Origin of the sequence: Paenibacillus sp. FSL F4-0087 (genome assembly GCF_038020215.1) — a bacterium.
GTDB classification, from domain to species: domain Bacteria; phylum Bacillota; class Bacilli; order Paenibacillales; family Paenibacillaceae; genus Paenibacillus; species Paenibacillus taichungensis.
The window spans coordinates 4,902,079-5,017,421 of record NZ_JBBODJ010000001.1 but is presented as its reverse complement, the minus strand read 5'-3'; the positions used below and the strand labels follow the sequence as shown (position 1 = coordinate 5,017,421).

The following is a 115,343-nucleotide window of genomic DNA, read 5'->3' as shown; positions in this document are numbered from 1 at the left end:
CAGGCTGTCCGCCACATAACGGAATGAACTGTCCACAGATAACGTCGCAGAGGAGAACACGATTGGAATACCTGTGTTGAACACACGCTCGTTCAGAATTTCCTTCACGGTACGCGGCATGATCGATAAGGTTATCTCGTCTTCGCTCTCTTCAGCCCAACAGATGTATCCATCTTCCTTACGGAACAACGCAAGTGCAGACTGAATCATGTCCAAATGTTCTTCCACGACACGCATCTGATAGCCATCCAGCGAGAACAATCCGCTCTCAAATACCAATTCTTCGCCGATCGCATCCAATACGCTGGTCAGTCGTTCAATCTCACGCAGCAGCGGCGGTTCTACCCGCACTTCTTTCCGTTCCGATCCGGGAATGGCTACCGTATACGTATCCAGCAGCGCGAACAATCGTTCACTGCTCTCAATCGCTTCATCCACACGCTCGGCGAGGGATTCACGAATCTCACCTTCGAGCAGGCGAGTGACGAGTTCCTCGAAGATGCGGTGTTTCAATTTGTAGCTCAGTGCGTTCAGGGCTGCTTCTTCCAGCAAATGTCCTTCATCAAATACAACTGAGCTGTGATCAGGCAGCAGGGGCAGTTGGCCCTCGCGTTTGCGCGCATCATACGTCCACACATGCTCCATGTAATAATCATGGGAACAGATGATGATGTCTTTGGAACGACGGTAATGGTCACGCGACAGCGTCAGGCCGCAACGTTGACGTTTTGGACAAACAAAACAATCCTGGAACGGGTCCCAGTTGATTTTGTTCCACTGACGATCATTCAGATGTGGATACTGTTTGCGGTCACCATACGGATGGAAGGCCTGAAGTGTACCCGGCGTATTCACAAAATCTGGCAGACTCTCATGTACTTCTTCAATAACAGGCGCATCTTCATCCGCAAATCGCATCGCACTTAGTTTGTTCAGACAGACGTATTGGTCCGGTGATTTGCCCAGACGTGCGTCCACTTCCAAGTCCAGATGTGCAGCCAGCTTGGCAATATCTCCGCCGGGCTTCACAAGCTGTTCAATCAAGGACTCATCGGCACAGGCGATCACTGCCGGTTTGCCCGTATAACGTGCATAACAGACCGCGTAGAGCAGATAGACTAACGTCTTGCCTGTTCCGACACCGGCCTCAGCCATAATGGTCTTTTTATCTCCATAGGCCCGTTCGAGCTGGTACGCCATAAAAATCTGTTCATCCCGTACCTCGAAGCCGAACTCTGGCAAAATATCGTAAAAAACATCGGCGACCCATTCTCCCAGACGGGATACAAAAGGTTCAGCCGGATCATATGCAAAAGGATAACGTTGTGTAGACAATCCTAGGTCAGCCTCCATTCTTAGACGCGGTCCTCTTTCATTTTTCCGTTCAAAAAAGGCCGCAGGGCAAAAGTTAATTATCTCACGCGATGAAGCGGGTGACAAGCTTTTTTTACGAGATTATTTGCGAGGTTTAATGTATAGAACCAATTTTCAGGGAAAATATATACAGGAATCCACTTTAAGGAAAGGCGGTGCTCCACTCCATGAATCATCAGTCTTCACAACCAGAGCATTCCTCAGACAAATCAGCTGAGACATTAACGGATCGACAAGGGCATCCCATTACGGACAATCAGAATGTACGAACCGTTGGCAACCGGGGACCGACTACGCTGGAGAACTATCATTTTCTCGAAAAAATTACTCACTTCGACCGCGAACGTATTCCGGAACGTGTGGTCCATGCCCGCGGTGCTGGCGCTCATGGCATATTTGAAGCGTATGGAACAGCCGGGAGTGAACCAGTATCGAAGTACACACGTGCACGTCTATTTCAGGAAAAAGGCAAACAAACGCCCGTTTTCGTTCGCTTCTCTACCGTTATACATGGCGGACATTCACCGGAGACACTGCGGGACCCGCGCGGATTTGCTGTAAAATTCTATACCGAAGATGGCAACTGGGATCTGGTGGGTAACAATCTGAAAATCTTTTTCATTCGCGACCCGCTCAAATTCCCGGATATGGTACATGCCTTCAAGCCCGATCCGTTAACCAATGCACAGGATATGGAGCGGTTTTTCGATTTTGTCTCGCTAAGTCCTGAAGCTACCCATATGGTGACATTCCTCTTCTCTCCATGGGGCATTCCAGCGAATTATCGGCAGATGCAAGGGTCGGGTGTCAATACATATAAATGGGTCAACCAAGACGGCATGGGTGTGCTCATTAAATATCACTGGGAACCGCTCAATCAAGGCATACGCAACCTGCTGCAAAAAGATGCCAGCGAGATTCAGGGCCAGAATTTCAACCATGCGACATTGGATCTGTATCACGCCATTGAACAAGGGAACTATCCCGAATGGGAGCTGTGCGTTCAGGTGATGGAAGATGGCGAGCATCCAGAACTGGACTTTGACCCGCTAGACCCAACCAAGCTGTGGCCGCAGGATCAGTTTCCTTTTCTACCCGTTGGCAAAATGACGTTGAACCGTAATCCCGAGGATTATTTCAATGAAGTGGAGCAAGTGGCATTTGGTACAGGTGTCTTGGTGGACGGGCTGGATTTCTCAGATGACAAACTGCTGCAAGGGCGCACCTTCTCCTATTCGGATACCCAGCGTCACCGGGTGGGTGCAAACTACCTGCAATTGCCTGTAAATGCACCGAAGAACCGGGTTGCGACGAACCAGAGCGGCGGGCAGATGCAGTATCAAGTGGATCGTGCACCGGGTCAGAATCCGCATGTGAACTACGAGCCTTCGTCGCTCGGTGGGTTAAAAGAAGCAACCCCACGTGGCAAGGATCATGAACCACTGGTGGAAGGTCGACTTGTCCGCGAGAAGATTGAGCGAACTAATGACTTTGGACAAGCGGGGGATACGTATCGGGCATTCGAAGATTGGGAGCGAGATGAGTTGATCAGCAATATGGTTGGCGCGTTGGCACAATGCAAACCAGATATCCGGGAGCGCATGATCTCTTACTTCACCCAAGCGGATGCGGATTACGGTCGACGCGTCTCTGAAGGGTTGGCCTCTGTTCCAACCGATGATAGCGCAACGGTCCAACCGAAACATGAACCAAGCGTGGAGCAAGCAGAGAAACGCAGTCGTGAGACGGACGGATATTAAAATAGCTGGACAGCGTTTAGACTGATAAGTCTGACACTGTTAGTACATTCGAGTATGTTGAGTAAGCAGATTACATTCTGAATTAAACATAGCCCTGATCGTCAAGTTGCCCGTTGTAGCTGCTATCAGGGCTTTTTCATGACTAGTTTGAGTGTAATCTCCACTTCAGGATGCATGCAGCTATGTATTTTAAATTAAATGAAGTTCATATGAGTGGATCGAAGGTAAGACTTGTGCTCGGGGGATGGAAAAGCGTACTTCTCTACGTTCATTTCAGATGATCCTTCGTTAAATGAGAGCTATCACCCAATGGAAAGATTACATAATTCACGTGATATTAAAGGCATTGGAAGCTTGCAGGCCTGACCTGCCTGCATGTACCTCCATCTGATCAGATGATTATTGATGATAACGCTTACAACATTTACCATAAAGCTGTGTCCTAGAGATTACATCTAACCAGCCGGCATGATCTATCTCATAGGTAACGGTCTGGTACACGGCTACCACATGCTCTTCATTCTATTCCCAATTAACCAAGGAGGTTTGCGTAATGAAATTATTCCCATCTAGATCCACTCATTCATCTGTACGTTCCGAACGTTCTCTGAAATCGAAAATGGCCCAGATCTGTCTGAGCGCCGCGTTCCCTCTATTATTGATTGGTGGTGGATCGGTCGGTGCTGAGGAACTGATCGAGAGCAGCTTGCAAAATCCCTCTGAATCGGTGGCGACTTCGAATATCGCACTTGCTGCGGGTGATCTGTATGTGTCTCCTGGGGGTTCAGCCAGCAATCCGGGAACACTCAACAGCCCTACGTCACTCGCTAACGCATTAACCCAGATCGCCCCAGGCAAAACCATCTATCTACGAGGCGGAACTTACAGTTTCTCCGAAACCATTACCATTGAGCGTGGCAATAGCGGTACATCCGGACAACGTAAAAACCTGGTGGCGTATGGATCGGAGAAACCAGTCTTTGATTTCTCGGCCCAAGCCTTCGCTTCCACCAACCGTGGGCTGCAAATGTTCGGAGACTACTGGTTCGTCAAAGGGCTTGAGGTGAAGGGTGCTGGCGACAACGGCATCTTCATCGGAGGCAGTTACAACCGTCTGGAACAGATCGAAGCTCATCATAACCGGGATACGGGTATTCAAATGGGGCGTTATGCTTCCACTGCCGCCAAGAGTGAATGGCCTGCATATAATGAAGTGATTCGTTCGTATTCCCATGATAACTATGACCCGGATAATGGTGAGGATGCTGACGGTTTTGCAGCCAAACTGACCGTTGGCCCGGGCAACGTCTTCGACGGTTGTATTGCGGCCTATAATGTCGACGATGGCTGGGATCTGTATAGCAAAACGGACACAGGCGCCATTGGGGCGGTCACCATCCGCAACAGCATCGCCTACGCGAACGGTGCAACATCAGACGGCACCTCCACCTCCAACAGTGATGGTAACGGCTTCAAGCTCGGTGGCGAGAAAATCGCCGTGAATCACATCGTCGAGAACAGCATTGCGTTTAATAACAAAAAACACGGCTTCACCTACAATAGTAATCCCGGTTCCATCCAAATGAAAAACAACACCTCCTGGAACAATGGGCAAAGCAACTTTGCCTTTGATGTAGGCACCCACATCTTCACCAACAACCTGTCCTTCCAAGGCGGCGCCAGTGACAAAACAAGCGGAACCGATGTCAGCAGCACCAATGTCTGGTGGAAGAACAAAAAAAGTGAGAACGCCAAAGGCCTGCTCGCCAGCGCAGCCGACTTTGTCTCCCTCGTACCTTCGGTAACACGTAGCGCGGATGGCACGCCTGTCCTGGGCAATTTCCTCAAGCTTGCGGGTGGCAGTGATTTGATCGGCTCGGGTACGCCATCGGGTACGAATATTGGGGCGAGGTAGGTGATAGGTAATAAGATAAAAGAGTAATTAAAAGCAAAATCCCCTTCCCCATTTCGCCTAAGCGGTGGTAATGGAGAAGGGGATTTTTGAATTGCTGTGTACTGTCTGCCGCTGGCTTATGAAATAGGTAGATACTCACGGCTTGGCTAAAACCTCAATGATGAGTCTGCCGCCTGTGCGAAACCCTTGCTCAAACGCCGCTTCCACATACATAGATGTGGACTGTCCGATCAAGTCTATCAATTGTTCCAAAGCATCGTATTCACTTTCGGTAAGCTGTGTTTTGTAGTCCTGCATCAGGTCCGATATCTGGCGATTGATTTCCTGATACTCAGCTTGCTCAGGATGAATCGACTCGTCCAACCGCAGGTTTCCGTGAAACAAATCTTCGATCAGGTTTGACATGTTATCCCCACCTAGTCTTTTTACCAACTATTCTCACTATACTTTAGCGGATTTTACGCTAAAAATCAATAGCGGATAACACGCTAAAGTATGATGTTGTTGAGGTGATGAACATGTATGCTCGTATACGCAATTTACGTGAAGACAAAGACTTATCCCAGACACAGATGGCCGCTTATCTCGGATGTAGCCAACGTGTTTATAGCAACTATGAACGTGGTGAGTTGGATATTCCAACAGCTATATTGATAAAGTTGGCTGATTATCATCAGACCAGTACAGATTATCTTTTGAACCGGACGGATGTAAGAAGGCCATATCCATCAAAGTGATTCGGCTTGAGTTTTACATACCCGAGGCTAAGTCCTCTCATGTTGAAAGCAAAGCCAAACTAGTACCCTGGTAATGTATTCACCCTTTCAAACTTGCTATGGGCGTTCGTCCGTAAGGATCATCAACCATAAGATCGAACTCTCTATAGATGAATGTCGGCGTATTAATCTTTTTCTATTGACCAACCATTCCTTAACAGCAAGGGGGACGTGGATTTTTTGATGTATTTCCAAGGAACAAGTCGATTCATATCCTCTTCTCTCCTGAACCAAACAGGCACGATATCAGACACATGTTATAACGCTGATTCAGAACTATTTCACCAGAACAAACCACACGTACCATGATCATCATCGCTGAATCGTATCAAGCTTGTCCAGCGACCTTCCATGCTGATAACCAGGTGACGGAGGGTCCAGTAAGTTCTTGATTGCATCTAACGATGCTGCCCGTTCTTGACGTCACTACCACTCTGCTTCTTAGCTGTAAATGTAAGTGGAGTGTCACCCATACGTAAAAAATTGTAGAGCGCATGCGAAATATCGGGATGAACAGACACAAGAATCTCAAGCAATTCTTCTGCTGTATGATTCTGTAGTTTAGTCAGATCAATATTATGAGACTCTGGTACTTTTTCGGGAGCCAGTTGAATATATCCCATCCGTTTGATGATATTGGAGAGGTCATCCTGCCAAAACCCATTATCTGTCGCTTTACAGCAGGCGGATGAACCGAATTCGCAAATGAAAAAATGGCTTTATGATACCATTTCAATTTCTCACCCCCAGAAACAAAAATAGAAGGCAGGAAATATTTCCTTACCTCCTAAAGTTCTTCATACTCCTATGGATTTATAATATTATCGAGTTACTATAGTGTTACTACAGATTTAATCAGCAATCCTCATACATTCATCACCATCCCTAACAAAGAAGGCCGCGACAATTACCCATCGCACCCCTATTTCAGTAAATTCAATTAATAACATCTATTAACACTGTTCTCATTTATTCCGATATTAAAATTAATTAAAAATAGGAGGGATTCTATGGGCAACTACCTATTATGGATGATTTTAATTTTAAGCGTCCTGACTACCCTAACAGTTCCAATAGAACGAACACGTTATAAAAAACTAAAACAGGAACTTGAAGCTCCTTTTGAGAAAAGAGATATATCCACCTCCATTGCTTTATTGGCATCCTATAACAACCTTCATCAAAAGGACCATGAATTGTTTAGAGCTGCTTTAGTACATTTAAAGACGCAGAAAGAGCAATACGCACATGAAAGTTTATTTGATGATATTCTAAAGATGGTTTCTTCCATAATACCAATCTTAGCGATTGTAGTCAGTTTGACAGTAACTGTTTTTAAGGACACTCTCGATACCCTTGTTACTTTCTTCGGAGCAGTGCTGGAAATAACCTCTTGTTTATTTATAGCAATCATCTTTATTACTTTCGTCTCACGTATTTATATATTTTCTTATAGAAGAGCAACCTCACTTATCAACAAGCATCTCATAATGGCAGAGGAAGTTGAAAGACATCCGCAAGAAAGTAAGATTTACATTCCATGAATAATTCTATTATTTTACTCATCCTGCTGAAGATTGATTTCCAGCTCAATTAACCGTTCCAGATCCTGAACAGTCTGCATCTTTATATGTCCAGCCTGCAGGTCTTTAACTCATTGGGCAATAAATGCCTAGTGGGTTCGTTTCAGACGATAAACCCCAGATAACCAAATTTCTCAATGCTCCGCTTCAGCTTCTCGTATTCTGGATTTCCTGGCTGAAGGTAAACGGGAGCATCACAGGCTGCTGCATTAATCTGATCGATTGGCACGATTCTGATGTTCATCTTCTCTACCTCCAATATTTCTGAACAAAAGAACACCCAAGTTTATTACTTGGATGTTCTGTTTCTGATATTATTAGGTAATCCGGTTTTATATTCTTCTTTGTCATAGTCCATGCCTAGTTGCTTTTTCAATTCATTATAATCTTTTACAGCTACTTTAACGAAGCGCTCTACAACATCGTCTGGGGTTTTTACTATAGATGATACATATTTACCCCAGGCATCTAATAACTCAGTAGAAGCATATGCAGATTTATCAAACATAAGCTTATCTGTGAATTCTTTGGTTAAAAATTCATGGTCTTTGATACTTCCAAGTACAACCGGACTCTTGGAAGTAACATTAAATGTTTCGAAAAGATACGCCCGGGCAACAATCAATGCATACAAAGGACTATATAAGTTATGTAACCTATCGAACTTCCTCCTTTTCTTTTCTTTGTATGGTTCAATAAAGAAATGTAGAATTAGAAATGTTGTTACTGCTATTAGAGCCGAGACACCTGCTGACAATAGTGGTATAGGAATTGAATTCATTTTTCACCTCACTTGCATATCAAAATTCGACATAAACTTGCCCGTTCCTTCTGCCCTAATTAAGTTGAGTTGGTTTCAACGTTTGGGTGACCATCATATGCATGCGTACGCTCGTTTCAGATGCTGTTCTCCGCTCTTCAAACTACCGATCCCTGTAATAGGATGTAACCAAAAAAAGGTCTCAGAACAGTTTTTAATTTGACAAATAAGAGTATAAGAACTGCTATTATTTAATATAAAACTTACCCTCTGCTGTCTTGATTTTCTTATTATCTAGCAATTCGTTCAAATAAGAGAACAAGACCATTTTTTTTAATTTAGTGGCATCCAGTAATCCCCTTAGATTTACACCTGATTCACCAGCATCCTGTATTTCATTCAGAATTCTTTCCATCATATTATTCTTTATAAGTTCTCCTATTATTTTTCTTCCCTCTGGAGAAATCCCATTTTGAGCATGATCTGTAGATATCATTTCATTACTTTGTTTTGCAATCTCCAATTTAGACAATGCCTTATCGATTCTTTCAACAAGTTGGACATTCGTTTTGTTATTTTCCTTAGTCACTTCAAGTAGTTTCACTGCATCTTCAATTTCACTTCCAACCTTATCTTGTAGAAGAGTCATAAAGTTTGTTTCATCTGCGAAATCACTTGGAGCATAAAGAACTTTATGCTTTTTTAGCAATACCAAAAAAAATGCTGCAACTAATCCAATAGGGAACACCATAACAAACCACACAAAAACTCTTTGAATTTCAAGCGGAAGTCCAAGCAATACTGTTGTACCAGCTAATTCTGCAATACCCGCAAATATCGCGATTATTGTAAGCGGATTTTGAACCTTGTTTTTATTATTCAACCTTCTCAACTCCCCTGAATAATAATAACCAGATTTCCAAATTGATACAATATGTGACAACAGCTATTTTTTAGTACAAACTGGTCTACTACAAAACTGCTTCATTCCATCCCATCTGCCCCAAACACAACCTTTGCATTTCTCTGGCTACTTGTTGGGACGAATGCGTATCTTCTTCCGTCTTCTGCTGCTGATCACTACAATTTCTCCAATGAAAAAAAGTCGATCCAATGAAGGAACGACTTTAATGTGATATGTATGATATTGGTGTTACGTCCTAAAAACATGCGACCGAAACGGTCGCTGCAAAAACGCTGCGCTCTTTGCTTTAAATGCATACGTACCTTGTAACTATAAAGGAAGAACAAGACCATTTTACTTAGAGTTGCAAAACTATGTCAAAGAGAAAAATCTCAGTATTTGACAATTTAAACAATATTGCCTCTGTTATCTCACCGTAGCCGGCTGATTCACAATAATGCTACATGTTCAGTGATTAATCTCTTTTTGTAAGACGGTCATCAAATCGTTTATTATAGTAAAGTTTTCTATTGATGTCCCCGCATGTGAAGCTAAAACGTTCAACTCATCGTGAGAGTATGTCACTTTATAATACTTCTCCAAGTATATTTCAAAAGAATACCACGCATCAGCTATTTGTTTAACCTCATAATCTTTAAAACATAATGCCAAGTTTTCCGGGGAGATGTAATGCTTATATTCAAGGTTAGTAAGATTTTTGTGAATTTTCATACCATCTGAATGTGTTATTGCCTTTAATATATCGTCACTTCTTTTCATTAAAACTTTTACGTATTGATATTTTAATGAATTTCTATACATCCGTTTTTCTTCTTCTTTGTCCGTGACCATTGATTGGTTTAAAATAAGCGTTTGCTCTGTTAACTGTACCGTTTTAACAGCTGCCTCTGATGCTTTATTAGTTGACTTGTAAACAAAGAACGATAAAACCAATGTTGCTAAAGCATTTATTACTGAGATCCAATCAGATGAGTCGAGGTTTTTAACCCACTCCATATGTTCTCCTCCAAAATAAAATATGAGAATATAAAGCGAGAAGATGAACGCCCCAGTCATATGCCCCTTATGGAGCTGTCCGTTTCATTCCCGCTTGACTTCCAATATTATCAAGTATAAAGTCTCATAGAGCCACCCATGATTCATGCATACAACATTCAAGAGATCATGATTAGGAAAGATGAAAATCAACTTGACAAGCTAAATCAACCTCTCTTTTACTTAGATCATGCTCTCCATAATTAAATATGAATTCTCCTATGTATTTCTTTTTATGCTTTTCTCGACCTATATCACTGTAAGAAATTTCTAATTCTATTTTAGGTATGTATTGTCCCTCGAAAGAATTATTTACTTGTTGCCTAATAAATGAAATGGTACCGAGGTAACATAAAAGTACAAAGCCCATGGGGAGCGCACAATAGACAGTATTACTACTAGTTTCCACAGGTAATATATAGTCATGCATCTGAATTGCATCAATTTGCTTATTGATCACCCCACTTAACAATCCTGATTCAACATAAGACAACATTGGAATCTTTTCGTTGTTTTGAATGTGTGCCACTTCGATATGTATCTTACTAATCAGCAAATCAATATCATAACACCATTTAATTTCCACATCCTTAGCAGCTCCCTTTCCTAAATTAAATATTTTGATAGGCACCTGTCTCGAACTTAATATAGCAAGTTCCTCACTCACATCTTTTTCACGAGAAGTTCTAACATTAAAATTCGTAAACCGATTTCCTTCAGATGTGAGATATACATTATTTGAGCTGCTTAATACTACGTCGGGCTTAAACGTACTTTTTCTTTGTTTGCTCATCTCTTTTAAAGTGAAAAGAGCTATACCGGATGTCACTAGAGTCGTAACTGTACTTAATCCAGATATAGTTGTGAATAGCCCCGAAAATTCTTCAAACATGCCTTTGCATTACCCCTTTTATTGAGAATTTCTGATATAATTCTTTAAAAATACAAATCAGCAATAGCTAATCTCATAATACCATATCCGCAAGTCTTATAGCTTCACACTGTACTATTAATTGCATCTGCACTACTAGTATGTGGAGAGCTTCCTTGTCTAGTAAACAGCAAAAAAATCGAAGGATCATAGCCAGAAACACTTATCAGGAGTTCCCCTTTGCTCGATTGCCTCCCGGTTGGCCCATCGGTTGAATTACTGAATAGAAGAAGAGGAACGAACGCCCCGGTCTAATGCTACGTTGTGCAGCCGTGCATTTCATTCGCGCTTTTTCTATGCTCCTAATGTATCACGGAAAAATGGTCTTGTGGGGTTCATCGTTGTCTCAAAATGAGATCAAAATTGGTTCACATTCGGTTCAATTAATTCCCTCTCTAATTACATCCTAAGATAGACTATAATGATATTGTTATATTCAATAGAACAAAGAATTGAGGTATACATAATGAAAATACTTAATGTACTTATTGAAAATCACAAAAGTATCAAAGATTCGGGAGAGATTAATTTACATAATAAAATCAATACTTTTGCAGGTAAAAATAATACAGGTAAATCAGCTTTTATTGAAGCAATATATAAGGTTACTCATGGTGAGCTAACTGAGTCTCTCAATAGAGATCCTGATACAGTCACTATAGTCATGGATATTAACTTATCAGATGAAGAACTTTCACTATTGTATGAAGAGGTAGATGAGCCATATAAATTAATTAACTCAAATCTTTTACAATTGACTTATATATATGATATTAATCAAAATAGATCATTTTTAGAAACAATAGAAAGATTTGCTGATGGTACATATACGCAATTTTATTTTGCCTCTACAGAGGCGCCAAATATGAATTATTTTGTTATTAATAAGTTCGATAAAAAGATTAGATTTTCTGGGATTCCTGTTTTTCTTACAAATATTCATAAATTGTGCAAAGATAAAATTATATATGTAAATGGATCTAGGTATGTTCAATCAAAAGAAAGAATTCACTTACAAAATTCTTTACAAATTGAAGGAACAAATCTTAATACCTTACTTTATACATTAAACAATAATGATCCTAGGATCTTCAATAAAATAAATCAAACATTTAGACAAATATTTAATGATGTTTTATATATTAGTACCCCCGTAAACGAAAACGATCAGACTCACATCAGTATATACTTTGAAGGCATTAACATCCCTATTCCCTTATCAGAGTGTGGAAGTGGTTACACTCATGTTTTACTACTGTTATCTGTGCTCTATACAAAAGAAAATAGTATAGTACTATTCGATGAGCCACAAGTATTCTTACATCCTTCTGCAGAAAAGGCCATATACGATTTGGTAAGTGAAAACAGTGAGCACCAGTATATATTCACTACTCACTCACCTATCTTAATTAATTATCCAATGGAAAAACACTTAGTCCATGTTAGTAAGTCAAATGGTGTTAGTACCTTCACACAACTCGAAAAAATTCAAGAACTATTGTCTGATATTGGTATAAGCAATAGCAATTATGCTCTATCTGATAAGGTGATTTTTGTAGAAGGTGAAACTGAAGAATGTATGTTCCCCATAATTCTCTCTCATTTCGGTTTAAAACAGATTGGTTATAACTATAGAATCTTAAACATGAAGGGAACTGGTAATTATTTTAGTAAGAATTCTGCTATGCGGGAGTATAAAAACAAACTAGACCTAGTTCTAAGTGGCATATCGGAAAGTCCAATACCTTATAAAATAATTATTGATGCAGATAACAAAACCAAAGAAAAACTTCTCACATTAAAAGAAAGTTATGGAGATAATATAATTATCTTGGAACGACGAGAGTACGAGAACTACTTTTTGGACTGTTATCAAGAGATTTCTGAAATCATTAACCAAAATTTATCTATAGCTGAGACTAATCCAGATCGAATAAAGAGCGAAATCGACCATTTATTATTAGCAACCCATGACACTAAGTTATTTCCTAAAAAAGATTCCAGAAATGCATTAAAAGATGTTGTTGGAAGTGAAGTGTTAGAACGCTTATTTGAAATTCACTCTTTACACTACAATAAAATAGTTCACGGAATGGAGCTGACTACATTGGTGTTGAAAAACAATCCAGAAAAACTGGAATTCTTTAAGAACGAACTGCAAGATTTCATAAAAGGATAATGGTACCAAGAAGAGAAGCTGACGAATTAATCGTCAGCTTCTCTTTTAGAATTCAGAATCATCTTGCTCAAAAAAGCCGATAATTTTCAAAGTATTTGCGATGCTCTCCAATCCCTCATCGATTTTGCGCTTGATAGTGCTGTCACTGAGTGCACGCCGGAAGAAGAGTATCGTTTCTTTGCGTGAATATCCTTGAATGTATCTGTAGTCAACGGCTTTACGGGCTTCCTCGTCTTTGATTAACTGTTGCGCCCTTTCCAACTGGTGTGTATAGAAGTCATATCTTTTGTACACCCAGCGCTGTTTCTCTATAAGAATCGTAGCGTTTTCCGTCTTGCTCGCAGCAGATCAGTTTTATTGAAAATTCAAGTTACTTTATAATCACCCTCCCTCTTAATATGATTTTAAAGTTTCTTGTTATCTTTTTATTGATACACCGCCTATTGTTGGAACTATAGTAGACTGAGGGGCTCCCATCAAATATTCACCGAATGTGAGAACATATGCGTCAGCTCGGTCAGGTGACTTTAATCCACGCTTCTTCATGTCTTTCTTACTTTCAAGAAGTATCTTGCTCTTGCTGGTCATTGACCATTTTCTTGCAGTCAATTAGTAAGTACATCGTCATCGGGTAGTTGTAAGACCGCAGAATCGTTGTTTATATAATTGCTCATGTTTTGTTCCAGTTGACCTTTAAATCTACGCCCACATCTTCGAGCCTAGGTTTTCATAATATTCATCGAAAAATCGCTAAAATTTACTAGGGATCTGAATATCCATTAATCGCCCATAATGTTGAATAACAAAATAGGATGTTATACTTGCTGTACAAAAAAATGAAATAAATTCAATATTTATTCAATATTACAAAAATAAGGAACCAGAACGAGCTATCCTAGTACAAATTATAGTTTACAGAAGCAGATTCGTAGTATATTGCATTAAAGTTGATTGGAAGAAAGGATTCATGAATATAATATACAGATATTGAAGACTTGTATGAATTCGAAATTGAAAACAGAATTTTTTTCGAGGAAATGGTACCGTCTCGAGGAGATGATTTAGATATAAAAGAAGTTAAGGCAAAAACAACCACCAACAATATAGCATCTCAAAAAGTTTTAGAGCAAAACGGATTCGAGCATATAGAAACTAGTGATAAAGAATTTGAAATGGATGGGCAAATGTTAAAATTCATTACTTATACATGGACAAATAAACCATTATTTAATCACCAATCGGACGCGGCTGTTTAAGCTGAAGATTATTAGCCAAATTCCTCGTTCAAGATACTGAGGGGTTAGGCTTTTTTTGTCTGTTAATATCTATTTTTGATAAGTAATAGAATTAATTTATAAACTTGACTGTGCCAATGATTAGGGGTACTATATGTTTGTATAAATGGAATATATTACAATTTAAATATTTATTTTGGAATCTTATATTTTCAAGATGGGTATCAGAGCCTATCATAGCTAAGATATCAATGCGTATAAATGAGTTTTACATCTTGTCTGCAACACATAATCATTGGCAGGCATTCATTTTACATATACATTCCTACTTCATAGAGTTTTCTAGCCTGTAGAGTTCTACCTCCTTAATTTCTTTTTCAGTAGAGAAAAAAGGGGAAGAACCATCTTTAAAAGAGAGGAGGGCAAGAGGATCTAAGCTGCAAGCAGGTCTATTTGTCGTACCGCATGTTTTTGTTAAAGAATACCCATAACAAGAAAGGTGGAATTTATTACTATGAGAAAATTGATTAGTTTAGCTCTTATTCTTGTTCTAGTGCTTTCGTTCAATGTTGCTGCCTATGCAGACGGTGACGTGACTCAAGCCAAACCGTTGACAAAGGAAGAAATTATTAATTCCAAAGAATTCCGTGAAGCTGTGAGAGCCGCTAAGGCTGAATTTGAATCACAGAAGGCTGATAACGCGGGTGGTCCAGTTCTGTTTGCGCCTGCTCCGAAAGTATCTCACATTAATGTATACGGTGTCGTATCTCCTAATGGCGGTCAAGAAATTTACGGCTTCAATAACAACCCACTGTCCACAACCAATGATCATGGTGGGGCTTGGATTCAGTGTATTACTTTCCAGATCGGTTATGACAGCAGTCACTACGGCAAACTTGCCGGCAATACAATGACAAACAACCGGTCTGAAGCTATTGATCTGGACGGTGATCGTGTTGTAGATGCTTGGGCCCATTCTTGGGTTTATGAAGCGCCTAGTACAGGCGGACAATTTGTAGGTACGGTCTATTCCATTAATATTCCAACACAGTGGACCGCTTGGATTAATGTTCGTTAACAGTAAGGATGTAATATGAATATTGGAGGAATTGGCTATGACAGCCCACTCTTCTGCTAACAATTATATTAGTATATTTTCTCAGGCGGCCTTGAAGAATGCGTCTCAAGAAGGTCCAGGATGCGTGGAACTAAGCAGAGGAAAAAAACAGTGGCTTCAATCCCTTAACCGATGCTGATGGTAAACTTACAGGTTCCTCCTTGTTGGCGCGACATATGGAGATGAAATACAACCTGATGCTTCGTTATGGTAATAAGGAAGCCCGTGTACGCATGGACAATGTGTTTGCAGACAAAGATTCCGCAAAGGCTCTTATCCGTGCGGTTTTGGAACGAGCTAATCATCCGTTAACAAGCGCTAAAAGCTCTGCCCAGCTTGAGTTAGAAAAGCATTTTTAGAGTCTTTTCTATCTTATGTGGATTGATGTAAACGGACTTGACTCTTGATTAGGCGCAGGGATATACATCCCCTGCGTCTTTTCTCCGTTGTGACATTACCCTAAGAGCAGTAGCAGAGCCACTTTTCAAGGAAATTGCCGAGTGTCTAGTTCAATAGGGTCAAACCTTCCAGTTCCACTTGTTTTAATAGCTCATTATTAAACGTATGGTCTCAATACGTTTAATCCGACTTTCAGGATTGGCTACGTGAATTCAATGTCACATTACAATTCATATCATTCAATTGATTTTGGAATAATATCAAGCGTTAGTTGCACCCATTGCTCTTCTCTGTAGTTGTACACATATTCTTGTGAGTTGTCCTTAAATTTAACCACAATAGGACACTGAGGAATTTACTACGACGAGCTTTAATGCTAACAATATTATTTTTTATCTATCCCTTTTTAACGGTTCAATACGTTCTTAAACCATCTTCAAGATCCTTCATATCCTTTTTATATGAGGCATACGAAGGAGGGGATATTAAAATAAAGACCTTGAGGATTAGAGTCCTCAAGGTCTTATCAGTTCCTAGTTCTTAATACTATAATGTTTCATTAACTTATTAGTCACATCTTCGGGTATACCTTTGGTAAAGTTTAAGGCCACCAAATCAGTAATAGCCCTGTCTATTGAAAAACATGAGTCACTACTGTACTTGCTCATTTCATCGTTAAAACCTAAAATACAAATGCCGTAACTTCTTTCTCCCCATATTGCCCAATTCAGCGACGACGATAACCATATAACTATTTCAGAGTTAGATAGAATAGCATCAGCAGGGCTTTCTTCTGGTCCCTGATTAAGGATATTCCAATACTCATCAGCGGTGGTACCCTTTTGTAAAACGCACCAGTTATATTGGGAAAACTCACTGTAGTAATAATTTACAGGGTCTGGATCTAAAACAGCCATAATTACAGAGGAGTCACCAAAAGTATCCATGATTTTCTCTAATTCATCCCAAAATTGATAGCTCATTACATAATCAAAATCAAAAACAACTTTATTTGGAAAGGAAACTTTAAATACTGGATTTGGTAACCTCTCGTCAACACAAATTACTTTTGAAACCAAACGTGATGCTTTCTCAAACTCTTCTGAGCTTTTAATCATTTTGCTCAAATTTGTCAGTCCCCAATAGAATCTTAGTTGTGACCCCTGTCGCACCCTTAGCCCAAAATTCAGCGTTGAGTTATTTAGATTCAATTGTATACCTATATTCAATCATGTTAGTATCTCCAAACTTCTTAATACAACGGATATGCCGATGGTTGCAATTCATACTCTCATTAATATTAGAGAAGATGCCCCGATGTATAACGAGGTCATCTTCTTTAAGAACGATACGGCAATTTTTATTATCCATATTAAAATGCAATATAAGAATGAACTCATTTCTCTCATTTTTCAAACAATCTTTTACTGTATTTTTGTTATGTTAATAGGGGTGTCCCAATTATCAAGATAAAAAATAACATTGGATCTAATATTTACTTTGTTCCAAACTTTCTTGTCTATAGGAAATGTTTCATCTCCAAAACTGTTTGATTTAACTTTAATATAGAAGGCCCCTTCATTTTCTAACTTTTTAGTTACCACTCCTGACAAAGGATCTTTCGTTGGTTCTTTATTAATTGAAACGATGTATAGATACTTCCCTTCATTCAGATACCGATAGGTTATTGAATCACCTTCTTTTAATTTGTTACATGATGGACTTTCAAATCGTTCTGTTTGAGTACTCCTGTTTATAGGCTTTGGTGGATCATTAACAGTTACCTTGCATGAATTACCTTTAAGGTCGACTGATATTATATGCCTGCTAGTTTGTACTGGAGTTGAATCTTTAATGAAAATAAAAAAAATGAATATGGTAATCATTAATAAAACACCTATTATTAATACCTTTCTCAAAATAACACCTCTTCCCTACAAAATACTTAATAGTATGGATTCCAACCAGTCCATCCAGTAGGTTTACCATCACTAGTAACAATTACAGTTTGCATAGTATACCCTTTGGGGTTGGCCACATAAATCATAGTAGTTACCGTACCCTTTTTACTTACTTCAACATTGCCAAAAACTGATGCTACTAAATAGTTTACATTCCCAAATCTTTTACTGGTAACTAGACTTGTAAGTCGTGAGGAAACATCCCCCATAATTGCATCTGCTTTTCCCTTCGTGTACGTTGTCTCATCGTAAATGCAACCAGTGCAATTATATTTTGATGAATCGGCATAATAAACTGTATTGTCTCTAGGGTCTACCATTACTTTCATATTTTTTGAAGTATCATCTTGCAGTACAAAAGCATTAAAGACAGGCATACTCTGTTTCAAAAGTCCCTGCATACCTTTGTTGCTGTTTCTTATCGCTTTTGCTTGATTTGCAGCTTGGTTTCTTTTTTTGTGTGCGTGAACCCACATTGATGAATTGTCTTTGGATCCTTTAAAAACCCCATCCCAGTAAACCCAATCTGCTTTTAAGGAATTTAATTTCCAGTTAATGTTGAAAACATCTACATCTACGGCCACATGCCCACTCGGATCTACATATTTTAGAGGATTATTACTTACATAAGAGTACAAATTCAAACTTAATGGATCATTCAATTCTCCCTCATACGTGTCCTCACCGATGAAACGTGCCATGCCTGGATCATACCAGCGTGCTCGCAGATATTGCAGCCCTACAGTATCATCCCAATATTCTCCGGCATAGCGAAGCATATTCGGTACGGTTTCCTCTGTTGTTAACGGTCCGCCCCAGATATCATAGGTATAGCTGTTCAACACTTTTCCTGCATCGTCTACAAGGCCAACGACATCTCCATGACCATTCAACTGGTAGTATTCCAGTTTACCTGTTTGCTTGTCCTGGCGGGCCCATAATTGCCCATACAGATCATAGATATAGGCATATGTTAGCTCTGCTTTTCCAGACGTTGCAGCGGCCTCAGCCATGAGTTTAGCTTCTTCATCGTAATAATACCGAATCGTTTGTTCGCCTTCCGTACGTTCATACAACAGTCCATCTCCATTATAGCTGTAGGTTACCGTTTTGCCTTCACCCGTAGCTTTAATCAGACGATTCTGGCTGTCATACGTATACTGTGCATCCTTTAGACCGTATACCTTACCACTTCCGGTACTGTACCGGTTACCATTCGGGTCATAAGTATACGTTTCTTTTTGCGTGCCCGTTTCGGTCTGAATCCGGCTCAATTCATCGTATGTGTATTGATCGGTTTCCCCATTCTGTGTACGGGACGTGATGTTTTTATTACCATCATATTCATAGGCGAACTGTTGCACCGCTGATGTCCCTTGAGAGATCGTGATTCCCGACAGGTCATAGCCATTGAACTGGTAGCTTGTGCTGAGGCCCTTGCCAAACGATAATTTCTCCAGTAAGCTATTGGACGCATAACTGAATGTCATACGATCCACAGGCGTCGTTCCCGATGCTGCGAGTGCAGAGGCCCCTCCTGAACCCGTGGTAATATCCATGGAGGTTACCCGATTCATGGCATCTACTTCGCCGTGAATGCGCAAGGATTGTCCTTTGGCATCCGTTAAGGTATACCCTAGACGTTGCTGGGTATTGTTTTCGTAATCAAGTCGTGTCCCATCCGGGAACGTCAGTCCGTTCAACATCCCATCTGCTGCTCGATAACTGTACGTGGTCTTTCCATGATCATCGGTCATCGATGTTCTGCGGCCAATCTCGTCGTACGTATAGGTTACATTCGTATCCGGTGCTTTCATACCTGTGAGCATGTTGTCACTATTATACGTATACTCTGTTACTTTCCCAAGTCGATCCTGTTTTTTGATCAGATTACTTTTCTTATCGTAATATAACGTTGTCGCATACCCGGCTGGACTCGGATGCGTCTGTTTAATGAGTCTTCCCAATTCATCATACTGTTTTGTGACTGTTTGCGTATTCGGTGATACGATCTGTGTCACTTGGCCCTGATAGCTATAGAAGTAGCGGCTTGTCTCTTGCTTCGGTGTGGTTACCGTTGTGATCTGTCCAAGCGCATCATACGTATAGGTCGTTCGTTGACCGTTACCATCGATAGATGCAATTACGTTACCATCGATATCATACTCGGTTTGTTGTAACGGAACATATGCACCATTCCGATATTCTTCTACCGCCGTCACTCGACCGAGTAAATCCATCTTCTCTCGTGTTTGATTGTCAGCAGCGTCCTTATAGGTCACCGTTTGGGCCACTGCGTCAATGTTGGTTGTTCCGGTGGTCCCGTCTGGATACTTTGTCTCTATCGCTTGTCCAAACGCGTCGACTACAACTCTCGTAACATTGCCTTCAGCATCCTCAACAGCCGTAACATTACCTTCGCGGTCATAGGCGTATTTGTACGTAGCCTCAGCCGTCTGCTCTTCTACCAAAAGACCTAACGGATTATACCGCTCGGTTGTGACAATGCCATCAGCCGATGTATTTGTAATGATGTTCTTAACATCATCATACGCCGTAGTTGATTTCGTACCATCAGCATGGACAATTTGTAGAAGTCGCCCTCTCTTATCATACTGATACGATTCCTGTTCCCCGGATGCATCGGTTGTCTTTTCCAGTTCACCAGCATTCGTATATTGATACGATTCCACGAGGGCTTCTGCTTTACCAGCAGCATCATTCACGGTTATGGACTTGGATTTCACCAAATGCCCTGCATTAGCCTGATAACTCAACGTCGCTACGCTGTCTTTAGCTAAATAGCCGCCTTTATCCGTGGTGCTGGTGACTCTTCCTTTATCATCCAGCTTCACTTCCGATTCAGTGAGCAACTGCCCGCCGTATCCATTTTTAGTTGTGCTCCGCAGAACGGAACCTTGGCTGTTATAGGTTGTTTCGGTGTATCTCTCCAAGGTACTATTAATCTTGCTGGTCGAACGAATAGGTTTGATCCAGTGATATGGAGCCTTACTCGTTTCATACGCATAAGTGGATTCTTGTCCGGTACTGCGCTTTTCTGAAGTCACCATTCCATTGGTATCATAGGTCATGGTCGTGGTTAGCTTCTCGCCTGCACGTCCACCCTCACTAACCCACTCCGTCATTTGAGTCGGAAGGTTTCGCTTCGTCTGGTTATCGTACTGCAACTCCGTGGAATAAGTCACGTCATCTCCAGTTAACGTGTGCTTATCTGCGCGAACCAAATCTGGATGAGCTGCAGCGCTAAACGTTTTGGAGAACGTCCAAGTATCTGCGGTGTTCTCTGCTTTCACTTTCGTTGTCCATGTTGCGGATTGACCGTATGCTTCCAGATCTTCTCCAGAGTACTCAAAGTTAACCTTGTCCAGAACGCCTTCGCCATCCGTTGTGCTAAACTGGCTTTTGCGCTCTCTTACTTTGAATACGAAATGGGAGGAAGCTTCGCCAATCTGTTTTAACTCCGGAATATATGCATAATCCGTTATAGCTGATGAAGGGCTTGTAATACGCGATAGCAACGCTGTATGCATCACACCTTGAGCATTTTGGTTGCTTTGCAACTCAGGTAAAAAGTTCAATTTGGATTCCGGATAATAATACGTATACGTCGTTGTCCGATCGAGAGCATCCGTGTATTCTCGCAAAATGCGAATGCCTTCGTCCTCGCGTTGCGTGTATGTTGCTTTCCGATCCGTTCCGGCAAGCTGTACAGTAACCTTCAGGTTGTCATAAGCAAATGTCAGCGCCTGACCTTCGCTGTTTTCAATTCTTGCAATGGCTTGGTTTCCGTTCAATATCGTATAGTAAAAATTCACGGTATTGCGGTAGCCATCTGTAATTTGCAACAGTTCTCCGACTTCATTAAATAGATAATCGTAGCCGTTTCGGATGGATAGACGATAACTGCTAGATACGCCATTAACAGTCACGGTCGCATCTCGCTTAACGGTTAAGTCATTCCATACGTAACCTTCCAGTTCCAGGTTCGCGTTTAAGCGGTAATTGCCCACGCCTGGAATCAGAATATACTGATGATCGCCACGCTTTTCCATGAAAGGAATGTCCCAACGCCATCCTTGCCCCAATCCAGCAGAGAGTTCTTCCTTGCGTGGCGTAACTATATTAGAATACGTCTGTGTCGTTTCGTCATATTCAACGCCCAGCTGTCCACTCGCTCTAGCGCTGTCATAGACGCGTGTCAGATCAAACGGAATGAGACCAAGTAGAGAAAGGTCAGTACTCCGAATCATCATTTCCCCTGTAGCAGTTGAGATGGATTCTGCTCCGTAAGACGTCATATAAAGCGATGCGTCATCTCGGATATCTACATGGTTAAGTCCAGTTTCGTCCACGGTTGTTCCTGTACCTGGAGCATCCTCATTAAGAGCATTAATCGAGAAGTTATTTTGCTGTGATGATCCGGAAGGGCGTAGCCCCTCCATTTGAATCGGTTCGCTTATTTCTTGTGCTTCTAGCCATTTTTCAGCAGCCTCGCCGCCTGTGCGATCTGTCTGTAAAGCTTTATACAACTGGTACAACGAGTAACCTTGATCTAGCTTCTGTTCGATCCAGTCTTCTTTGACCCCAAATTGCTCTTTTAAACTATGGATTGTAATGTAAGTGGCAGAAGGAATTGAATCCTTCCCTTCTGCCGCCGCTGCTGCTTGTCCTCCATATCCAAAAGAACTGAATCCACTAAGAACCAATATGGCACATAACCAAATAATCGTTAATTTCTTAAACACTCCATCACCTCAACCTAGATTTAGACAATCATTAATTAAATGGGAAAATCTTTTTCGTTCGTTTCGTTAAATTACCGTTGCGATCATACTCAAACACAATTTGATCTCCCGTAAATAGAACGACTTTAAGCAATTGATTGCCATAGCCATATTCATAGCTGTTGTCATTGCGAATGTTCATCCATGCTGCTTTTATGACTCCCTGAATCGGTTTTCCATCCTTTTCACTTAGCTTGAGATAATAATTCTGTCCACCTTGAAGCTCCCATTCAAGAACGGTATATTGCTCACCATATACCTGTTCTTGCTCTATTGAAGAAGCTACCGGAATGCTAAGTTCCTTATCTGAATACAATTCGATCCGAGGGTCGATGGAAAAATCACCTGATTCCTTTATGGCAATCCGATACTTGTCAGAACTATAGGGGTTAAAACGGTAGTACACATTCCCTTGCTGAACTGTGGGAAGCGCCGTCTCTGTGTTTTCATACAAAGTCAGAAACTCCACTTCCGCTTCCTTGACCGTAAAGTTACGGTAAGGACCTACAAATCTCAGCGATTGAGATGACACATTATGCACCTGAAAGTCAAACTTTCCAGGTATGTTTTGTGATCCTGTCTCATTTTCCCCTTCTCTGACAACCCCTTGATTCTGATCTCGAATAACGTAATCATAGGTTAATCCTTCTGCATGAGATGTAACGAGCGGTGCTGAATACGTTGATATGTTGGAGAATAACATCGTCGTATTTGGGGCCAAACTCCGTTTGATGAGCGCAGGCTCTTGACTGGGATTAGCTGTCACAGGAACGTCATATTGAATCGTTACCGGCTCCGAGGATACTACGGTTAAGACAAGCGTTCCACCCGCTGGAACTTCCCATGTTTCAAGACCTGAACCTTCTGTTAGATACCGATATTTATTTGTTCCTTCGTAGACCACAAAATCCACAATGGAATTGGTTGCTCTAATCCGATTCAACTGAGCCGTTTTCGAACCCGGATTTGTAAATACTGCGCTCTCACCTTGGTTAACGGTAATTTCTGTTTCTGGTGAAGGGACTTGATCATCTTGTCCACGGAAAACGCGGTAAATCCCACCATACGTTATGGGTTGATCTGAGATGTTGGTAACAACAACTTTTTTACCACCCAAGACATACGCCTCGATCGCTGTTGCTGTTCTACTGCTTGACACTGTTCCATCTACGTTGTAAATCGTGTAATCGTACACCCGCCCCGCGCTGCTGGAAGCATCATTTCGGACCCTTTTCGAATCTGAGCTTATGTTGGTAAAGGCATAGCTCTCGCCTTTGTTCAACGTTACGCGCAGATAAGCTGGTTCCTGGCTATCCACTACAGAGAAATCATCCGTGTATTCAAATGTTACAGGTGTACTTCCCCCTACGGTAACGACGGCTTCACCACCAGAAGGAATGGTAGCGAGACTTACATTGCTATTGAATTTGTCGCTATGTGCTCTGCCGTCTGCCTTATACACCACAATATCAAACAGTGCACCTAATTTTTTGGCGTTACTCCGTATTGGGTTGCTGAGTGAGCCTCCATTATGGAATTTTACCGATTGACCCGGTGATACCGTAATCTTAGTTAGTGCTTCATTTGGTCGATCCTCTACATCAAAAATGGTGTAAATCGCACCTATGGTTACAGGTTGAGCAGATACGCCTGTAATTACTGCTTTATTTCCATAGTAAACAACTGGTTCAACCGCTGTTGCTTTTCTTGTACTCCGTTCTGTGCCATCCGGATAATAGGTGACGTAATCAAATATTCGACCTTGACTGGTGGACGCATCACTGTCGAGATATTCCCGATCGGTACTGTTATTCCAAAATGTCGCGCTTTCTCCCTGTTTGAGTGTTACGCGATGGTACGCAGGTTCCATGCTTTCTTCAACCGAGAAATCATCCGTGTAACTAAACTCAATCGGGACTTTCCCTGCTACGGTCACAACTGCGTAACCCTGTGATCGAATCATTGGATTGGTTGTTTTGTTGAAGCCATCCGAATGAACAACGTCTTCTGCTGTATAGAGGACATAGTCAAGAATGGCTCCGTTGCTACTGCTCGCATTGTTTTTAACCGGATTAGCTAACGAACCATTGTTCCGAAAAATAACAGATTCACCGGGATTTACGGTAATACGAGTAATGGCATCTCCACCCGCTTTTTGGACATCAAAAGTCCTATAGGGCACACCGTACGTCACTGGTGTTGCTGTAACCAAGGTCACAACAGCGGTTCTGCCCGATGCTACCCCAGGCTTGGTGGACGTATTCGTCCCCGTGGAATGTTCTGTACCATCCGGAAGATAAACGACATAGTCATGCTTATCTTTGGTGGAACCATTACTTTGGAGTGCATCTGATTTAGCGCTGATATTGGTGAACTGGTAACTCTCGCCTTGGCTCAGAGTCACTCGGGTATACGCAGGTTCATCACTCCATTCACCCGTATAGACTTCGTAAGGGAGTCCAATGGTGACAGGCTGTGTTCCGGCCCCCGTAAAAATGATCTCGTTTCCTCCCCCTAAGTATGGCTTGCCGGTTGATTCAAAGTTCGAACCAGCAAGGCTTCCATCTTCCTTGTACGTGGCATAGTCATACTTCCGGTCTTGGGCTGTGGAGGTATCCGCACTCACAGCCCTCGTTTGTGTTCCTTCATTGACGAACCGATAGCTCTCACCTTTGGACAAGGTCGCTCTATGTAAGGCTGGATTCGCAGATACACTATAGGCAAATTCAGCAGGTATGGTTACTGTAAATGCATTAATTCCACTTGAGGTTACGACAGTGGTGTACCCTGCTCCTACGGATAAATTGCTCGTCGAATTCATGTTATCCGATGAAATACTTCCATCTGCTTTATAAACAGCATAATCATATGAACTGTTTCTCGATGTCGCAGCATCTGTGCTCAAGGAGCGAGCGCGGGTTCCATTATTAGTGAAACTATAGGAATCACCAGGATACATCGTTATGACTTCTTCCCCCGCCAGTGCCATGGCTTGGGTAGAAAACATATCCTCCTCATATGTATCCTCCGTTACTGTCGGTGCATCTTCTATATCTTCAACATCCTCGTCTACACCTTCCGGTTCTTCATGGACGTCTGGATCAATACCATCCAGATATTCGTCGTCTGTTAAAGCTGATTCCTCCATAGAAACATCAACATTCTCATTGCTACTTTCAGTCGTAATTATGGCATCTGATTGATCAGAAAGCGCAAAACCGCTAGTCGGATACATGGTTCCAATCAACAACAAAGCCATCAGAAAAACAATAAATCCTTTTCTTAAACTCATGGAATTTATATTCCTCCTTTATGTTTTTTCTCCATTCCCTTCCTAAGCAGATGTATAAATGGAGTCTAATAAATCATTATCGTCATTTCCCTTATTTTAGGATATAGTTAATTAGTCCCTACTTTAAGGGACTTTTTTCCTTTTCCATTTCAGATAACAATTAATATAACCTGTAATTATCTTGATCCGAAACAGAATTAAAGATTAAATGCAGTTCAAATGCTATTTCAATTGAATTAATCGTTTTTCCTAATTGGGCTATAACTTAGATTTATTACCTGAAAAATAAAAAAAGCCGCCATTTGGCGACTTCTGAGTAAATAAATAGTTATCATTCTGATATGTGATCAGCGGACAACAGGCTACTCTCCCTCTGAATATATAAATACATAATTACTCCCATCCGACTTCTCTTCTGAAAAAACAAAGTCTAACCGATCAAAGTTTCTAATATCCTCCACATCTGTAATCTTACGCTCTGCCATATACCGTACCATCTCACCTCTAGCCATTTTGGCCCGCGTTGCCTTTTCAACAAGCTTCCCATCGACCATTTGTCCGAATACACATGTAATGAACCGGGTTTCCTCACTCAGAAACGGCAAAATATTTTTGCTATACTCTTTGGAAGCCAAATTCAGGATACAGTCGCTTTCCGATTGAAGCTGATCTGCCAATTTGCTGCCCCAGAATTGATAGAGTGACTTGAAACCTGGACCTTGCAGCTTGCCCTGCATCTCCAACCGATAAGGGGTAACCCCATCCAAAGGCCGTAACATGCCATAAAAACCGGATAATATGCGTAAATGCTCCTGAAGATACGCCAGTTCCTCATTTTGAAAAACACCTGGCGCCATATACTGATACTGAATACCCTCATAGGCATAGATGGCTGGGGTAAGATTTTCTTTTATATTCATATTCCGAATCCGCTCCACGTTCTGTTCGGCGATTGCATCGTTACACTTCCACATTGCTTTGAGTTCGTCATAGGTTAACTTTTGAAGCAAACTGAGTAGCTGTTCTGACTCTTTTATAAACTGCGGCATCTGCGCAATAGCCATAAGATCGGTATCGATCTTCATCTTTTTAGCTGGTGATATAATAATTCTCATCGTGCTGATCCATCCTTAATCTACCGTTGTCTTTGTCGTTATTCATTGTACAGGATTGGACAGGTGAATCCAATGTCTAGGCTTAACTAAATCCCTCATTGTACCTTTGAAAAGACTCAAAAATGAACAAGTCAGCCCACGATTGGACCGGCTTGTTCATTAGAATTCAACAGATTAAATTGTTGAAAAAGTAAGGCGTGCATTTCAAACTGCTATTAGGGAGATACGCTCCCCGCGCCGCTATTTTGCTCTACTTTAGTAGTCGGTAATTGAATCATTGGCGTATTTGACCCACTTACATATGGAAGGGCTCCATCCCATTTCTTAATTGTTTCATATTCAACGAGTTGACTCGATAATGATTGTTGGAGCTCTTTATTGGCTTTAGCTTGACCCTCTGCTTCAATCAATAGTTTGTCTGCATTACCTTGCGCTTCCACGCGCTTACGTTCTGCTTCTTTCTTGGCGATCTCAAGTTCAGTCGTTTTACGTTCCAGTTCTTGAGAGGCTTCAACACGCTTATCGATTGCTTCCTGAGTCTTAGCATCAGGTTGAGGAACACCTACGGTAACGTTAGATACAATAAAGCCTAACTCTTTAACGTCATCAGAAAAACGTTGTTGAACGTCCACTCCTGCCTCGGATGACTTTTCACCATAAACATCAATGACTGTAAACTTGGAAATACCTTTACGAGCTGCGTCACGGAAACGTGTTTTGAGATATGTATCCTCAATTTCTTGAATGCTAATTGGCCCAAATGTATTGAATATAGAAGATACTTTACTAGGTTCTACTTGGTAGTTGTAAGCAAAATCGATTGTGATGTTTTTCCCGTCAGAAGTAGCAATCTGAATATCTCTGTATTCAACCGTTTGAATTCGGATCGGATATTTCGTCACTTTATCAAACGCTCCAACGAGTTTCCACCCTTGACTTAGTGTACTATCTTTTACGCCTCCATTTGGTGAATAGACGACCCCAACATATCCATTAGGAATTCGTGTTAAAAAGAAGGTCACCAGTAACACTCCCACAATAATAACTACTGCAACCGCAATAGCCCCTACTTTAAACGTCTTTGAATTTTCCATCACCATTCTCCTCTTGTTTGAATTTATTGTATTTCTTCAGCAGTCTACCACCTATTTTATTGAATAGCGGGAACATTAATGACCATAGAATAAATGCTAGGATAAAGATTAAAATGATTCCCCCAATAAATGGCATATTCGTCCTCCCCTCTATGGATGTAACCGAGTACAGATTTATAAATAGCAACTAATTATATCCTCCTTTATATATACTTTGTAAATTCGTATTCGGTTTCAATGATATTCAGACACCATTCCAATATCCTTCTTTGCTGTCAATTGAAAAGAGGGACATAATAATACGGAAGATTTCCCCCAATCCCCTCGCCTGCACAATCAAAATATAAAAGAAACCCCGGTAGCACGTCTGCATTCAGCAGCGTACAGCCGAGGTTCATCATTATCATTTCAAATAATACATTATTTATCTCTACTTAAACTCACCTTGTAAAATCATGCTGCCCAATCGTCAGCAACGTTGGTCTGCTCTTACTCCACAACGAAGTGGCAATTTTCGGATTATAATAATAGAGCGCTCCGTGTGTCGGGTCGGTTCCATTCAAGGCTTTACGCGCTGCCTGATAGGAAGTCTGGGTTGGCTTGGTATTAAACTGTCCATCGTCTATGGCCGTGAACTGCCCTTTTTGGAAAATTACTTTCGGAATTGATGACGGGAATGCATTTGAATCCACTCGGTTCAAGACAACCGCGCCAACAGCAACCTGTCCTTCAAAGGATTCTCCGCGTGCTTCCCCATGGATCAGCTTTGCGAGCTGGCGCAGCGTATTACCTTGGGCTGCAGCCTTCTTGTTCAGTCTGTTCAGCGTTGCCGGACCTGCAATTCCATCCGCACTCAACCCTTGAGCCTGCTGAAACTTACGGACAGCCCCTTTGGTAATAGAACCGTAATATCCGGTCAATCCAGCTTTAAAATACCCCAGTTCGCTTAGTTGCTCCTGCAATTGAAGAACATGTTCACCGCGAACGCCTTGTTCCAGCTTCTGCGCCCCGGCAGACGGAGCTGCCATCGTAAGTCCAAGAACCATCGCGAAGGCACCAAGAAACACACTGACTCGTCCTGCTCTTTTGCCAGCCTTTCTTCCCCTGCGATGGGTGAATTTTCGGCTGACGTTAATAGGTTCCATGTGGTCAGTGCTTGTGTGCAAATCATGCAGATCAAGCCTCTCATCCCCGCTATCTAATCTAAACTCTTCATCAAGGCTGTAGATATAGCTCGTCATCTTCATCTGGTTCATTTCTTTCATCTCTCTAATAGGAGTAAGATCAATCACATCATATCTCCCGTTTATCTCACTCATCCTATCGTTGCCATTATAGCTGTACATCACATTCATCCCGACATTCTCAATCACACGTATCAGTTCACACACGCTATTCTGTCCACTCATCATTTGCTTTTCATTCATTTTATTCTTCTCATTCATCATATTCTTTTCAATCATTTCATACGTTTGATCCATTTCATTAATGTTCTTCATGATTAGATTAACCTCCACTTTTCTGAATCCAGATCCCTCTTCTTCCCCCTGAATCCTCACGGCCCTACATCCCGAGTGTCATTATAGGATATAGAAAAAGTGACGTCTATCGGACCGATGGCGCAGGCGAAAATCCACTCCACACACAGCAAAAAGAGGCATGAGCCCATGGTCACGCCATGGTCATGCCTCTTCTTGTATCAACCTTATGCCGCTTGTCCAGCCCATTATAGGCGTAGGCAGGCAGACCCGCACAAAAGTTGCGTTGTATTTATTGACATTTATTCGGCCAGTTCCAGCCCCTTGGTTTCCCGGCCCAGGAACAGCACAGCCGCTGCCCCAATAAGGATGGTCACGAAGAAAATCGTGAAAATCAGGCTGATTGCAACCTCACGCTGAACCAGCATACCAACCATTAATGGAGCAAGCACGCCCCCAATCCGGCCTACCGATGTGGCAAGACCCACACCTGTTGAACGAACGGAAGTGGGGTACAATTCCGGACTATACGCGTATAGACCGCCCCAAGCTCCCAGATTGAAAAAGGAAAGACAGATACCTGCGGTCAGAATCGTCGCTTCCGTTGTTGCCAGTCCAAAAGCAATCGCACTTACTGCTGTCAATGTAAGATAAACGACAAGTACAAATTTGCGGCCAAACCGCTCAATGAAGTACGCCGCTGTGAAGTAACCTGGCAGCTGTGCGATCGTCATAATCAGCACGTACTGGAAGCTTTTGACCAGCGTAAAGCCTTTTGCCATAACAACCGACGGCAACCAGAGGAACATACCATAATAAGAGAAAATGACGGTAAACCACAAGATCCAGAGCATCAACGTTGTACGGCGATGTGGTGCTGACCATACCGTCGCAACCTTTTCGCGGAACGTGATTTTCTTAATCTTGGTATTGTTCTTGTAACGAGGCGGGTCCTGAATGGCACGGCGCAGATACAGCGCATAGAACGCTGGAACGGCACCAATGGCAAAAGCAATTCTCCAGCCATATTCCGGGATAACAAAGTTGGCAATGAGTGCTGATACAATCCAGCCACCTGCCCAGAAACTCTCCAGCAGTACAACTGCACGTCCACGTTCTGCCGTAGGCATCGACTCCGATACCAACGTAGATGCTACGGGCAGCTCCCCGCCAAGGCCAATACCTGCAATCAGACGCAGTACACACAATACGGCGAATCCGGTCGCCAATGCTGACAGGCCACTAGCAATCGTAAATACCAGCAGGGTCCACATCAAAATTGCCTTTCGGCCGAAACGGTCCGCAAGTGCCCCCGCAAGCAATGCACCTAGCGCCATACCGATGGAGTTGATACTCGTAAGCACCCCGACTTGTCCGGGACTGAGACTCCATTCCTTGGCGAGTGCAGCCACGATGAAGGAAATCATGCCGACTTCCATTGCATCAAACAGCCAGCTCATGCCGGCACTGAACAGCAGCTTGCGCTGCTTGGGATTCCGCAATACTTCCAGTTTGCTCATGTCTTATAGCTCCCTTGATCTCTATGTAGTCATTCTGACACTAAACCATTATTATGCAGAATGATCCAGAAATCAATGTAAAATACGCATATCCGTTGATCTTCTCCCCATACCTTACCCCTTGAGTGAACCCGCTGTCAGGCCTGCTACAAAATAACGCTGGAGCAAAATGAACAGCACGATCATCGGAATGGCTGTTACTAGCACACCGGTGAGCATCATCGGATAGTTCGTCACGTATTCCCCGCGGAACTGCATGAGTGCGAGTGGTAACGTTAGCTTGGACTTACTGCTGAGCATTAGCATCGGAATGAGCAAGTCATTCCAGACCATCACGAGCAGGAACGTGGCTGTAGCTGCCAGAGAAGGTGCAGCCAGCGGCAAAGCGATTCGTGTATAGAGCCTCCACTCGCTTGCTCCATCCATACTGCCCGCTTCCAGTATTTCCGCATTCAGCATACGCATGAAGCCCGTCAGCATAAATACGGAGACCGGCATTAACATCGCGGCTGATACTACAATGAGTCCTGTCAGACTGTCCGACCACCCGAGCGTACGCGTCAGAGAATAGATCGGCAGCATGCTCACTTGGGAAGGAACGATTAGACCTGCAACAAACAAAGCAAACACAATTTTGCCCACGCTGCCACCCCAGCGGACAATGGCATACGCAATCATGCTGCTGAGCAATAACTCAATCGCAACCGTGCCCAGCGTCACGACCAGACTGTTCCCGAAATACTGCCACATCGGCTGATTGCGAAACATACCAGTGAGATTATCCCACGTAAACGGGTCCGGCCAGCTAAATGGACTGATGAAGAAGTTGCTGCTCGTTTTGAACGATGACACAAATACAAAGTACAGCGGCACAAGAATTAACAGGGCGTACACCAATAGGATCAGTCGATTGAACCATTTTAAAACCATAGGAACCCCCTCCCTTCTTCTTTAAGTCTTTTAGGTCTGCTCAGGCATCGTTCTCATTCAAGTTTTCTGCCCTAAAGTCATTTCAACGTAATGAAATCCAGAACTCGTTCAATAATTCGTTTAACAATTAGAATACTCACAACTCACCTATTCACAAACATATCAATCCGTCCAATCGTTAATAGCTTACCCGGTCGGCACGCAGCGCCTTGAACTGCAATAACGTCAGCAAAGCGAGCAGAACCAGGAAAATCATCGAACCCGCAGAAGCAAGGCCAAATGAGTAGCTGCCAAAGGCAGTATGATAGATGTATGTCGTCAAAATTTCAGTAGCGTAGTTAGGGCCTCCGTCCGTCATGGTGAAAATGAGGTCAAACGCCTTGAACGATTGAATCGTCGTATAGGCCACAACAATCGTTGCCGAAGGTGCCAGCAGCGGCCAGGTCACGGTACGGAATACCTGCCATTTGCTGCCGCCATCCATACGTGCTGCTTCATACAGCTCTGCCGGAATACCTTGCAGACCTGCGATAAACACGATCATCATCTGCCCGGCATGCGCCCAGACTTGTACAGCTGCAATCGAGTAGATGGCGATCTTCGGATCACCAATCCAGTTGTGGGCCATGCTCCCCATACCTGCCTCGTTCAATCCATAGTTAATCAGCCCGATCGAAGGATCGTACATAAATGCCCAGATCAGACCCACCGATACAGAGGACAGAATCGCAGGCAGAAAATAGAGCGCCCGGAGTGCGATGCGTGTCTTGGTGTTACGTACCAGGAGCAGCGCCAGAACAAGTGAAATAAAGGTTTGCGCAATGACAACCGTTAACATGAACTCGACGTTGTTGCCAAAGGCTTTGCGAAATACGATGCTGCTGAGACTGTCCTTGTAATTATCCAGCCCTACAAATGCATACGACGGGGATACCCCGTCCCAATCCGTAAAGGAGTAGAACAGCCCCGTCAATGTAGGAAATACGAACAGTGCAACGTACAGCAGCAACCCGGGTAACAAAAACAGGGATAGCTGAATACGGTTCTTCATTGTTTATTTCCCGATATGCTGATCAATGATCGCCTGTGCCTGCTGCGCTGCTTCTTCAGGAGAAGTGCCGCTCAGTACAGCCTGAATGGAGTTGGTTACTGCTTTCTGATTATCTCCGTTCAGGATAGTGAACCGTGGCTGGAACACGGTCTTTTTGCTCGCCCAATCTCCGGCAACCTGGAGCTCAGGTGTATCGTACTTCACATCATTCACTGTTACATTCTGTCCCGTCTGGTTCGCATATTCGCCAGCCACTTCCGGATTGCTCAGGAATTCGATGAACTTCTTCGCTTCTTCGGGGTGTTTGGACTTGCTGTTCACCGCAAGCATAAATGTCGTGGTATGAACGCCTTCATACTTCGCCTGATCGGCACTCACCGTAATCGGTGCAAGCAGCTTCTGCTCCAGATTCGGGTTCTGCTGTTTGTTCTGAGCCAGCTGATAAGATCCGCTTGCAAGCATGGCTGCTTTCTCCTGGATAAAGAGTGCTCCCGCTGCCGGGTCTTTCGTTCCCAGTGCGTCCTGCTGGAAGTATCCTTTGTCGTTCAGTTCTTTGATCTGGGTTAATGTTTTCACCCAAAACTCATCCGTCAGTTTGGCCTCTCCGGCTTCCACTTTGGTAAAAATGTCGTCACTTGGTGCATTGTTCATCACCATCGTATTCATGAATTGGCCCGGACCAATATCAGCTCCAGCAAATGCAATCGGAATAATGCCGTTGTCTTTCAGCGTCTGGCAGAGTGCCAAGAAGCCTTCCCAATCCGTAGGTGGTGTCAGTCCATATTTTTCGAACAGCTTCACATTATAGATTGGATCGTTGTATACGAGTTGATAGGGAATTGCATATTGCTTGCCATCGTGCTGGCCTGCTTCAATCAGCTTTGAATTGTAGGCCGACAGAAACGATGCCCCGGTCAGATCAGTGAACAATCCGGCTTTGGTGAAGGCTTCGAACTGTGCACCAGGGAAGGAAGCAAATACATCTCCAACTGAACCATCACTGATTTTGGATTGTACAGTAGATTGATATTGATCTGAAGGAAGAGTCTGCATTTCCACATGGATGTTCGGATTTTCCTTCTCAAACGCATCAATCGTCTTGTTCAATGCTTCCACATCCTCTCCACGCCAATGCATGAAGCTGATTGTTACTTTGCCCGAACCGGAGGAATCGTTCCCTCCTGATGCCGCGTTATCCCCGCCGCCGCAGGCAGACAGCAGGATGGACATCACCAGCATACTGACAAGGGGAAGGATATATTTTTGTTTTTTTCTCATGAAAAAAGACCTCCTGAAGGATGATTAATGTAAGTTGCACGAATGTTTTTATTGGATACTCCGAGTGCAGTACCATCTTCCGATCGCTGTTATCCCCGAATTTCTTTGAATCATCTCTATAAAGGGTTAAAATCCGGGGATAAAGGCGAGCGCTCCGCTTCTTCAGATCGGTTCTACCCTCTCCGTTAAAGTGTAAAAAAAGGGGCTCTTACTTAGATTTGGTAGTAACTTAGTTGGTAGTAACTGAATGCTTCTTCTGTCTTGTTTTCCACTTCTCACGAATGATGGGCATAACCGTGCGTCCGAAAATTTCGGCTTCTTCCAAATGCGGGTACCCAGATAATATAAATGTGGTCACGCCCAGATCTCCATATTCCATCAATCGTTCTGCGACCTGTTCCGCTGTACCGACAATGAGGATCGCTCCGCCTGAACGAACAACGGATAACCCTGTCCACAGGTTTGGCCCTACAACGAACTGCTGTTTCTCGGACAGCTCCCGCAGCTCATTCTGTCTGCGTTGGTTGGTTGCATCCGTCTCTGCGAAGGCTGCTTTGGCTTTTTCGATGGCCTCTGGTGGGACTTTGCTAATAATCTCCCAAGCCGCCGCCCATGCTTCTTCTTCCGTATCCCGGATGAGTACTTGTGCCCGCATGCCGTAACGCAACTGGCGATCTTGTCCGGTTTCCTCTTTGATCTGTTCGCGAATGACTTCAATTTCTTCGATCTGCTCCTGAATCCAGTCATGAGGCTCGCCCCACATGAGGAATGTATCTGCGTGTTCAACAGCGACCCGTTTGGCAATCGGTGAACTTCCACCCAGGTAGAACGGCGGATACGGCTTTTGCACCGTTTCAGGCATGCCTACCGGACCTTTGAAATTGTAATACTTACCATTAAACTCCGATTTGTCTTCGGATGCTTCCTGATTCGACTGAGCACCACTTCCAGCAAACTCGGTCAGATTGAGCCCGGCCGATTGTGTCCATGAACGCTTCATCACTTCCATGTACTCGCTCGCCCGTTCATAACGTTCATCATGGGCATGAGCCAGTGGATCTCCCAGTTCCTCCAAATCCCGAACCGAGCTGCCTGTCACCACATTGATCATGGCACGACCGCCAGACAGTTGATCCAGTGCCGCTCCCATTCGTGCCGCCAATACAGGGGTGACCAGACCTGGTCGAATGGCTACAAGCGGACGCAGTGTTTTGGTGTGACTCATGACAGCCGAACCCACAACCCACGCATCCAGACAGGCTCCACCTGTCGGAATCAATACAAATTCAAAACCTGCCGTCTCCGCTGTCTGCGCCACTTGAACCAAATAATCCAGGCTCGGTTCCCGCTCCGGGGCAACCCCTACATATTTTCCGTCTCCTGCTGTAGGCAAAAACCAACCAAACTTCATCTCTTCCTGTTCGCTCACGCAAGTCAATCCCTTCTATAAATAAAGTCTCATGTTAAAAATAAGATCGGTGTTGTGCACATTGGCCGTTCCGGTTACGAATCGTTCTTTCGATCACTGTTATCTCCAGATTTTTTTGATTCCCTTTTCAAAGGGGAAAATCCGGAGATAAAGGTGAACGCGTTGCTTCTTCAGAATCGATTTCGTCCCCTTCACTACGTTCGCACTCGTTAAACCTTATTTTTAAAGTACGCCTAATTTCTAATCATTTTATAAGTACGTACACTCCCAAATGCCGATTAATTAACTTGGTTTAATAGGTATGGACATCATAACAATTGATTTGTCTGTGATCAATGTCATTTCGCGGTAATTTTATTTTGTCATTTTGTGGTGAATTCACAGGAATAGGTCTTCTCGATCTTGAATATTTACAAAACCCACCTGTATAATAGGTTATAAGAGAAACTTTCAGAGATTACAAACTATACTTATATTAAAGAGGTGTTCCTGATGATCGAGAGCATGAAGGAGGACCACCACGAGTTTTTGGATATTATTTTTTTTACTCCGTCTGAATTCGAGAAAGCCGGGGGAGCATGGCCGATTCGAATCGGTCGTAATATAGCCAAGAGCAACTATCATATCGGCCCGCGAACGACCCCTTTTCATTATTTGATTTTTGTTCTGGAGGGCGAGGGAACTTTCATACAGAACGGACATCGTTATTCCCTGCGTGCCCGTGATGCTTTCTGCCTGTATCCACAGGTTACCCATGAGTACTGGTCTGACCCAAAGGAATCTTTGCACAAAATTTTCATTGCCTTTGATGGAAAACATGCAGCTGAACTTTTGGCACGAATCGGGCTTACTCCGGACGCACCGCATCGCTCAGGCGTACTTACTCCAGAGACGGCAAGTGGCATGCGTGCTTTTATGGAAGAGGTTCGCAAACCTCAGGGAGGCGCAAGCGACCTGGGACGACTTACCCGTTTTCTCGGATTGTTTGACCGGATTGCCAAATCCCCTGCTACCCGAGTGCTTCAACCAGACTCTGCCACACCCTGGCTGCAAAAGGGCAAGGAGTACATGGATATTCACTTTGCCGGCGGCATTACCGTGGAAGGTGTATCTTCTCACGCTGGCGTGGATCGGACCCATTTTGCCAAACAATTCCGTAAAGCCTACGGCCTGTCTCCTGTCCAGTATATTCAACGTCTCAAAATGAATCAGGCCAAACGGCTGCTTGTTCAGACCCCGTTAACGTTAACTGAAGTAGCGCATTCGGTGGGTTACCCTGATCTGTTTTCTTTCTCCAAAGCGTTCAAAAAGCAGGTGGGTCTGCCACCCAACAGATATCGAACCGCCGAGAACAATAAAAGCTGATTTGTCGCCAGCCGCATGCTAACGAATAGCAAAAAAGGCAAGCCTCCTTGATCGGAGACTTGCCTTTTCCTCATTACATATTACAGTGCTCTTTCTTAAACTGCATATACCTAATATATACACCCGCTACTTCTTCTCCTCGCTCTTTCGAGCCAGCGGAATTCCGTTTTCCTTTGCATACCATGCTTCATAATGATGCACTGCGACACCTGCAAAAGAGGAATGAGAAGCACCGAGATCAAACACTTTCTTCATTTCTTCGTCCATATTGGTGATAGATTTGCTGAAAAAGGTTAGATGATCACCCTCATGCGTATCAGCCAGTTCGGCTCCAACCCATACCTTCTTGCCAAGCTCATCCGCTTCATCCAGCTCTTCCTTGGACAGATCATACATCTGCTGACCACTATCCCGATAGGCCATGATGGCTACCGCATCAAAGTGATCAATCACCCAGCGGCTGAATGTACCTCCGCCTTCTGCCGATTCGCGTATATCCAGCCAGAAAGGGATCGCGGCGCTCATGTAGAGTCCGGCATCCTTACCAGCTTTGGTCCATGCCTTCATGTTGTCGCTCCACTCCGCAATAACGCTATTCTGCTCGTTCTCCCAGCGTTTTAGCTGATAAGGCTCAACATCCAGCTGAATTCCCTCAAAGCGTTCATTTTTGGCGGAAGCTGCATTATATGCCCGTACTTTTTCAATAAACGCAAGTCCCTCTTCCTGCTTCTCCGTATAGGCCCAGTCGGCATGACCGTTAAGGGCATGTACTTCGATCTCAGCCTGCCGCGCAGCCGCGATGAATTTGCGGTATGTCGCATCGGGTACCTCATCCTGAATTTGCAGGAAAATGGTGTCTACACCCTGCGCTTTGGAGAAGGAGATAATCTCAGGCGTCTGCTCTGCAATAATGGAAGCGTCCCACAGCCAGGTCGCTTTGTGTTCCTCATGTGAAAACCATTTGAGTAGCCAGGGCAGAAGAAGCAGGCAGAACAGCAGGGCCAAGATGGCCCATTTTGCCTTCACCGACAGTTTGCCCCACTTGTTCGTTATATTCCTCAGACGAGCAACGCTTCACTTGGCTCAAGCACAGGGTGCTGTACCGAATGACCAATCTTGTAAATGTGCGGATGTGAATACGTTTTGAACGCATTACGTGTATCCAGAATTGGCACACCCATCTCGGCAATATCAAAGTAAGGCAAATCGCTGTGGTTGGTGATCAGCACGATGCAATCGTACTTCTTGAACTGTTCCAAGTTGAATACTTCGCTATATACCGTCTCTCCATGTTTGTCCAGGAATGATTCAGCATGTGGATCATAATAGCTGACATTGGCTCCACCTTCCTTGAACTGTTCATAGATTTCCAGTCCAGGAGATTCACGCAAATCGGCAATATTTGGTTTGTACGACATACCAAGCAACAGAATGTTGGATTTACGTACCGATTTTGCGTACTCATTCAGAATGGTTGATGTTTTGTTCAGTACATAATATGGCATATTGTCATTGGTGGATTGCGCCAGCTCAATGAACTTGCTGTAGAAACGGAATCCTTTAGCCTTCCAGGACAGGTACATCGGATCAAGCGGGATGCAGTGACCGCCGATGCCAGGGCCCGGATAGAAAGGCATGAATCCAAACGGCTTCGTCGCAGCTGCGTCGATAACTTCCCAGATATCGATACCCATACGGTCACACATCATGGCCATTTCATTAACAAAGGCAATGTTTACGCTGCGGAACGTATTTTCCAGCAGTTTGGACATTTCAGCCACTTTTGGTGAAGATACAGGTACAACCGTTTCAACGTATTTGCTGTACAACGCTGTTCCCAGCTTGAGGCAAGCTTCAGTTGTTCCCCCGATTACTTTTGGTGTATTAAAAGTAGTGAATCGTCCGTTGGACGGGTCCACACGTTCAGGCGAGAAGCACAGGAAGTAGTCTTTGCCTGCTTCATGTCCGATCTTGTCCAGCTCATCCTGGATCAGTTCTTCCGTTGTACCCGGATAAGTGGTGCTCTCCAGTGTAATCAGCATGCCTGGTTTCATATGCAGTTTAATCTGATCCACAACTGTCTCGATATAAGACGTATCTGGGTCCTGATTTTCACTAAGTGGTGTAGGTACGCAGATGCTCAACGCGTCGATCACGCGCAGCATGCTGTAATCCGTTGTAGGCTGGAAGCGGCCGCTTTGCATCACTTTTTTCAATTCATCGGACGAAATATCGTGAATATAGGAATCTCCCTGATAGATGCTCTCCACTTTGGATGCATCCAGATCAATCCCGATTACCGTGAAACCCTGATTGACCATTTCCACCGCAAGTGGTAATCCTACGTAACCGAGCCCGACCACGCCGAGCACCGCTTCTTTATTTTCGATCGCATTCAGTAATGTGTGGAATTGTTGATTCTCCATGATATTCCCTCCGGGCAGTGTATTTGTTTGGTTGATTGACGAATCCATTTGATAGATGTTTGTCTGTAGATGTACTTGTTTGTCTAATAAAGATTAATGAAGGATAGCTGTTTCTCTTCGCTTTGCTATGTGGTTGCGTTTAATGCAGACAACGCCTGATTCGGGCATCCAGTTCCACAGGTGAGAATGGTTTGGTCATATAATCATCGACTCCGCTGCGGAAGCATTGACTGATCGTTTGTTCCACACGCTGTTCCGTCAATACGACGATTTTGGGCGGCTGAGCCACATCCAGGTTCTGGATATGTTGAATGAACGGCAGACCATCAATGCCATATAGGTTCAATTCGGTCAGTACCAGGTCAGGTGTGATTTTCTCAATCAATTCCAGTGCAGCCAGTCCATCCACCGCTTCATAGGTTTCGTACCCCTGCATCTTCAGACGCAATTGCAGAAACTCGCGTACCGTCGGATCGTTATCCACAATCAAAATTCGTTCCGGCTCGTCTGCCGTCTTGTCCAGCGTGTAGATATGAATCTCCGACGGGTCTACCAGCTTGGCCGACTCAGCCATATGTTGGATGGTTGCCTTTGAAGGACGTTCACCTGCCGGGAAACTTGCCAGCGTGATTTGTGGATCGGCACCAGGTACCGTCTCCTGCAATTCATGCTTGATGCGAAGCCCCTCATAATGAACCTCATCCAGTGTCAACCCTGGCAGCAGGACAGCAATCGCCTGTGTGGCTCCATCCTTCCAAACCTGAAATGCAGACTCACTGGTCTGTTCCAGATGTGTCCTGACCTGCTGCTCCGGCTGAGACTGCCCTGCACAATGGATGAACATTAAGCCGCATGTTTCGGCACCCGTTTCTTTCAATCCCTGTTCTACACTCCGGTACACATTAACGGCAGCCTCACGCTGCAATGTCGCCGTATTTGGCATGTTCTTTTCCACCCTTCTCCCTCGGTTATCTATATTGTTTCTGCTGTATTACTTTGATTACGCTGTGCTTAGGCCGCCTCGCTTGTTTTTTCTTCCTCGGACCAGCTCTGGCGTGTCATGGTACCCCATGAGTTGTTGTTTTGCATGAACTGGATATGCCCCTGCAATCTCCACAGCACGCCGAGCTGATGATAGCCGACGAATTTTAGAGCGGAGTAGAACAGCATTTTGACCAGATCCGATAGCTTGTTATACCGCTTGAATGCAATTTCCTCGAGCACAAGGGCTCCCACACTGAGCAGATAACCACTCACAATGTTAAGCGATCCAAAGAGCACAAGTATCGGCCACTGGGTCATATCCATCAGTACATATCCCGTGAGAGCGAGAAGTCCGGTAATGCGGAAATACGGATTCAGCGCTTCAAAAAGGATGTTGTACGGCATGGTCAGCATGCCCATGACTTTATATTTCGGGTTGAACAACATGCCGCGATTCTCGATCATGTTCTTCAGATTTCCACGTCCCCAGCGCTTGCGCTGACTGGACAAGATCCGGTAGGAATCCGGTGCCTGTGTCCAGCACACGGCTTCAGGGCAGAAAGCTACGCGGTATTTCAATTTGTTCTCCAGCATATAACGGTGAAGCTTGATGATAATGTTCATGTCTTCACCCGGATAACCGTCCCGGTATCCCCCAACCGCGATAACCGCATCCTTGCGGAACATGCCGAAGGCACCAGAAACGATAATCAGACCATTCATGTGACTCCAGCCGATCCGTCCGCCGAGAAAAGCTTTGAGATACTCGATAGACTGGAACATCGGCCAAATCTTGCGAGGCAGTGAAACGTCCTGCACTGCCCCATTCTCGATTTTGCAGCCATTGGCTATCCGTACATCCCCACCAATAGCAACGGTCTCTTCCGGATTCTCCATATACATGCGAGCCATGCGAATCAAGGCATCCTTCTCCAGCAAAGAGTCAGCATCGATGGAAGAAATCAACGGATAATGAGACAGGTTAATTCCGGCATTGAGGGAATCGGCCTTACCACCATTCTCCTTGTCAATGACATACAGGTCGGGGAATTCCGGATTGTGGTAGATCCCGCGAATTTTCTGACAGGAAATCTTGCCCCGAATCTTCGTGTTGGGTACCGGCTTTAGACGATATTCTTCCAGCAACACCTTTAAGGTGGTATCGCTCGAACCATCATTCACCACGATGACTTCATATGTTGGATAATTCAGCGTCATCAGGCAGTTCACATTTTCAATAATCGTCAGTTCCTCGTTATATGCGGGAACCAGCAAGGAAACCGATGGTACCAGCTCCGAGCCTGACAACGTATTGTATTTGGAATAATGCGATCGCCTGAAGATCGTCCAAATGTTACGGAATGATAAGGCCAGAATGGAAAAGTAAAGCGTATTTACGGCAACGACATAATAGATTGCGACCATGCCGTAGATTAATAGTAGATCTCTAAGCAGTGTAATCCCCTCCTACCGCAGCCACACCTGTACGTTTCTTGCTTGTTATCCGGTTCCCACGTACGGGACCGAAGTACCGATCATACAGCAGCCTTTTTTTGTTATGTGCAATCATCTGGTCAACGGCTTTGTGGTCTGTTCCTGAGTGCTGCATCGTACTCTCAATCTGCTGCATTGCAATTTCCCGTTCAGCACCTGTGCCCTCCACAGCGGCCTGACACAAGGCTTCAAATCCCGGTTCACCCAGCTTGCCCAGGCTCTCCGCACTGTTATAGCGTACTCCCCAATCTTCATCACGCAGCGCTTTGCGCAGCAGTGGAATGCTGCCTGCCGCATGTTTCGAACCAAGCGCCTGCACCACTTCAGCACGTACCTCCGGGTCCGAATCCTGCATGAGCCTCAGAATGGTCTCGTCCTGAAGTGCCGGACTTGCGCTAAGATACAGCTTCACTGCTTCTGCCCGTACATCCTGATGTTCTGCGCCAACGAGTCTGTCGAGTGCAGGCATCACTTCCGGCACAGCTTGTCCCCACATCGCAACCAATCCCACTTTGACAAAGTCAGGATTGCGATCTTCCAGTAGTTCAATCAGAATTCTGCTTGTATCCAGACTGGTTTCGAGCAAAATATCTGCTGCCAGATGATGAATCGATTTTCCTTTGGTCAACAGCAGCGCGAGCATGTCTTTCAGTTCACCCTGACGGGTAGTACATCTTGCGATGGAACGGCCAATCATAATGGCCATCGGGCCAGGCTTTTCATCCTTAAGCAATTCCATCAAGCCTGGAACGGCCTCTGGACAACGCATACCGCCCAAGCGATAAGCCGCATCAATCTGGCGTCCGTAACGAATACGACTCAGTTCCTTCAGATCATGCTCAACAAATCCGGCTTCACGGCAGAGTACAATCAATTTGTTGCGATACTCGCCCTTGAACTGATCAATCCATTCAATAAGTTTGCTCTGGATGACCCGACGCTCAAGTGGGGCCAGCTTCCCAGGTGGCAATCTCAAGGGACTGTCCTCTGTCAGCGCCGTCTGCAGATACGTAAAGTAGTCACGCTGCTTTAATTTATAAAACTCAATCTTGCGCCGTTTGCCGTTGTGGGACATTTTCATGGCAAACAGCAGGATTACACCCACAGCGACGAGCGCCGTACAGATGTATAGAAATAGATAAGCCAAAGCCAAATTCGGAAACATGTGAAAAGGTCCTCCTTTATACTCATTTATTCGGTCTGAAAACTTGGAATTTGTTCATACCGTTTCTTCATTTCCTCGTAGCTCAGTTTCAGTCGCTCACTGTACTGTACCTGCTCCCAGGGCTGCCAGCTGTATATAGGCAATGTCTTCACATCCAGTGTCTTCTGTTCACCACCAGGCCAAGAAATATTTCCAGTAGAACGATCCATTAGCCACGGAATCAGGGTCACACCTTTGACTGCGACGGTTTCGAATTCCCGCCCACCTTTCAGCGCTCCATACTTGATCGCTTGCAGTGAACTTGGGTCACCGAATCCAAGCAGCATCCATGGAATACGTATCTCGACCTGATTACCGTTATACTGCCAGGCGGTTAACGAATCGGTATCGGATTGATCTGGAGCTGTTGTTCCCCGTTTCAATGTGCCAACCTTCTCATTCATGAACGGTTGGGCGGACCGGGTATCCGGTGGGGTCATCCGTAAGCTGACCGCCAGGTTCCATGGATGGAATGGATCTGCTGCATTCTCTTGCTCCTCGGGCAGCATCCCATAACCGTCCTTGCCGTAGAGGCGCTGGTTAAAATCATAGTCCTTGGCGATCTCCACTTGTGATTCATCATCCTGCCCCAATGTAATCACTGTTTCGAGTCCATCACTCAGCGTTCGATCCGGAAGTCTCGTACCCGGCTGATTCCCACCATCCAGCGTATCCGTTCCGATGCGCAGCAAAGTCTGGTCTGGGTCAAAAGGTTGATCCAGCGTCATGCCAATGTACAGGTAGGCTTCATCATGGGTCATTTTCATTTCCTTGATGCCGTCTACCTTACCTTGCCAGACGGTGACCTCTTCCTTCTTCAGCGCATTCCAGTCATCCAGCTTCCCGTCGATGGTCAGCTGTTCCTGCTTACCGGGGTCCATGGCGAGCAGACCGAACATCTTCTCATTCGTCAGCACGTTCAGCCAGTAGGCCCGCCGATCAGCGGGAATTTCCAGCGGCATCGTGTTCCAGGTTTTTTTGAACCACTCATCCTGCCACATGAACAAAATCGCTCCTGCATACCCCTCATCATAAATATCCTGAGTCAGCGATGCGTCGATCTCGCCCTGCTCAGCCTCGTTATGTCCGCCCTGATCCCGACCTCCCATACCCAGATGGGAGATTCCAAGTGAAGACGGTACACCGTACTCTGTAATCATTACAGGCATATCGGAAAACTCGGCTTTGAGCTTGCGCAGATAACTTTTGTACGTGTTGTACTCGCCGTTCTCATCCTTGATCGTCTGGAGTGTCTGGTCCGTATGGAACAAGTCCGGGTAATAAGGGTACACATGGTATGCTGCAAAATATCCGCCCTGCCACTCTTGCGGTTGAATATGTCGCGCATCCACACTCACCAAATCCTCTTCAAATAGCGGCTCACCCGGATGATCCAGCACATCGGTGGTAACCCAATTGGTGAAGGTCATCGGATGCTCCCATCCGTATTTCTTCTCCAACACGGCGGTATAGTCTAGCAGCTCTGCCAGCCAATTCTCGAACGGTGATGCATCCTGCGTCCCGGAAAAATGAGCGCCTTTGTACTGCGGCACATCGGGGTGACTCTCATTCGTGTTGTTCACCATCGAAGGGTCCCACTCGGTCCCCACATGCCAAGCCATTAGATATTTCCCGGCATTCGTCTTGTATTTGCCGCTTGACTCTCCCGGTTTATCGGGAATGTCCGCATCCCCATATACAGCCGATACCGCCTTTTCAATCTCCTGCTTGAACGTCTGCTCAATATGGTCAGCATAGGCATCCTGCTTCTCGATCAACTCTTCTTCCGGCGACCATATGCCCTGTATAAAATATAACGGATGCTCCCGGCCACGGTTATACTCAACCAATGCGTTGTAAAAAACCGGCTCATGTACCGTGTACACCCGGATGACATTGGCCCCCAGATCCTCAATCTGCTGGAACCACTTTAAGTAATCCTCTTTGGTCAACGGAAACTCGCCTGGGTAATGTCCTGGTGATGTTGCGCCCAGGTTCACACCTTTCACGAACATCTCCCGCCATGCACCATCGGGTCCATATTCCATGAACCGGTCTCCATCGGTCTTGAATTTCATCTCCGTGCCATTATCCGCTGTGTACGTAACGAGCTGGGGTTGCATATAGTGCCAGCCGGCAAATATTCCGCCTGTCACTACGGCCGCTCCTGCAAACATCGTTAGCAACCAGCGTCTTCGTCTTCGTCTGCTCATGGCTCTTAATTGCTCACCTCTCTAGTATGCATCCTGCTTCATCTGCGGATCTTAAATGACATGAAGGTCTACGGGAAATTCCGCATCGGATGTCCGCTTTGGGTAGAGATGTCAGCGGTGTAGTTCTCACTATAGCTCTAAGTGTCTGCATTTGTAACTAGGCTGATGGAAGCAAACGTGAACTGCAACATTCTGCCCATAATTCGTAAAATGCGCCATCAACTAGCATTCAGAAGCCCTTCTTGCTCTTATGTTCCATGGGCACGAATATATGTCACTTTAACCGTCCTTTGAAGTTCTTCCAGCCTTGCACATCTCTACCCGTTATTGTTATATGCAACGCGGATTGCGAGATCTGTTTCCGCTTGAACGCTTACCCCATTAAACGCTAATGATATTTTAAAGTTGCGGACATTTTTACAGTATTAACCATAAAGATTACAAAATTGATACTATAGTCCGATAACGTATCCTTGAAAACCCGCGCCCTATCAAGGTTTTCTGAAAAGTGCAGAAAATGAAAAAAGGACATCAGTCCCCCCCTATAGGACTGTGCCCATTTATATTACTTTTACATAAAGCCCAATGAACACCCGGTCATCACCCGGAAGTCACGGATCTCTTACATGAAATGTAAAAAAATACATCTTATTTCCTAAATTTTGACTCTATTAGGTCCATCCAATATTTGTGTCCAAATTGCAAAATAATTCCGGTTGCCGCATCTGGCATTGTCGGATATGCTTATAAAACAGGAACACTTGTTCCATACTGTAAATAAACTGTAAAATAACGTTAGCTGAATGAACCCCATCGCTGTACAGAAGCAGCCGAATCATGAATAAAAGGAGAGAAGTACTATGCCCCGCAAAGACGGACGTGTCATTATGCTGGCCGATTGCCAGTCATTTTATGCCAGTGTGGAGAAGTCTGCACATCCTGAATACAGAGACCGTCCGCTTGTTGTTGCGGGAGATCCTGCACGCCGTTCAGGCATTATTCTGGCAGCCTGCCCACTTGCCAAGTCCTATGGAATTACTACAGCAGAACGGCTGGGTGAGGCTCTTGCCAAATGCCCCGATGTTGTCGTCATTCGTCCCCGGATGGCCGAATATATTCGTGTTTCCCTACACATTACCCGTATTCTTCAGTCCTATACCGATCTGGTTGAACCGTATAGCATTGACGAACAGTTTCTCGATGTCACCGGAAGTTTAGATCTGTTCGGCAGTCCTGAAACGATTGCCCGCAGCATCCAGGACAGGGTCATGGATGAGACTGGCGTCTATATCCGCGTCGGCATCAGCGACACCAAGGTTGTCAGCAAGATGGCCTGTGATCTGTATGCAAAAAAAGTCCCAGGAGGCATCTATACACTGCCCCGCAAGGACATGCAGACAACGTTGTGGAATAAACCTGTTCGAGACATGTTTATGGTCGGTTCCCGGATGGGGCAGCATCTCTATAAGATGGGGATTCATACGATCGGTGATCTGGCGCAGACTCCATTGTCCCGGCTTAGAGAACGTTGGGGTGTAAATGGTGAGGTATTGTGGCGTATTGCCCGCGGAATCGATGATTCTCCAGTAAAACCCGGGACATATGCTCACCAGCAGCAGGGCATTGGACATCAGATGACATTGCCTCGGGACTATGAATCGTGGGCAGACATCAAGGTGGTGCTGCTCGAACTGGCAGAGCTGGTCAGCCGGCGTTCCCGGGACAAATCGCTCATGGGTAATGTCGTCTCTGTAGGATGCCGGGGGCAGGATTACGATCGTCCAACCGGCTTCTCCCGCCAAATGAAGGTGAATGAACCTACCAACATCACCGATGAAGTTTACGATGCGGCTGCAGCTCTGTTTCTGCGCCATTGGGACGGATTACCCATTCGCCGCATCAGCGTGTCATTGACTGGGCTCGTGCCCGATTCCGAAGTACAGCTATCCTGGTTCGATGACCGCGAACGCAAAAGAGAACTGGAACGCGCCACGGATGACATCAAGCGCAAGTTCGGAGAAACCGCGATCATGCGGGCCTCCTCGCTCTGCTCGTCCGCGCAGGCACAGGACCGTTCTCATAAAATTGGAGGTCACTATAAATGAGTAAAAAATTACAGCAAAACGGGATTTTTGAGTCATCGCGCATGATGCTTCCCGAACATCGGGAAGCCTACATCATTCATCAGGAGCAACTTGCTCCCCGTACCCGTCCATCCCTGGATGCCCAGGCAGCGGAAGAAATGTCCCGTTTACTTAGTAACTCCATGCTGCTTGGGGATGCAGTCACCATCACCCTGTTCCATGAACATGATGATATCCGTTTTACCGGACAGGTGCTCCGATTGGACTCCCCTGCTCGTACCCTTAAGCTGCTGATGGAGAGCGGAACCCGGGACATTCAGATGAATCTTATTACGGATGTGGTACTCGCGAATGAATGATGCGGTCTGGGGTTGCGGGTATACCGGAATAGATGCAGCATGGCCATTGCTATGCAGGACCCTTTTCCTACACATTCTGAACCAAGACTGAAGCAGTCGATAAGCCCATTCCTATTAGACCATGTCGTTCCAAAGAAGCAAAAGGATGGATTGGTGTTTCATCGGCTACTTGGAAGGGTATAGAGATGACTTAATTAGAAGAAACTCCAGTCAAATTCCTTGGAAAGACGCTCAAGCAGATGCACACCTGCAATACTGTTTCCTTTCCGATTCAGAGCCGGACCTACAAGACCGATGCCAAACTGGCCTGGAACCAGAGTCAGAATCCCACCCGACACTCCACTCTTGGCAGGCAACCCGACCTGAATCGCGAATTCGCCTGATGCATTATACATACCGCAGGTAGTCATGAATGTCTTGGCGATCTGTACATAACGACGAGGAATAAGCTCAATCCCGGTGATGGGATCTGTCCCATCATAAGCAAGCACCAGTGCCATACGGGCTAGGTCCGCACAAGTCACCTCGATGGAGCAATGGCGGAAATAGACGGCAAGCACATCTTCGACGTCATCCTTGAGCACACCATTGTGCTTCAGAAAATAACCAAGCGAGCGGTTCAGATGGCCTGTCTCCGATTCGGACTGGTATACCGACTCGTTATAGTCCAGCCGATCATTATTAGCCAGCTTGCGAAAAAATTCCAAAATGCGCCGTGACTTCTCCTCTTTACAATCCCCAGCAATCAGGGACGATACCGTAATCGCGCCCGCATTGATCAATGGATTAAACGGAATGCCCGGTTCGACCAGTTCGAGCTTGATCATGGAATCATAATCATCCCCGGTAGGTTCTTTTCCTACATTAAAGAAGACCGCTTCCTCCCCATGATCCATCAGGGCCAGAATGAGTGTAAATACCTTGGAGATACTTTGCATCGTAAACGGGACACCACAGTCTCCGGCTGATACATGATTGCCTTCGGCGTTCATGATATGTATACCCAGTTCATCCTGTGAAGCCTTGAACAACTCGGGAATATAAGAAGCGACTTTCCCCTGTCCAGTGTGCAGACGGCTGGTCTCCAGCCATTCCGGCAGCAACTGGTTCAGACGTTCCATTGCAGCATTGCTCATCTCCATCTCCTCCAAATCTCTGTATGAGCATTTCACACGCATCTGAATGACAGTTTCCCATCGAAGTGATGCAAAATGCCCGGTATAGTATGTATTACCCGCAAGCCTGATCCCTTACCGCTTCACCTGAAGATTCAGCTCCAGAATCTCGCCGGGTAACCCATGATAATCCCCAACCCATGTGGATACAAAGTTCTGTCTGAGCAATATTCGACGTGATGCCGCATTGGACGGATCGATAACCGCATAGAGTACACCAATTCCCGCCGCCTGTGCCTGAATGATCAGCCGAGCTGCGATGGAAGTCCCGTGTCCTTTCCCCCAATGCTCCGGCAGAATCATGTAACCCATCTCCGCCCGGGACGGATCGGATTCATCCGGGATCAGTTTCGCGTAGGCCATGCCTACCCCATCTTCACCAGATATCCGATAATAGCCACAATTGTTGCCGAGATTATAGTTCAGCATGGATTCAAATTCCGCCGTAGCTTCATGCTCAGGCAGAGCACGTTCGGTAATCTGTTGCATGACTTCAATATTGGACACAAGTGCATAATAATCAGCAAAATCAGATGGTGCATATTTCAAGAAATTCATGACGTACATACCTCCTCCAAATGGCTAATAAGGACTTGCTCTTTTTATTTCACCTAGAGTATACCAGAAGCAAAGTATGCATTGCACACAACCACTTCATGTACAGAAGTCTCATCCCTCTCAGGTTGAGCCGGTACCAAAAAAGCGGCCTCCGTAGAGACCGCCAGCTTGCTTTTTATAAAATAGAACTAATCCCCACTACGATCAGCTTGCCCGGGATGAAGGGTTAAGATTCATCTGCTGTTCCCGTTGGCGTGTACGACGTCCTTGACCCGGAGGCGTAATAATCAACGCCAGCAAGAGCGAGACGGCACACAGTACAGCGATCACAATAAAGGTAAGATGGAATCCACCCAGCAGGGCGCTGATAAACGATCCAGCCAGGGCACCAAATCCAAATCCCTGATAGATCACGCCGTAGTTTTTGCTCTGATTTTTCAGTCCAAAGTAATCTGCCACAATCGCTGGGAAGACCGTGATATTCCCACCAAAGCAGAACGCGATAGCGGCCACACAGGCGAAGAAGATGCCAAAGCTCAGCGGTACCAGACTCAGCGTCATTACGGCAACAGCCGTAACCAGCAGTGCTCCGGCAATAACTTTCATCCGTCCTACTTTATCCGACAGCGCGCCCAGAATGATACGTCCAGCGGTATTAAAGATGGCAACCATCGCCACCGCATTCGCAGCTGTAGCCACATTAAGACCTGCCAACTGCACACCGATGTCTTTCACAATACCGATCAGATACAGTCCACTCATACATGCCGTGAAGAAAATAACGAACAGCATATAAGCTTCTTTCGTACGCAGCATTTCTTTGACCGTATAATCATGACGTGTTACTTGTTGCTTCCCACCGTCCGTGCTGCTTGCTGCCGGAGCTTGTTCACGTACAACCGCTTCACGGATCAGGAACGAGCCGCCTACAATCAATACCAGTACAATAATGCCCCAGTACATAAAAGCTTGAGCAGGACCAACAGCACCGATTAATGCCGAGTTCACGTATTTGAACAACAGACTGCCTGTACCAAAGGCCCCGACTGAAATACCTGAGATCAGACCTTTTCGTTCAGGGAACCACTTGATCAGGTTGGACAGGGAAGTAATGTACGCCGTACCATCCGCGAATCCAACCACAAATCCGGCCAGAATATAGAGCAGTGTCAACGAACTCACTTGAGAACTGAGCACGAGTCCCAGACCAAGCACAACTCCGGCTACCCGAATCAGGCGACGAAGCCCCCATCGTTCTTGCAGTCGACCTGCAAATAGTGTGGCAAATGCCAAAGCAAAGCTGGTAATCGAAAAAGTTATCGCGACCGAGCTGACGTCCCATCCGAAACGATCAGACAACGGTTGATTAAATAAACTCCAGGTGTAGATGGTTCCGAGACCCATTTGTACAATAATGGTACCCAGTACAATAAGCCAGCGGTTCATTTTCATAGTTGTAGATGCTGAATTAGGTGCGGATGAAATAGCTGCTTTCATCGTGATCTCCCCTTTGCCGATGTCATATATATGAATGCGTTCACAAGCTAATCATACATGAAAGGGGATTCATTACACCGATTTGAGCATGAGTTGCATCAGATGCGGAATGAAATGCCTCTAGATGCGCATGAGCTGCCTGAATTCTTTGACTTTGCCCCGGCTAACGGGCACTTCAGCCTCCAGATCACGTAAACGAAGCAGGTACGTATTGTTAAACCAGGGCACAATTTCACGAATTTGAGACAAATTCACCACGTAAGAACGATGGCAGCGGAAAAAGGTTTCCTGCGGCAATCGACCGTGAAAATCCGAAATGCTGACCGGCATCGTAAACTCACCGTTTTTGGTATACACCTTTGTCACTTTCTCTTGAGCTTCCGCATAATAAATATCGGCGGTGTCAGTCACAATAATATTGTCATTGCGCAGCAGATTGATGCGTCGTCCCGTCTGGGCATTGGATTCCCGCGCCTGCAGATTTGATGCAGACCATTCATCGTTTGTTTGAGCCGTATTGTGAATCGGTCCATCATCACTGCCACGTTCACGTTCGTCCTGCTCATGATCTCGTTTGAACGCCGTTTCGAGTTTATGCAGCATCGTGGCAATTCGTTTCTCATCATAGGGCTTCAGAATATAGTCAAACGCCTCCAGCTCAAACGCTTCAGCGGCATGTTCCTTGTACGCCGTTGTGAATACGATATATGGCTTGCTCGCAAACTTCCCTATATGATGTGCCAGCATCATGCCATCCAGCGAAGGGATATTTATATCCAGAAAAATAACGTCGACTTCCTGCTCCTGCAGAAACTTCAGCACATCCAGTCCATCTTCCAAACAATCCACCACTTCAATTTGGCTATGTTCCTGTATCAAGTAATTCAGTTCCTCACTTGCCGGAATTTCATCTTCAACAATAAGAGCTCTCATCGACCGTTCATCACCTTGTCACTACATCTCCTTTAGGTACATCAAATAAAATATCAGTTCCTTGCTCCAGCCGTGTAATTGTTAACCCTTGTCCATAAATGAGCTTCACTCGACGATGCACGTTGTACAACCCGATCTGGTTGGCTGGCATACGGTCATGGTATACACGCTCAATAATGTCGGCTCCAATGCCTGCTCCTGTGTCACTGACCCCAATTCGCACAAAGTCAGGATAGTCCTGTACCCGAATCCGTACGGTCCCGGATCCCTTTACCTTGAGAATACCGTGAATAATGGCATTTTCCACAAGCGGCTGAATAACCAGACTTGGAATATGCACAGCCACCTCATCAATATCATAGATCACGTTAAGCCTACTGCCGAAGCGCGCCTTCTCGATTTCCACATAATTGCGGACTTGCTCCAGCTCTTTGTGGATATCAATAAGCTCATCCGATAGCTCCAGGTTATAACGCATATATCCAGACAGATTCACAATCAGCTCGCGCGCCCGATCCGGCTTGGTTCGAATCGATGAGGCAATCGCGTTCAGCGCATTGAATAGAAAATGAGGATGAATTGTGGTCTGCAATGCACGAAGCTCCGCTTTATTGGCGGCAGCCTTGATCTCCTCCACACGTGATACTTCCATCTGGGTGGAAATAATCTGGGACAGGCCCACAGCCATCGTTTGCAACGGATACGTGATCTTGTACGCTTTGCGGTAATAGATTTTCAGGGCACCCGTCACTTCGCCCCGCTCTTTGAGCGGAATGATGAGAAGGGAGTGGATATCTGGCGTTTTCTCGTCAATGACATCATTGCTGATCGTAATCTCTCCGCTGGAGATTGTCTTCTTCGTCATCTCACTAATAATTTCATTACCGATGTGATATCGTTCCTCACCAAATCCCACATAAGCCAGTACATTTCGAGTATCCGTAATCGCAACCGCATCCGCCTGAATATCCTCCTGAATAATCCGACAGATCTTCCGCAGAGAGTCTTCATCAATGGAACGGAAGTACGGCAAGGTCTTGTTGGCAATCTCCAGCGCCAGCTTAGCCTGACGAGCTGCAATCATTTCCTTTTCCCCTTCTACACTCTGCACCAGCAGCACGATCAGTCCAATGTTCACCTCACCCAATATCATCGGCAGCGCAATCTTCGAGACAATATCGGCACCCAGAGGATCGGGATAGGAATACAACAGGATAAGCAGCATCGTAAGCGCCTCACAGATCATTCCCGCCGCAATACCGATCATCCAACGCTTCGACTTAGGCGTATACTTATGTATATACCCGGAGACCAGACCTGCAAGGATACTCGTAATCAGACACGGAATCGCCGTGACACCATCCATATCGATCAAATACCGATGCACCCCGGAGACAATCCCCGTAATGATGCCCACAGGCGCTCCAAACAGAATGCCGCCAGACATGATCGCAATAATGCGCACATTCACCAGCGAGCCTTCCACATTAATACCGGTATACGTACCAAAGATGGCAAATGCACAGAATAACAACGTAACCGCAATGTACTCCTGCCATCTCAATTTTCCCTTTTGCAAAATCTGTCTAAACCGCGGTATCCTCGATAGAAAGAATAAAAATATAATCAGCAGTGCCGCCCGTTCAAACAGCCCCAGCAGCATCGTAAACATCTCCGTCAATCTGACTTCCTCCACATCCGTCAAAAATAAACGCCCCTCATCGCAGCAGCGTTTTCCTCACTTTGATTTCCATATAAGCTTGTATGCAACAGTTTACCGCTCCAATAGGAGGAAAGCAAAGTCGATCCTGTGAAAATAAGATGACTAAAGTCGCTAACCTATTGAACAGACAATACGGAATTCATTTTTCTCCAAACCTTTCTCTTCCCTGCCAACAAAGCTTCACTTTCCTACACATAAAACTCTACTTCCAGAAATCCACTGTGTTATAATTAATTGGAACTTTATGCTAATTAATTAACTGAAATTTATTTAAGAAAGGTGTATTTAAATGTTTGTAATGCTACTGTTAGGCTTACTCCTGCTTTTTAGTGGTTTGTGGTACATCATTTACTTTATCTCGAAACGTACCCAAAACCCAAATCGCTCGTCTGCTCATGTGCTGAGAGTGATTTTAAGTATTTCGATCCTCGTACTAATAGTTGAAAACTACATATACGAAACAGTACCTTCTAATGCCATTTTAATTTTAGTATTTATTGCATCCTTAATAGCTACGAGCCCTTTTTTTGTTAAGAATAAAGAGTGATGGGATGACACTAGTTTTCTTTCTCTCTCCTATTAGAACTGGATTATAATCAACATGCTTCGTTTATCTCGCATTCCAAGGAGGAATTTCCTTAATGAAAAATCTCTCTTGTGGCATTTTATCTCTATGTGTAATTGGAGCCTTACTTCTTTCTACATGCGGAAAAGCGGACGACAATTACTCCCTTTCCAATAGCGAAAAACCTAGCAACATAACAAGCGAAGCCCCTTCAACCAACATTACACCAACAAACATTGAAAGTCTGATTAGACGGGAGTATTGAGAACCAAGGCATTACCTATTTCTTTACTAAAAACAAAAAAGGTGAGTGGGGTATTGAAAACATAGATTAAATCCCAATTCGAAAATTTAAAGGAGATTGAATTCAATAGTATTTTGTATCAAGTAACATATGTTCTTGATTTAAACAAAAGGGCGGTTCACAAGTCATCTTGCTGACTTATGAACCGCCCCATCCATTAAAATTACTTCATACACATTCGATGTAATTTGGTTTTTATAAAGTGAACTTCCAGTTACACAGTAACAGAGAGTGCAGAACCAATCTGGAGAAGCGAAGCGCTCGCCTTTATCACCGGATTTTACCCTTTCAAAGGGTAATTCAAAAAAATCCGGGGATAACAGCGCTCGGAAGGTTGTTCTGTCATCGTAGTGCCCCGTGTAAATGAAACTGTTTCATTTTATACCACCCAACATTCCATCGAATCCCTACCTAAACATGCCCCACAACTTAATCAAATGAAACGTATTGTTTGGATCAATCTTCTGCGCAAGAACAAAAGCAACAAATTGTTCCTCCTGAGTCGTAGAAAAATTCTCGTTCAAAATGACCGCTGACGACTTGACCAACCTTCTCACCTTGGCCTTATCCTGCAAATCAGACTTGGTGACCCCATCTATCAACTTTTTGATACGCTCTTTGACAGCGGGATTTTTCATCTTTGTTTTGATCCGCTCCACCAGCTGCGGACTGATTCCATATTGTTGGTAACCCAAAACGTACAGCACCTCCTGAATAATGAACTCACTTCTTATTCATATGACAGGAGGGCCTGTACACTTGACATTTTCCCACGGAAAATGTGGAAAACCACACATCTACAGCCCCGATTAATCGATCAGATCACCCTGGAATACTTGCTGCTGCTGTAAAAAGTCACGTAAAGGAGCGTAGTCAACAGACGTCCAGAAGTTCGCATCCGCAATCAGGCTGGACACATCATCTCGGGCCTGCTCCAATACGGCAAAATCCGCAACCATGTCGGCAAGACGGAACTCGGGTAATCCACTTTGCTTGGTGCCAAAGAAATCCCCCGGTCCCCGCAGATCCAGATCTCGACGGGATACTTCGAATCCATCTTCAGTTTCCGTCATGACCTTCATGCGCTCCTGCCCAACTTCTGTCTTGGGATCAGCAATAAGCACACAATAGGAGGCATGAGCGCCCCGACCCACCCGGCCACGAAGCTGATGCAGCTGCGACAGACCGAAGCGGTCCGCATCCATAATAACCATCAGCGTTGCGTTAGGCACATCGACCCCGACCTCCACAACCGTTGTGGAGACCAGGAGCTGAATTTCGTTGCTGTAGAAGTCCCGCATCATCTCTTCTTTCTCGCCAGCCGTCATCCGTCCATGCAGCAGACCTACACGGTACTTCGGAAAGTTCTGCTGCATCTGGATATGCAGGTCAATCGCATTCTGTACATCCAGCTTCTCCGACTCTTCAATGAGCGGACAGATCAGATAGGCCTGACGTCCCTGGTCCACTTCTCGCGAAATAAAACCAAGTACCCGGTCCATCATGTCGTGCTTGACCCAGTACGTTGAGATTGGAATCCGTCCCTTTGGACGTTCCGAGATGGTCGATACCTCAATATCACCAAAAGCCGTAATCGCCAGTGTTCGCGGTATCGGCGTCGCCGTCATCGTTAACACATCCGGGTTATAGCCTTTACGCCGCAAAACGCTGCGCTGATTCACACCGAAGCGATGCTGTTCATCCGTAACGACAAGACCCAGATCGCGGAAAAATACATCTTCCTGGATCAGAGCGTGTGTACCGACAACGATATCGATCATCCCCATCTGCAAGGATGCAATCAGATCTTTGCGCTTCCGTCCATTCACACTGCCCGTTAACAGACCCACAGTTACGCCAAAGGGTTCAAACAGCTTTTGCAGTGAGCGCATATGCTGTTCTGCCAGAATCTCCGTAGGGACCATCAGAGCCCCCTGAAAACCGGAACGAACGGTCGTATACAGCGCAATCGCTGCAATAACCGTTTTACCTGAGCCTACATCTCCCTGCAGCAACCGGTTCATCGAATACGGTGAACGCATATCATGCAGAATTTCAAGCTCTACCTTCTTCTGCGCATCCGTCAGTTCAAATGGCAAACTGCGAACGAACTCCCGAATCGTCGTATTATCCGTTGTGTGTACTACACCATCCATACGATCCCGGTTCAATGCACGATAGGCCTGCATCTTGAGTTGAAACAAAAATAACTCCTCATACACCATCCGTTGTCTGGCCTGCTGGCCTTCCCGGTTATCCTGCGGACGGTGAATCCCGGCAATCGCCTGTTTGCGAGCCATGAATCCATATTTCTTCATGAGTGATTGAGGCAGAATTTCGGGGATCATTTCCCCGAATTGGACTAACCCCTGATTAATCGTTTTGCGCATCCAGGACTGCGTAAGCTTGCCGGTTACGGAGTACACAGGCTGCAGCGTGCCCGAACGCCCTTCCCCTTTATCCGGGAATTCCGAATCCGTTACGGTCATCTGCATACGTTTCTGTTCCCATTTCCCTGTAATGACAATCTCCCGATTGGGCGTAAGCTGCTCCTTCAGAAAATGCCGATTGAACCAGGTGGCTGAGATCATCCATTCTTCCGTCATCACTTTACAGGTAAGACGTGACTTTTTGCCATAACGTTGCAACACCGGGATACCCATCACTTTACCCTGTACCGTAATTTTCTCCCCGTCCTTCACTTCACTGAGCGAACGCAGCCGATAATCCTCATAACGAAACGGGTAATATTCAAGCAAGTCTTTTACAGTAGAGATGCCAAAGGCGTGAAGCTCTCCCTCTTTGAGAGCACTCACGCCGCTAATTTGTTTTACCGATATTTCTTCCCATTTCATGTCTAATCCCTCATTCCGGAACAGGCCACATAAAGATGGCAATTACGCCTGGCCCAACATGGCTGCCAATGACGGCCCCAATATTGGTATATACCACTTCATTCAGTGTAAAATGCCCGCGTAATTGCTCTGCACAAGCGATCGCTGATCCCGGGTCTGCGGTATGACCTACCGCCAGATTAACACGTTGACCCGCCAGATCCTGCTGAAACAGCTCAATAATGCGTGCCATGGCTTTTTTGTGACCTCTGACTTTCTCCACTGCGTAAATAACGCCTTCCTCATCAATGGACAAGATCGGTTTAATATTCAGCAGTGTTCCCAAGATGGCGGCAGCCTTGCCTATCCGACCGCCTTTCTGCAGATACTCTAATGTATCTACGAGAAAGAACAGCTTGCGGCTCTGCTGCATGGCTCCTACAGCCGCAGCGATCTCCGTAGCGGACTTGCCTTGTTCAGCAAGCTCGGCAGCCTGTACGACCAATAAACCATATCCATAGGATGCAGACTTCGAATCCAGTACCGTTATGTCTCCCTCACGTTCCAGCAACAATTTGCCAAGCAGTGCCGATTGATAGGTACCACTCATGCCGGAAGACAAATGAATCGATACAATGGGCCGCTCTGGGTCCTCATCCAACAATGTGTTATAGATATTCATAAAATCGGTGGGAGAAGGCTGTGAGGTTGTAGGCAGCACGGATACCTTCTCCAATTTTGCATAGAACTGTTCCGAAGTCAGATCAACGCCGTCTGCATAAGCTTCCTCCCCGAACAAAACACGCAGCGGAACAACATGAATCCCGTATTTATGGATCAGTTCTTCCGGTATATCTGCCGTGCTATCGGTTACGATCGCAACCTTGTGGCTCATCAGATTTCCTCCTCTTTGCTTAAGTGCTATTAGTGCATGTTCAAAAAGTTAACTGGGAACTTTTTGAACAACCTCTATTAGGACTCTACAGAGAACAAATAATAATAAACCGGCTGTCCTCCAAGATGCACCTCTACCTCAGCATCAGGATATTGTTCTTCAAGCCATGCGACAAGCGCAGCGGTAATCTCAGGGGTGGCCTCGTCCCCTTCAAGGATGGTCACTACTTCATCTCCGCTCTCCATCATCTGTTGCAGCAGGCCTTCACATGCGTGCAGCATGCTTTCATCCGTTGCCACGATCTTGGAATTATGGATACCGATATAGTGTCCAGCTTTGATATCAAGCTCGTCATATTGTGTATCTCTGACCGCATGAGTCACTTGACCGGACTGTACCCGGCTAATCGCCTCAAGCATATGGTCACGATTGGTTTCCGCAGATTCATCCTCCTGGAAAGCAAAAGCCGCTGCCATGCCCTGAGGGATCGTCTTGCTCGGAATCACAATAATTCGACGCTCATCTTCAAGCAACTCGCGAGCCTGTTCGGCAGCAAGTACAATATTGGAGTTGTTCGGCAAAATAAATACCTGTTCTGCCGCGATCGAACGCACCGCTTTCACAAAATCTTCAGTGCTCGGATTCATCGTCTGTCCACCAGACAGAACAACATCCACGCCGAGACTCTGGAAAATCTCCGCAATGCCTTCACCAGAAGATACCGCGATGAAACCATATGGTGCCATCTCGTCTGCTGGGAGCACAGCTTTTTCCACGCTACGCGTCGCTTCAGGAGGAATCTCTGCGAACAGCTCAGGCGAAGGCGCAATGTCCATACCTGCAGTCAGCAGATCACGATGCTGCTCACGCATATTGAGAATGTGAATTTGTGTGATTTCTCCATAACGGAGAGCCAGATTTAATACATCCCCAGGTGTCTTGGAATGCACGTGAACCTTAATCACTTCATCGTCAGCAATAATAATGATGGAGTCCCCGTTAACTGACAACGCTTTCCGGAATGCTTCGTCATCAAATGCAACGCCTGCGTTCTCTCCAAGCTCACGGTTAATAAAGAACTCCATGTCATATAGGAACTCAATATCTTCCGTTTCCAGTCGTGCTTGGGCAGACATTGGCATCTCCGGCACGATTACCTGCTGTGCAGGCTTCTCAGAAACCACTTCTGACGGTGCAGCTGGTTTCAATGCAGATGCCGCTACGGTTGGTTGTACGTCTCTCTGGAAGGATGTACGACTTGCCCCATCCGTTTGCAGCAGAACGTCCATAAAGCCTTCGTAAATATATACAAGCCCCTGACCGCCCGAATCCACAACACCGACCTGTTTCAATACAGGCAGCAATTCCGGAGTCATTGCCAGTGCTTCTTTTGCTTTTAACAATACTTCATTCATTAATTCAGTTATATCATTCGTCCGTCTTGCGTAGTAGCTGGCATGTTTCGCCGCTTCCTTGGCTACGGTAAGAATGGTCCCTTCAACGGGCTTCACTACGGCTTTATAAGCTGCGTCCACACCGTTCTGCAGGGCTGCGGCGAACTGGAGTGTATTCAGTTCCTCGTAAGGAGCAGCTGAACGACTGAATCCGCGGAACAATTGCGATAATATTACTCCGGAATTCCCCCGTGCACCCATAAGCAGGCCTTTTGATAAAATACCGGCAGCTTCTCCGATGGAGGCAGAACTCTTACGTTTAATCTCTGCCACTCCTGCACTCATTGTCAAATTCATGTTCGTTCCCGTGTCACCATCCGGCACAGGGAAAACATTCAGGGAATTGACGTGCTCTGCATGCTGTCCAAGTTGTTCCGCTCCGGCAAGTACCATTGCGGTGAAATCTGTTCCATTTAAAGAACGTATACTCAAGTGAGAATTCCCCTTCCTAGCTTGATACACGAACATCTTGCACCAAGATGTTATCTGGTCTGTTCATGCGCAAACGCTTATCGCGTTATTCTTCGTCCATACCTTGTCCGGCACAGGCATAATAATACATAATGTCAGCCGGATTAACGGTCTGGGCGGCCGGGCAACCGATATCCTGCAATTGCTCTGTAACCCCTAACTCGGGGCATACGGATATGCACCGGTATCAAGAGCCGGCATGAATGCCGCATGGAGACTGGTGCCAATGATGGAATGCCGCAGCTCACAGCGTTGCCAAAAAAGCAGACCACCGACCTTTAAGGCCGGTTTTTTCTCCGGCTTCCCCGCGGCAACAGCCTGTTCACCGCTGTATTATGGACTATTCAACATTGTACTATATTAGACAGGAGAAATAAATAAAGTTTTTGGATCAGTTGACGAAGCTTTTTTCAATATGATATTATATTCAAGTATTGTTTTATGCAGGTTTAGTAATGGAAATGATCCGGCTATGCCGGCTTGAACAACGCCATTAGCTACTGGAACCTGACCATTGCGGTCAGGAAGAACAATTTAGCCCGTCTGGATTGACATTCGTGTCTCCTTAGGGCAACTGGTTATTTTAGGATAGGAGGTGTAATCTATGTCTCGCAAATGTTATGTGACAGGTAAGAAACCGGGCACCGGTAACCACGTATCCCACGCTAACAACCGTAACCGTCGTTCTTGGGGCGTAAACGTTCAGAAGGTCCGCATTCTCGTGAACGGTAAACCAAAACGTGTATACGTAAGCACCCGTGCACTGAAAGCCGGTAAAGTGACTCGCGTATAATCACGCAAAGCTACTATAAATCGGGTAAGCAAAAAGCACCTTGTTCCTTGCAGGTGCTTTTTTGGTATTCAGAAATAAAATCATGAATACACACATCAGCATGTGAATGGCCGCCGCATGGCGCTTCGCAGGTCCGAATTCCAGATGATCCTGTAGCCAAAGCGGCGGTATTCGCCAATGGAACCTTTTAATCATGTCAGTTCTTTTGAAACGTATTAAGAATCGCCTTTACAAACCCTCCCAAAAACTTCGGCAGTTTGAATGTGTAAAATTTCATACTTCACCCTCCCCATCATGCTCATGCATCCGCCGTATCCTATGCTCCAGGCCTTCCTTGCCTTAAACACGACAAAAAAGGCTACATGAGAAACCTGCTCATGTAACCATATTTATGCGGAACCCTCTGTCCCTATTCCACAATGACGAGCCTGTTATCAGGTCATTTAGGTTTGGGTAGGGATATATTGATAGACAGCGATCATGAATACACTCAATAAGTAATACAGTATGCTGAATATCACAAAAGTAACCCGAAGTCCTGTACGGTCAAATTTGCGGAAGTACATAATGACAACACCAACCCCGATCAATGACGTAATCGCATTGTATGGGGATTGAATAACCGCAAACATAGCCAGCACCAGTCCCGTAACGAGACTCGCAGCCATTGTCCACAGCGTCTCCTTGAGGTTCATGCTCAGCCTCCGTAACTACTGCGAATTTCGGCAATCGCGGCAGCGCGATCTTCACGTCCAAATACAGCACTTCCCGCAACAAGCACATCCGCGCCAGCTTCAACCACAAGCGGAGCCGTGTCGGCAGCAATACCGCCATCCACTTCAATATGCACGTCATGACGTCCTTTTTCGTTCAGCCAGCTACGAATTTGCTTAATTTTGTTCATCGTGCCAGAGATGAAAGCCTGTCCACCAAAACCGGGATTTACGGTCATGACAAGCACCATATCCACATCGTCCAGCACTTCCTGAATAGCACTCGCCGGAGTTCCCGGATTAAGAGCAACCCCTGCCTTAACTCCCTGTTCTTTGATCAGATGAATAACGCGGTGCAGATGCACACAAGCCTCGGCATGAACCGTAATAACCGCCGCGCCAGCTTTCGCAAATTCCTCCACATAACGTTCTGGGTTCTCGATCATTAAATGCACATCAAGCGGCAAGCTTGTATGTGGAGCGATCGCTTTTACAATCGCAGGTCCAAGCGTAATATTAGGGACGAAATGACCGTCCATGACATCAACATGAATCCAGTCTCCGCCAGCAGCTTGGGCTTCCGCCACTTCCGCGCCGAGACGGGCAAAATCCGCAGATAAAATAGATGGTGCAATTTTAATCATATTAATACCTCCGCTTTTTGTCTTTCATTTCTGTAAGGAATTGTTCGTAGTGCTGATAACGGCTTTCGGAGATCATTCCCTCCGCTTTGGCTGCAAGCACCCGACAACCTGGTTCGTGCGTATGGGTACAGCCTCGGAACTTACATTGATCCGCATATTGAGCGAACTCCCGGAAACAAGTGGATAACTCCTCCACACCAATCTCCAGGAAGTCCAGTTGGCTGAATCCCGGCGTATCCGCGACAAAGCCACCATTATCCAGCGGTATGAGCTCCACGTGCCTGGTGGTGTGTTTCCCTCGGCCAAGGCGCATGCTGATTGCACTGGTCTCCAGGGTTAGACCTGGCATCAAGGCATTCAGCATCGAAGATTTACCTACACCGGATTGCCCGGAGAATACGCTAATCTTGCCGGCAAGACGCTCCTTGAGCAGTTCATTGCCTTCACCGGTTCGTGAACTGGTAGAGATAACTTCATATCCAATTTGCTCGTACATAGCTTTTACTTCTGCTACTGTATCACGGGCATCGTTTTCTGGATCAGCCAGGTCCTGCTTCGTGAGCACAATCAGTGCATCCAGTCCAGCTTGTTCGATATGTACCAGGAATTTGTCCAACAGATTGAGATTCATGTCCGGTTCCTTAACGGAAAATAACAGAACAGCCAGACTTACATTGGCAACAGGTGGACGAATTAACTCCGTTTCACGTTTGCGAATCTCATCTACTGTTCCTTCTCCGTTCTCTGTCAGCATATAGCTGACACGGTCACCCACAAGTGGTGAAGTACCCCGTTTTCTGAAGATACCTCTGGCCCGACATTGAACGGCGGAGCCCTCAACCGAAGGCACCCCGCTGTCTTCCAGTGGCATGACATAATAGTAACCGCTTAGCGCTTTAACGATGATACCTTCTGGCATAGCTCCGTCGCCCTCCTTTAATTTACAGTACATTTACCCTGAACGTCGGCAATAAGCCGCCCTTATGGACGGCTTGATGCGTTAACGACTTCCTTTTTCTTATCTTTTCCTTTGGCGAGACCATTTCCGTTCTTCATCGCAGAAGTATCTGCTTCGTCATGCTCCCCTTCACCCTCAACAGGTGTATCCGGTTCACCTTCCTGTTGTGTATCCACGGTGCCTTCATCACCACCACCGCCTTGTTCAGGCTCCTCCGTTGTTGGAGGCGGCTCTGCACCCTTCTCAGGCTCAATGGTAGGCACAACTACCGTTCCATTCTTGGCATCACTGTAGGACACCAGATACGTATCCAGGAATTGGCCATCCCGGTAGACAGAGACAACACCATCGACGTTTGGAGCCAAAATAAGCGGAATTGTCAGCATTTGGGCAGACTTGATTGTCCGGGTCCCCCATTCCTGACTTTTACCACGAGCATCCTCGAAAGTAATTCGAATTTTGCTGTTCTTACCTTCTTCTTTTGGCGAAACGTTAATGTTATAGGCGTAGTTCAATGCCTCTGGCGGATAACCTGTACTAATGAAAATGGTAATTTTGTCACCAGGATTCACGTCTGCACCGGCTTCTACAGGCCATTGCTGTGTCACTTTGCCTTCATCTACGGTGTAGCTCGACTCTTCCTGAACCTGAGCAAGGATTAAACCGGCGGATTTGAGCATACTCTCTGCCTCACTTCGAGTACGGTTCTTCAAGTCCGGCATTTTTATTGTTTCGGAGCCTTTGCTAACGGTCAGAACAATCTGAACCTCTGCGGGATCGTATTCTACATTCACCCCAGGAGTTTGGGATAGGACCGTTCCCGCAGATTTATCATTCGAAAACTCTTCTTTACGCTGAATCTGATCCTCTTTGATATCCAGTTCGGTGAGTTGTTTGACCGCCTCATCGTATGAAAGGTCTTTGAGATCAATCATCTTCAACAACTCTTTTTCCGCCCCAACACTCAGCTGGACCTCAGAGCCTTCTTTGACCACATCGCCTTCATTTCGGGTCTGGTCAAATACAATACCTGGGTCCACATCCTCCTTGTACTCCCGGATGACATTATCACTGACCACAAGCCCTTGATCCTGCAACATTTGACGAGCCTTTTCCTCGGTTTGGCCAATGACATTGGGCACCTTAACATCAGGCACAACAAGCATGCCTTTCACGTACCATACAACTCCAACCATCGCGATAAGAATAAGCACTGTCAACGAGATCAGCAGCGCTGGCTTCTTCCAGTTCTTTGTTTTGGTTTTGCCCTTGTTGTTATCTTGGTCAGACTCCATCACGGGTACAGCACCTGTGGATGTAACTCCACGTGGCTCCGGCTTGATCGCCGGCATAACACGGGTCTGATCGATATCATCCTCATCCGGAAAATCAATTTTCGTTTCATTACGTCTTTCCGGCATCAGGCAGGTTTCCAGATCCGTCTGCATTTCTTTAGCAGATTGGTAACGCTCCTGCGGATTTTTGCGCATGGATTTAAGAATAACGTTCTCCACGCTTTGCGGGATAAGTGGATTAAATTTGCGAGGTTCATCAAACTCTTCCTGCAAATGCTTCAAAGCAACGCTAATTGGACTCTCTCCCAGGAACGGAAGCTGACCAGTCAGCATTTGATAGAGTACTATACCAAGAGAATATAAGTCCGACTTCTCGCCAGTCACGATGCCTTTGGCATGCTCAGGTGAGAAGTAATGTACGGAACCAACTACTGAGCCGGTCTGTGTAATCGTTGTGGACGTAACCGCACGGGCAATCCCGAAATCCGTTACTTTCACACGGCCATTACGACCAATCAATATATTATGCGGTTTGATATCCCGATGAATGATCTGATTATGATGTGCATGATCGAGAGCATCTGCAATCTGGGAGGCAATTCGAACGGCCTCGTCCACCTGCAGAGGCGCCCGTTCTTTTATAATTTCATTCAGGTTTTTACCTTCAACATATTCCATGACAATATAATGAACATCATCTTCCTGTCCGACATCATAAACACTAACTACGTTAGGATGTGACAGCGAAGCTGCGGATTGTGCTTCTCTGCGGAAACGGCGGATAAACTCTTCGTCATGCACAAATTGCTGCCGTAACACTTTGATGGCAACGTTCCGGTTGAGCAACAGGTCCTGGGCCTTATACACAAGAGCCATGCCGCCACCGCCGACACGCTCGATCACTTCATAGCGTCCGCCTAGCTGGTGCCCAATCATGACTCACACCCCGTTTCCGATATCACGGAACCTTCCTTTTGCAGTTCGAATAATGCCACCGTAATATTGTCATCTCCTCCAGCAAGCAAAGCCAGCTGAAGCAGGCGATCCGCACGATCTTCCAATGCCAGTTCCAGATTACCTGCGACCTGAATGATCTGCTCATTGCTGACCAGATTACTAAGCCCATCACTGCACAGGAGAAGAACTTCGCCTTCTTCCAGCTTGACGGTATCCAGATCCACCTTCACTTCAGCATCTGTCCCAAGAGCACGTGTCAGCACATTTCGACGCGGATGATGAGAGACATCTTCTTTGCTGATCTGACCATTTTTGAACAATTCATTGACCAGTGTATGGTCCTCGGTCAACTGGATCACATGTTTGTTTGCAATTTTGTATGCTCTGCTATCACCGATGTGACCAATAACGCCTTCCGTATCATTTAATAACGCCGCAACCACGGTGGTTCCCATGTTGTGGTAATTATCATCCGAGGAGGCAGTACGGAAGATCACTTCGTTGGCATGCAAAATAGCATCGCTCAATGCGGCTGACAAAGACGCATGTGAAAGACCCGGCTCAAGCGTTCCCAGATCCTGCACCAACGTCTCTACCGCCAGACGGCTTGCCGTATCTCCTGCAAGATGTCCGCCCATACCATCGGCAACAATACCCAGAATATAACCTGTATCGAGATTTCTAATCCAGGATGAATCTTCATTCACCGAACGCACCCGTCCGATATGGCTCACATGAACTGTTTTGATCAAAACGTTCTCACCTCAACTCCATATGCTTTGCACGAAGCTGACCGCAAGCGGCAGCAATATCATGTCCCTGTTCACGACGAATGGTTACATTAACACCCTGCTCCGAGAGAATCTTCTGAAAATTGAAAATATCGCTTCTGGATGTTCTTACGTACTTGCGCTCAGGTACATGGTTGACCGGAATCAGGTTCACATGGCACAACATGTTCTTAAGCACGCTTGCCAGTTCTGCCGCATGTTCCGGCTGATCATTCACACCACCGATAAGTGCGTACTCAAACGTAATTCTGCGACCCGTTTTCGCCAAGTAATAACGCAACGACTCCATTACATCCTCAAAAGGAAAACGGCGGTTTACCGGCATCAATTTAGAACGCAATGCATCATTTGGCGCATGGATGGAAATCGCCAGGTTAATCTGTGTATCTTCATCTGCAAACTTGTAAATGTTTGGTACGATTCCACTTGTGGACACCGTGATATGGCGCTGACCAATATTCAGCCCTTTTTCGTGAATCATGATACGCAGGAACGTCATTGTTGCTTCATAGTTCTCAAAAGGTTCACCTGAACCCATGATTACGATGCTGCTGACCCGCTCACCACGTTCGTCCAAAATTTTCTGGGCTTGCACAACCTGAGCGACAATTTCGCCAGCTGTAAGGTTACGTTTCAGTCCACCCAGCGTGGATGCACAGAACGTGCAGCCAATCCGGCAGCCAACCTGTGTTGTTACACAGATGCTGTTACCATAGTTGTGCTTCATAATAACTGTTTCAATCGCATGATCATCGTGCAGACCGAACAGGAATTTCACAGTTCCATCCTTGGATTCAAACTTCGTAATTTCAGTAAGTGTAACGAATTCAAATTGTTCAGTCAGTTTTTCACGCAGCGCTTTGGACAAGTTCGTCATTTCACTGAAATCATTGACACGTTTCACATAAATCCAGTCGAAGATCTGACCACCGCGAAAAGCCGGCTCCCCGTTCTCAACAGCCCACTGTTGCAGCTCCTCCAGGGAATAATCATATATAAAAGGTTTCATTTTGTTGTCAACACCTATTCCTTCTTTTCTTTTCATTCTTCCTATTCTATCACAAAGACCACTTTACATCCATGTATACCCTTGATGCCTGTACTTCATGCATTATAACACCTCAGTGCCTGCATAGCACCCTATCATCACATTTTACTGATGTTGAACACCTTCAGTCTAATCACAAAGAAATCCGCCGAAGTTCCCCTCGGCGGCTATCCTTCAGTGCTCTATTAAACTGTTAATCCGCTATCCTTGTCAACCTGGCAATGAAAAATCCGTCACTGTGAGCGTACTGTGGCAGGATCTGCACACCACCGTTCACAACCTTCCACTCTGCTGTCTCCAGACCAGACCAGGCAGACTCTTCAGCCGCCTTGTATTCCGGATGCCGGTCCAAAAAGTCAGCGACTCTATGCTCGTTCTCCGCAGGCTCGATTGTACACGTACTGTACACCAGAATACCCCCCGGCTTTAATAGCGGTGCAACCCGATCCAGCAGTTCACGTTGCAGATTGGAGATATCGTGGATATCTTCAGCAGTTTTCGTCCATTTGACATCCGGCTTGCGGCGAATAACACCTAGACCAGAACATGGCGCATCCAGCAAAATACGGTCAAATGACGCCTCAGGATAACGCTCATCCAAATCAAGTGCATCTCCTGTTACAGCATCAATACAGCTAAGTCCCAGACGATCTGCCTGATCCATGATCAACTGACGTTTGTGAGCATGTACATCATTGGCCACAATTCGTCCACGGTCCTGCATTTTCTCCGCCATATGGGCTGTCTTTCCGCCAGGAGCTGCACAGCAGTCCAGTACAGTCTGACCATCTTCAGGCCCAACTGCCTCGGCTACAAGCATGGAACTTTCATCCTGAACGGACAGCAAGCCATCCCGATACCAGGACGTAAGTGCCATGTTGCCACCACTGCGTACGAGAATACCGTCCGGACTAAGCCGGGAAGGTTCCACGATAGCACCCGTGCTCTCCATCTCCAGCATTAATTTCTCACGTGTAGTCATTGTCGTGTTCACACGAACACTAACCGCAGGCGGTTCATTATTTGCACGGCAAATCGCTTCCGCTGTCTCTTCGCCATATTGGCTGATCCAGCGTTCGACCATCCACAGCGGGTGTGAATGCTCCAGTGAGATACGTTCAGCTGCAGGCAAATGTTCGGGAATGCGCAGTTCATCACGATTGCGAATCATGTTCCGTAGAACGCCATTCACCATACCGGAGATGCCCTGATGACCTAATTTCTTAGCCAAGTTGACGGCTTCACTCACCACCGCGTGTTCCGGAATACGGTCCAGATATAACATCTGGTACACGCTGATGCGCAGCAGGCTACGAACCCAAGGTTGCAGCTTGGATACACCTTTGGCTACATAGCGTTCCAGAAAATAATCAAGGGTATTCCGTCTTGCGATCGTACCATAGACCAACTCTGTAGCTAGTCCGGCATCTGCCGGACTCAGCTCGGCCTCTTTCAGACGCCGGTTCAGCTCAAGGTTGCTGTAAGCTCCCTCTTGCTCAACGGCGCTGAGTACCTTTACAGCGAGTGCACGAGCAGATGTTTTAGGCCGCTCCGAGCGTGATGTACCGTTGGCCGAAGCTGGGGACGCAGATGCATTTCCTGCTCGACCCGATCTCCCCTGGTTGGGACGTGGTTTATTACCTCCACGCCCGGACGTATTTCCTGCGACTTTATGACCATTTCCTGACGGACGGCCCGGTGTATTTCCGCTCATTGCAGCACCGTTCCTGGTTTCAGAGTGCCACCACGGGCAAAGTCAGCAGCTTGCATCACTTTTTTGCCTGCGGGCTGAACCTCAGTAAGCCAGAGAGAACCGTCACCTGTGCGAACTTCAATGCCATTTCTGCCCAATTGTAATACCGTTCCCGGCTCAGCTTGTCCAGCATCCGAGGAAGAGAGTACATCCGCCTGCTTCGGATTTGCTGCTGCCCAGACCTTGAAGACCTGCTCATCCCACATCGTGAATGCACCCGAGAACGGCACAAGACCGCGAATTTGATTAAACAATTCACGCGACGTGCGATTCCAGTCCATCTTCTCGTCATCCCGAGTCAGATTACGAGCATACGAAGCCTCGGCTTCATCCTGTGGGACAGCCGTTGTTTCGCCTGCTACCAGCCGCGGCATTTCTTCCTGAAGCAATTTGGAGCCTGCTTCGCTGAGCTTTACAAACATGGACCCTGACGTATCTTCATCCGTAATCGCCACTTCCACACGTGAGATCATATCTCCCGTATCCAAGCCTTCCGCCATAAACATCAGTGTAACTCCCGTCACTGGCTCTCCATTAATAATGGAGCGTTGAATCGGGGCACCACCGCGATATTTTGGCAAAAGAGAGCCATGCACGTTCACACATCCACGAACGGGCATATCCAGCACAGCTTTGGGCAGAATCTGCCCAAAAGCCGCAGTCACAATTAGGTCCGGTTTCCATTCAGCCAATTGGGCTACAGCTTCTGGAGCACGCAGTTTCACTGGTTGAAATACAGGCAGGCCGTGGCGTTCTGCCGCAGCCTTGACTGGTGTTGGTGTAAGTACCTTTTTACGGCCCTGTGGTTTATCTGGCTGTGTTACTACCCCAACCACGTTATATCCCTCGGCTATAAGCATATCGAGAGACGGAACTGCAAATTCAGGCGTTCCCATAAAAACAATATTCAAATCAATCACTCCTTAGTTACGACGCGGCCCGGTTTGATCGGCTGCAATTTCGTATACCTTTTCAGCAATATCCGTAAAGAGTACACCATCCAAGTGGTCAATCTCATGTTGGAATGCACGTGACAACAATCCGCTGCCCGTAATAATCAGTTCCTTGCCTTCACGGTCCAGCCCTTTGACTGTAACTGTCTCAAAACGACGCACATCACCGTTAATGCCAGGAATACTCAAGCATCCTTCGGGTCCAAATTGCTCTCCCTCGCTCGAAATAATCTCCGGATTGATCATCTTGATCAGCCCCTGTTCATCTCCGCAATCGATCACAATCAGGCGTTTCAAAATACCAACCTGTGGCGCAGCCAAACCTACGCCTTCTGCGTCATACATCGTATCTGCCATATCATCCAGCAGTTTCTGTACATTGGGTGTAACTTTGGTTACTTCTTTAGCTCTTTTGTGTAGTACCTCATCCGGTTCTTTCACGATAATACGAATAGACATTTTGTAAGCACCTTCCTAATCCTCATCATAATTTCAGGACATCAAGCTCATTTCAAAAATAAGTACTGATTTTCTGCTATGTAGCAGGTATCAAAAACTGATTTTAAGATCGAGCCATCATTCATGTTGTTTTTAATCTATGTTTATACCGCTTGTTTACATCCGCATTTTACTACAAATGCTCACATTAACATTTGCGGGTCTACATCCAGACTAATTTGCAGCTTCTGCGCCTGAACATCGTCGTCCATGCGCCGGGCGGTCGCGAGCGCCAGTCCAATGGCGTCGACATCCCCCCGCCATTTTATCATACATTGGAATCTGTATCTATTCTTGATCCGAGGAATCGGTGATGCTACCGGGCCAAGCACATCAAAGGCATCATTACTGAAACGGTCCAAACTACCTAACCAGCCAGCAGCATTTGCCTTTTCTTTCAGTATTCGTGTGTAGTTCTCAGCCAACCGGATCAGTACCGGAAGCTGCTCATGTGAGAAAGTCACCAAAATCAGGCGACAGTAAGGCGGATACTGCAAATTGCGCCGATGCAATAATTCCTCACGGACAAACGAAACATAGTCATGCTGGCTCGCATGCCCAATCGAATAGTGCTCTGGTGTATAGGACTGTACGAATACCTCGCCTGGCAGTTGATGTCGACCAGCACGGCCGGCCACCTGGGTGAGCAGCTGAAATGTTTTTTCGGCAGCCCTGAAATCAGGCAAATTGAGTGCGGAGTCTGCGGTGATGACACCAACCAGAGTGACATCAGGAAAATCAAGCCCTTTGGCAACCATCTGGGTTCCCAGCAATACGTCTGCCTTTTTCTCACGAAACTGCTTCAATAACTTCTCATGCGAACCTTTTTCGCTCGTTGTATCCACGTCCATCCTAATAACACGAATACCCGGAAACAGCTTAGCCAATTCTTCCTCTACCCGCTGTGTACCTGTACCGAAATATCGAATATGCTCACTACCGCAATCCGGACACACTTCTGGTGCTGCTTCCGCATAACCACAATAATGACAACGAAGATTGTTTGAGCGCTGATGATAGGTTAATGAAATATCACACTCGGGACAGCCTGCAACGTATCCACAACTGCGGCACATCACAAAGGTAGAATAGCCACGTCGATTCAGCAAAAGCACGGTCTGTTCCCCACGCTCCAACCGCTCTTCCAGCCCTTTATGCAAGGCACGGCTGAACATCGAGCGATTTCCGTCCTTCAACTCTTCACGCATATCAACAATTCGTACCTCTGGCAGCTTATTTCCAAGTGCGCGGGTAGGCATCTCCAACAAAAGTGGTGCAAAATCATCATTGCTCTGCGAACGAGCAGCATAGTAACTTTCCAGCGAAGGTGTCGCTGAACCCAGGACAACGACCGCCTGGTGCTGCTGTGCTCTTTTTACCGCTACATCACGGGCATGATATTTCGGGGTTTCTTCCTGTTTATATGAAGTCTCGTGCTCCTCGTCCATAATGATCAGACCAAGACGACTAAACGGAGCAAAGACTGCTGAACGGGCGCCAATGGCAACTTTCACCTGGCCTTCCCTAATTTTGCGCCACTCATCATAACGCTCTCCACCAGACAAACGACTGTGCATCACAGCAACCTGATCACCAAAACGTCCTTTAAAACGCTCTACCATCTGCGGTGTCAATGCAATCTCGGGTACAAGTACAATTGCCTGCCGATCCTGTTCAATACAGCGCTGAATGGTCTGGAGGTATACTTCCGTCTTGCCACTGCCTGTTACACCATGAAGCAAAAAGACGCCATGGCGCCTTTCCTGTAATCGACCATTGATATTGTTATAGACTAGCTGCTGCTCGTCGGTCAGATTCAGTGGCTCGGTCGCACGAAACTTACGTCCCTGATAAGGGTCACGAAAGACTTCGACGTCCTCCGTCACAACTAACCCCTTCTCCTCAAGCCCTTTGACTGTAGCCGCTGATACCTGAAGTGTGGACAACAATTCTTTCATCGCCATCGGCAACAGTTCTTTCATTTCCAGCAAGAAAGCCAAAACTTCTTTCTGCCGTTGCGCCTTTGCCGGGAATGAAGTCAATGCCTCTTCCGCAGCCGCTGCATCCACAGCTAGATTAATGGATTTCATCGTTTTTTTATTCAGCTTGTCCTTAATTGCCTGACTTTCCAGCAGGACACCACTGAGCAACAACTTCTTGATCAGCGCAGCATGATTGGGGTATTTACGACTCAATTGTTGCAGGGGAACCTGCCCACGACTCTTCACAAAACGAATAATATCTTGCTGCACTTTTTCTGAAGTCGATTCTTCTCCCCATACAAAAAGAACTTCTTCGCCTGACGCAGAACCTGCCATTTGTCCATCCAGGGCATCTCCAAGTGAGATATACCGTTCTGCTTTCCCTTTCAGCGCAGTCGGTACCATCACCTGCAAAGACAAAATACGGTTGCTGGCATAACGTTCACTCATCCACTCGGCTAATTCAACCAAATCTTCAGACAACGGTGGAACGATATCCAGCAATTCCTGAATCGGTTTGAGTTTGAAAGTCTCCGTTCCCGTGCGAGGTACCAGATCAATCACGAATCCCTGCACCGTCCGATGACCAAAAGGTACACCTACCCTGCTGCCAATCTCAATCCATTCACGCATGGATTCCGGCACCAGATAATCAAACGGCCGGTCCGTTTCCTTCACAGGAACATCGACAATAACCTTGGCGATCTCCATATTAATTCCTCCCGGCAATGCGCTCCGCCGCAATCGAAAGCAACCGGCGGGCCACCTCTTCCTTGGCCACCACCTGAAGCTCTTCCACCAAACCTTCACGGTCATAGATGTGCACCGCGTTGGTATCTGTTCCAAATCCAGCACCCGTCTGGGTGACATCATTGGCTACGATCAGATCACAGTTTTTCCGTTCCAGTTTCTCACGTGCATACATTTCTAATGAATTTGTCTCCGCAGCAAAACCAATCAAAAATTGATGGCTCTTCTGCTTGCCCAGCGTTTCAAGAATATCTATATTTTTAATAAGTTCAAGCGATAATGTATCGCCTTTCTTCTTGATTTTCTCCGTGTACACTTCCTTGGGGCGATAATCCGCAACAGCCGCGGCCTTAACCACGATATCTGCATCATCCCACTCACCTGCTACCGCATCATACATATCCTGCGCAGACTGTACCGGGATCACCTTTACATTGGCTGGCGGCTGAACCTGGGTATTCCCCATAACCAAAGTCACATCTGCCCCCAGATCACGCGCTGTCGCTGCAATGGCAAAACCCATTTTTCCAGAGGAATCATTGGTAATATATCTCACCGGATCAATGCGTTCAATGGTACCTCCTGCAGTGACCACAACCTTCTTCCCGCTCAACAAGGAAAGCTGTTCGTTACGTTCCCGTTTGGCAGACTCCTGCTGTTCAAAAAATCGTTCCACCACATCGACAATTGTCTCTGGTTCTTCCAAACGTCCTTTGCCCACATACCCGCACGCCAGCTGACCTTCACCCGGTTCAATCATCATAGTTCCGCGCTCCGTTAACAGGCACATATTATGCTGCACAGCCGGATGATCATACATATGTACATTCATCGCTGGCGCAATCATCACTGGTGCAGTGGTTGCAAGCAAGGTTGTAGAGAGCATATCATCAGCCATCCCATGTGCCATTTTGGCAATCACATTGGCTGTTGCCGGAGCAACCAAAACAAGATCGGCCATATCAGCCAGATGGATATGCGAGACGACCGAAGGCTCCCGCTCATCAAATGTATCACTATATACCACATTTCGGGTCAAGGTTTGCAGCGTTAATTCGGTAATAAACTGTTTCGCGGAATTCGTCATAATGACATGAACGTCCGCTCCTTTTTGCACCAGCCTGCTGCATAATGTAGCCGCTTTGTATGCGGCTATGCCGCCAGTCACACCAAGCACGATTTTTTTACCGTTCAACATGGTTATCCCCCCGATATACGACGTTTATAATGATGAATAGAGAAAAAAATAACAACCTCGCGGTTGTCAAATAAATCCGGCTTGCGCCGTATGCAGTTGAAGAGCAGCCGCAGGCGGCTTACTCTTCTTCCTCTTCGTCCTGTCCTTTGATGACAACGAGCAGATCACCATAAATTTCTTCAAGTGCAACGCCAACCTGTTTATGGGATCTGGCATTTCTCAAATCCGTTTTCTCACCTTCACGAAGCTGTCTTGCCCGGCGGGAAGCGGCAACAACAAGGGAATACTTGCTGTCGACTTTGTTCATCATTTCATCAATAGAAGGATACAGCATATTTACAAAACACCTCTTTGCATTAGTATAATCACAATTCGCCGCCTGACGGAATCATGGTGCACCGCTGGATACACTAACCAGACTGGAGCTGCTCTACATATATACTATGACAGCAGCTCAACTGATTATCGCATTTTACGGCGGCAAATGGATTATTTATTGATCTTACAATGTTCGGCGATAATGATGCTTTCTATTCGTTTACACGCCAAATCAATTTCATCATTAACGACAGCGTAATCGTACTGCTCCAGCAGACTGATCTCATCTACCGCGACGGACATCCGATGATCAATCGTCGCCTGACTTTCCGTACCACGGCCCTGAATGCGATCTTTAAGCTCGTCCAATGAAGGAGGCAACAGAAATACAAAGATCCCTTCCGGGAACTTTTCTTTCACTTTCAACGCGCCTTGAACTTCAATCTCAAGAATGATGTCCCGGCCCTCGTTAATCGTTTTCTCCACAAAATCACGCGGTGTTCCGTAATAATTCCCTACATATTCTGCGTGTTCCAACAATTGATCTTCAGCAATCATGTTCAGGAATTCTTCATGGCTTCTAAAGAAATAATTGACGCCATGTTCCTCACCCAGACGTGGCTGACGAGTCGTTGCCGATACAGAATAAATCAATTCCGGCACCCGTTTGCGCAAAGCGCTGCATACTGTACCCTTCCCGACCCCTGATGGGCCGGACAACACTACCAGTAATCCCTTAGACATATTACACTCCATTTTATTCGTCGTTGTCATCATCTTTCGAAGAAAGACGATGGGCGACCGTTTCTGGCTGAACCGCAGACAGGATGACATGATCGCTATCCGTAATAATCACGGCGCGAGTACGTCTTCCGTACGTTGCGTCTATCAGCATATGACGGTCTCTTGCCTCTTGTATAATTCTCTTGATCGGCGCCGATTCCGGACTCACGATGGATATAATCCGGTTCGCCGATACGATGTTACCGAATCCAATGTTAATGAGTTTGATTGCCATAATCAGGTTCTTCCCCCTATACATGCGACTCTTTTGCCGAAATATGACCGTTCATTCGATATTCGCCGCTTGCTCACGAATTTTCTCCAGTTCCGCCTTCATCTCGACAACACGGTTCACCAGAGCCAAATGGTTGGCTTTTGATCCAATCGTATTGACTTCCCTATTCATCTCCTGAATAAGAAAGTCCAACTTGCGGCCTACTGGCTCATCACTTTTCAGCAGTTCCCTGCTCTGTCCAAAGTGACTCAGTAGACGCGTAAGCTCTTCCTCTATGTTAGAACGATCGGCAAACATAGCAATTTCCATACCCAACTTATGCTCGTCAAAAGGGAAAGAGCCTTCTTCCTGCATTTCCGTAAGCCTTTGTCTTAACTTGTTGCGATGATCACTCACCACAGTCGGCGCAAGAGCAAGCATCTCGGTATGCAGTGATTCCAGACGACTGACACGTCGTTCCAGATCACTGGCCAGATGAAGACCCTCGCGGGCGCGCATCTGCTCCAGACCGGATAAAGCCTCTTCCAACCCCTGCTGCAGGACACGCTCCCATTCGTCTTTCTGCTCTTCCGGAAGCGAACTCGTCCCATCCGAATGAACCATGACATCTGGAAGTGCCAGCATATCCATAATACTCGGTTTGCCCTGCATACCATAGCGGCTCTCCAATTGCTCTGCGGCCTGAAGATAGGCCCTGACCGCCTGCTCATTCAGAACAGCGGGAAGAGCCTGGTCTTCATCTTTTTCTTTCATTACATAAACATCAATCCGCCCACGTTTTAAGCGGCTCTGTACCTTTTTCCTCAATCCGTCTTCATAACACGTCCATTCTCTTGGGAGACGCATCATCACTTCGCAATAACGATGATTGACAGACTTGATTTCCAATTGTACCTTATAGCCTCCAAAATGAAAGGCGGATTGACCGTATCCGGTCATACTGAATGACATCGGCATCACATCCGTTACACTATTGTAATTGATTATTAGGGTTGAAACAAGTAGGACATTGATGCTCCGACTTCTCCCACACATATTGGGTCAGTTCGGCCGTCATACTATAGAACATAAATGGAGTCATTAAATAGATTCCTTTGAAATGTTTTGTTGCTACATCCAGAAGCTCCTTGGCGATCTTCACACCCATCGCTCGACCTTCTTCGCCTTCAAGACCAGCCATCCGGGAACGCACTTCATCCGACAGCTGAATACCCGGAACCTCATTATGCAGATATTCGGCATTTCGTCCGCTGGCTAAGGGCATTACCCCTACAAAGATCGGCACTTCCAGATGCTTGGTCGCTTCATGCATGGCTACGATTAGTTCAGGATCGTATATCGGCTGCGTCATAATATAATCGGCTCCGGAAGCAATCTTTTTCTCAAGCCGCTGTACAGCCTTATCCAGATGTTTCACATTCGGGTTAAATGCGGCACCGATAACAAATCCCGCCTTCTGCTTGAGCGGTTTACCGGAGAAGGATACGCCGTCGTTCAACTGCTTGATCATACGTATAATTTCAAAAGAAGTTAGATCATATACCGAGCTTGATCCGGGCAAGTCTCCAAATCGTGCAGGGTCACCTGTTACAGCGAGTACATGATTAATGCCTAGAGCATCAAATCCCATCATGTGCGATTGTGTCCCGATCAGATTCCGGTCACGACATGCAATATGCACCAGTGGGCGCAAACCTGTACGATCCTGAACAAGATGGCCGAGAGCCATATTACTCATCCGGGTAACCGCTAGGGAATTATCAGCCAATGTTAACGCATCAGCACCAGCAGCTTTCAATGTCTCGGCACCTTTCATAAACTTTGCAATGTCGAGATCACGTGGTGGGTCAAGTTCGACGATGACCGTATGGCGTTGTTTGACTAGATCCACAATCGTAGGCTGCCCACCCCGTCCAGACCGTTCATCTACATTCTCATGCAGGATAATACGCGGTTTCGACTCGGATGGGTCAGGTTCCAGTATTGGAACAGGTGTGTACTCAACAAGAGCCTGGGCAATTGCCGCGATATGATCAGGTGTCGTACCACAGCAACCTCCGATGATACGTGCACCCAGATCAGCGAATTGCACTGCCGTCTGTCCGAAGTATTCCGGGGACGCTCCATAACGGAACTGACCATCGACGTAATCCGCTGCACCCGCATTCGGATAAACAGACATTGGGACACCGATACGGCCTGATACCGTCTCCATCGCCCGCATAATTCCGTTTGGACCGGAACGGCAGTTAAAACCAATGACGTCTGCCCCTTGCTCACGCATGATTCGGAAAGCTTCTGGCATCGTATATCCATCCAGTGTGTGCCCTACATCCTCAACAGCGAACTGTCCAATCACGGGCAGATCACTCAGCTTGCGAGCCTGCAGGAGGGCGATATCCATCTCCTCGATATCATAGAAGGTTTCGAGCAGAATACCGTCGACTCCTTCATCGAGCAGTGCAAAAATCTGTTGCTGATAGAAACGCTTCAATTCACTTGTTGATACGTTCGTCCGCTTTCCTCCACGAATGGAGCCAACCGCGCCAAGAACATAACCGTTTGCGCCAGCTACTTCTTTGGCGATACGCACACCGGCACGGTTGACATCCTCGACCTTGGACTCCAGACCAAACTTGGACAACTTATCGTAATTGGCAGAGTACGTATTGGTTTCATGAATTTCCGTACCTGCATCGCGGTAACGACGATGCACATCTGCCACCACTTCAGGTGATATCAAGTTCAACTCTTCATAAGAAATCCCTACCGGGAATCCCATCTGATACAGGAAAGTTCCCATCGCCCCATCCCCTATGAGGACCCGTTCCTGCATTACACTGCGTAAATCCGCCTTCATCCCTTTTCCCCCCGCCTGACTGATCATTTCATACTAATGTACCACAAAAAACATCTGAAAACGAAGAAAAACACAGGTTTTTCGTGAAATTCAGTTTCTATAACCCTCTGGACTAGTAGGAATTCATATAACTGCAAAAAAAGAGGCCCTAAGGCCTCCTCATTTAAACGTATTTTTTACGAAGTGACTCCCTTGAAAACAACTTCAGCAGGTCCGGTCATGTACACGTGGTTGTCGGCTTCGTTCCACTCAATATGAAGATCGCCACCCTTGAGGCTGATCACCGCTGTGCGATCCGTATGTCCGTTCAGAACGGATGATACTAGTGTTGCGCATGCTCCGGTTCCACAGGCAAGTGTTGGTCCAGCACCGCGTTCCCACACACGCATGTCCACATAGCCGCGATCGCGAACCGTTGCGAACTCTACATTGATTTTTTTCGGGAACATGGGATGAACCTCAAGTAGTGGCCCCCATGTCGAGAGATCAAAATTCACAGCATCATCCACATAAATGACTGCATGAGGATTACCCATGGAGACTGCCGTAAATTTGAACTCCTGTCCATTTGCTTCGATGGAATGATCCACCACCGGATTGGCATCCACGGTGGTTGGAACCTGAAGTCCATTCAGGATAGGCTCTCCCATATCCACACGAACGGTTTCCACTTTACCATCACGAATGTTCAAGCTTACTGGTTGTACACCCGCACCGATGGTTTCTATCGTAATCTGTTCTTGGGTCACATGGCCGTGATCATATACATATTTTGATACACAGCGTATGGCATTGCCACATTGCTCTGCTTCCGAGCCGTCCGAGTTCATGATGCGCATCTGAAAATCCGCCTTCTCTGAAGGCAGTATATAAACCAGGCCATCGGCGCCGATGCCGAAGAAACGGTTGCACCATTTTACAGCCAATTCTGCGGCATCAGCCGGAAGCTGTTGTTCTCCAAACACAACAATAAAATCGTTGCCGAGTCCGTGCATTTTTGTAAATTCCATAACCTTGCCCACTCCTTTTGGCAGTCTGCTGCCAAAGCGTTATTCTTGCTTCTCTCTACAGGATACCCTGGATATTCATATCCAACATTCCCAATAAAAAAAGCTATCCTGCAAAATGCCGAGGAATCTCGCCTCGAATCATTTTGAGGATAGCATAACGAAAACGATAAGCAATTGCTATTGATTTTATGCCGAAAACTTTGTACTTTTCGGTACGAAGCGCCCAGGGCCCATGCGGCGACGGTTGCGACGACCTCCCCACACACTGCCCACTCCCATAAGGAAGGTTGGAATACCTGCGGCAACGATGGAAATGGCCCATTCACGCATACCCAGGGGTACGGTTTTGAAGATAGGCTGCAACGGCTCTACATACATGACCGCCAGCATTAGCACGATAGATGAAATGACTGCAAACACCAAATATTTATTCTGCAATGGATTCCGGTGGAAAATGGAACGGGAACTACGGCAGTCAAATACATGAATGAGCTGTGCCAAAACGAGCGTAGCAAAGGCAACAGATTGAGCTTTAATGAGCTGACCTGGTTGATCTGGCGCCGCCTGTAGGGTAAGCCAGAAGGCCCCAAGTGTACAAAGCCCGATCAAAACACCCCGACTGACAATTTTCCAGCCCAGTCGTCTGGCAAAAATATTTTCTTTGGAACCACGAGGCTTATGTTCCATCAGATCTTTTTCCGGCTGATCCACACCGAGCGCCATTGCTGGCAATCCATCCGTCACCAGGTTGACCCACAGAATCTGGATCGGCACGAGTGGCAAAGGTAATCCCATCATCATCGCGAAAAACATCGTTAAAATCTCGCCAACATTGGATGCCAGCAAATACCGGATAAACTTGCGGATGTTCTCATAAATATTACGTCCTTCTTCAATTGCAGCTACTATAGTAGAGAAATTATCGTCACTCAGAATTAACGCCGATGCTTCCTTCGTCACATCCGTGCCGGTAATTCCCATCGCAATACCGATGTCTGCTGCTTTAATGGCTGGTGCGTCGTTCACGCCATCTCCAGTCATCGCTACGACATGTCCTTTGCGCTGCAATGATTTTACAATCCGCAGTTTGTGCTCAGGTGATACTCGTGAGAACACGTAAATGCCCTCCACCTGTTTATCCAGTTGCTCGTCCGTCATGCCCGCCAATTGCTGGCCGCTAAGTGAAGCCCCACCTCGTGGAAGGATACCCAACTGCTGGGCGATAGCCTCTGCGGTTGTGCCATGATCACCGGTAATCATAACGGTACGTATGCCTGCTCTGCGACAAGTCGCAATTGCATCCCGTGCCTCACGCCGCGGTGGATCAATCATGCCTGCAAGCCCGACAAAGACGAGTTGGCTCTCGGCAGCATGTTCATTCTCTACTTTTTCATCTGGCCGTACATCGCGGTAAGCCATCCCGAGAACCCGCAGTGCAGAACCCGCCATATTCTCGTTCGCCGCCATGACTTTCTGCCGCAGCGTTCCTGTGAAAGGTACAACATTGCCTTCCCACAAAATGTAACTGCATTGCCCAATCAGCACATCCGGTGCACCTTTAGTGTAGATCGTGCGCCCACCCTGATGATGAACCAGAACGGACATCCGCTTCCGATCAGAATCGAACGGAAATTCCTGCTCACGTGCATATAACTCTTTGAGACCAGCTGGGGTAAGCCCCATTTTGGAGGCCAGTGTTACGAGTGCCCCTTCCGTAGGGTCGCCTTTCAGCTCCCATACCACGCTGTCTTCCTTGACCGTTTCATTAACATGATCTTTCTTTGTACTTTTCTTCGCTTCTTTCTTACTATCCTTATTTGTCTCTTTGCCTTTCTTTTTATTCCGCATCTCATCTGCAACACTCTCGATAATACTGGCATTGTTACATAGTGCGCTGATCTGAAGCATTCTCCGCAATGTCTGGTCACTCTTCAGTTCCAAGGTACGACCATTCTCCAGCATCTGTCCTTCCGGTGCATAACCATCCCCGGTGACCTTGATGCTGCGTCCCTCCAGCCACACGTCCGTAACCGTCATCTTGTTCTGGGTCAACGTGCCCGTTTTATCCGAACAGATGACCGAGGCACAACCAAGGGTTTCGACGGAAGGAAGCTTGCGCACAATCGCTTTTCGCTTGATCATACGCTGTACACCCAGGGCAAGCGCAATCGTTACAATCGCTGGTAAACCCTCTGGTATGGCGGCAACTGCAAGACTGACCCCTGCCAGAAACATGCCTACTGCCGGTTGTCCATGCAGAATTCCTGCAACAACAACCATGACTGTTAATCCGAGCGCCACAAAAATCAAAATTTTACCCAGCTGTTCCAGCCTGTGTTGCAGCGGTGTTTCCTGTTCCTCCGTATTCTGGATCAGGTCGGCGATTTTGCCCATCTCGGTATCCATGCCTGTCCGGATCACAACGCCCTTGGCTGTACCGCGAGTGACCATCGTCCCCATGAATCCAATGTTCTTCTGATCTCCTAGCGGTACGTCATCCGCTGCTATGGGACGGCAATGTTTGCTTACAGGAACTGATTCACCAGTGAGCGCAGATTCCTCCACATCGAGGCTATTTGTGGACAGCCAGCGCACATCGGCAGGAATACGATCACCACTCTCCACAAGCACGATATCCCCTGGCACCAGAAGTTTGGCTGCAAGATGAGCTTCCTGACCCGACCTTAACACTTTGGCCAGTGGAGCCGACAATTGTTTCAATGCACGAAGGGAACGCTCCGCCCGGAATTCTTGTACGAATCCAAGAATGGCATTAAGGACGATGATGGCAACAATCGTTACAGCATCCAAGTATTCTCCAAGCAATCCGGACACCAGTGTGGCCCCCATCAACACCAGAACCATGAAGTCCTTAAATTGATTAAGCAATAATGTAATTGGAGATATGCGCTTTCCTTCGCTCAGCTCATTCGAACCGGCGGCCTTCCTCTTTTCTGTTGCAGTTTCTTCGGTTAACCCTTCCTCAAGACTGACGCCAAGAGTGTTACGAAGCTCTTCAACGCTTAGTTGGTGCCACTTGGTATGTTCCATGCTTCAAAATTCCCTCCCAGTCTGTATTTCCTCTGTAAAACGTCACACCTACTTCACCGGCTATGCTAATCAACAGGTTGTACGCGATGCCGGACAAACTACCTGCTCTATATGTATTCGGACAGGACCCTAATTAGCACCCGATGGCGAATCCTTTCCCTGATGGGCAGAATAAGCTAAAATAAAGGTCAGCGGTCATACACGCAGTTGCAATCCGAGTTTTTGCTATGCAAACGAATACGAATCTGCAACGGGTTCTTTTTTACATATCCCGGTGTTCATTTCAGTTATAGATAGAGAGGACGTTGAAAAAAATGGCATTGGACGGCATCGTAACACGAGCAATCGTACATGAACTGCAAGGCTGCAAGGGCGGACGCATCAGCAAAATACATCAACCTAACGGGCACGATGTTGTACTGACCCTCCGTGCTCAGCGTGGAAATAGCAAATTGCTTATTTCGGCTAGCCCGACTTATCCGCGTGTGCATTTTACCGAAAAGACGTTTATTAACCCTACTGAAGCTCCAATGTTTTGCATGCTGCTGCGCAAACACTGTGAGGGAGCGATCATCGAGGAGATCTGTCAGATTGGCATGGAGCGGATTATTCATATTGACGTGCGTCAACGCGATGAACTGGGTGATGTTTCAGTCAAACGGATCATCATTGAACTGATGGGGCGTCACAGTAATATTGTTTTGGTCGATCCGATAACAGGAACGATTCTGGATGGAATTCATCACGTAACCCCGTCCATCAGTAGTTACCGGGTCATTATGCCTGGATTTTCGTACACCGAACCACCAGAGCAGCATAAAAGCAATCCACTGGAAGTGAGCAGCACTGAATTCCAAGATAGCTACACTGCTGCTGAAGAAGAAGCTTCTCGCTGGCTGGTAAATTCATTCAGCGGTCTTAGTCCCCTGATTGCAGGGGAGATTACCTCTCGGGTTTCTGCTATTAAAGGTGACGATCAGGCTGCAAGTGAAGGTGAGGTTCGAATCGAAGCCGATGCACTTTGGACTGCTTTTGAGTCCGTCATGGGACCAGTAAGAGATAATAGTTATACACCTGTGACCGGGCTGAACGCCAAAGGCAAAATGATTTTCTCGGCCGTTCAGCTTCAGAGCATTCAGGACGCAGAGAAAACCTATGACACGATGAGCAAGTGTATGGAGGATTATTACGGAGACAAGGCCGAGCGGGACACTGTCAAGCAAAGAGTGAGCGATCTGCTTCGTTTTCTGCAAAATGAGCGCAGCAAAAACATCAAAAAGCTCGACAACCTGAACAAGGATCTGCTGGAAGCTGACGATGCGGATAAATTCAGATTATGGGGTGAGCTGCTGTTTGCCTCCCTGCATCAGGTTAGTAAAGGGGACAAAAGTGTGGAGCTTGTGAACTTCTATGATGAAGATCAAGCGAACATTACTATTCAGCTTGACCCATTACTTACACCGTCTGACAACGCTCAACGTTATTTCAAACGATATAACAAATACAAGAACAGTCTGGCTGTTATTCATGAGCAACTTGGAAAAACGAAAGACGAGATTGACTATCTCGACAATCTGCTGCAGCAACTGTCTATCGCATCCATGAACGACATAGAGGAAATTCGCGATGAGCTTGTGCAACAGGGTTATCTTCGTGACCGCAACAAAAAAGGCAAAAAGAAAAAGAAAAACGACCGCCCTACCGTGCATCAGTTTACTTCTTCAGAGGGAATTGAACTTCTCGTAGGTAAAAACAATCTGCAAAATGAGTACGTCACCAACCGTCTGGCTTCTTCCAATGACACTTGGTTGCACACCAAAGACATCCCTGGTTCACATGTCGTCATTCGCAGCACTGACTTTGGCGAAGCAACTCTGGAGGAAGCTGCACAACTCGCGGCTTACTTCAGTCAGGCCAAAGAATCCAGCAGCGTTCCGGTGGATTACACCTTTATCCGACATGTCCGCAAACCAAGTGGCTCCAAACCAGGATTTGTCATTTATGACCACCAGAAGACCCTGTTTGTGACGCCGAACGAAGAGCTGGTTAAAAGTTTGCCATCCACGATCAAAAATGGATAAGATGTTTGCTTCAATCCTGTAAGACAACGTAAAATCCCCCAGAACAATAGACTGTTCGGGGGGATTTTCTTTGTTTCTCAAATAACCATGGACTTAAACTAGTGATTGGATGTGCTTACATGTCCTGGATCACAGCAGCAACCAACGAGCGGGCACAGCAGTTATTTGAACGTCTTGGAGCTGCTCGCGGCACATGGGCGAATTATTCCATCACCTAGCCTAATTATATGCAATCAAAAAGGACATAAAGACATGGCTAGCGACTAACACTCACCCCATCTCTATGTCCTTCTTTATTTCATATTCAATTTTAGCACGATGACAACCGATCTCTTCTCCCCCAGTCTCATGCAACAAATGAAGAGAGTTTCCGAATCAAGACTTCCCGGCTGCAGCCCGGAGTTTATCGAGTACATCAATGGTTACCGTTTTGCTACCTAGATCCCCGTGGAATACTACCCCTTGTCTTACACCATGGTAATCTGAACCACCTGTTTGAATGAGCCCAAATTCCCGTGCCAACTCCGCATATCTGAGCTCCTCTTCTGGTCCATGATCCGAATGAACCACTTCAATACCGTCAGGTTGGGCGTCCACCAGAATACGACGAACCAATTCATCGTCTGCGTATAAACCAGGATGAGCAATAACAGCAGCACCACCTGCATCTTTAATCCACTGGCATGCATCTTCCGGTGCAACTCGGGGAACCGACACATAGCACGGTTGACCTTCAGCCAGATAACGATTGAACGCATCCCTCATATCAGCTGCATAACCTTTTCGTACCAACACATCGGCCATATGAGGTCTACCGATGCTTTCATCTGGTTCCAGTGGTCGGCCAAGGCCATCAATGACCTCCTGCCAACTGATTTCAAGGCCAATCTCCTGCAGTTTGGCGATGATCAGATGATTGCGTTCTTCCCTCGCTTCTCGAAGCCCGCGCAGTCGTTCCAGAAATTTCTGATCTTCTGTATTCACATAATACCCCAGCACATGAATATCCTTGCCACCCGCTCGGGTACTTATCTCTACCCCTGCCACAACGTCAATTCCATACTCACGGCCAGCCCGCTGTGCCTCGGCTACCCCCGCTACAGTATCGTGATCCGTCAGCGCAACCGCAGACAGTCCTCTTTGTTTGGCAAGCTTTACATTCTCGGCAGGTGGCTGCATTCCGTCCGACGCTTGGCTATGCGTATGAAGATCACAACGTCCGTTAGATTGATGCATGAATAACAGCTCCTTCTTATATCAAATGATTAGCTGAACGAATTTTCACATTATATAATCCTCTTATTCCGCTCGTCCTTCTGATGTTGTCTGCTCATGCTGACGTAAATAATTCAGGAAAGCTACTGCCGATAAGGGAAGTAATGAAGATTTCAGATGTATAGCATAGAATTGTCGTTTGAACTCAAGCCCACGAATATCCACGATATGAACCAGTCCAAGAGCTAGTTCATGCTGAACCGACGACGGGGATAACATCGTGATACCCACACCCGCTTCCACGGCGGATTTCACAGCACCTGTACTGCCAAGTTCCATCACCACATTCATGTCCTGCGGATCTATATTTCTCTTCTGCAACTGATCTTCCATCACCTGACGGGTGCCTGAGCCTTTCTCCCGCAGTACAAATGCGTAGCTCAGCACATCTTCCAGCTCTACTTCACCACGATCTGCCAGTGCATGTCCTGCCGGGACAACCAGCTTCAATTCATCCTGCATGACCGGCTCTACAATCATATCCGGGTGGTGAACTGGCGCTTCAATCAGTCCAAAGTTAAGCTGATGTTTTAGGATATCGTCCATAATTTGCGTAGTATTCATCACTTTCATAACGATCGAAATATCCGGGTATTGGCGAGCAAAAGGGCCCAGCATTCGTGGCAACACATACTCACCAATCGTCAAACTTGCCCCGAGCTGCAATCTGCCTTGGAGCATCTGTGTAAACGCAGACATCGCTTCATCTGTTTGTCTGACCAACTCTACACTGCGTTTGGCGTGAGGCAGTAATGTCCGACCCGCCTCGGATAATTCTATTTTCTTGGTAGAACGATGCAGCAGCTTGGTCCCAAAATAATCCTCAAGCGATTGAATCTGCATCGTCACCGCAGGTTGTGTCATATGTAGTGCTTGCGCAGCCGCTGAAAAACTTCCCTTCTCTGCTACGGTATAAAAAATATGCAATTGATGAAAATTCATATCTTCGCCCCTCTTCTGTACGCTTTCCCCATTGTAGCCGATTTCATGAATTCCAACAAAAAAAGCATGCAGCTTGTCTGCATGCGATGTAACCTGAATCTATCAATTCGAAAATATGGATTATTCCAAACTTACTTATGCTTACGACTGTTCTTGACAAGAGTCATTCGTCTTGAATGTCTTAGCCAAGAATAATACGATTTTAAATCCCGCAGTTCAATTGTCTCGGACATTTTTCCCAGAAACGTAACAACAATCATCTTATGAAGCGGATTGCCAGCGATATCATATTCCCCTTCAAGTTCAGAAAATTCAGCAACCACGACCAGATCTTCGTCAATCAGGTAAACATCCTGCTCATTACGGTAGTATGGTGTAATACGGTCCTGCTTCAGACACTCCCACAACCATGCCGCAATATGGTCATCATCATTACGTGCCGGCTCAATACGGTCTGCATACCGCATCTTGGCATGATTGGTAATGACGATGTCGGCCACTTTTTTGTCTCCAAGAGCCACGAAAAAAGGCTCGTACGTGCTCCAACGTTGCATCACCTTATCACGCATGGGAATCACTCTCCACCAGATAGGACTTTCTATCTATTTGTTTACCCAATATATTACAACATAAGTCCCGCAATCTCAAGGCGTAACTTCAGTATTTTTCACAAAATCCAGTTTATGCATAATTCAATAAAAGAGCGGCCCCGAAGGGCCCCTCTGGTTAATCGTTTGGAAATGTACAGTGGCAACAAGTTCACTGTACATTTCCAAACCATTTTGTTATATCCCGTAAAAACTCGTTTTGTCCATCGTTTTGCTAGCATACTCTGTTTTGATCTCATTCCGGTAGGAACGTTCGACCTTGCGCACATAGGAAAGTCTGTTCACATTTTTCATCGTATCTTCAGCCCGCTCTGCATTAACATACATGACGACATAATGCATACGGCGGGAGATGTAATGAACGGTACCATATTTTTCGAGATTACGAGCCGCTTTCAAATCACTGACCCAAATAATGAATCCTGTCCTTTCCGCAAACATCATTTTCCCCGCCTTTCTATAATGGAGACCGGAGCCTTGGAAAGGTCCGGTCTGTCATGAATTTTTTTCTGATCAAATCTTAGCTACAACCACACTTGCCTCCGCTACCGCAGCCGCCCTTCGGATTCGGATCATTGCTCGGTACCTTAATGGTCGTTGACACGGCGAATGCAATCGTCTCCGACATCTGGAACAACATATCGTCCAATGCCTTCTCCGCCTGTTTGAAGCGGGCTACCGCCTCGAAATGTTCCAATTCAAGCTCTAAAGCCTGAACCTGATCTTTTGCGGCGTGATAGTCCGGGTGAAAATGCCCAAAACGCTGGGTTTCTTCGAATAGTTCCTTTTTGGCGTCCAGCTTGCGTATTCCCGCCTGAATTTCAGGGTTCGTCTCCACTTGCTGCTTCCAATATAAATAATCCGATACTTCGGCTGATTGGTTAATCATGTCGCCCAGTTCATATGCGCCCGTTAACACTTGGGCCATATCGACCGTGTTCATTTCCGCTACGCTCATGAAATTCATCCTATCTATATATAAAGTTCTACTTAACGTAGACTACTTCATCATATCATATCCCCGAAAAGTTAAGAAGAGTTTTTCCTGCAAATAGAAATAAAGGGAACAGGCGATCTGCTTTGGCAAAGTCGATCAAGTTTATGCATGGTTCGGAATAATAAGGCGAATCTGGTTCCATTCGTTAGGCGAAAAAGTACGACGTTCTGCGGGATCTGTTCCACCATCAGATATGTACCAGCCCGTTAGTGTCCAATCTTCATGACCCTGAATCTGATCGGGGATAACATAAACGATATTGCTGTCCAGCTTCAGACCCAGTTTTGTCTGCCATTCAATGGCTTTTGCAGCAATCTGACGAGCGGTAGACACATGATACCCTCGCCACTCATTATGCCACATCTCCGGGATCTCTTCGTATCCGGGATACAGACCCGATTGTTCCGTAATGGAATGATCCTGTTCATACGTGTGAAGTTTGGAGTCGTCTTGAATGAGCCCAACTCTTCCACGAATATAAAAGAGTTCCTTCGGTACCTTAAGTTCGTCTTTGAACTCATTTGCTCCGACAATGGATTCATCTGCAATGACTTCCGACTCTGTGCGGTTCAACTTCTCAAGTAATTCACTTCTCGATTCATATATCCATGTATCCTTTTTCTTGACTTCATCCGTTGCTTCATCCTGATCAACGTTCTGTCCAGCATCCATGTGAGGTCTCACTGCCTCCTGTCCCCACTGCTGGATTGCTAGCTCCACATGCTCAGGTACTCCCGAGCCAGCATAGCGTTTAAGGAAGTTTATCATTACATCCGCTGTAAGACCGATCTTGGATGCTACAACGATTCGTTCCTTCGTAATCCGATATATGGACATTCGATCACGACTCATAAGTTCTGCACCAATGTCCAGATTCCAGCGGATCTTGGGGGTTACATCTGGCGGGACCATAATTTCAAAGTCAGGCTGTACAAAAATGGTATTCTTTTCCCCATGTTCCGCCTCATCATTCGCCAAGTTCAGTAAGATTTCAGGATCAATCTGCCAGCGAAAAAAAAGCTCTCTTGCTACTGACTCACCCACCTCCCCATATCCTAAACCTGCCAGAACATTGAGCCAACCCCGGATATGTTTTAAGAAGTTTAATCTTGAAAAACCTCCACTCTCTCTGCTTTCAATTACATCTTCCTGCCCATCGTGGTCTAAAGTTCCTGCTGGAATACTCAACCATTCATTTCTACGTGAAGCAAACATTAGCAATTGCTGACGAAAATGCTGAAGTTTAGGCTCCGCTATACCGTATCGGTCCATGCATATGCTATAAATTTCTCGGTGCATTGAAGACCACGGCATCGTTAACCAGTGAGAAAGACGGTCAGGTGACACATTCATCCGATTATGCGTCTGTTCAATCAAACCCAGACTGAGCAGCAAATCAATCACAAGGGCTACATGGACCGGGTACACATCTTCATGATCGTAGCGAATACCTAGTTCGGCAAAGTCTTCAGGACCCAGAACTGTCATTCGGCTTAATCGCTGCACTATTTTCTTGTGGATCGTTCCCTTACTTGTTAATGGAAGTCCTCCTTGGGCTTGACCTTCTCTTACCATCCAAGCCAATACATGCAGAAGCTCTGCAGCAATATCTGGCTTAGCCTCTCGAACAATCTTCACGTGTTGGACTTCACTAATGGATATGGACTTAGCTTGTGTCATTTCATCCTGTAATACATGCACTTTCTGCTGAACGAACTGTTCGACCCGTGCCGCATAGGCAATAGTTAACAAAGAAAGTAGTGATTCTGGTATGTAATACAGGCGTTCTCCCCAAGACTTGCGCACAGCTTTGATCCAGCCTTTATGCCGAAGCGCTATAAACGCGGTTACTGCTTCAGCTCTGCTAAGACCATCCATAGCCCACTCTGCTGATGTCAACATGTTGGAAAAGGGTTGTCCGGCAAATTTGCAGAAAATCACACCGAGTACCGTTCTTTCAACGCATGAAAGCTCTTTTAATGATTTTACATCCAGATTACCTTGTGTATGCATTGCTTATCATGCCTTTCCCATTATTTTAAGTAAAGGTGTACACACTTTTTCATTGCAATTCATGAATGATTTTGTACTCATATCCTTGTTCGACCAGGAACATCTGACGACGTAATGCAAACTCCTGTTCCTTACTGTCCTCGGATACCAAGGCATAGAAATAAGCTTTATTTTCTCCGGACTTCGGCCTTAAGATCCGACCCAATCGCTGGGCTTCTTCCTGCCTTGAACCGAAACTTCCGGATATTTCAAGTGCAACAGCAGCATCCGGCAGATCTACGGCAAAATTGGCAACCTTGGATACTACAATTGTTTTGATCTCTCCACGTCGGAACGCTGCAAACCATTTCACTCGTTCTTGTTGGGACATTGTACCCGATATAAGCGGCGCTTCAATTTCCCGGGCAATGCTCTCGAGCTGATCCAAATACTGCCCGATGACAAGCGCTGGCATCCCCTCATGATGGTCCAATATCCGTCTGATCACAGCTAATTTGGCCGGATTTTCGGCTGCAAGGCGAAATTGATGCTTCACCTCTGCTTCTAAATAGTTGGATCGTAGTTCCGGAGTAAACGGGATGCGTATCTCCTGGCACTGTACATTAGCTATCCATCCTTGCTGCTCCAATTCTTTCCATGGCATGTCATATAATTTTGGACCAATTAGTGAAAATACATCCTGTTCACAGCCATCCTCACGCACCAATGTTGCTGTCAATCCCAGTCTTCTCGTAGCCTGAATATCTGCAGTAGCCCGAAATACAGGTGCTGGCAGCAGATGGACCTCATCATAGATGATGAGCCCCCACTGACGTTCACTGAGCAATTTGATATGAGTAAAATCAGCATCTTTCGATTTTCGATGTGTAAGAATTTGATAAGTAGCCACAGTTACAGGTTTAACCTGTTTTTTCTGACCGGAATACTCACCAATTTTTTCACTCGTTATCGTTGTTTTGTCCTGCAATTCCTGAATCCATTGCCGTACGGATGTGGTGTTCGAGGTCAAGATAAGGCATTCACATTGCAAACGTTCCAATACCGCCATCCCAATAACTGTTTTGCCTGCACCGCAAGGGAGAACAAGCAGGCCACTTCCTCCCATGCCTTCGCTACCTTCAAAAGCATCCACAGCATCTCGTTGGTACGGTCGCAACTGGAAGCTGTCCGAACTGTCACTTTGAGTATTCGCTTTCCATTCAAACGGAAGACTTGTTCCTTCTCGATATCCCGCATAATCCAGCACTGGATAACCCAAGCGGGTCAACTCCCGTTTCAGCAATCCTCGTTGCTCACCGCCAAGCAAAAGCTCATGGGGATCGACACGCTCCATCCGAAAAGCCGAGATGGTTTTCATACTGCTTAATTCATCCAGCAATCGTTCGTCTTCGCTCACGAGACGCATTCTCCCATGAACTGCCTCTGGCTTCAATTGCAGCTTCCCATATTGATAGATAATTCTCTGAATATCTTGAATCAGGGCCGCAGGAACATTCCAACGAGACACTGATTCCAGACTTGCTATCACTTGATCAGCACTCCATCCGAGTGCAGCCGCATTCCACAGTGATAATGCAGTAATACGATATGTATGAAAAGCCGCAGGTGTCTTCACCAGTTCCGCATACATCCCTAATTGAGCTCTGGCCTGATCAAATCCGGGATGACCCACTTCAAGCAATACTGTAAAATCACGCTGTACAATACAGGCGCCCGTTTTCTCCATTCCGCTTCCTCCCTAATTTAAAAATGATCTATATGTTTTTCTGAATAACAGGCATCACAAAAAGTCCAGTTCCGGTTTCTTCCGAAATTGAACCTGTATAATACAACAGTTCGACCTTAATTTAAGCTTTATAAAGACCTAACAAAAAAAGCACCCTGCCCATACCTTGGTATGAATAGGATGCCCAACTATAATCAAATCATTCGGCTGTATATCCTTTAGCCATTGCTATAAATAGTTTTACAGCATTTTGCATGGCATCCTCATCAAAGTCAAACTTGGGATGGTGATGCGGATAGATGGCATTCTTCTCCGGGTTGCCTGCTCCGACAAACATAAAGCAGCCAGGAATCTGCTGCAGGTAATAAGCGAAATCTTCAGCTGGCATCAACATCGGTGACTTCTGTACCTGGTCTGCACCAAATACATCTACCGCTTCCTTGAAGAAACGCGCCGTTTCCTGCTCATCATTCACGACTGGAGGATATCCCATAATATAATTCAACTTCGTCTCAGCACCATAGATCTCTCCGGTCTGAGCCACGATCGTATGCACACGTTCCTTCATCATACTGCGTGTCTCTTCATCAAAGGTTCTCACCGTACCCGTCATTTTGCATAACTCGGCGATGATATTCTGTGCTGACCCTGCCTGCATCGTGCCAATTGTCAATACTGCGGGACGCAAAGGATCTACTGAGCGACTGACAACCGTCTGCAATTGCATTACTAGGGCGGAACCTGCCACGAGGCTGTCCACTGTGGATTGCGGCATGCCGCCATGTCCACCTTTTCCTTTGATCTCAATATAAAAGTCATCTGCCGCTGCCATCATCGGCCCCGGAGTACTTGCTGCCACGCCTACAGGAAGCGGGGTCCATAGATGAATACCATAGATGACATCTACCCCTTCCAGTCCTCCGTCTGCAATGACCTTGAGAGCCCCACCTGGAAGCAATTCTTCTGCAGGTTGGAACAAAAAGCGAATCTCACCCTTGATCTCATGTTTATGACGGCTGAAGTACAATGCCGTGCCTAGCAAAATGGATATGTGACCATCATGACCACAGGCATGCATGGCTCCTGCTTGTTGTGATGCATATTCAACGTCCTTCTCGTCCTGGATTGGAAGTGCATCCATATCTGCACGAAGCATTACGACAGGCCCTGGCTCGTCCCCACGAAGACTACCTATAACCCCGTGTCCGCCAACGTGCCGTTTCACTTCAACGCCAAAGCTCTCCAGCATACCCGCTACAAAAGAGGATGTCTTCTCCTCATGAAAGGAAACCTCAGGATTCCGATGAAGATGACGACGCCATTCTACCATGTGGATTTGCAGGTCATTCCACCATATATTATTTGTCATGTCTCTCCATCCTTTCGCTCTCTATACGGGACTTTCATCAAGCCCGAACCTTCCTCTTGAAACCTATTGCTGTATATTGTAGCAGAATTGGAAGAAAACCGATACGAATGACCGCTTGAAAGCTTGCACGGGAAGGGGAAACATACTATCATAAAATAGAGAAAAGAACGAGATTTATACTCTCGGAAGCTTATGAGGAGGATCAGACGCTTATGATTTTTGAGAATACAGGCTTGGATGGCTTGAAGAGCGACTTGGCATACCTGGATGAGAGCGCCGAGAAAGTCGGATTTGTCCGGTGGCAATGGGAATATTATCGTGCTACATATGACTACAAAATTGAAGATGAACAAACCAAATCGGAATACTTTGTACGTATTAATACCCGTGCGATAGATGGCAAACTCGAAAAACCGGATACGGTTCTCGCAGTTGAAGCTGTTTATCTTGGAAAAGCAACCTTTCCACATGGTCTGGATTATGACTCTACCGTACCGCAGCCAGTCGTGAAGCTGGCGGCCCAAAAATTACAGCAGCTTAAAGAACTGCTGGAAGCATAGGCTGGGCCGAACCATGAAACAACAAACGGCCCAAACGAAAACGAAGAGAGGCACGCCGGATTTTCAACTGCTAATCCTCACTTTATTGTTGGTGGGCTTCGGACTGGTGATGGTGTTCAGCTCCAGTTCCAGCATTGCAATTGCAAACAAAAATTTTAACAATGATGCCCTGTTCTTCACGAAAAAACAACTTATGTGGGCGGTTATCGGTTTAGTGGGCATGTTTTTTGCCATGAATATCCGATTTAACAAATACAAAAAACTTTATGCACCATTTTTCTTGCTCACCACGGTACTGCTACTAATTGTATTGGTTGCAGGTAAGAAGGTAAACGGTGCCCGAAGCTGGATTGAAATTATCGGATTCAGTATTCAACCTGCAGAATTCGCCAAAATCGCCATTATTTTGTACCTTGCAGCGCTCATCACCAAAAAAGGAGAACGGTTCAGGGATCTTAGGACAGGATATATTCCCGTGCTGGTCATTGTCGGGTTCATTGCAGGACTGATTATGCTGCAACCGGATTTTGGTACCTGCTTCATTCTGGTTTCTACGTGCGGATTGGTCATTTATGCGGGTGGAGCAAGTATGAAACACATTATGGGTTCCATTTTGCTGGTAGTGTTGGGAGCAGCATTAGCACTCGGAGCGAATGCCCTGTTTTCTTCCATGTCTTCTTCAGATACTGCCAATAGCACTACAGCTACGGAAGCTACACAGAACTACAAAATCGGGCGGATACAGGCATTCCTTGATCCATTATCCGATACGACAGGCGGAAGCCTTAACCTCTATCGCTCCCTTGTTGCCATCGGTGATGGAGGCATCACCGGCTCCGGGATCGGGCAAGGTACGATGAAGCTGCATTATTTGCCAAATGCTTATAATGACTTTATTTTCTCCGTCATTGGGGAAGAGCTTGGCTTTGTTGGAACTGCACTGTTTCTGTTGGTCTACCTATACTTCATCTGGCGAGGCATTATCGTCTCCCTTCGCTGTCCCGATCCATTTGGGACGCTGGTTGGAATTGGTATTATGGGATTAATTGCTATCCAGGCCTTTATCAACATTGGGGGTGTGACCCAGACCATCCCGGTGACAGGGGTTACCCTTCCGTTCATCAGTTATGGCGGCACCTCACTCTTTGTGATGATGGTGGCCATGGGAATTCTGCTTAGCATTTCGCGTACCAATAATTTGGACGTCATCAAGGAAGAGAAAACGAAGTCGGTGACGGTTCAGACATCCCGTACCTCTCCCGCACTTCGTTCACGTGAATCCATTCGTCGAATTCGGTAAATGGGACTGTTCCTACCGGAACAAATCATGTACCCCTTCAATAGAAAAAAGCAACACCAAAAAGGCTGTGCATCCGGTGGGGTGCGCAGCCTTTTTGTGTGTACTCGGTACACTCTGTCTATCTAGATGAAGAACCAGGTCAACATACCGCTGTTCTTCCATCACGGATTGCTCAAGTTTACAGATCGTCGCCTCTGAAAGATACGCCTTCTACCTTTACATTGACTTCAACAACACGTAACCCGGTCATGGTCTCTACCGCTTCTCTTACATTTTGCTGAAGCATGCGGGAAACTTCATGAATCGGTGTCTCGTACAGGACGATGATGCGCAGATCAATGGCTGCTTCCAGCTGGCCGACTTCCACGCCTACGCCTTTCTGTACGTTTTTACCGCTCAGGCGCTTGGCCCAGCCCTCTGACAATCCTCCAGACATTGCGGCAATTCCAGGTGTCTCCATCGCAGCCATTCCGGCAATTTTCGCCACTACGTCATCGGCAATCCGGATGTTTCCGCCCTCTAGTTGAAGTTGTTCTGCCATGCCACATCCTCCTTCACTTCGTTACTCGTATTTTAAATCCTTTCCACCCCAAAAAGCAAATTAAACTCAAAAAGATGCGTTTACAACCTACCACGATTTGGTTATATTGAAATATGAAAATAATCTCATAAGTGTTTAGTCATATCGTTTAAAACAAAATAATACGTTACCGAGGTGTTTGTTGTGAGAAACCGAATTTCATCCATTTTGCTGATTGCCACCTTTGCACTCAGCGCCGTCGCCCACTACTTGAAATGGGATTCGATTCTGCAATTCGTCATTTCAGCCATTTCGGTTATTTTTGTGGCCGGTTTTTTAGGCAAAGCCACCGAAAATGTAGCCCATTATGCTGGACAGCGGTTAGGCGGTTTTTTGAATGCTACATTCGGCAATGCCGCCGAATTGATCATCGCCATTTTCCTCGTCAAAGAAGGATTGTTCGACATGGTTAAGGCCAGTTTGACAGGCTCCATTATCGGTAACCTGCTGCTGGTGCTAGGTCTAAGTATCTTTGCCGGAGGACTCAAGTTCAAAATTCAGAATTATAACGTATCGCTTGCCGGTTTAAATGGCTCCCTGATGATTGTAGCCATCATTGCCCTGTTTATCCCAGCCGTCTTCCTGAATACCCATTCCATCACACAGAAGGATACGAACACACTCAGTCTCATTGTCGCAGGTTTGCTGATCCTTGCCTACATAGCGTGGTTGGTATTCTCCATGGTTACACACAAGAACTATCTCGCAGATGTCACAGTGGATGAAGATGAAGAATTGCCGCATGAACATGCACCCGAGTGGTCCAAGAAAAAATCAATTCTCTATCTCGTTCTTGCGACTGTCATGGTTGCCTTCGTCAGTGAATGGCTCGTTGGTACCCTTGAGGTGTTTACTGAACAATTCGGACTCAGCGAACTGTTCGTCGGTGCGTTCCTCGTAGCCATTATCGGTAACGCCGCAGAGCATAGTGCAGCCATCATGCTTGCCATGAAAAACAAAATCGGTGCCGCCGTGGAGATCGCAGTTGGCAGCAGTTTGCAAATCGCACTCTTCGTTGCTCCTGTACTTGTTTTTGTCAGTTACTTCACTGGCAGAACGATGGACATTGTATTTACAACGATTGAGCTGGTCGCCATAGGCGTAGCCGTATTTATCGCCAAGTCCATCACCCAGGACGGTTCAACGAACTGGTACGAAGGTCTGCTCCTAATGGTTGTGTATGTTATTTTGGGTGTATCGTTCTTCTTGGTATAACAGTACTCCGATCATCCTAATTGATAGTCAAAAAAATTAGCGCGTAAAAGGCAGCCTGGAAATCGCAATTTCCAGACTGCTTTTTTCTTTTCTCCCTCTGCCTGAACCACATCAGACGAGCTGTTCCGATCCAGGCGCACAAAAAAAGCATGCAAACACCTGCATGCCTTCTATTCTGACCCACGCTATTGCAGGCTATTGCTCATTCTTCTTGTTCAAAGCTTCATATAAAATCGCCAGATTCCGCTCAAGCGCGCTTACCAGCTGCTTACCAGCACCTTCTGGAAGAAGCCCTGCACGAACAGCAAAATCGACTTCCTTGGAGAACCCATACATCTGTGTATCCAATACTTCCTCATAGAGAGGGCAGTAGCGGGTAGCCAGATTCTCCATCTGTACTTCAATAAGCTTCTGTATTTTATCTGCATCTTCTTGAAGAAGACTGATCGCTTTCAAGTGCAACTGGTCCTGCAGATCAGATGAAGTCATGCATTTTTCCCCCCTATGTCCCAAAAATCGCGTAAAGACGTTCTACCTCTAATATTAGACGAAATCAGGAGCTAATACAAGAACCTGACCAAAATAACCATAGATCTTGAAGAGCTTTATTCCTGCCTAATCCCCCTATTTTACGGTGGTCTTGCCTTACACCTGAATTATCTCATGCAAAAAAAGCACCTCTGCCATAATAGGCAGAGATGCTTCTTAGTGCCATTACTCGGATGCGATACTTACATTCAGTCCATGTTTGGCAAATACTTCTGACATAGCTGCTTTGGCTTCAGCTGCATCCGGGCCATGAACATGCAGTTCATAGCTGTGCGTGCTGATCAGCGTTGTAAACAGTCCGAGAATACTTTTTACATCGATATACTTGTTCTCTGAATGAAGCACGATTGAAGAAGTAAACTTGCTCGCTGTTTGAGCAATTTCCACTACCGCTGCGTTATTACTCGACATAGGAATCCCTCCGTCTTTTCACTTTTGGTATCATCTATTAATTACCACTACATGATACCGTGAATCCGCTTTCCTAGCAACAGCAAAATACTGTTCCTACTTCAGACGATCCGGATTGAGGCATTCCAGCTCAGGAATAACGAAAATCCCGTCTTTACGGATCAATACATCATCAAAATAAATTTCGCCACCACCGTAGTCTGGACGCTGGATCAACACCAGATCCCAGTGAATGGAGGAACGGTTTCCGTTATCTGTTTCTTCATATGCCTGGCCTGGCGTAAAGTGCAAGCTGCCTGCAATTTTTTCATCAAACAGAATGTCCTTCATTGGGTGCAGGATATGTGGATTAAATCCAATTGCGAATTCTCCGATATGACGAGCGCCCTCATCTGAATTCAGAATTTCATTGATGCGGTCTGTATCGTTGCTTGTTGCTTCAACAATTTTACCGTCTTTAAACGTGAATTTAATATTTTCAAAAGTAATGCCGTTATACAACGTTGGCGCGTTATAACTAATCGTTCCGTTCACGGAATTACGTACAGGGGCACTGTACACTTCGCCATCCGGAATATTTTTTTGGCCAGAACATTTCTCTGCACCGATATCTTTAATGGAGAAGCTCAGGTCTGTTCCCGGTCCAGTGATGCGCACTTTGTCCGTACGTTTCATCAGATTAGCCAATGAATCCTGTGCTTTGTCCATTTTAGCGTAATCCAGATTACATACGTCGAAGTAGAAATTTTCAAACGCTTCTGTGCTTGTATTCGCCAGCTGTGCCATACTTGCATTCGGGTAACGAAGCACAACCCATTTTGTATGTTTTACCCGTTGCTCGCTATGTACCGGATGGGAATAAAGTGAATTGTACATTTTCATTTTCTCTTCCGGTACATCGGACAGATCATTCACATTCTCCCCTGCACGGATGCCAATGTAACAATCCATTTGCTTCATCCGGTTCAGATCGATCTCTGCCCAGGTTTTCACCATTTCTTCTGTCGCATTTTTGAGCATGGCACGCTGTACTGTTTTGTCAGTCAGCTGTACAAAGACGTTACCGCCTTTTTTGCCTACTTCTTCAATAATTGCATTAATCAGATCCCGTTCTGTGCCAATCATCTCAACCAGCACATTCTCGCCGGGCTGTACATCTACAGAGTAGCCCACCAGATTGGCTGCGAGCTTCTGAATTCTTGGGTCCTTCATCTTGTAAACTCCTCCTGTCATCCGCCATCCCCTGAATTGAACAACGGTAAATTACGATACTATTGTAGCACGCTGCAACGATCCCGTCAGCAGGCAGCCCCACAACTTATCTATTCATAGGCCCTGAAGTTTACATCTGTGACAAGAGCTTCTTTATTTCTTTTGCTGTTCATGTCCTTATAGCTCACCTGGCTTTCCGAGGAAAGTCGCAAGGGCAAGCTAGTTTTCCGATCTACGGTTAGATGATACACCGTCTGTACCTCGGCCTGTTTCATCATCTCTTGCATTGATGTTTCCCCTTGCTCCCACACTTTGTTCAAATCCTTCTCCAGTTTCTCCTGACTACCTCCCTTAACCGTAGCAGCCTTGTGCATATACTCCGCCCGAATCGCATTCATCTCGTCGTTAAGCTGCGCGAGTGCCCACGTTTTGGCGTCTTTTGGCGCGAGTTCAATTCGCAGTATTTTTGTTCGACGGCCTGAACCGTACTCGGACTTTATCGTTTTTTCCATACGATCGATACTTTCCATTTGAGCGATAGGATTAAAACGGGACAACGAACCACGCAGGGGCTCATGTTGGGCAGTTAAAGCCATCCACTGTCCTTGTTTTCGTTCAAATGATGCACTGAATCCGCTCGGTTGCCCGTTATTGTTAACAGCAGCGGCATTTACTCCTTTTATTCCCGCTCCGGCAGCAGTCACAGCTCCAGGCAGCCTCGTTTGCAAGGTCAAACGATCATGATTCTCCAGCTTGCCTTCAAATTTAAACTGATTTTCGAACAGCCCGCTGCTTTCGCGTCGTAATCCCGCTTCCCCGTCAAAACTCAGCTTTTCTTTGCCTGCAATTCCGGATAAAGCCAGTGAAAATAATTCCTCGGGGGTTCGATCTCGCTCTAACAATCCACAACCAGGAGCACACAACACAACAATGCTCAGAATCAACAATAGCCCACGTATATACCGACGGTTCAACATGTTCTATTCCACCTTTCCATCAAACTTTCTCCATAGCCTGCCCCTCCCTTATTTGCTTATACTTCCTTCCTTTGGCATCGCCTTATCAAAAAAATAAAGAGAGGACGACTCCGCAATCGGAATAGTCCTCTCTTAACGTGTAACTTCCTGTTCTTCCATGACGATCCGATTTCGACCACCATGCTTCGCATCATACAAGGCCATATCAGCCCGGTAAAATAACGATTCCACACTAACCTTCTCATCCATCCAGTTCCATTCGGCAATACCGCTGGATACGGTCACGGAAGGCCTTGTCTCCTCAGCGACTCTGGTACGAATGATTTCTGCATATTCCAGTGCCTGACGAGCACCAATCTGAGGCATATAAATAGCCAGTTCTTCTCCACCCCATCTGGCACAGATATCCTCAGGCCGGACGGAACTCGTCACAATGTCGCTCACCTGTTTTAATACCTGATCACCTGTTTGGTGCCCAAACGTATCATTCACCTGTTTAAACTGGTCAATATCCACGACAATGAGTGAACCACAGAATTCATGAGCCTGACGTTCATGGATCACACTATCCAGATAATGCCTCACATACAGTCCTGTCAGCATATCCAGGTTAGCCAAACGTCGTACCTCGGCGTGAAGCGTTGCATTGGAGAGAGCAAGTCCAATATGAATGGACAACATCTGCAACAGACGGTAATTGTCATACGAAAAATACTGCTTTTTGGGATGTCCCAGCAAAATGGCACCCTTCACTTCACCATTCACCCGAAGGGGTGAAGCAATCAATGACATAGAACCAGTAAGATCCATGAAGACCGATGACACTCTATCGTATTTCGCATAATTGGATAGAATGAGCGGTTCTTCGGTTTGATACAGTAACCCTGCGATTCCATAATCCATTGGAAACGATTTGCGACCTAACTCATTCACATTGGAAGACATCACTTCAAAGTGATCCGTACTGTCATTCAGTTGAAGAATACAACATGATTCAGCCTGAAAGATGTCCTTTAACTCCTGCTCGGAGAATTGATAGATCTCCATCAGCTGTAGGCTTTTGTTCAAACGTTGTGTCAGATCGTTGATTAGACGAAGTTCCTGGATCAACATATTCGATTGCTCGTGCAGTTTGGCATTTTCAAAGGCAGTTCCTGCTGTATCCGCCATCATCGTAATGAGTTGGAGATCGGAATCTTCCATTAACTCCTCATTCATCTCAATATGAAATACACCATAGATCCCTTGTTTACCTTTTAGAGGAAGGCCAACCTCCAGAATGCGATGTTCACCTTCATCCGATCGAACAACTATGAGCTTGCCCTCCATGAACGATTGTACACAGATGTCTTCTCCCCGTTCATGTACAAGCAACGGTTTGATACGTGGGTTGAGGCTGCTCTGATCCTGAGACATATACAATGTCATACGAGTTGTTGGATATAAGTAGTCAATGCTGTCGAAGACTTCATCCAATATCGCGTCCACATCCATTTTGTCATGCATCCGTTGAACGATTTGGAAGAGAATCGACCTTCGGTGTTCTTCACGTGCCGTTTGTTCATGAGCATGTAATAGATCCGTCATAAATATGTATTCAAATCTTCGGTAAAAGCAGGTACGATAATGCAATGCCTCCGATCGAACAACGGCTTCAGACGTTTCATCTCGATGTTGCTCGTAGGTTACAGCAGTGAAGACAGCAAACATATCCTTATTTGTCCTGGAGAATAAAGGTTCAGCCATTAGATGGTACTCTCCATTTTCAGTGGTTCCACGTAACGACTGGGCCTGTCCCGTTTCAAGGCATTGCATCACAGTCGAATGTACATCGAGCAATGGAGCCCCTTCATTGCCTTGCCCCATACAGATCCCTTCTGTATTCCATACGTTGTATATTATCGATGATCTGTCTGAGTGCGGCCGCCGTTGGGCGTGCCAGTCGGTGTATGCTTGCTGCAGCAGGGTTCCCAAATATGAAAAATCAAAAGGTGTGATGTCCATTTTTTGCATCCAGAATACATGCGCTTCGTGAGGAGCGGCAGAAGATGCGGAATCGCCCGAACTTCGCGAATCCAAGCTGGCTGGTTTACTTCTTAGATGTTCTAACATGTCAGGCGCTCCTTTGCACCGTTTTTGCATCCACTCGGATGCATTAATCTGCAGACGTTATCGCAAACCTGCAAATCCTATGCGATAACCTTAATGTACAAGATCATTTAAAGTTAAGATACAATCTATTTTACTCTCTTTAAAGCATTTTTGCATCCATATTTCAGAAAATTGTCCCATTATTTTGGGCCTAAGGACCTATCGACAAATTTAGACGTTTTTTTGCTTTTATTACACGCTTGACTTTGGTTCTAGTAAACTGTAAAATAAATTGTTGATGAAGACTACTAATGGGTCTTTAAATTTGGGCATTACCGGTTGTGTCACCCTCATTCTTTTTGTTGCTTTCAGGACAGCGGCTGAACTTTTCTGATCGTCTTATGCGTGGCTTAGCCCGCATCAACAAATTGGAGCGCAAACAGAGCCCTATATGAACTTTAACTAAAAAGGAGCTACTTTAAACATGGCACGTTACACTGGTCCTAAATTTAAATTGAGCCGTCGCCTCGGCATTTCCCTGAGCGGAACAGGCAAAGAATTGAAACGTCCTTTCCCTCCAGGTCAGCACGGAGCTAACCAACGGAGAAAAATGAGCAACTACGGTATGCAATTGCAAGAAAAACAAAAACTGCGTCACATGTACGGTTTGGGCGAGAAGCAATTCCGCACTCTCTTTGCTAAAGCGCAAAAAATGCAAGGTATCGCGGGTGAAAACTTCATGTTCTTGCTTGAGAGCCGCCTTGATAACCTCGTATATCGCCTTGGATTCGCTAACTCCCGCGCTGGTTCGCGTCAGTTGGTATCCCACGGTCACGTAACTGTAAACGGCAAAAAAGTTGACATCGCTTCTTACCAAGTAAGCACTGGCGACGTTATCAGCCTGCGTGAAAGAAGCCGCGGTCTTTCTTCCGTTAAGGAAGCTTTGGAAAACCGTTCGCATCTTCCGGCATACGTAGAATTCAACGATACTGCTCTGGAAGGTAAATTTATTCGTTTGCCTGAGCGTTCGGAATTGTCCCAAGACATCGACGAAAAACAAATCGTCGAGTTCTACAACCGTTAATCGTTGGAATTTCATTAAGCTTCACACCAAACAGCTGTCCGAGATTTTCTCGGCAGCTGTTTTTTTTATTTTAAGAGAAACAAAGAACAAAAAAATGGAGTTCATGCCCCTGTATCAAATGTATGGAATGGCCTCCTTCCTATAAATAGTCTATTTTCATCCAAACTCGATTCTCAAGACTTCCACGTTTTACTGAAATTCTCCATGACTTCTCATGATATGTAATTCAATTCCGCATGATATATATCATAAACCAAGAAAGAATGGCAATTTTCGACCATTGCTTGTATTTCTCAGGCATGCAAACCAGCCTTTTTATGCTATAATAAGTGCTGTTAAAAGGAGGAAGACACTGAATGGTTGATGTTAATAAGAAAAAGCCCGATGAACAGCCTGCCCGCAAGCGCAGCTTCGCCCGCAGACTGGGTAGTTTCGTCAAATGGATGGTTGTCCTGGGATTCATGGGGGTACTATTTGTAGGCGGTGCTCTGATGGGATACGTCAGTTCCATTGTGAAAGACGAACCCGTCCGTTCAAGGGCGCTGATTGAACAAAAAGTCAGCGAAAACTCCATCACAGGCTTTGCTTACTTTGCCGACGGCAGCCCAATCGGTCAATTACGAACAGAAGAAGACAGGCGTCCGGTCACCTTTGACCAGATTCCGCAGAACGTTATTGATGCAGTCATTTCGATTGAAGACAATCATTTTTACGAACATAAAGGTGTAGACATGAGCGGAACGCTCCGTGCCGTGAAACAGAAAGTGCTAAAAGAATCTGTTCAAACTGGCGGTAGCACACTGACTCAGCAATTGGCCCGGCGTGTATTCCTCAATCTGGATCGAACCGAGGACCGGAAAGTGAAAGAAATATTACTTTCGCTCCGACTCGAACGTTTCCTGACCAAAGACGAAATTATGACAGCGTATCTGAACAAGGTTCCTTTTGGTAACGGCTCCAGTGGATATAATGTATATGGAGTCAAGGCAGCTGCCAAAGGACTGTTCAATATTAATGATTTGAGCACATTAAACACAGCTCAGGCTGCTTATCTGGCAGGATTGCCTCAGCTCCCCTCCTCTTATTCTGCCTTTAATGGAAAAGGCGACTTTGTTGAGGACAATTTTGAGCGTGCAATCAATCGTCAGCATCTGGTCTTGCGCCGTATGCTGGAACTGGGCAAAATTAATCAATCCGAGTATGACGAAGCTCTTGCTTTTGACATCAAGAGTTCACTCGCACCCAAAACCATCAAAGCTTACAATACTTATCCATACCTTATGATGGAAACAGAGCGTCAAGCTGCACAGATTCTAATGCAACTCAATTCGGATAAAGCTGAAGGCACGGATGCCAAAGCGGATACAGCCAAAGCGGATACAGCCAAAGCGGATACAGATACACCGCAAAAAGAAAGCAGTGTCCTGCTGGAAGAAGCTCAGCAGCAATTGCGTACAGGTGGATATCGTATCTACACGACGATCAACAAGAGTATCTACAAAACGATGCGTACTATTGCCGAAGATGACAGTAATTTCGCTGCTGACGACCCCGTGAAGGGAAAAGAACAGACTGCTGCCATGTTGATTAATCACAAAACAGGCGCCATTCTCGGTATGATTGAAGGCCGTGATTTCCAGGATGAACAGATGAACTATGCAACCCAGATGGTGCGCCAGCCAGGTTCAACTATGAAACCTATTGCTGCTTATCTGCCTGCACTGGATGAAGGACTTGTTCAACCGGCTTCCATTATTGATGATTCACCGATAATTCTGAAGGACGGCCAGACCGGATTCCATATTCCGAAAAATGCCAACAATCGCTACCAGGGACTTGTGACTGCCCGTCGAGCACTCAACTACTCGCTGAATGTTCCTGCGCTGAAGCTGTTCAACGAAGATGTTGGTATCGAAAAATCTTGGGCTTTCGCCAAGAAGTTGGGGATTACCACCATCCAACCGATTGACTACCAAGCCCAGACTGGTGTTCTTGGTGGACTTCAGTATGGTGTTACTGTTGAAGAACTTACCAATGCCTATGGAGCCATTGCCAACAATGGTGTGTACAATGATTCCTATATGATTAGCAAGATTGTTGACTCCAAAGGAAATATCGTATACAAACACGATGCAGAACCTGTTCAAGCTTTCTCAGAACAGACGGCATACCTGATGACAGATATGCTTCGCACCGTTATTACGGAAGGTACAGCCGATAAAGTTCGTGAAAATTACAAGTACTCCAAGAGCGTGCCTATCGTAGGTAAAACGGGTTCAACTCAAAACTACGCCGACGTCTGGTTTGAAGGTTATACGCCGGATGTCACGTTGGGTGTATGGGTTGGATACAAACAGCCGGTAAACACGCTGGAGACAAGATCACAGAAGAAACGTGCACAGCAGCTGTGGACGCAAATCATGAATCAAGTCATCGCTACAGACAAAGAGATGTTCGTAACAGATTCGTTCAAGAAACCATCTGGGATCGAGACACGAACCGTATCCGCTTATAGCGGCAAATTGCCAACATCTCTGACTGACAGATTTGTCACTGATATTTTCAATAGCAAGTTTGTGCCGAAGGATAGCGATGATGGCGTCGCAAAAGCCAAATATATCACTTACAATGGTGTCAACTACATTCCGCGTGATGGAACACCTGGAGATATGACGAAAGAGAAAACGGTCGTTAAGCGCAAGAAACCGATCTCTGATCTCATCAAGGAACTGCAAAGTGCATTCTCACGCATGAGTCGTCACGAATCACTTGCATATTACCTGCCGGAAGATGCCGATGCAGACATGCCGACACAGATCGATCCAAGAACGGATAACGGCAAAGCACCGGATGCACCAGGCAATGTGAGAATTTCCGTTGCTAACGGGAACGCCGTCATTACGTTTAATGCAACACCGGAAAGTGACGTGGTTGGTTATCGCCTGTATCGCTCAGTAAATGGCGCCGGATTCCAGAATCAGGGGCAGGTTGTCCTGACTGGTGAGTCCAGATCATTTACCGCATATGCACAGGGTGGAAACTTTGCGTTCTACGTTACAGCAGTGGATGTAGCGGGTCGTGAGTCTGCTCCTAGCGCAGCAGTTAGCAGTGCGGGAATGGTAGAACCTCCTGCAGATGAAGAAATAAATGAACCGATTAATGTTCCGGGAACAGTCGTTACACCGGAAGACTCTCCGAATGAGAATGCCGCATCTACGGCTCCGGCTACGCCGAGCCAAGTGAGCGTGTCGGCGCTCTCCCAAGGGCTGCGAATTCAGTGGGACTCCAATCCGGAATCGGATGGCGTTCAAAGTTATGCTGTATATTTTAGTGAAACAGGGGCTGCCCCTTACACCAAAATTGGCACAACTTCAGGAACCTCCATGGACTACGGAGTGCCTGCATCCACCAGTGGATGGTTCAAGGTATCCGCCAGCAACAGCATAGGCGAATCTGAGCCGTCCGGAGCCGTTCATTTCCAACCGTAATACAGAGTTATCATAGCTCCACTCTTAACCCCATTCTCGCATTATGAGGATGGGGTTTTGTTATTCACATATACTCCAAAGCAAAAAGCCTGATCCGCAATGAGATACGGATCAGGCTTTGATTTATGGACGAGCAGACACGTAGCATCTGCTAGTTAATGCTTTAATCTTCAATGGTCGATAGATCTCCTGTCGGCAGATCCAGCTCCCAAGCTTTCAACACACGGCGCATAATCTTGCCGGAGCGGGTCTTGGGCAGTTTATCCTTGAACTCAATCTCACGCGGAGCGGCATGAGCAGACAAGCCTTCTTTTACAAATCGATAGATCTCTTCCTTCAGCTCCGGTGTCGGCTCATACCCCTCACGCAGTGCCACAAAGGCCTTAATGATCTCTCCGCGAGTTACATCCGGTTTGCCGATAACGCCCGCCTCTGCTACCGCAGGGTGCTCTACGAGCTTGCTCTCCACTTCAAAGGGGCCAATGCGTTCGCCTGAAGAGTTAATGACATCATCAATCCGGCCCTGGAACCAAAAGTAGCCATCTTCGTCCATATAAGCGGAATCACCGGATACATACCAGCCAGAAAGTCGGAAGTACTCTTCGTATTTGGCCGGATTATTCCAGATCTTCGCCATCATGGACGGCCAGGAAGTACGAATAGCCAGGTTACCCATACTGTATGGCGGCAGTTCCTGTCCTCGATCGTCAATAATGGCGGCTTCAATTCCCGGTAATGGACGACCCATGGAACCTGGTTTGATTGGCATGCCCGGGTAGTTACAGATAAGCTGGGCACCCGTCTCCGTCATCCACCACGTATCGTGAATTCGCTGTCCATAGACTTTCCAGCCCCAACGGACAACTTCGGGATTAAGAGGTTCACCGACGGACATGACGTGACGAAGACTGCTCAGATCATGCTGGGCAATGGTCTCTTCTCCCGCCCCCATTAACATTCGGAAAGCCGTCGGCGCACTGTACCATACGCTGACTTTATTTTTCTCAATGGTGCTGTACCAGTCTCCTGGACTAAATCGTCCCCCGCGAATAACGTTGGTCACCCCATTCAACCAGGGTGCAAAGATCCCGTAGGATGTACCTGTGACCCAACCCGGATCAGCTGTGCACCAGTATACGTCATCCTCGCGCAAATCCAGAACAACTTTGCCGGTGTAATAATGCTGAATCATCGCATTCTGCACATGATATACACCTTTCGGTTTACCTGTAGAGCCGGATGTATAGTGAATCAGCAGACCGTCTTCGCGAGTCAGCCACTCCACTTCCATATCATCCGAAGCTGCCGACATCTCTGCATCAAAGTCGATGAGTCCTTCTTCCGTCTGTGGACCACCACCCACAACAAAGATATGCTTCAGTTCCGGCAACTCGGAACGTTTGATTCGTCCCAGCAATTGAGGGGTCGTCACCAGGGCTACAGCTCCGCTATCCTCCAGTCGGTCTTTCACCGCAGTTTCCATAAAGGCTTCAAATAGCGGACCTGCAACAGCCCCAACCTTCAATATGCCCAACAGACTAAAATAGAGCTCAGGACTGCGTGGCATAAAAATAAATACCCGATCACTTTTAGCAATGCCATATTTACGCAGGACGTTACCGAAGCGACTCGACTGCTCACTCAAGTCAGCAAACGTGTATGCCTCTTCACGCGAAGCATCACTGTATAATAGCGCCGTTCTCCCGCCTCTTCCTTCCAGCACATGACGATCTATCGCTTCATGCGCCATGTTGACTTTCCCGCTGGCGTGCCACGTAAAGTGCTTTTCAACCGATTCCCAATCAAACCGGCTTCGGGCCTCCGTGTAATCGCCCAGATTAGATTCAGACACAACCGTTTGCAGCATCTCACCATGTGCTTGACTCATGCTTGCCAGCCTCCTTCAACTCGACATTTCGATTCCCAATATGGGTCACTTCTGATTGCCTTTGTGTTGACTGAACTTCCAGTTAGCGCTTACATTAGTAGAGAGAACTTCTCATCATGTACTTGCCCAGGCCAAACCGATGAACCCAAACTGCAGTTGAATTGTGAACATTTTTTGTCTACGCAATTATAGCAAATCTTTTCAATCATCGTCTATGGCTTTTCAAATTTTTGGTTTTTTGCTATAAGTAGGGGGAGAGAGGAGCATGAACTATGGAGCATATTAAGGAGCATCATATGCGTTCCATCTTCAAGTCCGGCCACCGAATCATCATTGAGGGACCAGTTCAGGCCGAGACGATTACGCAGCTTGAATTTCATTCCGATCTGGATGCCTTCCGGCGCCCTTCGGAACAACAGGAGGCATTGGCCGAAATTGCCGCTTTGCCTGAAGGTCGAATCATCATTGCACGGGAGAATGAAACCATTGTCGGTTATGTGACTTTCCATTATGCAGATGAATGCGAACGTTGGTCGGAAGGCAATATGACCGATCTAATTGAGCTGGGCGCCATTGAGGTTGCGGATTCCTATCGCTCTCTCGGGATTGGGCGAGAAATGCTGCTCACCGCGTTTGAAAATGGACAGATGGAGAAATATATCATATTCACAACGGAATATTACTGGCATTGGGATTTGAAGGGCAGCGCCCTTTCCGTGTGGGATTACCGCAAGATGATGGAAAAATTGATGCAAACCGTAGACATGACTTGGTACGCCACCGATGATCCCGAGATTTGTTCACATCCGGCGAACTGCCTCATGGTCCGTATTGGCAGCCAAGTACCCCTGGAATCGGAAGAACAGTTCGACCGCGTTCGATTCCGCCATCGTTTTATGTATTAATCACGAATTCGCATGAAAGATTCCGAATACGTATACATAGAAAAACCGCCTCTTCGCGAACAGGTTCATCAAGGATGATCTGAAAGGAGGAAGCGGTTTTTGTTGTTTTTGAGCCTATACCATGCTCAACATGCGTATACCTTATGGGGTTACATATGTTCCAGCATATGTTCCACAATACGGTGAGAGCGCTGGGAAGACTCCACAGTAAACTCGGCAAAGTTCACATGTGCTGATCCATCTGCTTTGTCAGACATTGCGCGAAGTATAACGAACGGAACACGGTTCATGAAGCTTACTTGCGCTACGGCAGCTCCCTCCATCTCCGCACATGCCCCATTCATTTCGGTATACAGCATTTTCACCGTATCCTTGTTTGCAATGAATTGATCTCCTGACAGCACTTTGCCGATCAGATAGTTCGCTCCTTGCGCTTTGCAGGCTTCTTCAGCTAACGCAATAAGGGATGCTTCCGCCAGAAAGGCGGACGTCTCCTGGTAAGGAATAACCCCGCGCTCAAATCCAAGTGGAGTCACATCCATATCATGCTGTACACATTCGGACGAGATGACCATATCTCCAATGTTCAACTCCGGATTAACTGCACCCGCAACACCCGTGAAAATAATACGGTTAACCTGAAAACGATCAATTAAAATCTGTGTCGTCACAGCTGCATTTACTTTACCCACGCCTGATTTGCAGACCACAATCTGTTTACCCAGCCATTCACCTGCGACATAGGTAATACCGGTTTGTTTTACAGTCTCTAGTTGCTTCATACCAGCTAAGAGAAGTTCTACTTCCTCATCCATTGCACCAATGATACCGATCGTTTCACGCATGTTATGACCTCCTATATAGCATTCTGCATGCAAACCTGGACTCGTTTCCCTCCAAGTATGTTTTTAGTCTACGTCCAAAACCCATTCAGCACAAAAGCTCCGTTTCCGGAGCTTCCGTCATTCCACTATGTAGAGAGAATGCCTTCTCCCTTTCTTAAACCATTTCCATTTCAATCGGAAATGACGATGAATCATCCAAGCCTGTATTTAAACTACGTCTGCATGGCTTACAGACAGACGAAGAATCGTTTCATGCGGCAAAATAACCCGTGGGTTTTCCACATTTTCTTTCTTCATAAGCTTGGTCAGCAAACGCATTGCTACAGCACCCAGGTCATACATCGGTTGAGCTACAGTAGTCAACTGAGGGCGGACCATGGAAGCCATACGAATGTTATCCACACTGATGATGGAGAAGTCATCCGGTACCTTCAGACCTTCATCCTGAATGCTGTGAATAGCACCAATTGCCATCTCATCTGTTGCAGCAAAGATTGCCGATGGTTTTTTCTTCAAACCGAGGAAATACTTCATCGCTTCCACACCAGACTCATAACGATAGTTACCAATGCGTACGAGATCCTCCTGATATTCCATACCTGCTGCTTCAAGCGCTTTCTTGTACCCTTGGAAACGAGCATAACCGTTGGCAGGATCTTGCAGTGTACCACTGATCATTGCGATTTCCTTGTGTCCATGACGGATCAACGTATTTACAGCGTCAAATGCCGCTGCTTCATGATCGATATCTACAGAAGGGTACGTGCCCTTCTCGTCACTTGTTGCACAGAGAACAATCGGCACAGCCGCTGATTGGAACGCCTGAATATGCTCGTCCGTCACAGTTCCACCCATGAAGAGCAGACCGTCCACTTGTTTCTCGAGCAACGTGTTAATTACACGAATTTCTTTTTCTTTCTTCTTATCCGCGTTACACAAAATAATGTTGTAGTGATACATATTCGCAATATCTTCAATTCCGCGGGCAATCTCTGCAAAGGTTGAGTTCGAAATGTCCGGAATAACGACCCCGACCGTGGTTGTCTTCTTGCTCGCCAAGCCTCTGGCTACCGCATTCGGACGATATCCCAACCGATCGATGGCTTCATATACTTTTTTGCGTGTCTGTGGCTTAACATTAGGGTTATTATTAACAACCCGTGATACCGTTGCCATAGAGACACCGGCCTCACGTGCCACATCATAAATGGTTACCGTCACAGTACTTCTCTCCATTACCAGTAAATTTTCATACCATTTTCATTAAGATTTATATTACGACAAATTTATGCATTAATCAATTAAAATAGGCTTTAGGACTCACGCAGTGCATTCGTGATTGTGGTTGAAGTAATATTCGAGTGGGAAGTATGCCATACAGGAATTCCCTTTTTGACTAGAATCGCCTGCGGAGATTCGTGCTTAACACCCAGCTTGTCCGCTGCTTCATTGGACACAGGGCGATCTTCCACTACATAAATGATACCGTATTTCACTTGTTCACTTGGACTATTTTGCAAATAATCGTTCATCTCCTGATAAGCATTCGCGCTGATCGGGCAGCGTGTACTGTGCTTAAACAGAAGCAAGGGTTGATCCTCGGTAGCCTCCACTGCGGAGTTTAGCTGTTCAATACTTGTCATTTTAGTCATGTCAGCCATTTGATATACATCCTCCTTTACCAGGATTACCGCTATGTTGAGCGTTTTCACTCTACGATATCTTAACAAAAAGCGGGCGAAAAAGCCAATTTTCATGAAAACAAGCATTTTGCACGTCAAAATTAGACAGCATTCGAGAAGTGCGCCTGCCATACAAAGCCGGATAATTGACCTAATCTGCGCTGTGTTGTCTCGATCCATTCTTGATCATTAGATTTTTGAGCATAGCCCATAATATCCAGCAGAAGGTTAATTCTCTCCTCCACAGCACGTTGCATCCGATGCTCCATCTCACGATCCGAAGCGTCCGGCCAGGCCAACAATTGTTCATGGAAGAGGTCCGCAAGTTCATTACGCGCTCCAAACGATACATCCTGTTTCGCTGGCTGTTCGCCGAGTGTACTGATGCACTCTTTCAAATCCGGCTTGACCGGCTGAAGTACCTCATAGGAAACACAGTCTGTACAAGCAAATACAGGTACGTTACGAATCTCCACCTTTTTGGCATATACCACCGTTCTTAATTCCAATTCCATTACATGTCCGCATCTGCACGTCTTACGCACAGTCATCACCTCATTCGTTCTATACTCTTATATAGATACCATTCGACCTATTTCCGCTCAAATCCTGCTATAAACCATAGGTTGCACAAATTACCACCGTCTCCAGAAGAAGGTTGTCGAATGTAGGCATTCATTGAGTTGTAATCGCTTCCCTTCTGGCGAGATTGCATGACGATGAAGTCACCATGAGAATCTGTTACAATAAAGACGCTATGTGCTAATTACCGCAAAAGGAGAGATGATGATGAGATTAACAGGCAAAAAAGTCATCGCCCTGGTCGATGAAGAATTCGAAGATCTAGAACTGTGGTATCCGGTGCATCGTGTCCGTGAAGAAGGTGCTGAGGTGCATCTCGCCGGAGAGAAAAAAGGCAAAACCTACATTGGTAAATATGGTGTTCCCGCCGAAGCGGAATACAGTTTTGATGAATTGGATAGTTCAAACTATGATGGTATTCTTGTACCCGGGGGCTGGGCACCAGACAAGCTTCGTCGCTACCCCAAAGTACTTGAGCTCGTCAAGGAAATGCATGCGGATCGTAAGCCGATTGGACAGATCTGTCACGCAGGCTGGGTACTGATATCCGCCAAAATACTGGACGGGGTTACAGTCACATCTACACCGGGTATCCGGGATGACATGGAAAATGCGGGAGCCATCTGGAAAGATGAAGCCGTTGTTGTGGATGGACACATCATTTCAGCTCGTCGTCCACCTGACCTTCCGCCATATGGCAAAGCATTCTGCGATGCACTTGCTGAAAAATAAAACAAACCCCCGCGCCAATGGCGTGGGGGTTTTATCGTTAAAATAAGACTATTTTCCAAAATTGTACAAAAGTTAATATTTTCACTTAAAGGTATTTATTTGAAAATATCCCATTCAAGATGCATTCGATCCACTCTGTTCATCTGGACTGCCCATCGAATCATTGAAGACCTGTAGGCGCTCTTCGATGTCTGCACTTGTCCGCAGAGTGAAGCAATCATGGGCTGCCTCTTTGGCAGCCGCAGCCGTCGTATTCAATACCCTGTGCTTCACACGCAGCAAGGATTGTGGAGACATACTCAGATTGCTAATCCCCAGCTCCAGCCATAGGGGAATCGAACGCTCATCTCCTGCCATCTCTCCGCAAACACTGACATCAATGCCTGCCGTATGTGCCGCATCGACTGTTGCGCGAAGCATGCGAAGTACAGCCGGGTGATACGGATGGTACATATGTGCGATCTGCTCATTCATTCGATCGACAGCCAGTACATATTGTACTAGATCATTGGTACCTATGCTGAAGAAATCAGCTTCTTCGGCAAGCAAATCGGCGATCATCACCGCTGCCGGAACCTCAATCATGATGCCCACCTGAATATGCGGATCGTACGGCAATTTGCGCTCGTCCAGATCAGACATCGCTTCACGCAGGATTTCATTGGCCTCCTGAAGTTCTTCTACCGAAGAGATCATCGGATACATAATTTTGACATTGCACGCAGCACTGGCCCGAAGAATGGCTGTGAGCTGTGTTTTGAACAGATCTTTTCGGTCCAGACTGATCCGAATCGCACGATATCCCAAAAATGGATTATCTTCTTCTGGCAGTTCAAAATAGTCCAGCTGCTTGTCACCACCGATATCGAGCGTACGAATAACGACAGACTGACCAGCAGTTTTCTCAGCAACAAGACGATAGACCTCATACTGTTCCTGCTCACCCGGGAACGTAGCACGGTCCATGTATAGGAACTCTGTCCGGAACAACCCCACACCTTTTGCCCCATGTTTCAGCGCCATATCCAATTCCTTGACGGAACTGATGTTAGAAGCCAGATGCAGCACGGAACCATCTTTGGTTACGGCATCCACTGTTGCAAGTACCTGCAGCTGTTCTTTTTTCTTCAATTGTTTGCTACGAATCATCGTGTACCGTTC

Annotated in this window: 96 protein-coding genes (2 of these 96 only partly in view); 20 read left to right on the top strand and 76 right to left on the bottom strand. The window is 46.0% G+C overall.

Features of this window, described 5'->3' with window-relative positions; all coding sequences use genetic code 11:
* On the bottom strand, positions 1–1,353 hold the 5' portion of the coding sequence (locus MHB84_RS23030; protein WP_076291833.1) for an ATP-dependent DNA helicase. Its footprint begins 630 nt before the window's first position; the window shows 1,353 of its 1,983 coding nt (coding positions 1–1,353); it begins with the start codon at positions 1,351–1,353; its stop codon lies beyond the left edge, outside the window.
* A 188-nt stretch (positions 1,354–1,541) separates the two neighbouring features.
* Here MHB84_RS23030 and MHB84_RS23025 point away from each other — a divergent pair, with 188 nt between their 5' ends.
* Positions 1,542–3,134 (top strand): catalase, encoded by a 1,593-nt coding sequence (locus MHB84_RS23025; protein WP_076291832.1) that lies wholly within the window; start codon positions 1,542–1,544, stop codon positions 3,132–3,134.
* A gap of 553 nt (positions 3,135–3,687) precedes the next feature.
* Positions 3,688–5,049, top strand: a complete 1,362-nt coding sequence (locus MHB84_RS23020; protein WP_076291831.1) for a right-handed parallel beta-helix repeat-containing protein — start codon at positions 3,688–3,690, stop codon at positions 5,047–5,049.
* Between the two features lie 135 nt (positions 5,050–5,184).
* On the opposite strand, the gene MHB84_RS23015 is transcribed toward MHB84_RS23020, so the two are convergent.
* On the bottom strand, positions 5,185–5,454 hold the full coding sequence (locus MHB84_RS23015; RefSeq protein ID WP_076291830.1) for a DUF6809 family protein: 270 nt from the start codon (positions 5,452–5,454) through the stop codon (positions 5,185–5,187).
* Positions 5,455–5,567: 113 nt separating this feature from the next.
* Here MHB84_RS23015 and MHB84_RS23010 point away from each other — a divergent pair, with 113 nt between their 5' ends.
* Positions 5,568–5,786, top strand: coding sequence for a helix-turn-helix domain-containing protein (locus tag MHB84_RS23010; protein ID WP_076291829.1), 219 nt, complete (start codon positions 5,568–5,570; stop codon positions 5,784–5,786).
* 437 nt (positions 5,787–6,223) lie between these two features.
* Here MHB84_RS23010 and MHB84_RS23005 read toward each other — a convergent pair whose 3' ends face one another.
* A complete protein-coding gene (locus MHB84_RS23005; RefSeq protein WP_076291828.1) occupies positions 6,224–6,448 on the bottom strand; it encodes a hypothetical protein in 225 nt (74 codons plus the stop codon).
* 387 nt (positions 6,449–6,835) lie between these two features.
* On the opposite strand from MHB84_RS23005, the gene MHB84_RS23000 reads away from it, so the two are divergent.
* Positions 6,836–7,369, top strand: a complete 534-nt coding sequence (locus MHB84_RS23000) for a hypothetical protein (protein ID WP_076291827.1) — start codon at positions 6,836–6,838, stop codon at positions 7,367–7,369.
* Between the two features lie 142 nt (positions 7,370–7,511).
* On the opposite strand, the gene MHB84_RS22995 is transcribed toward MHB84_RS23000, so the two are convergent.
* The 5 genes from MHB84_RS22995 to MHB84_RS22975 all read right to left on the bottom strand — a co-directional run bounded on the left by MHB84_RS22995 (position 7,512) and on the right by MHB84_RS22975 (position 11,020).
* A complete protein-coding gene (locus tag MHB84_RS22995) occupies positions 7,512–7,652 on the bottom strand; it encodes a hypothetical protein (RefSeq protein WP_179087232.1) in 141 nt (46 codons plus the stop codon).
* Positions 7,653–7,697: 45 nt separating this feature from the next.
* On the bottom strand, positions 7,698–8,189 hold the full coding sequence (locus MHB84_RS22990; RefSeq protein WP_143764839.1) for a hypothetical protein: 492 nt from the start codon (positions 8,187–8,189) through the stop codon (positions 7,698–7,700).
* Between the two features lie 226 nt (positions 8,190–8,415).
* On the bottom strand, positions 8,416–9,051 hold the full coding sequence (locus MHB84_RS22985; protein WP_076291825.1) for a hypothetical protein: 636 nt from the start codon (positions 9,049–9,051) through the stop codon (positions 8,416–8,418).
* Positions 9,052–9,540: 489 nt separating this feature from the next.
* Positions 9,541–10,089, bottom strand: a complete 549-nt coding sequence (locus MHB84_RS22980; RefSeq protein WP_076291824.1) for a hypothetical protein — start codon at positions 10,087–10,089, stop codon at positions 9,541–9,543.
* Between the two features lie 172 nt (positions 10,090–10,261).
* Positions 10,262–11,020 carry a hypothetical protein gene (locus tag MHB84_RS22975; protein WP_076291823.1) on the bottom strand — a complete coding sequence of 253 codons (759 nt, stop codon included), beginning with the start codon at positions 11,018–11,020 and terminating at the stop codon, positions 10,262–10,264.
* Between the two features lie 505 nt (positions 11,021–11,525).
* On the opposite strand from MHB84_RS22975, the gene MHB84_RS22970 reads away from it, so the two are divergent.
* The gene (locus MHB84_RS22970; protein WP_341143066.1) at positions 11,526–13,238 is read left to right on the top strand and encodes an ATP-dependent nuclease; all 1,713 of its coding nucleotides are present in this window, start codon (positions 11,526–11,528) and stop codon (positions 13,236–13,238) included.
* A 45-nt stretch (positions 13,239–13,283) separates the two neighbouring features.
* Here the strand turns inward: MHB84_RS22970 and MHB84_RS22965 are convergent, their stop codons facing one another.
* The gene (locus tag MHB84_RS22965; RefSeq protein WP_256716760.1) at positions 13,284–13,532 is read right to left on the bottom strand and encodes a hypothetical protein; all 249 of its coding nucleotides are present in this window, start codon (positions 13,530–13,532) and stop codon (positions 13,284–13,286) included.
* 743 nt (positions 13,533–14,275) lie between these two features.
* Between MHB84_RS22965 and MHB84_RS22960 the strand changes: the two genes are divergently transcribed.
* From MHB84_RS22960 to MHB84_RS22950, 3 genes are all read left to right on the top strand, one after another.
* Complete coding sequence (locus tag MHB84_RS22960) at positions 14,276–14,494, top strand: GNAT family N-acetyltransferase (RefSeq protein ID WP_341143100.1); 219 nt, start codon at positions 14,276–14,278, stop codon at positions 14,492–14,494.
* A gap of 493 nt (positions 14,495–14,987) precedes the next feature.
* Positions 14,988–15,551 (top strand): DUF4879 domain-containing protein, encoded by a 564-nt coding sequence (locus MHB84_RS22955; RefSeq protein ID WP_076288256.1) that lies wholly within the window; start codon positions 14,988–14,990, stop codon positions 15,549–15,551.
* 221 nt (positions 15,552–15,772) lie between these two features.
* A complete protein-coding gene (locus MHB84_RS22950) occupies positions 15,773–15,949 on the top strand; it encodes a hypothetical protein (RefSeq protein ID WP_179087134.1) in 177 nt (58 codons plus the stop codon).
* 573 nt (positions 15,950–16,522) lie between these two features.
* Here the strand turns inward: MHB84_RS22950 and MHB84_RS22945 are convergent.
* The 12 genes from MHB84_RS22945 to MHB84_RS22890 all read right to left on the bottom strand — a co-directional run bounded on the left by MHB84_RS22945 (position 16,523) and on the right by MHB84_RS22890 (position 35,924).
* Complete coding sequence (locus MHB84_RS22945) at positions 16,523–17,116, bottom strand: hypothetical protein (RefSeq protein WP_111618807.1); 594 nt, start codon at positions 17,114–17,116, stop codon at positions 16,523–16,525.
* Between the two features lie 297 nt (positions 17,117–17,413).
* Positions 17,414–17,908 carry a hypothetical protein gene (locus MHB84_RS22940; RefSeq protein ID WP_076288255.1) on the bottom strand — a complete coding sequence of 165 codons (495 nt, stop codon included), beginning with the start codon at positions 17,906–17,908 and terminating at the stop codon, positions 17,414–17,416.
* A gap of 26 nt (positions 17,909–17,934) precedes the next feature.
* The gene (locus tag MHB84_RS22935; protein ID WP_076288254.1) at positions 17,935–22,716 is read right to left on the bottom strand and encodes an RHS repeat-associated core domain-containing protein; all 4,782 of its coding nucleotides are present in this window, start codon (positions 22,714–22,716) and stop codon (positions 17,935–17,937) included.
* A gap of 31 nt (positions 22,717–22,747) precedes the next feature.
* On the bottom strand, positions 22,748–26,047 hold the full coding sequence (locus tag MHB84_RS22930) for a hypothetical protein (RefSeq protein ID WP_076288253.1): 3,300 nt from the start codon (positions 26,045–26,047) through the stop codon (positions 22,748–22,750).
* A gap of 362 nt (positions 26,048–26,409) precedes the next feature.
* Positions 26,410–27,162 (bottom strand): peroxide stress protein YaaA, encoded by a 753-nt coding sequence (gene yaaA, locus MHB84_RS22925; protein WP_076288252.1) that lies wholly within the window; start codon positions 27,160–27,162, stop codon positions 26,410–26,412.
* 215 nt (positions 27,163–27,377) lie between these two features.
* Positions 27,378–28,256 (bottom strand): SPFH domain-containing protein, encoded by an 879-nt coding sequence (locus MHB84_RS22920; protein ID WP_083678799.1) that lies wholly within the window; start codon positions 28,254–28,256, stop codon positions 27,378–27,380.
* A gap of 440 nt (positions 28,257–28,696) precedes the next feature.
* Complete coding sequence (locus tag MHB84_RS31440) at positions 28,697–29,284, bottom strand: cell wall hydrolase (protein ID WP_076288313.1); 588 nt, start codon at positions 29,282–29,284, stop codon at positions 28,697–28,699.
* A gap of 752 nt (positions 29,285–30,036) precedes the next feature.
* A complete protein-coding gene (locus MHB84_RS22910) occupies positions 30,037–31,254 on the bottom strand; it encodes an MFS transporter (RefSeq protein ID WP_076288250.1) in 1,218 nt (405 codons plus the stop codon).
* Positions 31,255–31,368: 114 nt separating this feature from the next.
* On the bottom strand, positions 31,369–32,184 hold the full coding sequence (locus MHB84_RS22905) for a carbohydrate ABC transporter permease (protein WP_063565626.1): 816 nt from the start codon (positions 32,182–32,184) through the stop codon (positions 31,369–31,371).
* 178 nt (positions 32,185–32,362) lie between these two features.
* Complete coding sequence (locus MHB84_RS22900) at positions 32,363–33,235, bottom strand: carbohydrate ABC transporter permease (protein WP_175383100.1); 873 nt, start codon at positions 33,233–33,235, stop codon at positions 32,363–32,365.
* 3 nt (positions 33,236–33,238) lie between these two features.
* The gene (locus MHB84_RS22895) at positions 33,239–34,513 is read right to left on the bottom strand and encodes an ABC transporter substrate-binding protein (protein WP_076288249.1); all 1,275 of its coding nucleotides are present in this window, start codon (positions 34,511–34,513) and stop codon (positions 33,239–33,241) included.
* A 229-nt stretch (positions 34,514–34,742) separates the two neighbouring features.
* Positions 34,743–35,924, bottom strand: a complete 1,182-nt coding sequence (locus tag MHB84_RS22890) for an LLM class flavin-dependent oxidoreductase (RefSeq protein ID WP_076288312.1) — start codon at positions 35,922–35,924, stop codon at positions 34,743–34,745.
* A 510-nt stretch (positions 35,925–36,434) separates the two neighbouring features.
* Between MHB84_RS22890 and MHB84_RS22885 the strand changes: the two genes are divergently transcribed.
* Positions 36,435–37,307, top strand: coding sequence for a helix-turn-helix transcriptional regulator (locus MHB84_RS22885; RefSeq protein WP_063565624.1), 873 nt, complete (start codon positions 36,435–36,437; stop codon positions 37,305–37,307).
* A gap of 126 nt (positions 37,308–37,433) precedes the next feature.
* On the opposite strand, the gene MHB84_RS22880 is transcribed toward MHB84_RS22885, so the two are convergent.
* From MHB84_RS22880 to MHB84_RS22855, 6 genes are all read right to left on the bottom strand, one after another.
* Entirely contained in the window at positions 37,434–38,333 is a 900-nt protein-coding gene (locus MHB84_RS22880; protein WP_256716758.1) for a hypothetical protein, read from the bottom strand.
* Between the two features lie 32 nt (positions 38,334–38,365).
* Positions 38,366–39,733: a nucleotide sugar dehydrogenase gene (locus MHB84_RS22875; RefSeq protein WP_076288247.1), complete on the bottom strand. Its 1,368-nt coding sequence runs from the start codon at positions 39,731–39,733 to the stop codon at positions 38,366–38,368.
* Positions 39,734–39,872: 139 nt separating this feature from the next.
* Positions 39,873–40,676, bottom strand: a complete 804-nt coding sequence (locus MHB84_RS22870; RefSeq protein WP_076288246.1) for a response regulator — start codon at positions 40,674–40,676, stop codon at positions 39,873–39,875.
* Between the two features lie 68 nt (positions 40,677–40,744).
* The gene (locus MHB84_RS22865) at positions 40,745–42,142 is read right to left on the bottom strand and encodes a glycosyltransferase family 2 protein (RefSeq protein ID WP_175383103.1); all 1,398 of its coding nucleotides are present in this window, start codon (positions 42,140–42,142) and stop codon (positions 40,745–40,747) included.
* 22 nt (positions 42,143–42,164) lie between these two features.
* Entirely contained in the window at positions 42,165–43,376 is a 1,212-nt protein-coding gene (locus tag MHB84_RS22860; RefSeq protein ID WP_076288245.1) for a HEAT repeat domain-containing protein, read from the bottom strand.
* A 26-nt stretch (positions 43,377–43,402) separates the two neighbouring features.
* Entirely contained in the window at positions 43,403–45,628 is a 2,226-nt protein-coding gene (locus MHB84_RS22855; protein ID WP_076288244.1) for a hypothetical protein, read from the bottom strand.
* An 860-nt stretch (positions 45,629–46,488) separates the two neighbouring features.
* Between MHB84_RS22855 and MHB84_RS22850 the strand changes: the two genes are divergently transcribed.
* Both MHB84_RS22850 and MHB84_RS22845 read left to right on the top strand, forming a co-directional pair.
* A complete protein-coding gene (locus tag MHB84_RS22850) occupies positions 46,489–47,733 on the top strand; it encodes a DNA polymerase IV (RefSeq protein ID WP_076288243.1) in 1,245 nt (414 codons plus the stop codon).
* Positions 47,730–48,071, top strand: coding sequence for a YolD-like family protein (locus MHB84_RS22845; protein WP_076288242.1), 342 nt, complete (start codon positions 47,730–47,732; stop codon positions 48,069–48,071). The genes MHB84_RS22850 and MHB84_RS22845 overlap by 4 nt, the downstream gene beginning before the upstream one ends.
* Before the next feature lie 194 nt (positions 48,072–48,265).
* Here the strand turns inward: MHB84_RS22845 and glsA are convergent, their stop codons facing one another.
* The 9 genes from glsA to MHB84_RS22800 all read right to left on the bottom strand — a co-directional run bounded on the left by glsA (position 48,266) and on the right by MHB84_RS22800 (position 60,441).
* The gene (glsA, locus tag MHB84_RS22840) at positions 48,266–49,207 is read right to left on the bottom strand and encodes a glutaminase A (RefSeq protein WP_076288241.1); all 942 of its coding nucleotides are present in this window, start codon (positions 49,205–49,207) and stop codon (positions 48,266–48,268) included.
* Between the two features lie 114 nt (positions 49,208–49,321).
* The gene (locus tag MHB84_RS22835; protein WP_175383105.1) at positions 49,322–49,804 is read right to left on the bottom strand and encodes a GNAT family N-acetyltransferase; all 483 of its coding nucleotides are present in this window, start codon (positions 49,802–49,804) and stop codon (positions 49,322–49,324) included.
* A gap of 204 nt (positions 49,805–50,008) precedes the next feature.
* Positions 50,009–51,301, bottom strand: coding sequence for an L-lactate MFS transporter (locus tag MHB84_RS22830; RefSeq protein ID WP_175383106.1), 1,293 nt, complete (start codon positions 51,299–51,301; stop codon positions 50,009–50,011).
* A gap of 120 nt (positions 51,302–51,421) precedes the next feature.
* Positions 51,422–52,234 (bottom strand): LytR/AlgR family response regulator transcription factor, encoded by an 813-nt coding sequence (locus MHB84_RS22825; protein ID WP_076288239.1) that lies wholly within the window; start codon positions 52,232–52,234, stop codon positions 51,422–51,424.
* A 10-nt stretch (positions 52,235–52,244) separates the two neighbouring features.
* On the bottom strand, positions 52,245–53,897 hold the full coding sequence (locus tag MHB84_RS22820; RefSeq protein ID WP_076288309.1) for a sensor histidine kinase: 1,653 nt from the start codon (positions 53,895–53,897) through the stop codon (positions 52,245–52,247).
* Between the two features lie 1,336 nt (positions 53,898–55,233).
* Positions 55,234–55,521 (bottom strand): stage VI sporulation protein F, encoded by a 288-nt coding sequence (locus MHB84_RS22815; protein WP_053784316.1) that lies wholly within the window; start codon positions 55,519–55,521, stop codon positions 55,234–55,236.
* Between the two features lie 114 nt (positions 55,522–55,635).
* Entirely contained in the window at positions 55,636–57,681 is a 2,046-nt protein-coding gene (recG, locus tag MHB84_RS22810) for an ATP-dependent DNA helicase RecG (protein ID WP_076288238.1), read from the bottom strand.
* A gap of 10 nt (positions 57,682–57,691) precedes the next feature.
* Positions 57,692–58,555, bottom strand: a complete 864-nt coding sequence (locus MHB84_RS22805; RefSeq protein ID WP_076288237.1) for a DegV family protein — start codon at positions 58,553–58,555, stop codon at positions 57,692–57,694.
* Between the two features lie 77 nt (positions 58,556–58,632).
* Entirely contained in the window at positions 58,633–60,441 is a 1,809-nt protein-coding gene (locus MHB84_RS22800) for a DAK2 domain-containing protein (RefSeq protein ID WP_076288236.1), read from the bottom strand.
* Positions 60,442–61,084: 643 nt separating this feature from the next.
* Between MHB84_RS22800 and rpmB the strand changes: the two genes are divergently transcribed.
* The gene (gene rpmB / locus MHB84_RS22795; RefSeq protein ID WP_024631107.1) at positions 61,085–61,273 is read left to right on the top strand and encodes a 50S ribosomal protein L28; all 189 of its coding nucleotides are present in this window, start codon (positions 61,085–61,087) and stop codon (positions 61,271–61,273) included.
* Here rpmB and MHB84_RS22790 read toward each other — a convergent pair whose 3' ends face one another.
* From MHB84_RS22790 to MHB84_RS22695, 20 genes are all read right to left on the bottom strand, one after another.
* The gene (locus MHB84_RS22790) at positions 61,274–61,468 is read right to left on the bottom strand and encodes a hypothetical protein (RefSeq protein ID WP_064636619.1); all 195 of its coding nucleotides are present in this window, start codon (positions 61,466–61,468) and stop codon (positions 61,274–61,276) included.
* A 1-nt stretch (position 61,469) separates the two neighbouring features.
* Positions 61,470–61,550, bottom strand: coding sequence for a stage V sporulation protein SpoVM (gene spoVM / locus MHB84_RS22785; protein WP_019424875.1), 81 nt, complete (start codon positions 61,548–61,550; stop codon positions 61,470–61,472).
* A gap of 166 nt (positions 61,551–61,716) precedes the next feature.
* Positions 61,717–61,968, bottom strand: a complete 252-nt coding sequence (locus MHB84_RS22780; protein ID WP_024631109.1) for a hypothetical protein — start codon at positions 61,966–61,968, stop codon at positions 61,717–61,719.
* Positions 61,969–61,970: 2 nt separating this feature from the next.
* Complete coding sequence (gene rpe / locus MHB84_RS22775) at positions 61,971–62,630, bottom strand: ribulose-phosphate 3-epimerase (RefSeq protein ID WP_053784310.1); 660 nt, start codon at positions 62,628–62,630, stop codon at positions 61,971–61,973.
* A 1-nt stretch (position 62,631) separates the two neighbouring features.
* Positions 62,632–63,549, bottom strand: coding sequence for a ribosome small subunit-dependent GTPase A (gene rsgA / locus MHB84_RS22770; protein WP_076288235.1), 918 nt, complete (start codon positions 63,547–63,549; stop codon positions 62,632–62,634).
* A gap of 62 nt (positions 63,550–63,611) precedes the next feature.
* A complete protein-coding gene (pknB, locus tag MHB84_RS22765) occupies positions 63,612–65,819 on the bottom strand; it encodes a Stk1 family PASTA domain-containing Ser/Thr kinase (RefSeq protein WP_076288234.1) in 2,208 nt (735 codons plus the stop codon).
* Positions 65,816–66,592 (bottom strand): Stp1/IreP family PP2C-type Ser/Thr phosphatase, encoded by a 777-nt coding sequence (locus MHB84_RS22760; protein ID WP_063565604.1) that lies wholly within the window; start codon positions 66,590–66,592, stop codon positions 65,816–65,818. The genes pknB and MHB84_RS22760 overlap by 4 nt, the downstream gene beginning before the upstream one ends.
* A gap of 7 nt (positions 66,593–66,599) precedes the next feature.
* Positions 66,600–67,640 carry a 23S rRNA (adenine(2503)-C(2))-methyltransferase RlmN gene (rlmN, locus tag MHB84_RS22755; protein WP_063565754.1) on the bottom strand — a complete coding sequence of 347 codons (1,041 nt, stop codon included), beginning with the start codon at positions 67,638–67,640 and terminating at the stop codon, positions 66,600–66,602.
* 232 nt (positions 67,641–67,872) lie between these two features.
* On the bottom strand, positions 67,873–69,393 hold the full coding sequence (gene rsmB / locus MHB84_RS22750; protein ID WP_076288233.1) for a 16S rRNA (cytosine(967)-C(5))-methyltransferase RsmB: 1,521 nt from the start codon (positions 69,391–69,393) through the stop codon (positions 67,873–67,875).
* Complete coding sequence (gene fmt, locus MHB84_RS22745) at positions 69,390–70,343, bottom strand: methionyl-tRNA formyltransferase (protein WP_076288232.1); 954 nt, start codon at positions 70,341–70,343, stop codon at positions 69,390–69,392. Before fmt ends, rsmB begins: the two co-directional genes overlap by 4 nt.
* Before the next feature lie 12 nt (positions 70,344–70,355).
* On the bottom strand, positions 70,356–70,844 hold the full coding sequence (def, locus tag MHB84_RS22740; protein ID WP_024631117.1) for a peptide deformylase: 489 nt from the start codon (positions 70,842–70,844) through the stop codon (positions 70,356–70,358).
* Between the two features lie 182 nt (positions 70,845–71,026).
* On the bottom strand, positions 71,027–73,576 hold the full coding sequence (priA, locus tag MHB84_RS22735; RefSeq protein WP_076288231.1) for a primosomal protein N': 2,550 nt from the start codon (positions 73,574–73,576) through the stop codon (positions 71,027–71,029).
* Position 73,577: 1 nt separating this feature from the next.
* Entirely contained in the window at positions 73,578–74,813 is a 1,236-nt protein-coding gene (gene coaBC, locus MHB84_RS22730) for a bifunctional phosphopantothenoylcysteine decarboxylase/phosphopantothenate--cysteine ligase CoaBC (RefSeq protein WP_076288230.1), read from the bottom strand.
* A gap of 118 nt (positions 74,814–74,931) precedes the next feature.
* Entirely contained in the window at positions 74,932–75,147 is a 216-nt protein-coding gene (rpoZ, locus tag MHB84_RS22725) for a DNA-directed RNA polymerase subunit omega (RefSeq protein WP_024631120.1), read from the bottom strand.
* A 155-nt stretch (positions 75,148–75,302) separates the two neighbouring features.
* Positions 75,303–75,875 carry a guanylate kinase gene (gmk, locus tag MHB84_RS22720; RefSeq protein WP_024631121.1) on the bottom strand — a complete coding sequence of 191 codons (573 nt, stop codon included), beginning with the start codon at positions 75,873–75,875 and terminating at the stop codon, positions 75,303–75,305.
* Between the two features lie 13 nt (positions 75,876–75,888).
* The gene (remA, locus tag MHB84_RS22715) at positions 75,889–76,149 is read right to left on the bottom strand and encodes an extracellular matrix/biofilm regulator RemA (RefSeq protein WP_006209218.1); all 261 of its coding nucleotides are present in this window, start codon (positions 76,147–76,149) and stop codon (positions 75,889–75,891) included.
* Between the two features lie 51 nt (positions 76,150–76,200).
* Positions 76,201–77,100, bottom strand: a complete 900-nt coding sequence (locus MHB84_RS22710; RefSeq protein WP_076288229.1) for a YicC/YloC family endoribonuclease — start codon at positions 77,098–77,100, stop codon at positions 76,201–76,203.
* A gap of 19 nt (positions 77,101–77,119) precedes the next feature.
* Positions 77,120–79,009 (bottom strand): bifunctional homocysteine S-methyltransferase/methylenetetrahydrofolate reductase, encoded by a 1,890-nt coding sequence (locus MHB84_RS22705; protein ID WP_076288228.1) that lies wholly within the window; start codon positions 79,007–79,009, stop codon positions 77,120–77,122.
* Between the two features lie 176 nt (positions 79,010–79,185).
* The gene (gene dapF / locus MHB84_RS22700; RefSeq protein WP_076288227.1) at positions 79,186–80,019 is read right to left on the bottom strand and encodes a diaminopimelate epimerase; all 834 of its coding nucleotides are present in this window, start codon (positions 80,017–80,019) and stop codon (positions 79,186–79,188) included.
* Positions 80,020–80,205: 186 nt separating this feature from the next.
* Positions 80,206–83,070, bottom strand: a complete 2,865-nt coding sequence (locus MHB84_RS22695) for a calcium-translocating P-type ATPase, SERCA-type (protein ID WP_076288226.1) — start codon at positions 83,068–83,070, stop codon at positions 80,206–80,208.
* A 314-nt stretch (positions 83,071–83,384) separates the two neighbouring features.
* On the opposite strand from MHB84_RS22695, the gene MHB84_RS22690 reads away from it, so the two are divergent.
* Complete coding sequence (locus MHB84_RS22690; RefSeq protein ID WP_076288225.1) at positions 83,385–85,151, top strand: Rqc2 family fibronectin-binding protein; 1,767 nt, start codon at positions 83,385–83,387, stop codon at positions 85,149–85,151.
* A 375-nt stretch (positions 85,152–85,526) separates the two neighbouring features.
* Here MHB84_RS22690 and MHB84_RS22685 read toward each other — a convergent pair whose 3' ends face one another.
* The 8 genes from MHB84_RS22685 to MHB84_RS22650 form a co-directional block, all read right to left on the bottom strand.
* A complete protein-coding gene (locus tag MHB84_RS22685) occupies positions 85,527–86,387 on the bottom strand; it encodes a PHP domain-containing protein (protein ID WP_076288224.1) in 861 nt (286 codons plus the stop codon).
* A 63-nt stretch (positions 86,388–86,450) separates the two neighbouring features.
* A complete protein-coding gene (locus tag MHB84_RS22680) occupies positions 86,451–87,368 on the bottom strand; it encodes a selenium metabolism-associated LysR family transcriptional regulator (protein WP_076288223.1) in 918 nt (305 codons plus the stop codon).
* 131 nt (positions 87,369–87,499) lie between these two features.
* Positions 87,500–87,937 carry a hypothetical protein gene (locus tag MHB84_RS22675; RefSeq protein ID WP_063565592.1) on the bottom strand — a complete coding sequence of 146 codons (438 nt, stop codon included), beginning with the start codon at positions 87,935–87,937 and terminating at the stop codon, positions 87,500–87,502.
* Between the two features lie 216 nt (positions 87,938–88,153).
* Positions 88,154–88,417: a YlbG family protein gene (locus tag MHB84_RS22670; protein ID WP_063565591.1), complete on the bottom strand. Its 264-nt coding sequence runs from the start codon at positions 88,415–88,417 to the stop codon at positions 88,154–88,156.
* Between the two features lie 79 nt (positions 88,418–88,496).
* Positions 88,497–88,934, bottom strand: coding sequence for a YlbF family regulator (locus MHB84_RS22665; protein WP_076288222.1), 438 nt, complete (start codon positions 88,932–88,934; stop codon positions 88,497–88,499).
* A 141-nt stretch (positions 88,935–89,075) separates the two neighbouring features.
* A complete protein-coding gene (locus tag MHB84_RS22660; RefSeq protein ID WP_341143065.1) occupies positions 89,076–90,875 on the bottom strand; it encodes a helicase-associated domain-containing protein in 1,800 nt (599 codons plus the stop codon).
* A gap of 160 nt (positions 90,876–91,035) precedes the next feature.
* A complete protein-coding gene (locus tag MHB84_RS22655) occupies positions 91,036–92,712 on the bottom strand; it encodes a DNA repair helicase XPB (protein ID WP_076288220.1) in 1,677 nt (558 codons plus the stop codon).
* A gap of 199 nt (positions 92,713–92,911) precedes the next feature.
* A complete protein-coding gene (locus tag MHB84_RS22650) occupies positions 92,912–94,081 on the bottom strand; it encodes a M20 family metallopeptidase (RefSeq protein WP_076288219.1) in 1,170 nt (389 codons plus the stop codon).
* 212 nt (positions 94,082–94,293) lie between these two features.
* Between MHB84_RS22650 and MHB84_RS22645 the strand changes: the two genes are divergently transcribed.
* Complete coding sequence (locus MHB84_RS22645; protein ID WP_053784292.1) at positions 94,294–94,641, top strand: YugN family protein; 348 nt, start codon at positions 94,294–94,296, stop codon at positions 94,639–94,641.
* A 13-nt stretch (positions 94,642–94,654) separates the two neighbouring features.
* A complete protein-coding gene (gene ftsW / locus MHB84_RS22640) occupies positions 94,655–95,941 on the top strand; it encodes a putative lipid II flippase FtsW (protein ID WP_076288218.1) in 1,287 nt (428 codons plus the stop codon).
* Between the two features lie 178 nt (positions 95,942–96,119).
* Here ftsW and MHB84_RS22635 read toward each other — a convergent pair whose 3' ends face one another.
* Positions 96,120–96,482, bottom strand: a complete 363-nt coding sequence (locus MHB84_RS22635) for an Asp23/Gls24 family envelope stress response protein (protein WP_024631137.1) — start codon at positions 96,480–96,482, stop codon at positions 96,120–96,122.
* A gap of 183 nt (positions 96,483–96,665) precedes the next feature.
* Between MHB84_RS22635 and cax the strand changes: the two genes are divergently transcribed.
* Positions 96,666–97,736, top strand: a complete 1,071-nt coding sequence (gene cax, locus MHB84_RS22630) for a calcium/proton exchanger (RefSeq protein ID WP_063565584.1) — start codon at positions 96,666–96,668, stop codon at positions 97,734–97,736.
* A gap of 195 nt (positions 97,737–97,931) precedes the next feature.
* Here the strand turns inward: cax and MHB84_RS22625 are convergent, their stop codons facing one another.
* The 5 genes from MHB84_RS22625 to MHB84_RS22605 all read right to left on the bottom strand — a co-directional run bounded on the left by MHB84_RS22625 (position 97,932) and on the right by MHB84_RS22605 (position 102,997).
* Positions 97,932–98,225 (bottom strand): YlaN family protein, encoded by a 294-nt coding sequence (locus MHB84_RS22625; protein WP_024631139.1) that lies wholly within the window; start codon positions 98,223–98,225, stop codon positions 97,932–97,934.
* 225 nt (positions 98,226–98,450) lie between these two features.
* Complete coding sequence (locus tag MHB84_RS22620; RefSeq protein WP_024631140.1) at positions 98,451–98,696, bottom strand: HPr family phosphocarrier protein; 246 nt, start codon at positions 98,694–98,696, stop codon at positions 98,451–98,453.
* A gap of 96 nt (positions 98,697–98,792) precedes the next feature.
* The gene (locus MHB84_RS22615; RefSeq protein ID WP_076288217.1) at positions 98,793–99,908 is read right to left on the bottom strand and encodes an aminopeptidase; all 1,116 of its coding nucleotides are present in this window, start codon (positions 99,906–99,908) and stop codon (positions 98,793–98,795) included.
* 110 nt (positions 99,909–100,018) lie between these two features.
* The gene (locus MHB84_RS22610; RefSeq protein ID WP_076288216.1) at positions 100,019–100,885 is read right to left on the bottom strand and encodes a hypothetical protein; all 867 of its coding nucleotides are present in this window, start codon (positions 100,883–100,885) and stop codon (positions 100,019–100,021) included.
* 132 nt (positions 100,886–101,017) lie between these two features.
* Positions 101,018–102,997: a sensor domain-containing diguanylate cyclase gene (locus MHB84_RS22605; protein WP_076288215.1), complete on the bottom strand. Its 1,980-nt coding sequence runs from the start codon at positions 102,995–102,997 to the stop codon at positions 101,018–101,020.
* Positions 102,998–103,460: 463 nt separating this feature from the next.
* Between MHB84_RS22605 and rpsD the strand changes: the two genes are divergently transcribed.
* Together rpsD and MHB84_RS22595 are read left to right on the top strand one after the other, a co-directional pair.
* Positions 103,461–104,060, top strand: coding sequence for a 30S ribosomal protein S4 (gene rpsD, locus MHB84_RS22600; RefSeq protein ID WP_076288214.1), 600 nt, complete (start codon positions 103,461–103,463; stop codon positions 104,058–104,060).
* Between the two features lie 356 nt (positions 104,061–104,416).
* Positions 104,417–107,548: a transglycosylase domain-containing protein gene (locus tag MHB84_RS22595; RefSeq protein ID WP_076288213.1), complete on the top strand. Its 3,132-nt coding sequence runs from the start codon at positions 104,417–104,419 to the stop codon at positions 107,546–107,548.
* A 163-nt stretch (positions 107,549–107,711) separates the two neighbouring features.
* Here MHB84_RS22595 and acsA read toward each other — a convergent pair whose 3' ends face one another.
* Positions 107,712–109,436: an acetate--CoA ligase gene (gene acsA / locus MHB84_RS22590; RefSeq protein ID WP_076288212.1), complete on the bottom strand. Its 1,725-nt coding sequence runs from the start codon at positions 109,434–109,436 to the stop codon at positions 107,712–107,714.
* Between the two features lie 272 nt (positions 109,437–109,708).
* Here acsA and MHB84_RS22585 point away from each other — a divergent pair, with 272 nt between their 5' ends.
* The gene (locus MHB84_RS22585) at positions 109,709–110,341 is read left to right on the top strand and encodes a GNAT family N-acetyltransferase (protein WP_076288211.1); all 633 of its coding nucleotides are present in this window, start codon (positions 109,709–109,711) and stop codon (positions 110,339–110,341) included.
* 149 nt (positions 110,342–110,490) lie between these two features.
* On the opposite strand, the gene MHB84_RS22580 is transcribed toward MHB84_RS22585, so the two are convergent.
* The 4 genes from MHB84_RS22580 to MHB84_RS22565 form a co-directional block, all read right to left on the bottom strand.
* On the bottom strand, positions 110,491–111,186 hold the full coding sequence (locus MHB84_RS22580) for a 5'-methylthioadenosine/adenosylhomocysteine nucleosidase (protein ID WP_076288210.1): 696 nt from the start codon (positions 111,184–111,186) through the stop codon (positions 110,491–110,493).
* Between the two features lie 207 nt (positions 111,187–111,393).
* Positions 111,394–112,407 carry a catabolite control protein A gene (gene ccpA / locus MHB84_RS22575; protein ID WP_024631149.1) on the bottom strand — a complete coding sequence of 338 codons (1,014 nt, stop codon included), beginning with the start codon at positions 112,405–112,407 and terminating at the stop codon, positions 111,394–111,396.
* A 92-nt stretch (positions 112,408–112,499) separates the two neighbouring features.
* Positions 112,500–112,847, bottom strand: coding sequence for a bacillithiol system redox-active protein YtxJ (gene ytxJ, locus MHB84_RS22570; RefSeq protein WP_076288209.1), 348 nt, complete (start codon positions 112,845–112,847; stop codon positions 112,500–112,502).
* Positions 112,848–112,969: 122 nt separating this feature from the next.
* Positions 112,970–113,383 (bottom strand): hypothetical protein, encoded by a 414-nt coding sequence (locus MHB84_RS22565; RefSeq protein WP_083678798.1) that lies wholly within the window; start codon positions 113,381–113,383, stop codon positions 112,970–112,972.
* Between the two features lie 271 nt (positions 113,384–113,654).
* On the opposite strand from MHB84_RS22565, the gene MHB84_RS22560 reads away from it, so the two are divergent.
* Complete coding sequence (locus MHB84_RS22560; protein WP_076288207.1) at positions 113,655–114,182, top strand: type 1 glutamine amidotransferase domain-containing protein; 528 nt, start codon at positions 113,655–113,657, stop codon at positions 114,180–114,182.
* A 114-nt stretch (positions 114,183–114,296) separates the two neighbouring features.
* Here the strand turns inward: MHB84_RS22560 and ptsP are convergent, their stop codons facing one another.
* Positions 114,297–115,343, bottom strand: the 3' portion of a protein-coding gene (gene ptsP / locus MHB84_RS22555; RefSeq protein WP_076288206.1) for a phosphoenolpyruvate--protein phosphotransferase. It continues 714 nt past the right edge of the window; only the last 1,047 of its 1,761 coding nucleotides appear in the window; the start codon falls outside the window, past its right edge; the stop codon is at positions 114,297–114,299.

What these genes read in the sequence shown, in the direction of transcription:
- MHB84_RS22805 (WP_076288237.1), bottom strand. Translation starts at nt 58,555, where the DNA reads ATGAGCCACAAGGTTGCGATCGTAACCGATAGCACGGCAGATATACCG.
- gmk (WP_024631121.1), bottom strand. Translation starts at nt 75,875, where the DNA reads ATGTCTAAGGGATTACTGGTAGTGTTGTCCGGCCCATCAGGGGTCGGG.
- MHB84_RS22870 (WP_076288246.1), bottom strand. Translation starts at nt 40,676, where the DNA reads ATGCCAAATACGGCGACATTGCAGCGTGAGGCTGCCGTTAATGTGTAC.
- MHB84_RS22670 (WP_063565591.1), bottom strand. Translation starts at nt 88,417, where the DNA reads ATGTTTGCGGAAAGGACAGGATTCATTATTTGGGTCAGTGATTTGAAA.
- MHB84_RS22710 (WP_076288229.1), bottom strand. Translation starts at nt 77,100, where the DNA reads ATGTCATTCAGTATGACCGGATACGGTCAATCCGCCTTTCATTTTGGA.
- MHB84_RS22675 (WP_063565592.1), bottom strand. Translation starts at nt 87,937, where the DNA reads ATGCGTGATAAGGTGATGCAACGTTGGAGCACGTACGAGCCTTTTTTC.
- MHB84_RS22610 (WP_076288216.1), bottom strand. Translation starts at nt 100,885, where the DNA reads ATGTTGAACCGTCGGTATATACGTGGGCTATTGTTGATTCTGAGCATT.
- MHB84_RS22850 (WP_076288243.1), top strand. Translation starts at nt 46,489, where the DNA reads ATGCCCCGCAAAGACGGACGTGTCATTATGCTGGCCGATTGCCAGTCA.
- MHB84_RS31440 (WP_076288313.1), bottom strand. Translation starts at nt 29,284, where the DNA reads ATGGCAGCTCCGTCTGCCGGGGCGCAGAAGCTGGAACAAGGCGTTCGC.
- MHB84_RS22565 (WP_083678798.1), bottom strand. Translation starts at nt 113,383, where the DNA reads ATGGAATTGGAATTAAGAACGGTGGTATATGCCAAAAAGGTGGAGATT.
- rpoZ (WP_024631120.1), bottom strand. Translation starts at nt 75,147, where the DNA reads ATGCTGTATCCTTCTATTGATGAAATGATGAACAAAGTCGACAGCAAG.
- acsA (WP_076288212.1), bottom strand. Translation starts at nt 109,436, where the DNA reads ATGAGTCAAGCACATGGTGAGATGCTGCAAACGGTTGTGTCTGAATCT.
- recG (WP_076288238.1), bottom strand. Translation starts at nt 57,681, where the DNA reads ATGAAATGGGAAGAAATATCGGTAAAACAAATTAGCGGCGTGAGTGCT.
- MHB84_RS23005 (WP_076291828.1), bottom strand. Translation starts at nt 6,448, where the DNA reads ATGGGATATATTCAACTGGCTCCCGAAAAAGTACCAGAGTCTCATAAT.
- glsA (WP_076288241.1), bottom strand. Translation starts at nt 49,207, where the DNA reads ATGAGCAATGCTGCAATGGAACGTCTGAACCAGTTGCTGCCGGAATGG.
- ytxJ (WP_076288209.1), bottom strand. Translation starts at nt 112,847, where the DNA reads ATGGCTGACATGACTAAAATGACAAGTATTGAACAGCTAAACTCCGCA.
- dapF (WP_076288227.1), bottom strand. Translation starts at nt 80,019, where the DNA reads ATGGAATTTACAAAAATGCACGGACTCGGCAACGATTTTATTGTTGTG.
- MHB84_RS22865 (WP_175383103.1), bottom strand. Translation starts at nt 42,142, where the DNA reads ATGGTCGCAATCTATTATGTCGTTGCCGTAAATACGCTTTACTTTTCC.
- remA (WP_006209218.1), bottom strand. Translation starts at nt 76,149, where the DNA reads ATGGCAATCAAACTCATTAACATTGGATTCGGTAACATCGTATCGGCG.
- MHB84_RS22975 (WP_076291823.1), bottom strand. Translation starts at nt 11,020, where the DNA reads ATGTTTGAAGAATTTTCGGGGCTATTCACAACTATATCTGGATTAAGT.
- MHB84_RS22980 (WP_076291824.1), bottom strand. Translation starts at nt 10,089, where the DNA reads ATGGAGTGGGTTAAAAACCTCGACTCATCTGATTGGATCTCAGTAATA.
- MHB84_RS22990 (WP_143764839.1), bottom strand. Translation starts at nt 8,189, where the DNA reads ATGAATTCAATTCCTATACCACTATTGTCAGCAGGTGTCTCGGCTCTA.
- MHB84_RS22845 (WP_076288242.1), top strand. Translation starts at nt 47,730, where the DNA reads ATGAGTAAAAAATTACAGCAAAACGGGATTTTTGAGTCATCGCGCATG.
- MHB84_RS22685 (WP_076288224.1), bottom strand. Translation starts at nt 86,387, where the DNA reads ATGCATCAATCTAACGGACGTTGTGATCTTCATACGCATAGCCAAGCG.
- priA (WP_076288231.1), bottom strand. Translation starts at nt 73,576, where the DNA reads ATGGAGATCGCCAAGGTTATTGTCGATGTTCCTGTGAAGGAAACGGAC.
- spoVM (WP_019424875.1), bottom strand. Translation starts at nt 61,550, where the DNA reads ATGAAATTTTACACATTCAAACTGCCGAAGTTTTTGGGAGGGTTTGTA.
- yaaA (WP_076288252.1), bottom strand. Translation starts at nt 27,162, where the DNA reads ATGAGAATTATTATATCACCAGCTAAAAAGATGAAGATCGATACCGAT.
- rlmN (WP_063565754.1), bottom strand. Translation starts at nt 67,640, where the DNA reads ATGAAACCTTTTATATATGATTATTCCCTGGAGGAGCTGCAACAGTGG.
- rpsD (WP_076288214.1), top strand. Translation starts at nt 103,461, where the DNA reads ATGGCACGTTACACTGGTCCTAAATTTAAATTGAGCCGTCGCCTCGGC.
- MHB84_RS22660 (WP_341143065.1), bottom strand. Translation starts at nt 90,875, where the DNA reads ATGTTGACATCAGCAGAGTGGGCTATGGATGGTCTTAGCAGAGCTGAA.
- pknB (WP_076288234.1), bottom strand. Translation starts at nt 65,819, where the DNA reads ATGATTGGGCACCAGCTAGGCGGACGCTATGAAGTGATCGAGCGTGTC.
- MHB84_RS22585 (WP_076288211.1), top strand. Translation starts at nt 109,709, where the DNA reads ATGGAGCATATTAAGGAGCATCATATGCGTTCCATCTTCAAGTCCGGC.
- MHB84_RS23025 (WP_076291832.1), top strand. Translation starts at nt 1,542, where the DNA reads ATGAATCATCAGTCTTCACAACCAGAGCATTCCTCAGACAAATCAGCT.
- ftsW (WP_076288218.1), top strand. Translation starts at nt 94,655, where the DNA reads ATGAAACAACAAACGGCCCAAACGAAAACGAAGAGAGGCACGCCGGAT.
- MHB84_RS22875 (WP_076288247.1), bottom strand. Translation starts at nt 39,733, where the DNA reads ATGGAGAATCAACAATTCCACACATTACTGAATGCGATCGAAAATAAA.
- MHB84_RS22625 (WP_024631139.1), bottom strand. Translation starts at nt 98,225, where the DNA reads ATGACTTCATCTGATCTGCAGGACCAGTTGCACTTGAAAGCGATCAGT.
- MHB84_RS22695 (WP_076288226.1), bottom strand. Translation starts at nt 83,070, where the DNA reads ATGGAACATACCAAGTGGCACCAACTAAGCGTTGAAGAGCTTCGTAAC.
- MHB84_RS22910 (WP_076288250.1), bottom strand. Translation starts at nt 31,254, where the DNA reads ATGAGCAAACTGGAAGTATTGCGGAATCCCAAGCAGCGCAAGCTGCTG.
- MHB84_RS22860 (WP_076288245.1), bottom strand. Translation starts at nt 43,376, where the DNA reads ATGTTTCCGAATTTGGCTTTGGCTTATCTATTTCTATACATCTGTACG.
- MHB84_RS22830 (WP_175383106.1), bottom strand. Translation starts at nt 51,301, where the DNA reads ATGAAAGCAGCTATTTCATCCGCACCTAATTCAGCATCTACAACTATG.
- MHB84_RS22955 (WP_076288256.1), top strand. Translation starts at nt 14,988, where the DNA reads ATGAGAAAATTGATTAGTTTAGCTCTTATTCTTGTTCTAGTGCTTTCG.
- MHB84_RS22790 (WP_064636619.1), bottom strand. Translation starts at nt 61,468, where the DNA reads ATGATTAAAAGGTTCCATTGGCGAATACCGCCGCTTTGGCTACAGGAT.
- MHB84_RS23020 (WP_076291831.1), top strand. Translation starts at nt 3,688, where the DNA reads ATGAAATTATTCCCATCTAGATCCACTCATTCATCTGTACGTTCCGAA.
- MHB84_RS22950 (WP_179087134.1), top strand. Translation starts at nt 15,773, where the DNA reads ATGAAATACAACCTGATGCTTCGTTATGGTAATAAGGAAGCCCGTGTA.
- coaBC (WP_076288230.1), bottom strand. Translation starts at nt 74,813, where the DNA reads ATGTTGAACGGTAAAAAAATCGTGCTTGGTGTGACTGGCGGCATAGCC.
- MHB84_RS22650 (WP_076288219.1), bottom strand. Translation starts at nt 94,081, where the DNA reads ATGACAAATAATATATGGTGGAATGACCTGCAAATCCACATGGTAGAA.
- MHB84_RS22885 (WP_063565624.1), top strand. Translation starts at nt 36,435, where the DNA reads ATGATCGAGAGCATGAAGGAGGACCACCACGAGTTTTTGGATATTATT.
- MHB84_RS22580 (WP_076288210.1), bottom strand. Translation starts at nt 111,186, where the DNA reads ATGCGTGAAACGATCGGTATCATTGGTGCAATGGATGAGGAAGTAGAA.
- MHB84_RS22920 (WP_083678799.1), bottom strand. Translation starts at nt 28,256, where the DNA reads ATGGAAAATTCAAAGACGTTTAAAGTAGGGGCTATTGCGGTTGCAGTA.
- MHB84_RS22895 (WP_076288249.1), bottom strand. Translation starts at nt 34,513, where the DNA reads ATGAGAAAAAAACAAAAATATATCCTTCCCCTTGTCAGTATGCTGGTG.
- MHB84_RS22855 (WP_076288244.1), bottom strand. Translation starts at nt 45,628, where the DNA reads ATGAGCAGACGAAGACGAAGACGCTGGTTGCTAACGATGTTTGCAGGA.
- MHB84_RS22905 (WP_063565626.1), bottom strand. Translation starts at nt 32,184, where the DNA reads ATGGTTTTAAAATGGTTCAATCGACTGATCCTATTGGTGTACGCCCTG.
- MHB84_RS22635 (WP_024631137.1), bottom strand. Translation starts at nt 96,482, where the DNA reads ATGGCAGAACAACTTCAACTAGAGGGCGGAAACATCCGGATTGCCGAT.
- MHB84_RS22665 (WP_076288222.1), bottom strand. Translation starts at nt 88,934, where the DNA reads ATGAGCGTAGCGGAAATGAACACGGTCGATATGGCCCAAGTGTTAACG.
- MHB84_RS22605 (WP_076288215.1), bottom strand. Translation starts at nt 102,997, where the DNA reads ATGTTAGAACATCTAAGAAGTAAACCAGCCAGCTTGGATTCGCGAAGT.
- def (WP_024631117.1), bottom strand. Translation starts at nt 70,844, where the DNA reads ATGTCTATTCGTATTATCGTGAAAGAACCGGATGAGGTACTACACAAA.
- rsgA (WP_076288235.1), bottom strand. Translation starts at nt 63,549, where the DNA reads ATGCCAGAAGGTATCATCGTTAAAGCGCTAAGCGGTTACTATTATGTC.
- MHB84_RS22820 (WP_076288309.1), bottom strand. Translation starts at nt 53,897, where the DNA reads ATGCTGCTGGGGCTGTTTGAACGGGCGGCACTGCTGATTATATTTTTA.
- MHB84_RS23010 (WP_076291829.1), top strand. Translation starts at nt 5,568, where the DNA reads ATGTATGCTCGTATACGCAATTTACGTGAAGACAAAGACTTATCCCAG.
- MHB84_RS22680 (WP_076288223.1), bottom strand. Translation starts at nt 87,368, where the DNA reads ATGAATTTTCATCAATTGCATATTTTTTATACCGTAGCAGAGAAGGGA.
- MHB84_RS22900 (WP_175383100.1), bottom strand. Translation starts at nt 33,235, where the DNA reads ATGAAGAACCGTATTCAGCTATCCCTGTTTTTGTTACCCGGGTTGCTG.
- MHB84_RS22645 (WP_053784292.1), top strand. Translation starts at nt 94,294, where the DNA reads ATGATTTTTGAGAATACAGGCTTGGATGGCTTGAAGAGCGACTTGGCA.
- MHB84_RS22690 (WP_076288225.1), top strand. Translation starts at nt 83,385, where the DNA reads ATGGCATTGGACGGCATCGTAACACGAGCAATCGTACATGAACTGCAA.
- MHB84_RS22995 (WP_179087232.1), bottom strand. Translation starts at nt 7,652, where the DNA reads ATGAACATCAGAATCGTGCCAATCGATCAGATTAATGCAGCAGCCTGT.
- rsmB (WP_076288233.1), bottom strand. Translation starts at nt 69,393, where the DNA reads ATGAGCGGAAATACACCGGGCCGTCCGTCAGGAAATGGTCATAAAGTC.
- MHB84_RS22655 (WP_076288220.1), bottom strand. Translation starts at nt 92,712, where the DNA reads ATGGAGAAAACGGGCGCCTGTATTGTACAGCGTGATTTTACAGTATTG.
- MHB84_RS22835 (WP_175383105.1), bottom strand. Translation starts at nt 49,804, where the DNA reads ATGAATTTCTTGAAATATGCACCATCTGATTTTGCTGATTATTATGCA.
- rpmB (WP_024631107.1), top strand. Translation starts at nt 61,085, where the DNA reads ATGTCTCGCAAATGTTATGTGACAGGTAAGAAACCGGGCACCGGTAAC.
- MHB84_RS22780 (WP_024631109.1), bottom strand. Translation starts at nt 61,968, where the DNA reads ATGAACCTCAAGGAGACGCTGTGGACAATGGCTGCGAGTCTCGTTACG.
- MHB84_RS23015 (WP_076291830.1), bottom strand. Translation starts at nt 5,454, where the DNA reads ATGTCAAACCTGATCGAAGATTTGTTTCACGGAAACCTGCGGTTGGAC.
- MHB84_RS22620 (WP_024631140.1), bottom strand. Translation starts at nt 98,696, where the DNA reads ATGTCGAGTAATAACGCAGCGGTAGTGGAAATTGCTCAAACAGCGAGC.
- rpe (WP_053784310.1), bottom strand. Translation starts at nt 62,630, where the DNA reads ATGATTAAAATTGCACCATCTATTTTATCTGCGGATTTTGCCCGTCTC.
- MHB84_RS22705 (WP_076288228.1), bottom strand. Translation starts at nt 79,009, where the DNA reads ATGAAGGCGGATTTACGCAGTGTAATGCAGGAACGGGTCCTCATAGGG.
- MHB84_RS22595 (WP_076288213.1), top strand. Translation starts at nt 104,417, where the DNA reads ATGGTTGATGTTAATAAGAAAAAGCCCGATGAACAGCCTGCCCGCAAG.
- MHB84_RS23000 (WP_076291827.1), top strand. Translation starts at nt 6,836, where the DNA reads ATGGGCAACTACCTATTATGGATGATTTTAATTTTAAGCGTCCTGACT.
- MHB84_RS22890 (WP_076288312.1), bottom strand. Translation starts at nt 35,924, where the DNA reads ATGAAGTTTGGTTGGTTTTTGCCTACAGCAGGAGACGGAAAATATGTA.
- MHB84_RS22560 (WP_076288207.1), top strand. Translation starts at nt 113,655, where the DNA reads ATGATGAGATTAACAGGCAAAAAAGTCATCGCCCTGGTCGATGAAGAA.
- MHB84_RS22615 (WP_076288217.1), bottom strand. Translation starts at nt 99,908, where the DNA reads ATGAAGGACCCAAGAATTCAGAAGCTCGCAGCCAATCTGGTGGGCTAC.
- MHB84_RS22970 (WP_341143066.1), top strand. Translation starts at nt 11,526, where the DNA reads ATGAAAATACTTAATGTACTTATTGAAAATCACAAAAGTATCAAAGAT.
- MHB84_RS22930 (WP_076288253.1), bottom strand. Translation starts at nt 26,047, where the DNA reads ATGAGTTTAAGAAAAGGATTTATTGTTTTTCTGATGGCTTTGTTGTTG.
- MHB84_RS22825 (WP_076288239.1), bottom strand. Translation starts at nt 52,234, where the DNA reads ATGAGAGCTCTTATTGTTGAAGATGAAATTCCGGCAAGTGAGGAACTG.
- MHB84_RS22960 (WP_341143100.1), top strand. Translation starts at nt 14,276, where the DNA reads ATGGTACCGTCTCGAGGAGATGATTTAGATATAAAAGAAGTTAAGGCA.